Origin of the sequence: Pseudonocardia kujensis, assembly GCF_021283305.1 — a bacterium.
Taxonomy (GTDB): domain Bacteria; phylum Actinomycetota; class Actinomycetes; order Mycobacteriales; family Pseudonocardiaceae; genus Pseudonocardia; species Pseudonocardia kujensis.
In genome coordinates, this window is the sequence record NZ_JAJSOK010000021.1 from 1 (window position 1) to 113,759 (window position 113,759).

Annotated in this window: 106 protein-coding genes and 2 pseudogenes; 69 read left to right on the top strand and 39 right to left on the bottom strand. The window is 71.4% G+C overall.

Translation table 11 applies throughout. The annotated features are described in order from the left end of the window. Window positions 1-70 precede the first annotated feature (70 nt). Window positions 71-802 carry a class I SAM-dependent methyltransferase gene (locus LWC35_RS16550; RefSeq protein ID WP_232871032.1) on the top strand — a complete coding sequence of 244 codons (732 nt, stop codon included), beginning with the start codon at window positions 71-73 and terminating at the stop codon, window positions 800-802. A gap of 25 nt (window positions 803-827) precedes the next feature. On the opposite strand, the gene LWC35_RS16555 is transcribed toward LWC35_RS16550, so the two are convergent. Next, complete coding sequence (locus LWC35_RS16555; RefSeq protein WP_232871033.1) at window positions 828-1,064, bottom strand: metallothionein; 237 nt, start codon at window positions 1,062-1,064, stop codon at window positions 828-830. Window positions 1,065-1,182: 118 nt separating this feature from the next. On the opposite strand from LWC35_RS16555, the gene LWC35_RS16560 reads away from it, so the two are divergent. From LWC35_RS16560 to LWC35_RS16590, 7 genes are all read left to right on the top strand, one after another. Beyond that, window positions 1,183-1,836, top strand: coding sequence for a YbhB/YbcL family Raf kinase inhibitor-like protein (locus LWC35_RS16560; protein ID WP_308194565.1), 654 nt, complete (start codon window positions 1,183-1,185; stop codon window positions 1,834-1,836). Window positions 1,837-1,921: 85 nt separating this feature from the next. Further along, window positions 1,922-2,761 (top strand): STAS domain-containing protein, encoded by an 840-nt coding sequence (locus LWC35_RS16565; protein ID WP_232871134.1) that lies wholly within the window; start codon window positions 1,922-1,924, stop codon window positions 2,759-2,761. Between the two features lie 2 nt (window positions 2,762-2,763). Then, window positions 2,764-3,198: an STAS domain-containing protein gene (locus LWC35_RS16570; protein ID WP_232871034.1), complete on the top strand. Its 435-nt coding sequence runs from the start codon at window positions 2,764-2,766 to the stop codon at window positions 3,196-3,198. Further along, a complete protein-coding gene (locus tag LWC35_RS16575; RefSeq protein WP_232871035.1) occupies window positions 3,195-3,605 on the top strand; it encodes an ATP-binding protein in 411 nt (136 codons plus the stop codon). Before LWC35_RS16570 ends, LWC35_RS16575 begins: the two co-directional genes overlap by 4 nt. Then, entirely contained in the window at window positions 3,593-4,630 is a 1,038-nt protein-coding gene (locus LWC35_RS16580) for an ATP-binding SpoIIE family protein phosphatase (protein WP_232871036.1), read from the top strand. Before LWC35_RS16575 ends, LWC35_RS16580 begins: the two co-directional genes overlap by 13 nt. Beyond that, window positions 4,627-6,384, top strand: a complete 1,758-nt coding sequence (locus LWC35_RS16585; RefSeq protein WP_232871037.1) for an ATP-binding protein — start codon at window positions 4,627-4,629, stop codon at window positions 6,382-6,384. Before LWC35_RS16580 ends, LWC35_RS16585 begins: the two co-directional genes overlap by 4 nt. After that, window positions 6,381-7,997 carry a fused response regulator/phosphatase gene (locus LWC35_RS16590; RefSeq protein ID WP_232871038.1) on the top strand — a complete coding sequence of 539 codons (1,617 nt, stop codon included), beginning with the start codon at window positions 6,381-6,383 and terminating at the stop codon, window positions 7,995-7,997. Before LWC35_RS16585 ends, LWC35_RS16590 begins: the two co-directional genes overlap by 4 nt. Window positions 7,998-8,000: 3 nt before the next feature. Here the strand turns inward: LWC35_RS16590 and LWC35_RS16595 are convergent, their stop codons facing one another. Together LWC35_RS16595 and LWC35_RS16600 are read right to left on the bottom strand one after the other, a co-directional pair. Next, window positions 8,001-8,468: an ATP-binding protein gene (locus LWC35_RS16595; RefSeq protein WP_232871039.1), complete on the bottom strand. Its 468-nt coding sequence runs from the start codon at window positions 8,466-8,468 to the stop codon at window positions 8,001-8,003. Further along, window positions 8,468-8,869, bottom strand: coding sequence for an STAS domain-containing protein (locus LWC35_RS16600; RefSeq protein WP_232871040.1), 402 nt, complete (start codon window positions 8,867-8,869; stop codon window positions 8,468-8,470). Before LWC35_RS16600 ends, LWC35_RS16595 begins: the two co-directional genes overlap by 1 nt. Before the next feature lie 307 nt (window positions 8,870-9,176). Here LWC35_RS16600 and LWC35_RS16605 point away from each other — a divergent pair, with 307 nt between their 5' ends. Beyond that, on the top strand, window positions 9,177-9,752 hold the full coding sequence (locus LWC35_RS16605; RefSeq protein ID WP_232871041.1) for a TetR/AcrR family transcriptional regulator: 576 nt from the start codon (window positions 9,177-9,179) through the stop codon (window positions 9,750-9,752). Between the two features lie 272 nt (window positions 9,753-10,024). Then, a complete protein-coding gene (locus LWC35_RS16610; RefSeq protein ID WP_232871042.1) occupies window positions 10,025-11,110 on the top strand; it encodes a nitrilase-related carbon-nitrogen hydrolase in 1,086 nt (361 codons plus the stop codon). A gap of 109 nt (window positions 11,111-11,219) precedes the next feature. On the opposite strand, the gene LWC35_RS16615 is transcribed toward LWC35_RS16610, so the two are convergent. Continuing rightward, window positions 11,220-11,840, bottom strand: coding sequence for a GyrI-like domain-containing protein (locus tag LWC35_RS16615; RefSeq protein ID WP_232871043.1), 621 nt, complete (start codon window positions 11,838-11,840; stop codon window positions 11,220-11,222). A gap of 79 nt (window positions 11,841-11,919) precedes the next feature. Continuing rightward, window positions 11,920-12,153 (bottom strand): hypothetical protein, encoded by a 234-nt coding sequence (locus LWC35_RS16620; protein ID WP_232871044.1) that lies wholly within the window; start codon window positions 12,151-12,153, stop codon window positions 11,920-11,922. Window positions 12,154-12,376: 223 nt separating this feature from the next. Between LWC35_RS16620 and LWC35_RS16625 the strand changes: the two genes are divergently transcribed. The 4 genes from LWC35_RS16625 to LWC35_RS16640 all read left to right on the top strand — a co-directional run bounded on the left by LWC35_RS16625 (window position 12,377) and on the right by LWC35_RS16640 (window position 16,071). Further along, entirely contained in the window at window positions 12,377-13,153 is a 777-nt protein-coding gene (locus LWC35_RS16625; protein WP_269804281.1) for a response regulator, read from the top strand. After that, window positions 13,140-14,549 (top strand): sensor histidine kinase, encoded by a 1,410-nt coding sequence (locus LWC35_RS16630; RefSeq protein ID WP_232871045.1) that lies wholly within the window; start codon window positions 13,140-13,142, stop codon window positions 14,547-14,549. Before LWC35_RS16625 ends, LWC35_RS16630 begins: the two co-directional genes overlap by 14 nt. Next, entirely contained in the window at window positions 14,546-14,800 is a 255-nt protein-coding gene (locus tag LWC35_RS16635) for a hypothetical protein (RefSeq protein WP_232871046.1), read from the top strand. The genes LWC35_RS16630 and LWC35_RS16635 overlap by 4 nt, the downstream gene beginning before the upstream one ends. Window positions 14,801-14,889: 89 nt before the next feature. Further along, the gene (locus LWC35_RS16640) at window positions 14,890-16,071 is read left to right on the top strand and encodes a PucR family transcriptional regulator (protein ID WP_232871047.1); all 1,182 of its coding nucleotides are present in this window, start codon (window positions 14,890-14,892) and stop codon (window positions 16,069-16,071) included. Between the two features lie 189 nt (window positions 16,072-16,260). On the opposite strand, the gene LWC35_RS16645 is transcribed toward LWC35_RS16640, so the two are convergent. Further along, window positions 16,261-17,376, bottom strand: a complete 1,116-nt coding sequence (locus LWC35_RS16645) for an enolase C-terminal domain-like protein (protein WP_232871048.1) — start codon at window positions 17,374-17,376, stop codon at window positions 16,261-16,263. 181 nt (window positions 17,377-17,557) lie between these two features. Between LWC35_RS16645 and LWC35_RS16650 the strand changes: the two genes are divergently transcribed. From LWC35_RS16650 to LWC35_RS16665, 4 genes are read left to right on the top strand one after another with little or no spacing between them, the layout of a single operon-like run. Continuing rightward, on the top strand, window positions 17,558-19,372 hold the full coding sequence (locus tag LWC35_RS16650; RefSeq protein ID WP_232871049.1) for a thiamine pyrophosphate-requiring protein: 1,815 nt from the start codon (window positions 17,558-17,560) through the stop codon (window positions 19,370-19,372). Further along, a complete protein-coding gene (locus LWC35_RS16655; RefSeq protein WP_232871050.1) occupies window positions 19,369-19,698 on the top strand; it encodes an FAD-binding oxidoreductase in 330 nt (109 codons plus the stop codon). Before LWC35_RS16650 ends, LWC35_RS16655 begins: the two co-directional genes overlap by 4 nt. Beyond that, entirely contained in the window at window positions 19,695-22,394 is a 2,700-nt protein-coding gene (locus LWC35_RS16660; protein ID WP_232871051.1) for an FAD-binding and (Fe-S)-binding domain-containing protein, read from the top strand. Before LWC35_RS16655 ends, LWC35_RS16660 begins: the two co-directional genes overlap by 4 nt. Further along, a complete protein-coding gene (locus tag LWC35_RS16665; RefSeq protein ID WP_232871052.1) occupies window positions 22,391-23,389 on the top strand; it encodes an SDR family oxidoreductase in 999 nt (332 codons plus the stop codon). Before LWC35_RS16660 ends, LWC35_RS16665 begins: the two co-directional genes overlap by 4 nt. Before the next feature lie 128 nt (window positions 23,390-23,517). Here LWC35_RS16665 and LWC35_RS16670 read toward each other — a convergent pair whose 3' ends face one another. Next, a complete protein-coding gene (locus tag LWC35_RS16670; protein WP_232871053.1) occupies window positions 23,518-25,257 on the bottom strand; it encodes a glycoside hydrolase family 15 protein in 1,740 nt (579 codons plus the stop codon). 298 nt (window positions 25,258-25,555) lie between these two features. Between LWC35_RS16670 and LWC35_RS16675 the strand changes: the two genes are divergently transcribed. Continuing rightward, window positions 25,556-26,215 carry a class I SAM-dependent DNA methyltransferase gene (locus LWC35_RS16675; protein ID WP_232871054.1) on the top strand — a complete coding sequence of 220 codons (660 nt, stop codon included), beginning with the start codon at window positions 25,556-25,558 and terminating at the stop codon, window positions 26,213-26,215. Window positions 26,216-26,314: 99 nt separating this feature from the next. On the opposite strand, the gene LWC35_RS16680 is transcribed toward LWC35_RS16675, so the two are convergent. From LWC35_RS16680 to LWC35_RS16735, 12 genes are all read right to left on the bottom strand, one after another. Beyond that, a complete protein-coding gene (locus LWC35_RS16680; RefSeq protein WP_232871055.1) occupies window positions 26,315-27,121 on the bottom strand; it encodes an urease accessory protein UreD in 807 nt (268 codons plus the stop codon). A gap of 1 nt (window position 27,122) precedes the next feature. Then, on the bottom strand, window positions 27,123-27,866 hold the full coding sequence (gene ureG, locus LWC35_RS16685) for an urease accessory protein UreG (RefSeq protein WP_232871056.1): 744 nt from the start codon (window positions 27,864-27,866) through the stop codon (window positions 27,123-27,125). Between the two features lie 22 nt (window positions 27,867-27,888). Then, complete coding sequence (locus LWC35_RS16690) at window positions 27,889-28,632, bottom strand: urease accessory protein UreF (protein WP_232871057.1); 744 nt, start codon at window positions 28,630-28,632, stop codon at window positions 27,889-27,891. Then, window positions 28,632-30,374, bottom strand: coding sequence for an urease subunit alpha (locus LWC35_RS16695; RefSeq protein WP_232871058.1), 1,743 nt, complete (start codon window positions 30,372-30,374; stop codon window positions 28,632-28,634). The genes LWC35_RS16690 and LWC35_RS16695 overlap by 1 nt, the downstream gene beginning before the upstream one ends. Next, window positions 30,371-30,745 carry an urease subunit beta gene (locus LWC35_RS16700; protein WP_232871059.1) on the bottom strand — a complete coding sequence of 125 codons (375 nt, stop codon included), beginning with the start codon at window positions 30,743-30,745 and terminating at the stop codon, window positions 30,371-30,373. The genes LWC35_RS16695 and LWC35_RS16700 overlap by 4 nt, the downstream gene beginning before the upstream one ends. After that, complete coding sequence (locus LWC35_RS16705) at window positions 30,745-31,047, bottom strand: urease subunit gamma (RefSeq protein WP_232871060.1); 303 nt, start codon at window positions 31,045-31,047, stop codon at window positions 30,745-30,747. Before LWC35_RS16705 ends, LWC35_RS16700 begins: the two co-directional genes overlap by 1 nt. Before the next feature lie 212 nt (window positions 31,048-31,259). After that, entirely contained in the window at window positions 31,260-32,033 is a 774-nt protein-coding gene (locus LWC35_RS16710; protein ID WP_232871061.1) for a 2-keto-4-pentenoate hydratase, read from the bottom strand. Next, window positions 32,030-32,518: a 2-keto-4-pentenoate hydratase gene (locus LWC35_RS16715; protein WP_232871062.1), complete on the bottom strand. Its 489-nt coding sequence runs from the start codon at window positions 32,516-32,518 to the stop codon at window positions 32,030-32,032. The genes LWC35_RS16710 and LWC35_RS16715 overlap by 4 nt, the downstream gene beginning before the upstream one ends. A gap of 34 nt (window positions 32,519-32,552) precedes the next feature. Next, entirely contained in the window at window positions 32,553-33,365 is an 813-nt protein-coding gene (locus LWC35_RS16720; protein WP_232871063.1) for an alpha/beta fold hydrolase, read from the bottom strand. Further along, window positions 33,362-34,120, bottom strand: a complete 759-nt coding sequence (locus tag LWC35_RS16725) for a dienelactone hydrolase family protein (protein ID WP_232871064.1) — start codon at window positions 34,118-34,120, stop codon at window positions 33,362-33,364. The genes LWC35_RS16720 and LWC35_RS16725 overlap by 4 nt, the downstream gene beginning before the upstream one ends. Then, a complete protein-coding gene (locus tag LWC35_RS16730) occupies window positions 34,117-35,073 on the bottom strand; it encodes a 3-carboxyethylcatechol 2,3-dioxygenase (RefSeq protein ID WP_232871065.1) in 957 nt (318 codons plus the stop codon). The genes LWC35_RS16725 and LWC35_RS16730 overlap by 4 nt, the downstream gene beginning before the upstream one ends. Window positions 35,074-35,075: 2 nt before the next feature. Further along, window positions 35,076-36,185, bottom strand: a complete 1,110-nt coding sequence (locus LWC35_RS16735; RefSeq protein ID WP_232871066.1) for an LLM class flavin-dependent oxidoreductase — start codon at window positions 36,183-36,185, stop codon at window positions 35,076-35,078. A gap of 290 nt (window positions 36,186-36,475) precedes the next feature. Here LWC35_RS16735 and LWC35_RS16740 point away from each other — a divergent pair, with 290 nt between their 5' ends. Continuing rightward, entirely contained in the window at window positions 36,476-37,525 is a 1,050-nt protein-coding gene (locus tag LWC35_RS16740) for an LLM class flavin-dependent oxidoreductase (RefSeq protein ID WP_232871067.1), read from the top strand. A 191-nt stretch (window positions 37,526-37,716) separates the two neighbouring features. Beyond that, window positions 37,717-38,748, top strand: a complete 1,032-nt coding sequence (locus tag LWC35_RS16745) for an AraC family transcriptional regulator (RefSeq protein WP_232871068.1) — start codon at window positions 37,717-37,719, stop codon at window positions 38,746-38,748. A gap of 210 nt (window positions 38,749-38,958) precedes the next feature. On the opposite strand, the gene LWC35_RS16750 is transcribed toward LWC35_RS16745, so the two are convergent. After that, window positions 38,959-39,822, bottom strand: a complete 864-nt coding sequence (locus LWC35_RS16750; RefSeq protein ID WP_232871069.1) for a LysR family transcriptional regulator — start codon at window positions 39,820-39,822, stop codon at window positions 38,959-38,961. A gap of 369 nt (window positions 39,823-40,191) precedes the next feature. Here LWC35_RS16750 and LWC35_RS16755 point away from each other — a divergent pair. From LWC35_RS16755 to LWC35_RS16820, 15 genes and pseudogenes are all read left to right on the top strand, one after another. Continuing rightward, window positions 40,192-40,761 (top strand): annotated as a pseudogene (locus LWC35_RS16755) (EamA family transporter); the annotation flags it as partial. A gap of 473 nt (window positions 40,762-41,234) precedes the next feature. Further along, window positions 41,235-41,653: pseudogene (locus tag LWC35_RS40305) on the top strand (PLP-dependent transferase); the annotation flags it as partial. Window positions 41,654-41,728: 75 nt separating this feature from the next. Next, window positions 41,729-41,896, top strand: a complete 168-nt coding sequence (locus LWC35_RS40310; RefSeq protein ID WP_308194567.1) for a PLP-dependent transferase — start codon at window positions 41,729-41,731, stop codon at window positions 41,894-41,896. Between the two features lie 342 nt (window positions 41,897-42,238). Further along, window positions 42,239-43,027 carry a FadR/GntR family transcriptional regulator gene (locus tag LWC35_RS16765; RefSeq protein WP_232871070.1) on the top strand — a complete coding sequence of 263 codons (789 nt, stop codon included), beginning with the start codon at window positions 42,239-42,241 and terminating at the stop codon, window positions 43,025-43,027. Then, the gene (locus tag LWC35_RS16770; protein WP_232871071.1) at window positions 43,027-44,157 is read left to right on the top strand and encodes an acetamidase/formamidase family protein; all 1,131 of its coding nucleotides are present in this window, start codon (window positions 43,027-43,029) and stop codon (window positions 44,155-44,157) included. Before LWC35_RS16765 ends, LWC35_RS16770 begins: the two co-directional genes overlap by 1 nt. Before the next feature lie 134 nt (window positions 44,158-44,291). After that, the gene (locus LWC35_RS16775; RefSeq protein WP_232871072.1) at window positions 44,292-45,305 is read left to right on the top strand and encodes an ABC transporter permease; all 1,014 of its coding nucleotides are present in this window, start codon (window positions 44,292-44,294) and stop codon (window positions 45,303-45,305) included. Next, entirely contained in the window at window positions 45,302-46,192 is an 891-nt protein-coding gene (locus LWC35_RS16780) for an ABC transporter permease (protein ID WP_232871073.1), read from the top strand. Before LWC35_RS16775 ends, LWC35_RS16780 begins: the two co-directional genes overlap by 4 nt. Next, window positions 46,189-47,034, top strand: a complete 846-nt coding sequence (locus tag LWC35_RS16785; RefSeq protein WP_232871074.1) for an ATP-binding cassette domain-containing protein — start codon at window positions 46,189-46,191, stop codon at window positions 47,032-47,034. Before LWC35_RS16780 ends, LWC35_RS16785 begins: the two co-directional genes overlap by 4 nt. After that, window positions 47,031-48,026: an oligopeptide/dipeptide ABC transporter ATP-binding protein gene (locus tag LWC35_RS16790; RefSeq protein ID WP_232871075.1), complete on the top strand. Its 996-nt coding sequence runs from the start codon at window positions 47,031-47,033 to the stop codon at window positions 48,024-48,026. The genes LWC35_RS16785 and LWC35_RS16790 overlap by 4 nt, the downstream gene beginning before the upstream one ends. A gap of 64 nt (window positions 48,027-48,090) precedes the next feature. Continuing rightward, window positions 48,091-49,746: an ABC transporter substrate-binding protein gene (locus LWC35_RS16795; protein ID WP_232871076.1), complete on the top strand. Its 1,656-nt coding sequence runs from the start codon at window positions 48,091-48,093 to the stop codon at window positions 49,744-49,746. Window positions 49,747-49,826: 80 nt separating this feature from the next. Next, the gene (locus tag LWC35_RS16800) at window positions 49,827-51,137 is read left to right on the top strand and encodes an NtaA/DmoA family FMN-dependent monooxygenase (protein WP_232871077.1); all 1,311 of its coding nucleotides are present in this window, start codon (window positions 49,827-49,829) and stop codon (window positions 51,135-51,137) included. A 5-nt stretch (window positions 51,138-51,142) separates the two neighbouring features. Further along, window positions 51,143-52,372, top strand: a complete 1,230-nt coding sequence (locus tag LWC35_RS16805; protein WP_232871078.1) for an MFS transporter — start codon at window positions 51,143-51,145, stop codon at window positions 52,370-52,372. Continuing rightward, window positions 52,369-53,553 (top strand): amidohydrolase family protein, encoded by a 1,185-nt coding sequence (locus LWC35_RS16810; RefSeq protein ID WP_232871079.1) that lies wholly within the window; start codon window positions 52,369-52,371, stop codon window positions 53,551-53,553. Before LWC35_RS16805 ends, LWC35_RS16810 begins: the two co-directional genes overlap by 4 nt. Further along, on the top strand, window positions 53,550-54,737 hold the full coding sequence (locus LWC35_RS16815) for an amidase (RefSeq protein WP_232871080.1): 1,188 nt from the start codon (window positions 53,550-53,552) through the stop codon (window positions 54,735-54,737). The genes LWC35_RS16810 and LWC35_RS16815 overlap by 4 nt, the downstream gene beginning before the upstream one ends. 865 nt (window positions 54,738-55,602) lie before the next feature. Beyond that, window positions 55,603-56,436, top strand: a complete 834-nt coding sequence (locus tag LWC35_RS16820; RefSeq protein WP_232871081.1) for a mycofactocin-coupled SDR family oxidoreductase — start codon at window positions 55,603-55,605, stop codon at window positions 56,434-56,436. 330 nt (window positions 56,437-56,766) lie between these two features. On the opposite strand, the gene LWC35_RS16825 is transcribed toward LWC35_RS16820, so the two are convergent. Both LWC35_RS16825 and LWC35_RS16830 read right to left on the bottom strand, forming a co-directional pair. Beyond that, window positions 56,767-58,551 carry a sigma-54-dependent Fis family transcriptional regulator gene (locus LWC35_RS16825; protein WP_504939077.1) on the bottom strand — a complete coding sequence of 595 codons (1,785 nt, stop codon included), beginning with the start codon at window positions 58,549-58,551 and terminating at the stop codon, window positions 56,767-56,769. A gap of 407 nt (window positions 58,552-58,958) precedes the next feature. Continuing rightward, complete coding sequence (locus LWC35_RS16830; RefSeq protein WP_232871083.1) at window positions 58,959-60,026, bottom strand: LLM class flavin-dependent oxidoreductase; 1,068 nt, start codon at window positions 60,024-60,026, stop codon at window positions 58,959-58,961. A 1,029-nt stretch (window positions 60,027-61,055) separates the two neighbouring features. On the opposite strand from LWC35_RS16830, the gene LWC35_RS16835 reads away from it, so the two are divergent. From LWC35_RS16835 to LWC35_RS16900, 14 genes are all read left to right on the top strand, one after another. Beyond that, entirely contained in the window at window positions 61,056-61,946 is an 891-nt protein-coding gene (locus LWC35_RS16835) for an SMP-30/gluconolactonase/LRE family protein (protein ID WP_232871084.1), read from the top strand. A gap of 394 nt (window positions 61,947-62,340) precedes the next feature. After that, window positions 62,341-62,841: a flavin reductase family protein gene (locus LWC35_RS16840; protein WP_232871085.1), complete on the top strand. Its 501-nt coding sequence runs from the start codon at window positions 62,341-62,343 to the stop codon at window positions 62,839-62,841. Window positions 62,842-62,917: 76 nt separating this feature from the next. Further along, the gene (ribB, locus tag LWC35_RS16845; RefSeq protein ID WP_232871086.1) at window positions 62,918-64,039 is read left to right on the top strand and encodes a 3,4-dihydroxy-2-butanone-4-phosphate synthase; all 1,122 of its coding nucleotides are present in this window, start codon (window positions 62,918-62,920) and stop codon (window positions 64,037-64,039) included. A 52-nt stretch (window positions 64,040-64,091) separates the two neighbouring features. Then, window positions 64,092-65,000 carry an AAA family ATPase gene (locus LWC35_RS16850; protein WP_232871087.1) on the top strand — a complete coding sequence of 303 codons (909 nt, stop codon included), beginning with the start codon at window positions 64,092-64,094 and terminating at the stop codon, window positions 64,998-65,000. A 194-nt stretch (window positions 65,001-65,194) separates the two neighbouring features. Then, entirely contained in the window at window positions 65,195-65,989 is a 795-nt protein-coding gene (locus LWC35_RS39285; RefSeq protein WP_308194568.1) for a vWA domain-containing protein, read from the top strand. Window positions 65,990-66,233: 244 nt separating this feature from the next. Next, on the top strand, window positions 66,234-67,274 hold the full coding sequence (locus tag LWC35_RS16860) for a helix-turn-helix domain-containing protein (RefSeq protein WP_232871088.1): 1,041 nt from the start codon (window positions 66,234-66,236) through the stop codon (window positions 67,272-67,274). 74 nt (window positions 67,275-67,348) lie between these two features. Continuing rightward, window positions 67,349-69,130 carry a flavin-containing monooxygenase gene (locus LWC35_RS16865; RefSeq protein WP_232871089.1) on the top strand — a complete coding sequence of 594 codons (1,782 nt, stop codon included), beginning with the start codon at window positions 67,349-67,351 and terminating at the stop codon, window positions 69,128-69,130. A 52-nt stretch (window positions 69,131-69,182) separates the two neighbouring features. Beyond that, entirely contained in the window at window positions 69,183-69,980 is a 798-nt protein-coding gene (locus LWC35_RS16870; protein WP_232871090.1) for an acetoin reductase, read from the top strand. A gap of 104 nt (window positions 69,981-70,084) precedes the next feature. Further along, the gene (locus LWC35_RS16875; protein WP_232871091.1) at window positions 70,085-71,260 is read left to right on the top strand and encodes a sugar ABC transporter substrate-binding protein; all 1,176 of its coding nucleotides are present in this window, start codon (window positions 70,085-70,087) and stop codon (window positions 71,258-71,260) included. After that, the gene (locus LWC35_RS16880) at window positions 71,257-72,822 is read left to right on the top strand and encodes a sugar ABC transporter ATP-binding protein (protein WP_232871092.1); all 1,566 of its coding nucleotides are present in this window, start codon (window positions 71,257-71,259) and stop codon (window positions 72,820-72,822) included. The genes LWC35_RS16875 and LWC35_RS16880 overlap by 4 nt, the downstream gene beginning before the upstream one ends. Window positions 72,823-72,834: 12 nt before the next feature. Continuing rightward, complete coding sequence (locus tag LWC35_RS16885; RefSeq protein ID WP_232871093.1) at window positions 72,835-73,920, top strand: ABC transporter permease; 1,086 nt, start codon at window positions 72,835-72,837, stop codon at window positions 73,918-73,920. A 90-nt stretch (window positions 73,921-74,010) separates the two neighbouring features. After that, entirely contained in the window at window positions 74,011-74,577 is a 567-nt protein-coding gene (locus tag LWC35_RS16890; RefSeq protein WP_232871094.1) for an aldehyde dehydrogenase family protein, read from the top strand. Window positions 74,578-74,681: 104 nt separating this feature from the next. Continuing rightward, window positions 74,682-75,512: a mycofactocin-coupled SDR family oxidoreductase gene (locus LWC35_RS16895; protein ID WP_232871095.1), complete on the top strand. Its 831-nt coding sequence runs from the start codon at window positions 74,682-74,684 to the stop codon at window positions 75,510-75,512. Window positions 75,513-75,842: 330 nt separating this feature from the next. Beyond that, window positions 75,843-76,691: a mycofactocin-coupled SDR family oxidoreductase gene (locus LWC35_RS16900; RefSeq protein WP_232871096.1), complete on the top strand. Its 849-nt coding sequence runs from the start codon at window positions 75,843-75,845 to the stop codon at window positions 76,689-76,691. 504 nt (window positions 76,692-77,195) lie between these two features. On the opposite strand, the gene LWC35_RS16905 is transcribed toward LWC35_RS16900, so the two are convergent. Then, entirely contained in the window at window positions 77,196-77,432 is a 237-nt protein-coding gene (locus LWC35_RS16905) for a hypothetical protein (protein WP_232871097.1), read from the bottom strand. Here LWC35_RS16905 and LWC35_RS16910 point away from each other — a divergent pair. From LWC35_RS16910 to LWC35_RS16925, 4 genes are all read left to right on the top strand, one after another. Continuing rightward, window positions 77,407-78,162, top strand: coding sequence for a GAF domain-containing protein (locus LWC35_RS16910; RefSeq protein WP_232871136.1), 756 nt, complete (start codon window positions 77,407-77,409; stop codon window positions 78,160-78,162). The genes LWC35_RS16905 and LWC35_RS16910 overlap by 26 nt on opposite strands. Window positions 78,163-78,496: 334 nt before the next feature. After that, entirely contained in the window at window positions 78,497-78,760 is a 264-nt protein-coding gene (locus tag LWC35_RS16915) for a response regulator transcription factor (RefSeq protein ID WP_232871098.1), read from the top strand. 232 nt (window positions 78,761-78,992) lie between these two features. Further along, window positions 78,993-79,739, top strand: a complete 747-nt coding sequence (locus LWC35_RS16920) for a 3-hydroxybutyrate dehydrogenase (RefSeq protein ID WP_232871099.1) — start codon at window positions 78,993-78,995, stop codon at window positions 79,737-79,739. A 44-nt stretch (window positions 79,740-79,783) separates the two neighbouring features. Beyond that, entirely contained in the window at window positions 79,784-80,107 is a 324-nt protein-coding gene (locus tag LWC35_RS16925) for a Dabb family protein (protein ID WP_232871100.1), read from the top strand. 992 nt (window positions 80,108-81,099) lie between these two features. Here LWC35_RS16925 and LWC35_RS16930 read toward each other — a convergent pair. The 3 genes from LWC35_RS16930 to LWC35_RS16940 are packed head-to-tail and all read right to left on the bottom strand — an operon-like array spanning window position 81,100 to window position 83,453. Beyond that, entirely contained in the window at window positions 81,100-81,741 is a 642-nt protein-coding gene (locus LWC35_RS16930; protein ID WP_232871101.1) for a CoA transferase subunit B, read from the bottom strand. Further along, a complete protein-coding gene (locus LWC35_RS16935) occupies window positions 81,738-82,490 on the bottom strand; it encodes a CoA transferase subunit A (RefSeq protein ID WP_232871102.1) in 753 nt (250 codons plus the stop codon). The genes LWC35_RS16930 and LWC35_RS16935 overlap by 4 nt, the downstream gene beginning before the upstream one ends. Before the next feature lie 33 nt (window positions 82,491-82,523). Next, the gene (locus tag LWC35_RS16940) at window positions 82,524-83,453 is read right to left on the bottom strand and encodes a hydroxymethylglutaryl-CoA lyase (RefSeq protein ID WP_232871103.1); all 930 of its coding nucleotides are present in this window, start codon (window positions 83,451-83,453) and stop codon (window positions 82,524-82,526) included. A gap of 297 nt (window positions 83,454-83,750) precedes the next feature. Between LWC35_RS16940 and LWC35_RS16945 the strand changes: the two genes are divergently transcribed. Next, window positions 83,751-84,488 (top strand): IclR family transcriptional regulator, encoded by a 738-nt coding sequence (locus LWC35_RS16945; protein WP_232871104.1) that lies wholly within the window; start codon window positions 83,751-83,753, stop codon window positions 84,486-84,488. 69 nt (window positions 84,489-84,557) lie between these two features. Here LWC35_RS16945 and LWC35_RS16950 read toward each other — a convergent pair whose 3' ends face one another. Both LWC35_RS16950 and LWC35_RS16955 read right to left on the bottom strand, forming a co-directional pair. Beyond that, window positions 84,558-86,447: a propionyl-CoA synthetase gene (locus LWC35_RS16950; RefSeq protein WP_232871105.1), complete on the bottom strand. Its 1,890-nt coding sequence runs from the start codon at window positions 86,445-86,447 to the stop codon at window positions 84,558-84,560. A gap of 214 nt (window positions 86,448-86,661) precedes the next feature. Next, window positions 86,662-87,339, bottom strand: a complete 678-nt coding sequence (locus LWC35_RS16955) for a GntR family transcriptional regulator (RefSeq protein ID WP_232871106.1) — start codon at window positions 87,337-87,339, stop codon at window positions 86,662-86,664. Between the two features lie 94 nt (window positions 87,340-87,433). Between LWC35_RS16955 and LWC35_RS16960 the strand changes: the two genes are divergently transcribed. Genes LWC35_RS16960 through LWC35_RS16970 form a run of 3 tightly spaced genes read left to right on the top strand, consistent with a single transcriptional unit; the run spans window position 87,434 to window position 90,561 of the window. Next, the gene (locus LWC35_RS16960; protein WP_232871107.1) at window positions 87,434-88,822 is read left to right on the top strand and encodes an MFS transporter; all 1,389 of its coding nucleotides are present in this window, start codon (window positions 87,434-87,436) and stop codon (window positions 88,820-88,822) included. A 3-nt stretch (window positions 88,823-88,825) separates the two neighbouring features. Continuing rightward, complete coding sequence (locus LWC35_RS16965; protein WP_232871108.1) at window positions 88,826-89,587, top strand: HpcH/HpaI aldolase family protein; 762 nt, start codon at window positions 88,826-88,828, stop codon at window positions 89,585-89,587. Then, on the top strand, window positions 89,584-90,561 hold the full coding sequence (locus LWC35_RS16970) for a C-terminal binding protein (protein WP_232871109.1): 978 nt from the start codon (window positions 89,584-89,586) through the stop codon (window positions 90,559-90,561). The genes LWC35_RS16965 and LWC35_RS16970 overlap by 4 nt, the downstream gene beginning before the upstream one ends. 51 nt (window positions 90,562-90,612) lie before the next feature. On the opposite strand, the gene LWC35_RS16975 is transcribed toward LWC35_RS16970, so the two are convergent. The 5 genes from LWC35_RS16975 to LWC35_RS16995 form a co-directional block, all read right to left on the bottom strand. Continuing rightward, entirely contained in the window at window positions 90,613-91,950 is a 1,338-nt protein-coding gene (locus tag LWC35_RS16975) for an MFS transporter (protein WP_232871110.1), read from the bottom strand. A gap of 160 nt (window positions 91,951-92,110) precedes the next feature. Further along, the gene (locus LWC35_RS16980; RefSeq protein ID WP_232871111.1) at window positions 92,111-92,551 is read right to left on the bottom strand and encodes a Zn-ribbon domain-containing OB-fold protein; all 441 of its coding nucleotides are present in this window, start codon (window positions 92,549-92,551) and stop codon (window positions 92,111-92,113) included. A 43-nt stretch (window positions 92,552-92,594) separates the two neighbouring features. Then, window positions 92,595-93,773 carry a thiolase C-terminal domain-containing protein gene (locus LWC35_RS16985; RefSeq protein ID WP_232871112.1) on the bottom strand — a complete coding sequence of 393 codons (1,179 nt, stop codon included), beginning with the start codon at window positions 93,771-93,773 and terminating at the stop codon, window positions 92,595-92,597. A gap of 27 nt (window positions 93,774-93,800) precedes the next feature. Continuing rightward, entirely contained in the window at window positions 93,801-95,051 is a 1,251-nt protein-coding gene (locus LWC35_RS16990; protein WP_232871113.1) for a CaiB/BaiF CoA transferase family protein, read from the bottom strand. Continuing rightward, window positions 95,048-96,376 (bottom strand): CaiB/BaiF CoA transferase family protein, encoded by a 1,329-nt coding sequence (locus tag LWC35_RS16995; protein WP_232871114.1) that lies wholly within the window; start codon window positions 96,374-96,376, stop codon window positions 95,048-95,050. Before LWC35_RS16995 ends, LWC35_RS16990 begins: the two co-directional genes overlap by 4 nt. Window positions 96,377-96,663: 287 nt before the next feature. On the opposite strand from LWC35_RS16995, the gene LWC35_RS17000 reads away from it, so the two are divergent. After that, on the top strand, window positions 96,664-98,544 hold the full coding sequence (locus tag LWC35_RS17000) for a helix-turn-helix domain-containing protein (RefSeq protein WP_232871115.1): 1,881 nt from the start codon (window positions 96,664-96,666) through the stop codon (window positions 98,542-98,544). 58 nt (window positions 98,545-98,602) lie between these two features. On the opposite strand, the gene LWC35_RS17005 is transcribed toward LWC35_RS17000, so the two are convergent. Next, window positions 98,603-98,938: an ArsR/SmtB family transcription factor gene (locus LWC35_RS17005; protein WP_232871116.1), complete on the bottom strand. Its 336-nt coding sequence runs from the start codon at window positions 98,936-98,938 to the stop codon at window positions 98,603-98,605. A 127-nt stretch (window positions 98,939-99,065) separates the two neighbouring features. Here LWC35_RS17005 and LWC35_RS17010 point away from each other — a divergent pair, with 127 nt between their 5' ends. Then, on the top strand, window positions 99,066-100,031 hold the full coding sequence (locus LWC35_RS17010) for a zinc-binding dehydrogenase (protein WP_232871117.1): 966 nt from the start codon (window positions 99,066-99,068) through the stop codon (window positions 100,029-100,031). A 218-nt stretch (window positions 100,032-100,249) separates the two neighbouring features. Here the strand turns inward: LWC35_RS17010 and LWC35_RS17015 are convergent, their stop codons facing one another. From LWC35_RS17015 to LWC35_RS17025, 3 genes are read right to left on the bottom strand one after another with little or no spacing between them, the layout of a single operon-like run. Then, window positions 100,250-100,633, bottom strand: a complete 384-nt coding sequence (locus LWC35_RS17015) for a nuclear transport factor 2 family protein (RefSeq protein WP_232871118.1) — start codon at window positions 100,631-100,633, stop codon at window positions 100,250-100,252. After that, complete coding sequence (locus tag LWC35_RS17020) at window positions 100,630-101,103, bottom strand: cupin domain-containing protein (RefSeq protein WP_232871119.1); 474 nt, start codon at window positions 101,101-101,103, stop codon at window positions 100,630-100,632. Before LWC35_RS17020 ends, LWC35_RS17015 begins: the two co-directional genes overlap by 4 nt. A 10-nt stretch (window positions 101,104-101,113) precedes the next feature. After that, complete coding sequence (locus tag LWC35_RS17025) at window positions 101,114-102,685, bottom strand: flavin-containing monooxygenase (protein ID WP_232871120.1); 1,572 nt, start codon at window positions 102,683-102,685, stop codon at window positions 101,114-101,116. A 141-nt stretch (window positions 102,686-102,826) separates the two neighbouring features. Between LWC35_RS17025 and LWC35_RS17030 the strand changes: the two genes are divergently transcribed. The 6 genes from LWC35_RS17030 to LWC35_RS17055 all read left to right on the top strand — a co-directional run bounded on the left by LWC35_RS17030 (window position 102,827) and on the right by LWC35_RS17055 (window position 108,011). Next, window positions 102,827-103,612: an SDR family oxidoreductase gene (locus LWC35_RS17030; protein WP_232871121.1), complete on the top strand. Its 786-nt coding sequence runs from the start codon at window positions 102,827-102,829 to the stop codon at window positions 103,610-103,612. Window positions 103,613-103,623: 11 nt separating this feature from the next. Continuing rightward, window positions 103,624-104,139, top strand: a complete 516-nt coding sequence (locus tag LWC35_RS17035) for a cupin domain-containing protein (protein WP_232871122.1) — start codon at window positions 103,624-103,626, stop codon at window positions 104,137-104,139. Then, entirely contained in the window at window positions 104,136-105,032 is an 897-nt protein-coding gene (locus LWC35_RS17040; RefSeq protein WP_232871123.1) for an alpha/beta fold hydrolase, read from the top strand. The genes LWC35_RS17035 and LWC35_RS17040 overlap by 4 nt, the downstream gene beginning before the upstream one ends. Then, window positions 105,032-105,967: a DODA-type extradiol aromatic ring-opening family dioxygenase gene (locus tag LWC35_RS17045; RefSeq protein WP_232871124.1), complete on the top strand. Its 936-nt coding sequence runs from the start codon at window positions 105,032-105,034 to the stop codon at window positions 105,965-105,967. The genes LWC35_RS17040 and LWC35_RS17045 overlap by 1 nt, the downstream gene beginning before the upstream one ends. A gap of 135 nt (window positions 105,968-106,102) precedes the next feature. Next, window positions 106,103-107,098: an AraC family transcriptional regulator gene (locus tag LWC35_RS17050; protein WP_232871125.1), complete on the top strand. Its 996-nt coding sequence runs from the start codon at window positions 106,103-106,105 to the stop codon at window positions 107,096-107,098. Between the two features lie 58 nt (window positions 107,099-107,156). Beyond that, a complete protein-coding gene (locus tag LWC35_RS17055) occupies window positions 107,157-108,011 on the top strand; it encodes an IclR family transcriptional regulator (protein WP_232871126.1) in 855 nt (284 codons plus the stop codon). Between the two features lie 11 nt (window positions 108,012-108,022). Here LWC35_RS17055 and LWC35_RS40315 read toward each other — a convergent pair whose 3' ends face one another. Further along, window positions 108,023-109,261, bottom strand: a complete 1,239-nt coding sequence (locus LWC35_RS40315; protein WP_232871127.1) for a cytochrome P450 — start codon at window positions 109,259-109,261, stop codon at window positions 108,023-108,025. A gap of 27 nt (window positions 109,262-109,288) precedes the next feature. After that, window positions 109,289-110,209, bottom strand: a complete 921-nt coding sequence (locus LWC35_RS17065) for a PDR/VanB family oxidoreductase (protein WP_232871128.1) — start codon at window positions 110,207-110,209, stop codon at window positions 109,289-109,291. Window positions 110,210-110,744: 535 nt separating this feature from the next. Here LWC35_RS17065 and LWC35_RS17070 point away from each other — a divergent pair. The 3 genes from LWC35_RS17070 to LWC35_RS17080 all read left to right on the top strand — a co-directional run bounded on the left by LWC35_RS17070 (window position 110,745) and on the right by LWC35_RS17080 (window position 113,344). After that, entirely contained in the window at window positions 110,745-111,971 is a 1,227-nt protein-coding gene (locus tag LWC35_RS17070; RefSeq protein ID WP_232871129.1) for a cytochrome P450, read from the top strand. A gap of 130 nt (window positions 111,972-112,101) precedes the next feature. Then, window positions 112,102-113,046 (top strand): PDR/VanB family oxidoreductase, encoded by a 945-nt coding sequence (locus LWC35_RS17075; protein ID WP_232871130.1) that lies wholly within the window; start codon window positions 112,102-112,104, stop codon window positions 113,044-113,046. 64 nt (window positions 113,047-113,110) lie between these two features. Further along, window positions 113,111-113,344: an EthD family reductase gene (locus LWC35_RS17080; RefSeq protein WP_232871131.1), complete on the top strand. Its 234-nt coding sequence runs from the start codon at window positions 113,111-113,113 to the stop codon at window positions 113,342-113,344. Window positions 113,345-113,759: the final 415 nt, after the last annotated feature.

A 113,759-nucleotide genomic window follows, 5' to 3' on the forward strand; every position in this document is an offset into this window, starting at 1 on the left:
ACCACCCCTCCCGTCGCTCCCCCGGCGGCCTCGCTGCCCGCGCGACGGCGGCCGGGCCAGGATCTCCCCCGTGCCCCGCGACCCGATCGGCCCGGCGACCGTGCCCGGCGCCTTCGACGACCACGCCGCCTCGTACGACCGGCTCGTCGGGCGCAACCCCGGCTACCACGAGCACCTGCGGCTGTCGGCCCACCGGCTCGGACGACGGTCGGCTCCGCCCCGGTCGACCACCGGGCCGCGGCTGCTGGACCTGGGCTGCGGGACGGGCGCGTCGACGGCCGCGCTGCTGGCCGTCGCGCCGGACGCCGAGATCGTGGCCGTCGACGGCTCGGCGGAGATGATCGCGGAGGCGCGCCGCAAGGACTGGCCGGACCGGGTCCGGTTCGTGCACTCCCGGCTGGAGGACCTGCCCACGACCGGGATCACCGGTCCGTTCGACGGGATCCTCGCCGCCTACCTCGTGCGCAACCTGCCCGACCGCGACGCGGGCCTGAAGGCGATGCACGACCTGCTCGCCCCCGGCGCGCCGATCGCGGTGCACGAGTACTCCGTGCAGGACAGCCTGCGCGCCCGGGCGGTCTGGACCGCGGTCTCCTGGGGGATCATCATCCCGATGGGCCGCCGGGTCACCGGCTCGGCGGACCTCTACCGCTACCTCTGGCGGAGCGTCCTCGACTTCGACGGCGCCGGGCGGCTCGCCGCACGGATGCGCGCGGCCGGTTTCGTCGACGTCCGCCACGAGCCGGTGACCGGCTGGCAACGCGGCATCGTGCATTCCTTCCTGGGCAACCGCCCGGCCTGACCGGCACCGCCGCCCCGGCCGACCGTCACGCCCGGTCCCGCAGCGCCTCCCCGCCCTCGCTGTGCGAGGCGCAGTGGGCGCAGCAGAAGAACTTCCCGCCGGCCTGCACCCCGTGCCCGATGATCGTGCAGCCGCAGTGCTCGCACACCGGTGCCATCCGGTGGATCGCGCACTCGAAGCTGTCGAACACGTGCACCGCGCCCTGCGCGTGCACCTCGAACGCCATGTCGTAGTCGTTGCCGCAGACCTCGCACTGCGCCATCACGCGCTCCTCTCCTCGACGGGCCACCCGCCTACCCGCCCCCGACGGCCCGAAGCACCGCGCATGGCCGCGGCGCCGCCGGGGTAGGCGGACGCCCCGACCAGACGAGGAGGAGCAGATGCCCGACCCCGGCAGCCACGCCTTCGACGTGCCGCGCACCCGCCGCCGCGCCGAGTACGACGACACCGGCACCCCGGACGAGCACGCCGACCGCGCCGCACGCGAGGAGCTGGAGCGCGAGCACCCGCCGGTGCCGAAGGGCGATCCCGAACGGGCCGCCGGGCCCCGGGGCGACGGGCAGGGCGGGCCGGCCGTCGAGAAGTCCCCGGCCACCGGGCCGGCCCTGCGCAGCACGGCCTTCACCGACCACACCCTCATCCCCGACCGCCACCACGGCGCCGGCGACGCGGTCCCGCCGCCGCTGGAGTGGAGCGAGGTGCCCGACGCCGCCGCGGAGCTCGCCGTGCTGGTCGAGGACCTGGACGCCGGGGGCCGCGTCCACCGGCTCGTCGTGGGGATCCCGCCCTCGGCCGCCGGGCTCGGTGAGGACGGGCTGCCCGCCGGCGCGGCCGAGGGGCGCACCGGCGCGCACGGTCTCGGCTGGGACCCTCCGCACCCGCCCGTCGGCGAGGAGCACCGGTACGCCTTCCGCCTGCTCGTCCTCGACACCCCGCTCGGCCTCGCCGAGGGCGCGAGCGCCGAGGACCTGCACGCTGCCGCCGAGGGCCACGAGATCTGCCGCGGCACCCTGGTCGGGCTCGTGGGCCGCTGAGCCCGTACCCACGACACCTCCGCACCGGGAGCCACACCTGCGCGTGTGATTAGGTGCAGCCGGAATACGGTCACGGGAGGTGGCGATGGCGCAGGCGGACGGCGGGCGCGTGCGGGCCCTGCTGCGCAGCGGGGACAAGGTGCTGCGGCGCTGGGTCGAGGCGGCGGAGGTGCCGCTGCGTGGCCGGTTGACCACCGGCGAGCTCGGTCGGACCTGCTCGGACCTGCTGGCGGTGCTGGTCGAGGCCTCGGACGGCGGGCTCGACGTCACGTCCGACGCCTACGCCGGCGCCCGCGGCTTCCTCGCCGAGCTCTCCCGGGACTGGGCACGGCGCGGCTTCAGTCCCAGCGAGACGGCCTCGGCGGTCTTCGCGCTCAAGGAGGCGCTGTTCGCCGCGGCCGACGAGGACGGCGGGGGCGACCTCACCACCGTCCTCGAGGCCTCCCGCTGGGTCGACGCGCTGGGCCTGGTGACCTTCGAGAGCTTCGCCCGCGCCCGCGAGCAGGTGATCAGCGAGCAGGCCGAGCAGCTGCTGGAGCTGACCACGCCGGTGGTGAAGCTGTGGGAGGGCGTGGTGGCCGTCCCGCTGATCGGCACGCTGGACTCCGCGCGCACCCAGATCGTGATGGAGAAGCTGCTGCAGACCCTGGTGGACACCGGCTCCGAGCACGCGATCATCGACATCACCGGCGTCCCCGCGGTCGACACGGAGGTCGCCCAGCACCTGCTGAAGACGGTCGTCGCGGCGCGGCTCATGGGCGCCGAGTGCACGATCTCGGGCATCCGGCCGCAGATCGCGCAGACGATCGTGACCCTGGGCATCGAGTTCGGCGACATCACCACCAAGTCGTCCCTGGCCGACGCGCTGCTCCACGCCATGCGCAGCACGGGCGTCGAGGTCGTCCGCCGGGCCGGGAGCCGCTGACCGTGGAGCGGGTTCCGGTCCTGTCCCTGGGCGACGCGCTGCTCGTGTCGATCCAGGTCGACCTCCAGGACAACACGGTCCTCGCGCTCCAGGAGGACCTGGCCGAGCGGATCGTGGCCACGGGCGCGCGAGGCGTGCTCATCGACATCTCCGCGGTCGACATCGTCGACTCCTTCATCGGGCGCATGTTCGCCTCGATCGCCGCGCTGTCCCGGCTGCTCGACGCCGAGACCGTCGTCGTCGGGATGCGGCCGGCGGTGGCGATCACGCTCGTCGAGCTCGGGTTGTCGCTGCCGGGCGTGCGCACGGCGCTCGACGTCGAACGCGGGATGAGGATCCTGCGCGCGGCGTCCGAACGGCGCGGGCCACGGCCCGCCGACGAGCCGGACGACCTCGTCCCCGTCGCGGAGGGCGGCGGCGCGGCCGCCGGGGCGTGACCACCTCCACCGGCGTCGAGGAGCTGCCGATCCGCAGCGGCGACGACGTCGTGCGGGTCCGGCAGCTGGTCCGGGCCCGGGCCCAGGAGGTCCGGCTGTCGCTGGTGGACCAGACGAAGCTCGTCACGGCCGCCAGCGAGCTGGCCCGCAACACGCTCGTGCACGGCGGCTCCGGCACGGCCACGGTCGAGACCCTGCACCGCGACGGGCGGGCCGGGATCCGGGCCGTGTTCGCCGACGAGGGGCCGGGCATCCCGGACGTCGACCAGGCCCTGACCCCGGGCTGGACCAGCGGATCCGGGCTCGGCCTCGGACTCTCGGGCGCGCGCAAGCTCGTCGACGAGTTCGCGATCGACACCGCGGTCGGCCGCGGCACGACGGTCACCGTGGTCAAGTGGACCCGGTGATCCCTCCTCGGGTCGAGGACGTCGCCTGGCTGCCGCTCGACGACCCGAGCGCTCCCGGCGGGGCGCGCCGCGCGGCGGAGAAGCTGGCCGAGCAGCTCGGCTTCCCGGAGCAGCGCGTGGCCGAGGTCGGCCTGGCCGTCACCGAGATCGGGACGAACGTGCTCCGGCACGCCGGTGGCGGGACGTTGCTGCTCCGCGCGGTGCACCTGGACAAGACCGGCGGGGTGGAGGTCGTCGCCGTCGACTCCGGGCCGGGGATGAGCGACGTGCCGGCCTCGAGCCGCGACGGGCACTCCACACGCGGCACCCTCGGTGTCGGGCTGGGGACGATCGGCCGGCTGGCCGACGCCCTCGACATCGGCTCCCGCCCCGGCAGGGGCACCGTGCTCGTCGCCCGGTTCCGGCCCGAGCGCGAGGTCGGCCCGCCCGGGCCCGACGCGGCCGGCGTCACCCGCCCGCTCTCCGGCGAGCAGCTCTGCGGCGACGCGTACGCGCTGCGGGAGGAGGGCTCCCGGCTCTGGCTGATGCTCTGCGACGGCGCCGGCCACGGACCGCTCGCCGCCGCCGCGGCGCGGGAGGCGGTGCGGTCCTTCGCCGAACCCGAGCGCCCGCCGTCGACCCCGCTCGACGCGCTGCGGGCGATCCACGGGGCCATGTCCGGCACCCGCGGGGGCGCCGTCGCGGTGGCCGAGCTGGACCCCGGCGCCGGGCTCGTGCGGTTCGCCGGGGTCGGCAACGTGGCGGGCGCGGTCGCGAGCGGCACGGCGAAGCGCAGCATGATCTCGGTCGGGGGCATCGCCGGCTACCGCGTCCCCACGTTGCGCGCCTACGACTACCCGCTGCCGCCCGACGCCGTTGTCGTCCTGCACTCGGACGGCGTCCGGCCGCGGTGGCAGGCCGAGGACCTCGTCCCGCTCCCCCACCGGTCCCCGGTGCTGGTCGCCGCCGCGCTGCTGCGCGACGAGGGCGTGCGCCAGGACGACGCCTCGGTCGTGGTCGGCCGGGCCTCCGGGGCCGGCCGGTGACGACCGTGCGGGGCGAGGTGTTCCGGCTGCGGGTCCGCGGCGAGCAGGACGTGTTCGTTACCCGGCAGCGGGGCCGCGAGGTCGCGGCGCTCGCCGGGCTCGAGCACCAGGACCAGATCCGGGTCGCGACCGCGCTCAGCGAGCTCAGCCGCGAGCTCGCCACGCTGCCCGGCGAGGTCACGATCACGATCTCGCTGGGCGCGGTGCCCGCCCCGGCGCTGGTGCTCACCGCGGAGTGGACCGGGGAGGCCGGAAACCCCGAGCACCTCGAGGGCGTCCGGGCCGCCGCGCGCCTGACGGACGGCTGCGAGGTCAGCCACGCGGACACGGGCGGCGCGGTGCGGCTGGTCAAGCGGCTGCCGCCGGGCAGCCGCGTCGACCCCGACCAGGCCGAACGGATCCGCATCGCCGTACGCGAGTCCCGCGCGGCGGACGCGCTCGCCACGCTGCGCATCCAGAACCAGGACCTGCTGGAGGCGTTGGAGAGCCTGCAGGCGCGCCAGGAGGACCTGCTGCAGGTCAACGCCGAGCTCGAGGAGACCAACCGCGGGGTGCTGGCCCTGCACGCGGAGCTCTCCGAGGAGCTGGAGGAGACCAACCGCGGCGTGGTCGCCCTCTACGCGGAGCTCGACGACGCCTCCACCCGGCTGCGCGAGGCCAGCGAGGCGAAGACCCGCTTCTGGGCGAACGTGAGCCACGAGCTGCGCACCCCGCTCAACTCGGTGTTGGGCATCTCGCGGCTGCTGCTGGACCCGGAGGGCGGGTCGCTCGACTCCGAGCAGCAACACCAGGTCGAGCTGATCCGCGACGCGGGCGCCATGCTGTTGTCCCTGGTCAACGAGCTGCTCGACGTGGCGAAGGCCGAGTCGGGCCAGATCGGGTCCACCATCGTGCCCACGGACCTGGGCGCGGTGTTCGACGAGCTGCGCGCCACGTTGCGCCCCGTCGCCGGGGCCGAGGTCGAGCTCGTCGTGGAGCCGCCGGAGATCGACGTCCTGTGGACCGATCCGGTTCTCCTCGGCAGGATCCTGCGCAACCTGGTGAGCAACGGCCTGAAGTTCACCGAGCGGGGCGAGGTGCGGGTCCGGGCGGGCCTGGTCCCGGGGAGCGGGGAGGTGGAGGTCCGGGTGAGCGACACCGGGATCGGCATCCCCGCCGAGTACCAGCAGCGGGTGTTCGAGGAGTTCTACCAGGTCCGCGGGCACCTGCAGGCCGCCAGCGGCGGCACCGGCCTGGGCCTGCCGTACTCGCGGCGGCTCGCCGCGATCCTCGGCGGGTCTCTCGAGATGGCGAGCGTGCCGGGCCGCGGGACCGTGCTGACGCTGCGCCTGCCCGGGCGTCCGGCAGGCGAGGCCGCGGCCGACGTCGTGCCGCTCGGCCGCGTACTCGTCGTGGACGACGACCCGGCGGTGCGGGCGCTGCTGCGCCGGATCGTCGAGGGGCTCGAGGGCGAGGTCACGGAGGCGGGGTCCGGGCCGGCGGCGCAGCGCGCGCTCGCCGCCGCGGTCCCCGATCTCGTGCTGCTGGACCTCGACATCCCGGCCCCGACCGGCAGCGAGGTCCTCGCCGGGATACGCGCGGACCCTGCCCTCGCCGCCGTCCCGGTCGTGGTGGTCACGGCCGCGCAGCTCACCGAGGCGCGGCGGCGCGACCTGGGCCGGACCGCCGTCGTCGTCGACAAGGCGCAGCTGTCCGGGCCGGTGCTGGTCGCCGCGGTCGGCGCGGCGCGCGACCTGGTCGGGCGGACCGCGTGACCGGTCCGGAGACGGCCCCCGACGTGGTCGACGGGACCACGATCCTGGTGGTCGACGACAACGCCGGTAACCGGTACGTCGCCGCCAGCTGGCTGCGACGTGCCGGCTACCGCGTGGTGGAGGCGACGACCGGCACGGAGGCGCTGGACCGGGTGGCCCGGGACCCGATCGACGTCGTGCTGCTCGACGTCGGGCTGCCGGACATGAGCGGGTTCGAGGTGTGCGAGCGGATCAAGTCCGATCCCGTGCTCAGCCGCCCGGTGATCCACCTGTCCGCCACCGCGATCCGCGGCCAGGACCGGGCCCAGGGGCTCACCCGCGGCGCCGACGCCTACCTCGTCGAGCCGGTCGAGCCGGACGAGCTGCGCGCCACCGTGTGGTCGGTGCTGCGCTACCACCGCGCGCGGGCGGCGGCGGAGCGGCTCGCGGACCGGCTGGCCGGGCTCAGCCGCGCGACCATGGCGATGAACGCGGCCGTCGACTTCGACGAGCTGGCCACCACGATCGCGTCCGGCGCGGCGGCACTGGCGGAGGTGCCGGCGGCCGCCCTGGTCGCGGCGTCGGACCGGACCGTGCGCCGGGCCGTCGTCGACCCGGCGGATCCGGACGACACCCCGCGGTGCGACTCGGTGTCGTCGCGGCTGCTCGACCGGCTCGCCGGCACGCTGCCCGACGGTCCGGCCGCCGTGGCGTGGGCAGAGGCGGTGGACGGCGAGGCGGTGGACGGCGAGGCGGTGGACGGCGAGGCGGTGGACGGCGAGGCCGGCGAACCGGCGTCGGCCCTGCGGTTCGGGTTCCGGGCCGGCCGGGTCGCGATCGTGCTGCGGACGCCGCAGCTGGGCACCGAGCTGCGGGACCTGCTGGCCCAGCTGGGCAACGCGGCCGCGCTCGCCGTGGACTCCCTCCAGCTCTACGTCGAGGAGCACACCCTCGCCCTGACCCTGCAGCGCGCGTTCCTCCCCAGCGGGCCCGTCGCGCCGCCCGGGTTGGAGGTCGCGGTGCGGTACGTGCCGGCGGCGCAGAACACCGAGATCGGCGGGGACTTCTACGAGGTCGTCGAGCTCGGCGAGGGGCGGCTGCTGCTCGCGATCGGCGACGTGTCGGGCCACTCCATCCACGCGGCGACCGTGATGGTCGAGCTGCGGCACGCGCTGCGCGCCTACGCGGTCGAGGGGCACGGGCCGGCGGCCATCCTGCAGCGGCTCGAGGACCTGCTGCGGCGCTACCACCCGCGCGAGTTCGCGACGGTCTGCGTGATGGTCCTCGACACCGTCCGTGACGTCGTCACCGTGGCCAACGCGGGCCACCTCGCGCCGCTGCTCGCCTCGCCCGAGGGCACCGTCCCGCTCGCCGCGCGGGGTCCGATGCTGGGCCTGCGCCGCCCGCACGGGGCGGACTCGGTGCTCGCCCTGCCGCCGCGGTGGACGCTCGTGCTCTACACCGACGGGCTGGTCGAGAAGCGGGGCGTGGACCTCGACGCGGCGCTGGAGGACCTGCGCACCGCCGTGTCCGTGGACCCCGCCCCCGAGGAGCTCGGCGACCGGCTGCTTGCCCGGTTCGCCGGCGTCCGCGAGGACGACATCGCGCTGCTGATCCTGCGCGGCGGCGCCTGACGGCTACCTCAGGCGCCACCAGAGCGAGACCGTGGTCCCGCCCGCTCCGCGGTCGATCTCCGCGTGGTCACTCAGGTTCGTGATCATCGCCAGGCCACGGCCGCGGTGGCCCGGGTCCGCCGGGATCGGCCGCCAGCGCCCCTCGTCCCGTACCGTGACCAGGACGCAACCCCCGGCCGTGCACATGGCGGTCAGGTCGACCGGGCGCTCGCCGTCCGTGTAGGCGTGCTCCGCGGCGTTGACCATGGCCTCGTAGCAGGCCAGCAGCAGGTCCTCCACGGTCTCCTCGTCGAGCCCGGTCGCCGCGGCCCACGTGCCCAGATCGCGGCGCACCGCGGCCAGTCGCGCGGCCTCGCCGGGGAACCGGTGCTCGAGGAGCGGGCCGTCCACCGCGGGCTCCCGGCCCCAGGCCTGCGCATCCGGCGGATCGCCGACGGGCTGCGGATCGGGCCGGACCGGAACGGTCACCATCAGGCGTCCCCGAGCGCGGCGGCCCGGGAGGTGTACAGCGCGAGGGTCCGGTCCATGCCGGTGATCTGCAGCGGCCGCAGCACCCGCCGCGAGTCCGCCACCACCCGCAGCGCCACGCCGCGCTCCTCCGCGCCGCGGTGGGCGAGGGCGACCGCGGTCAGCCCGACCGAGGTGAAGAAGTCGACGCCGGTCAGGTCCAGGACGAGGACCGCCGGCTGCGCCTGCAGCTCCGCCTGCAGGGTCTCGTCCAGCCCGGCGGCGGTGACGAGGTCGATCTCGCCGGCGACGGCGACGACGGTGGCGCGGTCGAGGCGCTCGATGTCGACGGTCAGCGCGTCGTCCGGTCCCGCGCGCAGGAGTGGGTTGATCTCGGCCGTGCCCGAGGTGCGCCGTACCTGCATCGTCCGCCCTTCACCCGCCCGACCCGCGGGGCGATCCGTCGGCGGGCCGGGCGCGCGGCGCACGCGAGGTGATCCGGTCCCGGCCCCGGGCGGGAGGCTACGCGCCCGCTCGGCACGCCTCCAGCGGGAGCGGACCCGGCGCGCGGACGTCACGGACCGGGCTGGGTGGCGGCGCGGGCCCGGACGGCCCGCGGGATGACGGCCGGTGGCGCACCGCACCCCTCGAACGGTGGCCGACCGGCCGGCGCCGGTCTTGAACGGCGTTCAGTATCGACGCACGCCCCAACCTAGTAGCGTGCGCGCCGTCATGACGGGGAGGGTGCGGCTCGACGTCGCGACGCGGCGCGAGCAGCTGCTGGCCGCGGGCATCGCCCTGTTCGGCTCCCGCCCCTATGCCGAGGTCGAGATCGCCGACATCGCCCGGGCCGCCGGCGTCTCCCGCGGGCTGCTCTACCACTACTTCCCGGACAAGCGGAGCTTCTTCGCCGCCGTCGTCGGCCGCCAGGTCGCCGAGCTCGCCCGGGTCACCCGCACCGACCCCGCCGACCCGCCCGGCGTCCGGCTGCGCGCCGGCGTCGACGCCTACTTCGACTTCATCGAGGCCCACCCGCAGTGGTACCGCTCGCTGTACCGCAGCACCGCCAACGCCGACGACGTCGTGCGCGGCCTCCTCGACGAGGCCCACTCCCGTCAGGCCGACGGCATCGTCTCGCTCTTCCCCGGTCTCGACCCCACCCCCGTCCAGCGCCTCGCCGTCCGCAGCTGGATCGCCTTCCTCGCCAGCGCCGGCATCGGGTGGCTCGAGGGCGTGCCCGCCCCTCGGGACGAGGTGCGGGAGACGTGCTGTGCGGCGCTGCTCGCGGCGCTGGGGATCGAGGCCTGACGAGCGGGCGCCGTGCTCCACCCTGCTCGCGGCCGTCCGGCCGACCACGGACGACACCGCCGAGCTCGAGACACTGCTGCGTCGCCCGGGTGCCGAGCACTCTCTGCGTCACGGGGTCGAGGCGGGGCGACCCGAGGCACGCCCGGCGCCTCTCCCGGATCCGGGGCCGAGCGGAGCAGGGGCCACATGGCCCATGGCTCCCGGGCCCGCCGGGGTGCATCGTCGAGCGTGGCCCGCCCTCCGGCGGGGCGTCGTGCGGGCGAGGAGGCTCCGTGATCGAGCCCTACCAGGTCGTCGGTCTCGTCCCGACCATGCGGGGCATCCGCTACCGCGACGAGATCAAACGGAACATCGAGCACCTCGGCCACCTGATGAAGGCGGCGTCGTGGCTGTCGGCGATGGCCCTGCCGGTCCGCCTGATCACCATCCCCGAGGGTGCGCTGCAGGGCTTCAACGACGAGGTGCTCGACCACGACCACGAGTGGTTCGCCGCGGAGTGCGCGATCGACATCCCCGGCTCGGAGACCGACGCGCTCGGTGCCTTGGCCGCCAGGTGGGACGCCTACGTCATGGCCACCGCCAAGGCGCGGCACCCGGAGTTCCCCGGCCGCTTCTTCAACGTCGGGTTCGCGATCTCCCCGGCCGAGGAGATCGTGCTCGTCCACCACAAGGTGACGCCCCTGCAGCCGGTGGAGCACTCGGTGACCCCGCACAACGTCTGGGACCGCTGGGTCGAGCTCTACGGCGACGGGCTCGACGCCTTCTACCCCGTGGCGGACACCGAGATCGGCCGGCTCGGCGTGATGATGGCCAACGAGGCCTCGTACCCGGAGAACGCGCGCGGGCTCGCGATGAACGGCTGCGAGGTGGCCTACCGCGGCCCCTACCCGCACCCGCACGCCGGCAACGGCTTCTACGAGATCCAGAACCGGGCCAGGGCGCTGGACAACAACATGTACGTGATCGCCAACCAGGTCGGCACGTACTACCTGGACGCCGAGTCGGACATCCCCATCGACACCTTCGGCTCGGCCAGCATGGTCTGCGACTACCGCGGCGCCGTCGTGGGCCAGGTGGGCTACGCCGGGCACTCCACCTACGTCGCCGGCACGATCGACGTCCAGGCACTGCGCGACTTCCGCTCCCGCGCCCAGTTCGGCAACTGGCTGAAGGACCTCACGACCGAGCAGTACCAGGTCATCTACCGCGAGCCGATCTACCCGAAGAACCTCTACCTGGACCGGAAGCCGTACGCGCACGACGAGTACCGGCGCAAGGTGACCGAGAAACAGGTCGAGCTCCTGCACGAGCGGGACATCTGGCGCCGCCCCGACCCGGGCACCCGGGACGACGGCTGACGACGGCCCACCACGGGGTGCCGGCCGGCCTCACCGCAGCTTCTCGATCCCGGGCGCCGGGGCCTCGAGGGGCGCTCGACGGGCTCCGCCTGCGGTGTCGCCCGGGCGGTCAGGAGGCGGCGGCGACCGGCTGCCGGAGAATGGTCCGCAGGGTCGCGGGGTCGGCCCGCCGGGGGTCACCGAGGTAGATCTCGTGGTGCCGGCCGACCATGGTCAGGCCGTGCTCCGGGATGAACTCGTGGTGCATGCGCCGCAGCAGGGGCGCCTCGTCGTCGTAGGCGCCGACGTGAAGCGCCTGGACGCAGCGGCCTTCCGCCAGGGTCTCCACGCGGACGTCGTGCAGCCGGACGGGCGCCTTCCGGGCGGCGACCTGCTCGACCGCCGTGTCCACCATCTCCCCCGTGATCCAGTCCGGCGTCATGATCATGAGCGTCCAGTCCCACCGGGACTTGTCCCGGGCCGCGGTGAAGGCGTCCATGTCGTCGGCCCACCAGAGGCCTTCCAGCGGCATGACCACGTAGTCGCGGCCGAGCTCCTTCCTGCTGAGGAACTTCAGCGCGTACGCCAGGGGGTAGAGCGCCGACACCGCGGCCTCGTACACCGGGGTGTTCGGGTCGCCGTGGCCGTCGATCATCAGGTACCGGAGGTCCGGCACGTCGAGCACCTCCGGCGCGTCGCGTTTCGCCGTGTAGCACGGCAGCTCCCGCTTCAGGTCCACCTTGGTCGCCACGGGCCCCCCGATGCTGCACGTCAGGACGGCGCGGAGGCCGGATCCTCCCGCCCCCGACCCGGGACGCCGCCGCCGCGGATCATCTCAGCTCCTCCGGAGGCGGCCCGAGCAGCTCGCGCACGGCCTCGCAGCCCTCCTCGGTGATCAGCTGGTCGACGTAGAGCTCGCGGAGGATCTTGAACTCCGGCGGCTCGTCCTCGTGGACGACGATCCGGTCCGCGCCGTGCTGCGCGGCCAGCGCGTTCACGGCCTCCTTGACGTCGTGGAACGACGCGTCCAGCTCGTCGGCCAGCTCACGCATCCGCTTGATCATCCGTGCCTCCGGTTCCGCCGTCGGGCCCTGCGCCGGGGAGGTCTCACGCGCCCGTGGTCCCCCGGATAGCTCGCCGGGCCCCGTCCGACACCCGTGGAATTCTCCCCCTCCCGTCCGGCCACCGGGGCGCGAACCTGTCGATCCGCTGACGATCGCGCGCCCACCAGGGGTGGTGCCGCCGCTCGGTCGGCACGACGCCGCACCTCGGAGCACCATGTCCCCGATGACCTGGACGTCGCCACCCGACCTCCCACCCGTCGCGTCGCGGGCGGGTGCCTCCTGCCGGACCGAGGTGCGCGAGCGCGTCCTGCTGGTCGACGACGACGGCCGCATCCGCCAGGCCCTGTCCCTCGCCCTCGACGACGAGGGTTTCGCGGTCTCGACCGCACCGTCGGGCGAGGAGGCGATGGTGGCGGTCGGCCGCGGGGCCGTCGACCTCGTGCTGCTCGACCTGATGCTCCCGGGGATGGACGGCCTCGTCGTGTGCCGGCAGGTGCGGGCCCAGGGCGACCTGCCGATCATCATCATCACGGCGCGCTCCGACTCGGCCGACGTCATCGCCGGGCTGGAGGCCGGCGCCGACGACTACGTCACCAAGCCGATCGTCGCCGGCGAGCTCGCGGCGCGGATCCGCGCGCTGCTGCGCCGCAGACGACCGGGCACGCCGCCGGCGGAGCTGCGGCTCGGCGACGTCGAGATCAGGCCGGACGAAGGCCTGGTCCGCTGCCACCGGGGCCCCGAGCCGACCGAGGTGCACCTGACGCGCACGGAGTTCCGCCTGCTCGTCGAGCTGGCCGCGGCCGACGGCCGGGTCGTGACGCGGGAGGACCTGCTGCGGCGGGTCTGGGGCTACGACTACCTCGGCGACACGCGCCTCCTCGACGTCCACGTCCGCCGGCTCCGGCTCAAGATCGAGCCCGACCCGGACGCCCCCACCCTCGTCCTCACCGTGCGCGGCGCGGGCTACCGGGCCGCCGGCCGGTCCGATGGTCGCGGCTAGCTCCCCGACGGGGTCCGCCGCCCCGCCCCGCCCGCCCAACCTGCTGCGGCGCAGGCTGCCCCTGCGCTGGCGCATCGCGGTCGCCTTCGCCGTGGTCTCGCTGGCGATCACCGGCCTGCTCGCCCTGGCGACCTGGCACCTCGCGTCGGGATTCCTGCTGGCCAAGCGGGAGCAGGGCGCGACGATGCAGGCCGCGGTCGACGCGCGACTGGTACAGGAGACGCTGCACGACCCGGTCCGGGACGGGTCCGGCGACCTGCTCACCGGCCTCGCCGGGGGTGGGGACGGGGCGGTCGCCCTGCGCCGCAACGGCACCTGGACGACGAGCGGCCGGCGGTTCGACGTCGACGCGCTCCCCGACGACCTGCTCGCCCTGGCCGGCTCCGGGACGCCGGCGCGGCAGCGGATCATCGCGGGCGGGATCCCGGTGCTGGCCGTGGCGATCCCTCTGCCGGACGCGGTCTACGTCGAGCTCGCGCCCCTCAACGGGCTCGACACGACGCTGCGGTTCCTCAGCGGGGTGCTGGTGGCCGGGGTGGGTGTCAGCGGGTTGCTCGGCCTGGGGCTGGGCGGCTGGGCGGGCCGGCGCGCGCTGCGCCCGCTGACCGAGCTGCGCGACGCGGCCGCCCGGGTCGCCGCCGGCGACCTCGACGCCCGGCTCCCCGCGCAGGACGACGCCGACCTCGCGCCCCTGGCCGCGACCTTCAACCGCACCGCGGAGGATCTCCAGCGACGGGTCCGCCGCGACGCGCGCTTCGCCGGCGACGTGAGCCACGAGCTGCGCTCCCCGCTGACCACCCTGGTCAACGCCGTCGCCGTGCTGCGCCGCCGTCGCGCGGAGCTCCCGCCGACCGCCCGGCAGGCCGTCGACCTGCTCGACGCGGACGTGCACCGCTTCCGGAAGATGGTCACCGACCTGCTGGAGATCTCCCGGGACGAGCACGTCGACCCGGCCGACCTCGAGGTGTGCGACGTGGTCGACATCGTCACGCACGCCGTCGGGACCCGGACGGGCGTCGCCGTGGAGGTCGTCGGGACGCCACCCACGATCGAGGTGGACCGCCGCCGCCTCGACCGGGTCGTCGGCAACCTGCTGGACAACGCGGACCACCACGCAGGCGGGGCCGTCCGGGTCGGGGTGGCGGCGGCGGACGACGGCGTGCGGATCGAGGTGGACGACGCCGGCCCCGGGATCCCGCCCGAGTTCCGCGAGGAGGTGTTCGAGCGGTTCGCCCGCGGGGCCACGGCCGGGCGGCGCGACGAGGCCGGCGGGACGGGCCTCGGCCTGGCCCTCGTCGCCCGGCACGTCCGGGCCCACCACGGCCGGATCCGCGTCGAGGACAGTCCCGCGGGCGGTGCCCGGATCGTCGTCGAGCTGCCGGGGGACCGGCGATGACCGACCAGCACGGACACGGACACGGACGGGCGCTCGGCCGGGTCGCGGTGATCGCCGTCGTGGCAGGGATGGCAGCGGCGTGCGGGGTCGGCACCGAGGACCACCCGCAGCGCATCGACCCGACGCTGGTGGCACCCGCCCCGACGCCGACGGTGACCGTGGTGCCCGACCCGCCCTCGCCGTCCCGAGCGCCCGGTAACACCCCCGCCACGTCGAGGTCCCGGGAAACGACGACCCCGGGCCGCCACTGAGACCGCCCGTCCACCCGGACCACCCACGTGTGTTCCGCCGCGCAACGGGTACGGCCGTCCACCGGAACCGCGGGAGAGGAGCCCCTCGCGTGACCGACGAGCCGCCCACCGTGCCCCGGCTGGTGTCCGAGGTGGTCGGCCGCCTGCCGAGCGTGCTCGAGGAGGTCGCCGGGCAGCTCGCGACGCAGCACCCCGGCTACGCGGGCTTCGTCGACACCGAGTTCCGGAACGTCCTGGCGGGGGCCGAGGCGTTCACCGAGCGGGTGTTCCGCGTCGCGGCCGAGGGTCATCACAGCCGGTCGGGCTTCGTGACCGACGGGGAGCGCGCGCTGTTCATGACCATCGGGCGCGAGCACTACCACCAGCACCAGGACATCGACGCGCTGCTGGCCGCCTACCGGATCGGCGCCGCCGTGGCGTGGCGCCACATCGCCGACGTCGCACTGGGGCACCGACTGCCGTCCACGCGGTTCGCCGGCCTCGCCGCGGCCGTGTTCGCCGCCGTCGAGGAACTGTCCGCCGCGAGCCGGCAGGGCTACGTCGCCGCCGAGAGCGAACGCCGGCAGAGCGTCCGGCGGCACCGCCACGAGCTGCTCGAGCTGCTGCTCTCCGAGGGCCCCAGCCGCACCGCGATCGACGCCGTGGCGGCGCGCGCGGACTGGCCGGTGCCGGAGTGCGCGGCGGTGGTGCTGGTCGACGACACCGAACTCCGCGAGCAGCTCGACGGCCACGGCGTGGTCGGGGACGGGCCGGTCCTCGTGGTCCCCGATCCCGACCGGCCGGGCCGCAGCGAGCACCTGCGGTCCCTGCTGCACGGCCGGGGCGCCGTGCTCGGCAGCACCGTGCCGGTCGACCGCCTCCACACCGGGCTCGAGCTGGCCCGCCTGGCCGCGCGGCTGCGGGACGGGGGGCTGCTGACCGGCGATCCCCTCGTCGTCGACGACCACCTCGACGCCCTCATCGTGCACCGCGACGAGCAGCTCCTGGAGGCCCTGCGCACCCGCCTGCTGGCGCCGGTGCTCGAGCTTCCCGGCTCCTCCGCCGACCGGCTGGTGGAGACCCTGGGCAGCTGGCTGTTGCACCTGGGCAACGGCAGGGCCGTGGCCGAGGAGCTGCACGTGCACCCGCAGACCGTGCGCTACCGGCTGGGCCGGCTGCGCGAGCTGCTGGACCTCGACACCCCCCGGCACCGGGCCGCGCTGCTCCTCGCGGTCGGCTGGCCGGGCACGGACCCGGCCGAGGGGAGCGGGACCGACGTGGCCCGGTCCTGACCTGCTCGAGGGCCCGGTGCCCGGCCCGTCAGGTGCGTCCCATGAGCTGGGGCGGGGTGTGCCGGAGCACCGCGGCCGTCGATACGGGGACCAGGCCCCGACGACCCCCCCGAGGATCGAACCGAGGGCGAGCGCGAGGCCGATGAGCAGGGGTTCCCGGTCCGCGGCGTCCCATCCCTCACGGGACCCTCATGCCGCCCGGTACCCCTCGAGGTCGCGCTCCCTGACCTCGAGTCCGTGCCCGGGCCGCGACCGGTCCGGGCGCAGCACCCCGCCGTCACCGGGTTCGAGGACGCCGTCGAAGGCGAGGCGCTCGATCCGCTCGTGGTCGTGGAAGTACTCGAGGTGGCGCAGGTGCCAGACGGCCGTACCGACGTGCGCCGAGACCTGCGGCGCGCAGTGCAGCGAGAGGTCCAGGCTCCGCGCGTCGCAGAGGGCGGCGACGCGCAGCAGGGCGCTCGGCCCGCCGCACCGCGTGACGTCGGCCTGCAGGCAGTCCACGGCCCCGGCCGTGAGCATGTGGTGGAAGTAGGGCAGGTCGTAGCCGTACTCCCCCGCGGCGACGTCCATCCCGCCCGGTCCGCGGTCGCGCACCAGTCGCAGCCCCTCGAGATCGTCGGAGCTGACCGGCTCCTCGAGCCAGCGCACGTCGTGGTCGGCGAGCCGGTGGGCCCACTGGAGGGCCTGTTTGCGGGTCCAGGCCCCGTTGGCGTCGACGAAGAGCTCGACCTCGTCGCCGACGGCCTTGCGCGCCGCCCGTACCCGGTGCGGATCGGCCCTCCGATCCCGCCCGACCTTCATCTTGACCCGCGGGATGCCGGCCTCCACCCAGCCGCACAGCTGCTCGACGAGGCGGCGGTCGTCGTAGGAGGTGAACCCGCCGCTGCCGTAGACCGGTGTCGCCTCGTGCACGGCGCCGAGCACGGTGCACAGCGGCAGGCCCTGCAGCCGGGCGTGCAGGTCCCACAACGCGATGTCGACCGCGGAGATCGCCTCGGCGACCAGCCCGGGCCGGCCGAGGTTGCGCACCGCGTGCAGCATCGCCGCCCAGGACGCGGCCGGGGTGGCAGCGTCGCGGCCGTGGACGATCTGGGCGAGCTTCCCGGTGACCACCCGTGCCGCGGCCGGTCCGGCGTAGGTGTAGCCGATGCCGGTGCGTCCACCTCCGTGGGCGCGCACGAGGACGAGGGTGGTGGAGTCCCAGCTCAGGGTGCCGTCGGACTCGGGGCCGTCGGTGGGGATCGTGTAGGCGGCCGCCTCGAGCTGCTCGACGACGACGGACGCCCGGTTCTCCGTGTCGGTCATGCCTCCCGCCTACCCCCGCGCGCCGGCCTCGAGGACCCCGAAACCGTTTCGTCAGGCAATCGCAGGGTCGGATGCCGCGCCCGACACCGACCGGACGGGTAGCCGTGGAGCAGGACCCCGAGGGGCACTGCCCCGGGGCCGCCGAGACCGCACACGACGACGCTACGAGGTGGGAGCGGCAATGCCGAAGGTCGCCGACCATGTCCTGCAACGCCTGACCGAGTGGGGCATCCACCGGATCTACGGCTACCCGGGCGACGGGATCAACGGGTTCCTGGGCGCACTGGACCGCGCGGACGGGAACCCGGAGCTGATCCAGCCGCGGCACGAGGAGATGGGCGCGTTCATGGCCGGCGCGCACGCCAAGTTCACCGGCGAGCTGGGCTGCTGCCTGGCGACCTCCGGAGGTGGGGCGATCCACCTGCTCAACGGCCTGTACGACGCCAAGCTCGACCACCAGCCGGTGGTGGCGATCGTCGGGCAGCAGAAGCGCTTCTCCCTCGGTGCGGCGTTCCAACAGGAGATCGACCCGACGGTGCTGTTCACCGACGTGTCGGAGTTCGTGCAGACCTGCATGCACCCCGCCCAGGCCCGTCAGCTGGTCGACCGCGCCTGCAAGGTCGCGCTGTCCAACCGCACCGTCGCCACGATCATCTTCCCGGTCGACGTGCAGGAGGAGGACGCGCAGCCCTCGCCGCCGCGCACCCACGGCGCGGTCTACACCAGTGTCGGCTGGACCCAGCCGCGGGTCATCCCGCCGCAGACCGAGCTGGAGAAGGCCGCGGAGATCCTCAACGAGGGCTCCAAGGTCGCGATGCTCGTCGGGCAGGGTGCCGCGGAGGCGCAGGACGAGGTGGTGGCCGCGGCCGAGCTGCTCGGCGCCGGGGTGGCCAAGACGCTGCTCGGGCGCGAGGTGCTGCCCGACGACCTGCCCTACGTCACCGGCCCGATCGGCCTGCTCGGCTCGACGGCCAGCTACGAGCTCATGAAGGACGCCGACACCCTGTTCATGGTCGGCACCAGCTTCCCGTACGCCGAGTGGCTGCCCGAGGAGGGTCAGTGCAAGGCCGTCGAGATCGACATCGACGGCCGCATGATCGGCGTGCGGTACCCGGTGCAGGCCAACTTGGTCGGCGACTCGCGCGACACCCTGCAGGCCCTGCTGCCCCTGTTGCGGCGCAAGGAGGACCGGTCCTGGCGGGAGAGGATCGAGAAGGAGGTCGAGCAGTGGTGGCGGGTCCTCGACGACCGCGCCCACGAGTCCGCCGACCCGCTCAACCCGCAGCTCGTCGCCTACGAGCTCTCCCCGCGACTGCCCGAGGACGCGATCATCACCACCGACTCCGGGTCGGCCACGAACTGGTGGGCGCAGTACCTGAAGCTCGGTCAGGGGATGCGCGCCTCGCTGGCCGGCACCCTCGCGACCATGGGCGCGGGCACCCCGTACGCCATCAGCGCCAAGTTCGCCTACCCGCACCGCCCGGTGATCGCGCTGGTCGGCGACGGGGCGTTCCAGATGAACGGGATGGCCGAGCTCGTCACCGTCAAGCGCTACCGCGAACGGCTCACCCGCGAGAACCCGACGCTGGTGTTCTGCGTGTTCAACAACCAGGACCTCAACCAGGTGACCTGGGAGCAGCGCGCCGAGTCCGGCGACCCGAAGTTCAGGGGCTCGCAGTGGATCCCCGACGTGCCGTACGCCGAGTTCGCGAAGCTCCTCGGGTTCGAGGGCATCAGGGTCGACGACCCGGCCGAGATGGGCCCGGCCTGGGACCGGGCGCTGGCGGCCGGGGGGCCGGTCGTGCTGGAGGTCGTCGTCGACCCGGAGATCCCGCCGATCCCGCCGCACATCAAGAAGGAGCTGGGCACGAAGGCGGCCACCGCGATGTTCAAGGGCGACCCCGAGGAGGCCGGGGTGATCACCAAGGGGGCGAAGCAGAAGCTGCACGAGTTCACCGAGTCGGTCAAGGACGCGATCCCGGGGAGGCACGAGTGAGCACTGCGAGGACGGTCGCGGTCCCGGCCCGGCCCGACCGGCGGTTCGCCGCGGGCATGGTCGCCACCGAGACGATCAACACGCAGGGGTTGGAGCAGCACCTGCGCCGCCACGTCACCGGCGAGGTCCGCTTCGACACCGCCTCGCTGGCGATGTACTCAGGCGACGCGTCCAACTTCCGGCAGGTCCCGGTCGGCGTGGTCGTGCCCAGGACGCTCGACGACGTCGTGGCCACGATGTGCGCCTGCCACCGCTACCGCGCACCGGTGGTCTCCCGCGGCGGGGCACCAGCCTCTCGGGCGAGACGGTCAACAACGCCGTCGTGATCGACTTCTCGAAGTACCTCACCCGGGTCGAGGAGGTCGACGCGGAGAACCGGCTGGTCACCACCGAGACCGGGGTGATCAACGAGCAGCTCAACAAGGTCACCGGCGAGTACGGACTGGTGTTCGGCCCCGACCCGTCCTCGCACTCGCGGTGCACCATCGGCGGCAACATCGGAAACAACTCGTGCGGGGTCCACTCGGTGCAGGCCCGCCACTACGGGCCCGGCCCGCGGACGTCGGACAACACCCACGCCCTGGAGATCGTCACCTACGACGGCGAGCGGTTCTGGGTCGGCGTGGACGAGGAGGACCGGCTCGACGAGATCATCGCCGCCGGCGGGCGCAAGGGCGCGATCTACGCGAAGCTGCGGGACCTGCGCGACCGCTACGGCGACGACATCCGCGCCGGGTACCCGTCGGTGGACGTGTTGCCGCGCCGGGTCTCCGGCTACAACCTCGACGAGCTGTTGCCGGAGAAGGGGTTCAACGTCGCCCGCGCCCTCGTCGGCACCGAGGGCACCTGCGCGATCGCGCTGCGGGCGGTGCTGATGCTCACCCCGGCGCTGTTCCGGCGGACCACCGTGCTGGTCCAGTACCCCGAGCTGGCCGAGGCCGCCACCCACGTACCCGAGATCATGAGGTGGAAGCCGATCGGGCTCGAGGCCCTCGACGAACGGCTGATCGAGGACGAGCAGCTGAAGAAGATCAACGTGGCGGGTCTGCACGAGCTGCCCCGGCGCCAGGAGGGCGGCGCCTGGTTGATGATCCAGTTCGGTGCCGACACCACGGAGGAGTCCGTGGGCCGGTGCCGGGAGTTCGTCGACTGGCTGTGCGGGGACAAGGGCTACGCCGAGGACCGCATCCGGGTCGCGAAGAGCGTGCAGGAAGGTGGGAACAGCGAGGCCCTCTGGGCGATCCGCGAGGGCGGCCTCGGCTCGACCGCGTTCCCCGCCGAGGGGGACCACTGGCCCGGCTGGGAGGACTCCGCGGTCCCGCCGGACAAGGTCGGCGACTACATCCGCGACCTCGACGCGCTCTACGACGAGCACGGGCTGCACGGCGCGATGTACGGCCACCTTGGCGAGGGCTGCATCCACTCCCGGATCAGCTTCGACCTGCGCACCGCCGAGGGGATCCGCGACTACCGCGCGTTCATGGAGGCGGCGGGCGACCTCGTCACCCGCTACGGCGGCACCCTCTCGGGCGAGCACGGCGACGGCCAGCAACGCGCCGAGCTGCTGGAGAAGCAGTACGGGCCCCGCCTGATGCAGGCCATGCGGGAGTTCAAGGCGATCTGGGACCCGGACGCCAAGATGAACCCGGGCAAGGTCGTCGACGCCTACCGGATGGACGAGAACCTCAGGCTGGGCCCGGACTACAACCCCTGGCGGCCGAAGGTCCGCTTCTCCTACGCGCAGGACGACGGCGACTTCGCCCACGCCGCACTGCGCTGCGTCGGGGTCGGGAAGTGCCGTGACCCCGAGCCCGCGCAGACCATGTGCCCCAGCTACCAGGTGACCCGGGAGGAGAAGCACACCACCCGCGGGCGGTCCCGGCTGCTGTTCGAGATGCTGCGCGGCGAGGTCATCACCGACGGGTGGCGGTCGAAGGAGGTCGCCGACGGCCTCGAGCTGTGCCTGGCCTGCAAGGGCTGCACCAGCGACTGCCCGGTCGACGTCGACATGCCCACCTACAAGGCGGAGTTCCGCTACCACCACTACAAGTCGTGGCGGCGCCGGCGGAACCGGCACGCCTACGCCTTCGGGTTCATCGACCAGGTGGCCCGGCTGGCGTCCCGGCGACCCCGGCTGGTCAACGCGGTCACGCAGACGCCGGGGCTCGCCCACCTGGCGAAGCTCGTCGCCCGCATCGACCTGCGCCGACCGCTGCCCGCCTTCGCCCCGCGGACGCTGCAGCAGTGGTTCGCCGAACGGGGCGGCACCCGCAATCCGAACGGACGCCGGGTCGTGCTGTTCCCGGACACGTTCACCAACCACCTGCACACCGACGTCGGGGCGGCCTGCGTGGAGGCCATCGAGGCAGCCGGCTGGCAGGTCGTCCTGCCGGAGGTGCACGTCTGCTGCGGGCGGCCGCTGTACGACTACGGCTTCCTCGACGCCGCCGACCGCTACCTGCGCCGCGTCCTCGACGTGCTCCGCGACGACATCCGGGCCGGCACCCCCGTCGTCGGGATGGAACCGAGCTGCCTGGCGGTGTTCAAGGACGAGCTGGTGAAGATGCGGCCGCACGACGACGACGCGCGGCGGCTGGCCGCCAACGCCTTCCACTTCGGCGAGTTCTTCACCCGCTTCGCCGTCGACCCGCCCCGGCGGCACGGGAAGGCGGTGCTGTGGGGGCACTGCCACCAGCGCGCGACCGGCGGGGTCGACGCCGACCGGAAGGTCCTCGAACGCATGGGGCTCGAGGTCGAGCCGGTCACCGGCGGCTGCTGCGGACTCGCCGGGTCCTGGGGCTTCGAGACGGGCAAGTACGACCTGTCGATGGCCTGCGGCGAGCAGGCGCTGCTCCCGGCGGTCCGGGACGCCGAGGCCGACGCGCTGATCGTCGCCAACGGGTTCTCCTGCTCGACCCAGATCGCCGACGCCCGCACCGGGCGCCGCGCGCTGCACCTCGGCGAGGTCATGGCGCAGGCCCTCCGCCACACCACGAACCACGACCCGAGGGGAGTCGCATGAGCACGGGAAACGTCGTCGTCACCGGGGGCACCGCGGGCGTGGGGCGCGCCGCCGTGCGCGCGTTCGCCGACGCCGGCTACGACGTCGCGGTGCTGGCCCGCGGGGCCGCCGGGCTGAAGGCGGCCGAGGAGGACGTCCGGGCCGCCGGCGGGAGGACGCTCGCCGTCCCGACCGACGTCGCGGACCCCGAGGCCGTCGAACGCGCGGCCCAGCAGGTGGAGGACGAGCTCGGGCCGATCGACGTCTGGGTCAACAGCGCGTTCGCCGGGTCGTTGGCCTTCTTCTGGGACACCACGGACGAGGAGTACCGGCGGATGACCGAGGTCACCTACTACGGCCAGGTCAACGGCACCCGCGCAGCCCTGGCTCGGATGCGGCCGCGCGACCACGGCGTGATCGTCAACGTCGGCTCGGCCATGGCCTACCGCTCGATCCCGCTGCAGTCCGCCTACTGCGGGGCCAAGCACGCGGTGGAGGGCTTCACCGAGGCGGTCGCCACCGAGCTCGCCCACGAGAAGAGCCGCGTGCGGATCTGCATGGTGCAGCTGCCCGGGCTCAACACGCCGCAGTTCAGCTGGAACCTGAACAAGATGCCGGGGCACCCGCGTCCGGTCGCGCCGGTCCACCAGCCCGAGCTGGCCGGCCGCGCCATCCGGTTCGTGGCCGAGCATCCCCGCCGCAGCATCTGGGTCGGGATCTCCACGGCCTACACGATCCTGGGCGAGCGGGTGGCGCCCACCCTGGTCCGCGCGTACCTCGCCCGGACCGGCGTCTCCGGTCAGCAGACGGACGCCGACCTGCCGCGCCACGGCTCGAACGTCTTCGCCCCCCGCGACGACGACACCGACCGCGGCGCGCACGGCGCCTTCGACGACGAGGCGCACTCCCGCGACCCGGTCCTGTGGGCCTCGATGCACCGGGGCGCCCTGCTCGCGGGTGCGGCGGCCTCCGGCCTCGCCGGGCTCGCCGGCCTCGGGTGGCGTCGGCGCCACTAGCCCGACCGGACGGCGGCGTCGCCACCGGCTCCGGTGGCGGCGCCGCCGTTCTCCGGCGCCACCGTTCTCCGGCGCCACCGTTCTCCGGCGCCACCGTTCTCCGTGGCCGTCGGAGCAGGGAGCGGTCGTCAGGTGGCGAGCCGGACCGACGCCTCCAGCATCGCCGCGTGCACGAACGCCTGCGGCAGGTTGCCCCGCAGCTGGCGCTGCACCACGTCGTACTCCTCGGAGAACAGGCCCGGCGGCCCGCAGGCGGCCCGGTTGCGTTCGAACCAGCGGGCGGCGCCGACCCGGTCGCCCTGCTGGTGGGACGCCATGGCGGTGAGGAACCCGCACAGGAGGAAAGCGCCCTCGGCCTCGCCGAGCGGGCGCTCGTCGTGCCGGAAGCGGTAGACGTAGCCGTCGCGGCCGAGGTCGGCGCGGACCGCGTCGAGCGTCGCGATCGAGCGCGGGTCGTCCGGGGGCAGGGCGCCCCGGAGCGCCGGGAGCAGGAGCGCGGCGTCGACCCGGGGATCGTCGGGCGTGCGCTGCCAGCGTCCCGAGGGGTGCAGGCAGTCCGCCGCCGTCGCCGCAACGATGCGGTCGGCGAGGGCGTTCCACCCGGCGGCGTCGGACGCGGACGCCACGGCGGAGGCCACCTGACGCAGGCCGGCGGCACAGATCAGCCGCGAGTGCGTCCAGTGCTGCGGGTCGAGCTCCCACAACCCGGCGTCGACGTCCTGCCAGCGCTTCTCGATCGCCGCGACCGCGACGGTGGCCGCCCGGAAGGCGTCCGTGGCGAGCCGGTCGTGCCGCGCGGCGGCGGCGAAGAGGAGCAACGCCTCCCCGAAGACGTCGAGCTGGAACTGCTTGCGCACGTGGTTGCCGATCACGTCCGAGCCGCCCGGATAGCCGGGCAGGTCCAGCGAGCGCTGCGGCGGCACCGGCTCACCGGCGACCGTGTAGGCGGGCATCAGGTCGGGCCCGTCGGCCAGGATCCGGCCCGCGACGAACCCCACCGCGTCGTCGAGCAGGGGATGCGGGCCTGCGGCGGCCACGGCCTGCCCGGCGAAGCACTGGTCGCGGATCCAGACGAAGCGGTAGTCGTAGTCGCGCCCCTGGTCCGCACGCTCGGGCAGGCTCGTCGTCCCGGCCGCGACCATCCCGCCCCCGGCGCCGGTGAGCCCGCGCATGACCGCGTAGGCGTGCCGGGCGTCGCGCTCGGCGATCGTCGGCCCGAGCTCGGGAAGGGCCTCCCGCCACGCCGTCTCCGTGGCGGCCCAGGCGCGGCCGGGATCCGGCGGCGGACCCTCGAACGCGGCGTCGGAGAGCTCCAGGACCAGGTCCTGCTGTTCCCCCGGCGCCAGCCGCAGCTCGGTGCACAACCCGCCGTCGTCCGGCCGCGCCTCCGCCGCGCCGCTCCACCGCAGCCGCAACGACCCGCTCCGGCCGGTCCACACCCCGTCGTCGGAGCGGCGGACGCGCGTGAACGCCGCGTCGTCGAAGTCCGCGGTCGGCCGGAGCAACACGTCGACCCGTGCCTCACCGCGCACCGCCCGGACCCGACGCAGGATCACGGCGCGGCGCGGGTCGCCGGGGAAGGCGAGCGCCTCGCGGCACTCCACGACGGTGTTCTCATCGGTGATCCAGCGCGACCGCCAGATCAGCGAGCCGTCCTCGTAGTAGCCGCCCCACACGCTCCGCCGCCGCGGGGCCACGGCGTAGCAGCCCCGGCCCCCGAGCAGCGTGGAGAGGACTGCGGGCGAGTCCCAGTGCGGCGCGCAGAGCCAGGCGATGTCCCCGCGCGGGCCGACCAACGCGCCTCGCTCCCCGTCGGCGATCAGCGCGTACTCGCGCAGCACGTGCGGTCCCGCCGTGCGTCGTTCCACCCCGCCTCCCCGCGGTCGAACCTCCGGGCCGGGCCACGACGGCCGGCCCGGAGGGGGACTATCCGCCTCGGGGAACGCTCAGGAGGCCTCCGACCTTGCGATCGTCTGACGCCCGTGGGAGCGGGCCCGCCGGATCGTCAGCCGGGTCGTCGGCAGGGTCGTCGGCAGGGTCGTCACTGGCCCACCCGTGCCCCCGGCATGCCACCGCAGCCACGCCTTCCCGTGCAGACGACCGCGGAACTCGTCGGCGCGCGGGTGTCGCACAGGTGCCCGCGGGTCGGGCTCCTAGGCTCCGCTCGTGATCGAGTCGAGCTACCTCCGCGCCACCCGCACCGGCTACGACGCCATCGCCGTCCCGTACGACGAGACGTTCCGCTCCGAGCTGGCCGAGAGTCCGTTCGATCGCGCCATGCTCGCCGGCTTCGCCGAGCTCGTCGCCGGACGGCACCCGGACGGACAGCTGATCGAGGTCGGCAGCGGACCCGGCCACGTCACCGCACACCTGCACGGCCTCGGGCTGTCGATCCGCGGCGTCGATCTCTCGGCGGCGATGGTCGACCTGGCCCGCCGCGAGCACCCCGAGATCACCTTCGACGTCGGCCAGATGGGCGCACTCGACGTGCCCGACGGCAGCCTGGCGGGTCTCGTCGCCTGGTACTCGATCATCCACATCCCCCCGGCCCACCTGCCCGCGGTGTTCGCCGAGTTCCACCGCGTGCTCACCGACGGCGGCCTCCTGCTGGTGGGCTTCCAGGTGGGCGACGACGTCGTCCATTACGACGAGGCCTTCGGCCACCAAATCTCACTGGACTTCCACCGCCTCCAGCCGTCGGCGGTCGCCGCCCTGCTCGACGACGCCGGCTTCGACCTCGTCGTCCGGCAGGTGCGGGCCCCCGAGCCGACCAGCGCCGCCACGAAGATCCCGCAGGCAAGCCTCATCGCCTGCAAGCGTCCGTGATGCATTCCGCCGCCGGGCACGCCTCGCGCCGCCGCTCGCTCACCGCGCGCCGGCAACGAGCGCGGGTGTGTTCGCACGCGCACGACCGAGGTTGACGACTCAGAACACGAGCGCACGAACGGCGTCGTGCCTGGTCCCGACGGCCCAGCCGGGGTGGGCGGCGATCGCCTCGGCGAGGGCGCGCTGGGTGCTCACGGCGTCGGGTGCGACGGCGGTGATGAGGCTGCCGCGCCGCGAGAGGGGGCTGAGCGACCACCAGTCCCCGGTGACCGCCACCCCGTCGGCGCCCCAGATCAGCACCTCGGTGCCGAGCACCCGGCGTGCGGCGAGGTGAGCCGACGACTCTTGCAGCACCGGATCGCCCAGCTCCTGTGTCTGGTGCAGCAGCGGGACCACCGGAACCGCGCTCTGGTGCGGCGTCGGATGCTCCTCCACGCGCACGGTCCCCCGGTAGCGACCGCTCGGCTCGCCGGCCCGGCCCGCCACCAGCACCTCGCGAGCCCGAAGTCGGGAGGTGGGGGCGAGGCGGGCGTGCAGCAGCGTGTGGTGGTGCGCCCGCGCCGTGACGACGGTGGGCTCGGGCAGGTACTGCACGCTCGCGTCCTCCCCGAGGGTGAACCGCAGCGCGAGCGAGCTGGGCCGGTCGGTCCCCGGCAGGGCCACGGCCGCCGCCACGCCGGTGAGGACCAGATCGGCGCCGGGCCCGACGCGGACGTCGAGCTCGACGTCGTCGCCGGCCAGGGGCGTGCTCGCCGAGCCGACCATGTGGACCGTCACCGCCGGATCGGCCGCCGCCGCGGTGCCGCGCCGGGGCACGAGCGAGAGCGGGGACTGCGACCGCAGCTCGCGCACGACGCTGCGTCCGCCGGCTCCCCGCTCGACGGTCAGGACGGCGCGGGCGTGCATGTCAGGCGGCCACCCGAGTGGCGAGCCGATCGAGCACCCAGGCGCCGACCTCGCCGGCCGAGGGGTCCTCCACCAGCGACTGCGTGATCACCGGCAGCGCGCCCCGGATCCGGCGGGCGTCCCCGGTCATCACGTCCATGTCCGCCCCGACCAGCGGCGCGAGGTCGGTCTTGTTGATCACCAGCAGGTCGGCGGTGGTGACGCCCGGGCCGCCCTTGCGCGGCACCTTGTCCCCGCCGGCGACGTCGACCACGAAGATCTGCGCGTCGACCAGGCCGCGGCTGAACACGGCGGTGAGGTTGTCGCCGCCGCTCTCCACCAGCACGAGCTCCAGGCTCTGCCCGTCACGGGAGGCGAAGCGCTCCTCGAGGGTGTCGATGGCGTCGAGGTTGGCGGTGATGTCGTCGCGGATCGCGGTGTGCGGGCAGCAGCCGGTCTGCACGGCCTCGACCCGCTCCGGCGGGAGCACGGCGTTGCGGCGCAGGAAGTCCGCGTCCTCGGTGGTGTAGATGTCGTTCGTCACGACGGCGAGCCGGACCCGCTCGCCGAGGCTGCGCGCGAGCGCCGCGACCAGCGCGGTCTTGCCGGAGCCGACGGGTCCGCCGATCCCGATCCGCAGCGCCCGGCCCTGCGTGGGCGGGGCGGCATGGTGGTCGGGCTCGGACGCGGTGGGGTCGAAGGAGATCAGGTGGCCGTGACCGTGCTGGCCGGTGGGTCCGTGCTCATGCGTGTGGTCGCCGCTCATCGGTGTGCTCCGTTCATCGGGGTCAGGAGGCGAACAAGCGCAGGCGCCCGCGGTGCTGGTCGACGTGTGCCTGCGCCATGAGGTCGAGCACCGGGGCGCCCGGCGCAGGCAGGTCGGGAGGGGGGCCGTCGGCCGCCGACACCGCCTCCGCGACCACGGTCTCCAGCGCGGGGCCGAGTCCGACCAGCACGGCGTTGACGGCGAAGGGATCCAGCCCGAGCAGTCGCACCGCCGCGGACGCCGGCCCGGAGACGGCGAGGTACGCGACGCACCGCGCGGCCTCCCCCGGCGGCTCCCCGGCGACCCCGCACGCCGCGCCGATCAGCAGCGGATGGTGAGGGCGCGGGTGCACGGCGGCGAGGTCGTCGAGCACGGGCGACGGCCACGCGGCGCGGACCGCCCGAAGCGTCCCGCGACCCTGCGCCCGCGAGGCCTCCCGCGCAGCCGCGCTCGGGGTCCGGGCCTCCAGCTCCGCGTCCAGCTCGGCGAAACGTGCGCGGGTCGCAGCGGCGCCGTCGCAGCTCGACGAGGGTCGTGAGGGGGAAGGGCCGCTGGAGGGGCGGCAGGCACTCACGGCTGCGGAGGCCGCGGCGAACGCAGCCGCGACGAGGCCGGCGGTACGCAACCGCCCCCGAAGGAAACCCTCGAGGGAGGCGACGTCCGAGACGAGGCCGCGGGAGACCGCCTCCTCCAGTCCCCCGGAGTGCACGTGCCCGCCGCCCGGGAACCGGGCGTCGGCGAGCACGAGGGATGCGAGGCCCGGCATCAGAAGAGGAAGTACCGCTGCGCCATCGGCAGCTCGGACACCGGCGCGGGCTCCACGACGGTGCCGTCGATGCGGACCTCGAAGGAGTCCGGGTCGACCTTCACGACCGGCGTCGCGTCGTTGAGCAGCATCGACGCCTTGGTGATGGAGCGCGTGTCGTCCACCGCCACCGCGCCCTTGGCCAGTCCGGAGAGTGCGTCGGTCCCCAGCGCCACGGACGCCACGAAGTTCAGCGAGGTCGCCGACGCCACCAGCGGCGCCGCCCCGAACTGCGGGCGCGCGAACACCGGCTGCGGGGTGGGGATGGAGGCGTTGGCGTCCCCCATCTGCGACCACGCGATGAACCCGCCCTTGAGCACGACGTCCGGCCGCACGCCGAAGAACTTCGGCTCCCACAGCACCAGGTCGGCCAGCTTGCCGAGCTCGACCGACCCGATCTGCGAGGCCATGCCGTGCGCCAACGCCGGGTTGATCGTGTACTTCGCGACGTACCGCCGGGCGCGCAGGTTGTCCGCGGGCCCGGCGAGCGCGCCCTGGGACTCCTTCATCACGTGCGCGGTCTGCCAGGTCCGGATGATCACCTCGCCGATGCGGCCCATCGCCTGCGAGTCCGAGCTCATCATCGAGATGGCGCCCACGTCGTGCAACAGGTCCTCGGCGGCGATCGTCGTCGGCCGGATGCGGCTCTCGGCGAAGGCCAGGTCCTCGGGCACCGAGGGGTTGAGGTGGTGGCAGACCATCAGCATGTCGAGGTGCTCGTCGAGCGTGTTGACGGTGTGCGGCCGGGTCGGGTTGGTCGACGACGGCAGCACGTGGTCCGTCCCCACCACCTCGATGATGTCCGGTGCGTGCCCGCCGCCCGCGCCCTCGGTGTGGAAGGCGTTGATCGAGCGTCCGGCGATCGCCTCGAGCGTCGACTCGAGGAACCCGGCCTCGTTGAGCGTGTCGGTGTGGATGGCGGCCTGGACGCCGGACTCCTCGCACACCCGCAGGCAGGCGTCGATCACGGCCGGGGTGGTGCCCCAGTCCTCGTGCAGCTTGAACCCGCCCGCGCCCGCGCGCAGCTGCTCCCACAGCGCGTCGGCGCTGGTGGTGTTGCCCTTGCCCATGAGCAGCACGTTGACCGGCAGGTGGTCGAGCGCCTGCAGCATCCGCCTCAGGTTCCGTGGGCCGGGCGTGACGGTGGTGGCCTTGGTGCCCTCGGCCGGCCCGGTGCCGCCGCCGGCCAGCGTGGTGATGCCCGCGGCCAGCGCGGTGTCGACCAGGCCGGGGGTGATGAAGTGGACATGGGCGTCGATGCCGCCCGCGGTGAGGATCTTGCCGTTGCCGGCGAGGACCTCGGTCGACGGGCCGATCGCGAAGTCGACGCCGTCCATCGTGTCCGGGTTGCCGGCCTTGCCGATCCCGGTGATCCGGCCGTCCGTGATGCCGACGTCCGCCTTGACGACGCCCCAGTGGTCCAGGATCACGACGCCGGTGATCACCAGGTCCGGCGCGCCCTCGGCCGAGGTCACGGTGGACTGGCCCATCGACTCGCGGATCACCTTGCCACCGCCGAAGAGCACCTCGTCGCCGGACGCGGCGCCGCGCGAGCGGTCCTCGGTGACCTCGATCAGCAGGTTCGTGTCGGCGAGCCGGATCCGGTCCCCGGTCGTCGGGCCGAAGAGGTCGGCGTAGCGGCCCCGTTCGATCCGGGGGACGGCAGCCGACGGAGTCGGCGGGGTGGGTGGAGTACTGCTCATCCGCCGTGGTTCCTCTCGGTGGGCTCCGCGGAGCGGGAGTCGAGCTCACCGGCGTACTCGGTGCGCAGGCCCGGGACCTGCCGCTTCCCGGCCAGCGGCACGAGCACGACCTCCTTCTCGACGCCCGGCTCGAACCGCACGCTCGTCCCCGCCGGGATGTCGAGGTGGGTGCCCCAGGCCGCCTCGCGGTCGAACGCGAGGCCGGGGTTGGCCGCGGCGAAGTGGAAGTGCGAACCGACCTGTACGGGCCGGTCCCCGGTGTTCGTGACGACGAGCGTGGTCCGCTCCCGCCCGGGGTTCAGCTCCACCGGCTCGGCGCCCGGAATGATCTGGCCGGGAGCCCAGCCCCCGGACGTCGCCCCGCCCCCCATCAGACGATCGGGGAGTGGACGGTGACGAGCTTGGTGCCGTCCGGGAACGTGGCCTCGACCTGCACCGAGTCGATCATCTCGGGCACGCCCGCGAGCACCTGCTCGCGGTTCAGGACGGCCCGCCCCGAGTCCATGAGCTCGACCACGCTCCGGCCGTCCCGTGCGCCCTCCAGAACGTGCTCGGTGATCAACGCCACCGCCTCGGGGTGGTTCAGGCGCAGGCCGCGCGACTGCCGCGCCCGCGCCACGTCGGCGGCGACGTGCACGAGGAGCTTGTCGCGCTCCTGGGGGCTCAGATGCATGGCGACAGTTCTACGACCCAAATGTTTCCGCGCCGTTTCGCAGCACGAGGCCCGACCTTCCTGGCCGTACCCCGGGCTCCCCGCCGTTGATCATCTTGTGGGTTTTGCTGGTCGAGCGCTTGCCGAGGAAGTCGCCAGGCAGGCCGCCACACCGTCGGGAAGTCGGGCGGCTGCTCCGGCGTGCGATCGTCTCCCTCCGTCGGGTCCGGGACTCAACGACAAGCGAGCTCGAGGGAGCCGAGTCGGTCGATCGTGGCGGTGACGACGTCGCCGGGGCCGACCGGGACGGCGGCGGTGAGACCGCCGGAGAGCACGACCTGGCCTGCGGCGAGGCCCTCGTCCTCGGAGGCGAGGCGGCGCACGAGCCAGGCGACGGCACCGGCGGGGTGTCCGAGGGAGGCCGCACCTGACGCGGTGGCGACCACCTGGCCGTTGTGCTCCAGCACCACGCCGACGAGCCGCAGGTCGATGCCCGCGGGCGACACCGGGGTGCCGACGACGAAGCGGCTCGCCGAGGTGTTGTCGGCGACGACGTCCGCGGTGGTGAACTGGTAGTCGAGGTATCGGGAGTCGAGGACCTCGATGCCGACGGCGACCCCGGACGACGCGGTGACGACGTCGGCTGCGGTGACATGGGGCCCCGCGAGGTCACGGCCGAGGATGAACACGATCTCCGGCTCGCAGCGCGGCTGGATGTGTTCGGCGGTGTCGAGCGGCGCGCCGACGTCGAGCGCTGCTGCGGCGGGCAGGAAGCCGTGGATCGGGTCGGTCACGCCGACCTGGGCCTGCTTGGCTCGTGAGGTCAGTCCGAGCTTCCAGCCGGCGATCGGGCCCGCGGCCGCGCGCAGCTCGCGTTGCACGAGGTAGCCGGTGGGGAGGTCGAGCTCGGGGAACTCGTCGGTGAGCTTCGTGATGGCGGTGCGGTCCGCGGTCGCCTTCGCCAGGCGGGCGGCCAGTTCGGTGACGTTCACTGCGGCGACGTTCATGTAACCCTCACGGTGACCGGCCCCAGCCGGTCGAACTCGGCCCGGAACACGTCGCCCGGGGACATCGGGACGGCGGCATGCAGCGCGCCGGTCAGGATCAGGTGCCCGGGCTCCAACGCCACGCCGTGCTCGCCGAGGGTGTTGGCCGGCCAGGCGACGACGGCGACCGGGTCGCCCAGGGCCGCAGCGCCGGCTCCGGTGTCGGCCGGCTCGCCGTCGCGGGTCAGGGTCGTGCCGATCAGTCGGGTGTCGAGATCGGCGAGCGGCACGATACCCAGCGCCTTCTGCAGGGGCGCAGCGGTGAGGCCGACCTTGTGGCCGCCGCCCCGGTCGCCGTCGGCGAGCAGCAGCGCGGTCAGCTCCTGCTGGACCGCACAGCCGTCCGCCACGCCCAGCTCGGGCTCGGCATCGGTGAACGGCGGGATCGATGTACGGGTGGCGCGGGCCTCGTAGAGCGCACGGGCCTTCTCGACGGGAGTGCTCACGCCGACCACTCCTCGGGGCCGACTCGCGAAGAATTCATGTCACCGCCAGGAAGTCGTGGATCAGTGAGCCGAGCCGCGTCGGGACCTCGTACTGCAGGAGGTGCCCGCAGCCCGCGAACAGATGCAGGTCGCAGTGCCGTAGGTGCTCGGTGAGGAACAGCGACGCGTCGGCGGAGATCGTCGCGTCGTCCTTGCCGTGCACCGCCAGGACCGGGTGCGAGACGGCGGGGAGCACCGTCTCGTCGTAGGTCGGCATGGGGGCACCGCTGCTCATCGCCGCCTGGAAGGACCGCTGGACCTCCGGACGCACGGCGGTGGCCAGCCGCTCGGTGACGTACCGCTCGATCCCGGGGACCGCCCGCGACAGCTGCGCGTCGACCAGGGCGCGCATGCCCGCCTCGTCCGGGGATCCGTAGAAGTCGGTCAGCGTCGTCAGGTTGGCCTTGACCGGGGTTCCCCCGGCGGCCAGCAGCACGACCCGGTCGACGCGCGCGGGGGCGCGGAGGATCAGCTCCAGTGCCACCCGGGCGCCGTAGGAGTGCCCGACCAGGTGCACGCGGTCCAGGCCAAGTGCGTCGAGCAGCGCGAGCACGGCGTCGACCCGCCGGGCGAACCACGGGCCCGGCCCGGCGGGTACGTCCTGCGGGTGGCCGCTGCGCCCGAACCCGACGAGGTCGGGGACGAGGCAGCGGAACCCGTCGAGCGCGGGGAGGACCGGCGCGAAGCTCAGCGCGCCGGTCGCGCCCGGGCCGGTGCCGTGCAGGAGCAGCACGGGCGGCCCGTGCTCCGCGCCTGCTGTCGCCAGGTGGGTGGCGTCCGGGCCCGTGGTCACCTCCTGCGTCCTCACCCCTGCACCCTCTCGGACGTCAGGGTCCTCCCGAACAGGTCGCGGATCCGCTGCCAGGACACCGTCGCGCCGTGCTCGTGGTAGGCCGGGAGGCCCGGGAACATGAAGCCGTGGTCGGCGCCGTCGTAGATCTCGACGGTCGCGTTCGCCCGGGCCAGCTCGTCGCGCAGCGGCGTGTTCACCTCGAGCGAGGCGAGCGTGTCCGCGGCGCCGAACGCCACGAACAGCTCGGCCTTCAGGGAGCCGACGCTCAGGTGCGGCGAGTCCGGCTCGTCGGTCACGCAGAACGACGGGTGCATGGTCGCGCCGGCGACGAACTCGTCGGGCCGGGCGGCGAGCAGCCGGAAGGTGAGCCGCGCCCCCACGCAGAACCCCATGGCGCCCTTGACTCCCGAGCCCGCCACCGGGTCCTCGGCGACGGCGTCGAGCAGGGCGGCCACGTCGGCGAGCACCTCGTCGTCGTCCAGGGAGCCCACTGCGGCCATCAGGCGCTCGAACTCCGGGGAGCCCGGGCCCTGGCCGATCCCGGCCAGGTCGAAGGAGATCTTCGGCCCGATCCGGTGGTAGAGGTCGGGCAGGACCGCGTAGTAGCCGGCCTCGGCCACCTTCGCGGCAACGTCGTAGACGTCCTTCCGCAGCCCCGGCCCGTCGTGGAAGACGACGACCACCGGATGGGGGCCCGCGCCGTCGGGATGGCGGATCGCGACGGTCATCGGCCCGTCGGCGGTCTGCACGAGCAGTTCCTTCTCGATCATGTCGATCCCTCTCCCCGCGTCCGTGCGGTGGTGACCGCGAAGCCGATGATCCACTCTGGTATCGGCCGGTAGAACGACGACTCGGTCCGGTAGGGCCCGGCTGTCTGCAACGCGGCGTGGGCCGCGATCCAGGACCGGACCTCGTGGATGGAGCTGCCGCCCTGCTCGCCGAGCCACTCGACGCCGACGGTGTCGAACGACGTGAGGTCACCCTTCGCGAACCGCTGGAGGAGCTCTCGGTCCAGGTCCGGGTTCAGGTCCATGAGCGGCGACTCGCCGCGCGCGAACGACTGGCCGGCCTGGTAGATCAGCTCCTCACGGGCCTGCTGTTCGGCCGGGGTGCGGCGCTTGTCCACCAGGTAGGCCGCCGCCTCCGGAGTGGCCTCGCGCAACCGGGGGATCGGCACGTCGTGCGACAAGCCACCCGAGCCGACGAACAAGACCCGTCGCTCCAGCCGACTCGCCCACTCACCCACGGCCTCCCCGAGTCGGCGGACCCGCCGCAGCGGCCCCAGCGGCTCGGCGACCGAGTTCAGGAAGATCGGGATGACGGGCCGCGCACCGCTCGAGCCGAACAAGATCTCCAGGGGCTGGGAGATGCCGTGGTCCACGACCATCTTCTCCGACATCGCCACGTCGAGGTCGGCGTTCAGCAGATGGGCGATCAGGTCGTCCGCAAGCGCCTGGGGCACCTCGAGGTCCCCGGCGCTCGTGCCGTAGTCCCCGATCGCCGTCGCCGCCGTACCGACGCAGAACGGCGGCATCAGCTCGTACCGGAAGCCCTGATAATGGTCGGGCCCGAAGACCACGACCAGATCGGGGTCGAAGGCGTCGGTGAACGCCCGGGCCTCCCGCAAGGCCTCCGCCACCGCGCGCGCCACCGACTCGCCCGGATCGGCGGTGTGCAGCAGCGGCGAGTGCGACATGCAGCAGAGGGCGAGCTCGGACTCCATGGTCAGACGCTCAGGGAGCGCAGCGCGGGTGCGACGTGCTCACCGAAGAGCTGGTAGGAGCGCATCGTCTGCTCCTTGGTGAGGTTCCCGAACGAGCCCCAGTTGAGGAAGTTCCCGCAGCCGATCGTCTCGATCTGGTCCACGATCTGGTCGCGGACGGTCTGCGGCGTCCCGACACAGATCGCGCCCATTCCGACCAGCGCGTCGAAGGAGACGTCGTCCCCGGCGAACGGGCGGAAGAAGGACTGGTAGTGCTCGTAGCCCGCGGGCACGTTGTCCAGGTCGTGGAACACCGCGGCCTCTTTGAACGCGGCGAACAGCGCGTTGAAGGCGGGCTCCGCGAGATCGCGGGCTTCCTGCTCGGAGTCGGCGATGAAGACGTTGCGGCACACGCCCATGTCACTGGGCTGCGCCTCGCGCCCCGCGTCCGCGGCGGCCTTCTTGTAGCCGTCGAAGATCGTCCGCATCTGCTCGGTGGGGGAGAACACCGAGGTGAACCTGAAGCCCTGCTGAGCCGCCCACGCCACGGTGTTCGGGCTCAGCGCGGTGACCCAGATCGGCAGCTCCGGGCGCAGCGGGCGAGGCCAGATACCCACGTTGTCGTAGTTGTAGAACTCACCGTGGAACGACCAGGTCGGCTCCTTCCACGCGGCCTGGATGAGAGCGACCGATTCCTCGAAGCGGGCGCGGGTCTCCTCCATCTTCACGCCTTCGCGGATGAACTCTGGCTCGTCGACACCCCGCCCCAGGCCGACCTCGAGGCGGCCGCCGGTGAGGTGGTCGAGCATCGCGCCCTCCTCCGCGAGGCGGCGCGGGTTGTGGAAGGCGGTGATGTTGGCCATCACACCGATGTGCATCCGGGTGGTCCGTTGCGCCAGCGTCGCGACCAGGAGGTTCGGCGACGGGCTGATGCTGTACGGGGTGAAGTGATGCTCGGAGAAGAAGACCCCGTCGAATCCCTGGTCCTCGGCGGCGACCCACGACTCCAGCTTCCAGTCGTACAGCTCCTTGCACAGCTGCGGGTCGAACTTCGCCGGGTCCGGATCGTACGGGTAGCTGAAGATCTCGAAGAGCCACGACTTGACCACTTGATGCTCCGTCCACTCTGACATCGGTCCGTCCCGCCTCCTCGGCGCGAGGACGGACTCCTTGAGGCAGGAGCGACGCTAAAGCCGGCGTAGGGCCCCGACAATCCGCTCCTCGCTCGGGCCAGTCCGCTTCTCGCGTCGACCGCGAATCGGCCGGCGTTAGGCCGAAACGGCACGTCGAGACGCCTCTCCGAACGAACCTCCCACCTTCACGCGGTTCGCGGACGACCAGCAGCGAGAAGCGGATGGTCGACCTGTGCGGATACGGGTTGAGTCCTTCCGGACCGTGAAGTCCGTGAGACTGGAGGTGGACGATGAGGTTCGGTGTCCTCTACGACTTCCGCAATCCTGCGACCCCGCAATGGCACATCCCGTGGTCCGAGTTCTACGGGGCCACTTTCGAGCACATGGAAGAGGTCGAACGGCTCGGCTTCCACGCCATCAGCCTCTGTGAGCACCATGGCGACCCGGACGGCTACAACCCCGGCCTGCCCGTCACCTTGGCCACGGCAGCGAGCCGGACGAGCACGATCCGGATCGGGACCAACATCATCCAGGTCCCCTTCTACCACCCGGTGCTGCTCGCCGAGCAGCTCGCCGTGCTCGACGTCGTGTCCGGCGGGCGCCTCGACGTCGGCCTCGGGCAGGTCGGCCCGACCTTCGACATGGAATTTCCCATGTTCGGCGTCAACCCGCGCAACCGACCGAGCATGCTCGACGAGGGCCTCGACATCATGACCCAGGCCTGGCGCTCCCCCGAGCCGTTCTCCTACCACGGCAAGCGTTGGCATCTCGACGACGTGTGGCTGAACCCCAGGCCGCTGCAGGACCCGCTGCCGGTGTGGGTCGTGGCAGCCTTCTCCGAGAAGGCCATGGACCGCGTCGCCGGACGCGGCCTCGACGTCGGCGCCCACGGTGGCTACTTCCTCGGCCTGACCGGTGGTGAGACCTGGAAGCAGTGGCGCGCCGGGTGGCACGCGGCATGCGACAGGGCGCAGCGACCCCACGACTACGCCCAGATCTACACCTTCGGCACCTGCTACGTCACCGACGACCCCGAGAAGGCCTGGGCCGAACACCGCGAGGGTCTGTTCCACGCGTTCCACTACGAGCGGGCGGGCCTCCACCCCTACAGCTCGCTCATGATGGACAGGGTGCCGCAGGTCCCGGAGGACATGCCCGGCTGGGAGAACCTGTTCCAGACCCCGGAGCAGGCGATCGCGCAGCTCCGCGCGGACTACGCGGACGGGGGGCCGACCGAGCTGCACCTCATGGCGCACCGACCGGGAATGACGTTCGAGCAGTCCGCCCAGTACCTGCGCAACTTCGCGGAGAAGGTCATGCCCGAGGTCGCACAGCTCTGAACCCAGGACATCCGATGAGGCCGGTGGCGGGGGCGGCGCCACCGGCCTGCTCGGCCGCGGTCGGCGTAAACCGGCTCACAAGCAGCGGGAACCGGCTTTCGCTCCCCCGCCGCGGGCTTACGATGACCCGGACTCCGACCACTGGCGCCGAGTTCGGCACGGCGTCGTGACGAGCACAGGAGGACTGCGGGGTGACAGAGCCGATTCGACTCGAACGCGGCGTGCTCGCCCAGGTGGAGCCGGAGCCCCCGGCGGGCACGCTGGTGCGCACGAGCGACGTCGACGAAGCGAGCGCGGCGATCTCTCAGGCCTACGCACCCAACAAGCTGCAGATCGCAAGCCGCCCGAGCCGGTTCGAGATGCGCCTGTGGACGAACGGCATGCCCGGCCTGGACTTCGGGTACGTCGAGCTCGGCACCGACGTCAGGCTCTACGCACCTCCACCCCGGTACTACGTGGTCGTGCTCGCCGGCGTCGGGCACGTCCGAGTCGGCCAACGACAGGACTCGGTCCTCGCCACGGGCAGTCGCGCCGTCGTGGTGTCCCCCGACGAATCGGTGTACTTCGAGGACTGGAGCCAGGACTGCCGCTTGATCACCGCTCGCTTCGAGCCCGCGGCACTGGAGAACATGCTCGCCTCGCTGCTCGGGCGCGTCCCCGTCACTCCCCTGCGCTTCGCCATCCAACTGGACCTCGACGGGCCGCGCGCGGGCTCGTTCCTCCGGACCCTGCAGCTGCTGCGGTCCGAGTCGGCTCGGCCGGACGGGATGATGACCGACCCGGTCATGGCAGGCAGCCTCGCCGGCCTGGCCATGACGGGCCTGCTGCGCGGACAGCCGCACAACTATTCGGACGAGCTGTCGGGACCGGAACGGAGAGTGGCGCCCGCGAGCATCCGCAACGCCCTCGATCTCATCGAGGAGAAAGCCGCGGACATCGTGTCGGTCGCCGATCTCGCCACTGCGGCCGGGCTGAGTGTGCGGGCTCTCGAGGAGGGATTCCGCCGACACGTCGGCAAGCCCCCTATGACGTACCTGCGCGAGTTCCGCCTGGCGCAGATTCACGCCGAGCTGACGGCCTCGGACCCCGAGTCCACGACGGCCTCCGCAATCGCGCGACGCTGGGGCTGGCACCACTACGGACGCTTTGCGGCGAGCTACAGCGCCCGTTACGGAGCGAGCCCCGCGGAGACCCTACGCAGATCGGGCGGCATAGTCGTCTAGCGCGAGTCCCGTGAGTCCCGGCGGAGCCAGAGGATCGTTGCTGCGAGAGTGATCTCGGCTCGACACCGCCGTGGACAGGACGGTGCGGTTCGAGGAGACCAAGCCCATCAACGCTCCGCCGCTGTCTCCTGCCTGAGCAGCACGTCGACCGCCCAACTCACGCAGTGGTGACCGGATCACCGGCCCGGCCGCCGCACGGGAAGGGCCAGGTCAGCGGGTCGAGCGATAAAGTTCGGCTACCTCGTCGACAAGATCTGTCAGCCCTGGTGGCGGACTGAGCCGCCACCAGGCCAGGTGCACCGGGATCGGGGGCCCGTCCGCGACCGGCCGGAACACCACGCCTGGCCTCGAGTGGTGAGCTGCGGTGGCCTCGGCGGTGACTCCCACTCCCTGGCCGGCAGCGATCGCATCCAGCCACTCGTCGACATCCCCGGAGTGGACGAAACGCTTCGGGGGCGAGCCGTCCTGCCACAGCTCACTCGTCGTGGTTCCCGTTCGGGGATCGATGACCACCGTCCGCTTGGCGATCTCGGCCATCTTCAGGGCACGGCGCCGGCGCCACTGGGGGTCGTCGGCGGCGAAGGCGACCAGCCTGCGTTCGAGCCCGACGACCACCGAGTCGAGCCGCGACCCGGCGACCGGCGTCCGGACCACGGCCGCGTCGACGTGCCCTTCGATCAGACCTGAGCTCGGAGTGTTGTGCCGCACGAGCTGAAGTTCGATGTCGGGGTGGCGACCGGACCAGCTGCGCAGCAGGGGCGTGGTGTGACGGCCGATCGCCGCCCAGGCGTAGCCCAGGCGCAGTACCCGGTGGTGGTTGCGGGCGAGCTCATCGAGCCGGTCGACCTCGGCGAGCACCCGACGGGCCTGGGCGGAGAGCTCGACGCCGAGCGGGGTCGGTTCGCAGGCGTGTGGTGCCCGGACGAGCACCCGCTCGCCGAGGCGCCGCTCGAGCTTCCCCACCGCCCGCGAGACCGCCGCTTGCGACACGCCCAGCTCACCGGCGGCGTCGGTGAAGGAGCGGGCGTCCACCACCGCCAGGAGGTAGCGCAGCTCCGTCAGCGTCCACTCCATGACTTCAGGTTATGCCACCGCCACACATTGCATTTGCTTATCGCTGCGCGAGATTCATAGCGTCGAGTTGTGACGCTCAAGGAGGAACAGCGAGCGGCCGTCGCAGCGCCCCAGCAGCTGACGGCACGGACAGCGACGCCTCGCCAACGCGCTGCCGGTGTAGCCACGGCAATGGGCAGCGCGATCGCCAACCAGACCGGGGCGGCGATCGGTGCTCTGGCGTTCCCGGCACTGGGGCCGGTCGGGGTGGTCGCGGTGCGCCAGTTGATCGCCGCGCTCGTCCTGGCCCCGATCGCACGGCCGCGCTTCCGGGCGATGTCCTGGCAGCAGTGGCGCCCGGTGCTCGGCCTGGCCGCGACGTTCAGCGTCATGAATCTCAGCCTCTACACCGCCGTCGACCGCATCGGACTCGGCCTCGCCGTCACGCTCGAGTTCCTCGGCCCGCTCACGGTCGCGATCAGCACATCCCGACGAGCCACCGACATCGCGGCGGCATCGGCCGCCGTCGTCGGGGTCGTGGTGCTGACCCACCCGAGCGCCTCGAGCGACTTCCTCGGCATCGGTTCGGCCTTGGTCGCCGCCGTCGCCTGGGGCTGCTACATCCTGCTCAATCGCACGCTGGGGCAGCGAATGCCAGGCGTGCAGGGCACGGCCGCCGCGAGCACGGTTTCCGCCGTCGTCTGGCTGCCGACCGCGGCCATCCTGTTCGTGAGCAACCCACCCGCGGTCACCGCCCTCCTGTTCTCCGTGGGCTGCGCCCTGCTGTCGTCGGTCGTGCCGTTCACCTGCGACCTGCTCGCCCTGCGCCGAGTCCCGGCAAACATCTTCGGCATCCTGACCAGCCTCAACCCGGTCTGGGCAGCGCTCGTCGGCCGGCTCGTTCTCGACCAGTCGCTCGCCGCCCCGGAATGGCTCGGGATCAGCCTGATCGTCGTCAGCAACGCCGTCGTGACCGCATCCGGACTCCTGCGCCGGGCCCGGTCACCGCGCCACGTGCGACCCATGATTCGACACCGCCTCGGATCAGCAGTGCTGCCGAGCGAGCAGGCCACCTCCCGCGAGTACCGGAGGGCCCCGGGCTGGTCGAGGGTGCGCCACCCGCTCCGAGTGGCCTGGGGCGATCCGCCTGAGAAGATCCAGCGCCGCGTCGAGATCCGCGGTCTCCGCCTCGAAAGGATGCGCGTGCCGTCCGAACTTCACCCGTCCACGCTGGCGATCCACGCCGGTCGTGGGGACCGCGTCCTCGGCGAGCCCCTGAATCCGCCGGTCGTGCTCGCCTCGAACTTCCATGGTGGCGCCTACGCCCGCGAGCAGGGCTCCCCCGCCTGGGGAGCCCTCGAAGAGGCAGTCGGCACCCTCGAGGTGGCACGGCCACCGCGTTCGCCTCCGGAATCGGCGCAGCAGCCGCGATCATGGAGACACTGCCCGCGGGCGCAAAGGTGGTCGGACCGGCAGCCGGCTACGCCTGGACGCGCAGCCTGCTCCATGAACGGGCCGAGAAGGGGCGGATCGTCCTGTCCGAGGTCGACACCACCGACACCGCGGCGACCCTCGCCGCGGCGAAGGACGCTGCACTGCTGTGGCTCGAGAGCCCCAGCAACCCGCTGATCGAGATCACCGAGCTGGACCGGATCCTGCCCGCGCTACGCGACGAGCCGGTCAAGGTCATCGTCGACTCGACCTTCGCCACGCCCCTGCTGCAGCAGCCGCTGACGATGGGCGCGGACTTCTCACTCCACAGCGCGACGAAGTTCATTGGCGGACACAGCGACCTCATGCTCGGAATCGTCAGCACCCGCGACACCGACGACGAGGCCCACCTCACCCACGCAGGAGCCCAATCCGGCGCCACCCCCGGCGCCCTCGAGGCATGGCTCGCCCTGCGCGGACTACGCAGCCTGCCCGTGTGTTCACCCACGCCAAGAGCCTGGGCGGAATCGAGAGCCTCATCGACCGCCGCGCCCGCTACGCCGGCTCCAGCGCCCCCGGAAACCTGCTACGACTGAGCATCGGATGTGAGCACGTCGACGATCTCTGGGCCGACCTGCGCACCGCTCTCGACAGCGTGAACTGACGGGGCGCGCTCAGGCTGCTGAGAGCTCGCTTCAGAATGATCTCGGTGTGTCTGCTGTAGACGAACGCTGACCTCGACCGGGCTGTCGGGCCGTGGGGGAGGATCTCGTTCCGGACTCGTTGTGGGAGCGGGTCGCTCCGCTGCTGCCCGCGCGAGCGGCCCATATGTCCGGCGGGCATCGTGTCGTGAGCCGCGTCTCCACCCGTGTTTCGGCGGCATGTCGAGACGTAAAGACGCCATTCCGAAGGGCAGGAGAGTCTGGCACTCACCCCGATCGGATCCTTACGGTCCTGTTGGTCGGGCCAATCAGGCCAGATCGGCACCCTCAGGGACGGGGACACTGTGAACTCGAGCGCGCGTGGTCGCGACGCCGTGCCGGCGTCGGCGGCGGAGCTGTTGGCCCCACTCGGCGGGTCGCCGCTCTACCGCAGCCGCAGCGTCAGCACCGAGATCACGGCCCGCCTGGAGAAGATGATCGCGGTCGGCGAGCTGCGCGCAGGTGACCGACTGCCCTCCGAGCGCGACCTGGCGAACTCCCTCGGGGTGGCCAGGGCAACGCTCCGTGAGGCGATGCACGAGCTGGAGGCGAAGAACCTGATCGAGCGCCGACCCGGACGGGGAACCACCGTCCTGCCCGCCCCGGACCGGGTCGAGGCGCTCTACCACCGCTTCTCCGACGAGGAGCACCAACTGCGCGACGTCGCCGAGCTGCGGGAAACCATCGAGCCGCGGCTGGCCGCCCTCGCGGCCGCCCGCGCCACCCCCGCGAACCTGGTCGAGCTCGAGGAGGTCCTGCGGGGCCCGGTCTCGGACCTCACCCCCGAGGAGTCCCTCAAGCTCGACCTGGAGTTCCACACCCTGGTCGCCGCGGCGGCGCAGAACCCCCTGATGAGCGCGATCAACACGCTGGCCTGCTCGTGGACCTCGGCGACCCGAGTCATGTCGCACGCGAGCCGCTACGCGCGAGAGGTGTCCTATCTCGGCCACCGCGCGATCCTGATCGCGATCGCGGCCGGGGACGCCGACGAGGCCAGGGACGCCATGATCCGCCACCTGAACGACGTCCAGGAGCTCACCCGGGCCTCCTACGAGGGGTCCCGGTCCGCCGGGGCCCAGAAGGGCGATGCCTGATGTCCACCGTCGAGCTCCCCACCGCACTCCCCGTCCTCCAGCCGCTCGACCCGGCTGCGGCGCCCCCCGCCTACCTGCCCGCCACCGTCGAGACCACGCTGTGGGGCCGGCTGCCCGCCGAGTCGGACGATCCGGTCCTCACAGTCGATCCCGGCACCACCGTCGTGATCGACACCGTGAGCCACGAGGGCATCCTCGAGGACCAGGGCCGCGACCCCGTCAGGTTCTTCGGCGACCACGGAATCGACCCGGCCCGCGTCCTGGAGGATGCGATCGCGATCGCGGCACACGGCTCCCACGATCCCCAGGCGGGCCCGCACGTGGTCAGCGGCCCGATCGCGGTTCGCGGCGCCCAGCCCGGCGATCTGCTGGCGGTCCACATCGGCGACCTGGTCCCCCGCGCCCCCTACGGCGTGATCTCGAGCAGGCACGGCAAGGGTCTGCTGCCCGGCAGGTTCCCCGCCGGCGGCCGCCCGATGACCAGTGTCTTCTGCCCCGTCGAGGGTGTCGATCCCGCGTTCGGCACGCTCCCCGTCCGGCCTGGTGAGGTCGACCGGCCGATCCGGTTCCCGCTCGCACCGTTCCTCGGCCTGATCGGGGTGGCGACCGCGGGCACGGACCGTGTCCGATCGACTCCGCCGGGTCCGTACGGAGGCAACCTCGACATCACCCTGCTGGTCGGCGGCACCGTCCTGTACCTCCCGGTCCAGGTCCCCGGCGCGGGGTTCTATGTCGGCGACCCCCATTTCGCCCAGGGCAATGGCGAGATCGCACTGACCGCCCTGGAGGCTCCGCTGCGCGCCTCGGTCACCCTCGACCTGATCCCGGCCGCCAAGGCCGCTGCGCGGTTCGGCGGGGTGCGCGGGCCGTTCGCCGAGACCCCCACGCTCCTGGTTCCGACGGGGCTCGACACCGATCTCGACCTCGCGGTGGCGGCGTGCGCGGAGAACGCGCTGGAGCTGCTGGCCGCCCGGTTCGGCATCGATCCCGAGCTTGGCTACGCCTACCTCAGCGCCGCGACCGACTTCGACATCTCCCAGGTCGTCGACGAGGTCAAGGGCGTGCATGCCCGGATCCGGCTCGCCGACTTCGCGGCGCTGGCCCGACGGCTCCCGGGGAGCGGCCGATGACCGGCGCCTGATCCCCCGACCCGACCCACGACCCGACCCACGACCCGAACGGTGTGCCGCGGCGGCGCGCCCCGCGACACCGCTGTCGGCCGGTCCCCGCCGCACTCCCCCTGTCCGGACGGATGGTGCTGACAGTGCTCTTACTCCGCCACGCCCTCGCCAAGTCGCTGTGGGCGCTACCGGTCGCGTTCGGCGTCGTGACCGTGACGTTCTTTGTCTCCCGCGTGTTCGCGGGCGACCCGACCAACCTGTACGTGCCGGTCGACGCCGACGAGTCCGTCCGGCAGGCCATCCGTGAGCGGCTCGGCCTCAACGACCCGTTGGTGGTGCAGTTCGGCCACTTCCTGGCCGGGCTGCTCCACGGCAGCCTGGGCGAGTCCTTCTCCACCGGGCGTGACGTCACCGTGGACCTGTGGGACCGGATGCCCGCCAGTCTCGAGCTGGGCCTGCTGGGCCTGGTGCTGGCGGTGGCGCTCGGGGTGCCGGGCGGGGTGATCGCCGCGGTGCACGGCGAGCGTGTCCCCGACTTCCTGGTCCGCGGCGTGTCGCTGGCCGGGCTCGCGCTGCCGCAGTTCTGGCTGGGACTGATCCTGGTCTGGCTGTTCGCCGTGCAGCTCGGGTGGCTGCCCGGGCCGCAGGGCCAGCTCCCGACGGGGATGGCGCCGCCACCCCGGATCACCGGGATGATCCTGCTCGACTCGGCGTTGACCGGGAACTGGGCCACATGGTGGGCGGGAGCCCAACAGCTCGTCCTGCCGGTGGTGACGCTCGGCTTCACCACCGCGGCGCCGCTGGCCCGCATCACCCGCACGGCGATGGTGGAGGCGCTCGGCTCCGAGTACGTGCGGACCGCCGTCGCGATGGGACACCACGGCTGGGTCATTCCCTTCAAGTACGCGCTCCGCAACGCCCTGCTCCCCATCGTGACAACCCTCGGCGGCACTGTCGGCTTCGTGTTCTCCGGGGTGATCCTGCTGGAGAGCATCTTCGCCTGGCCCGGGATGGGCCAGTACGCGCTGCAGGCGATCCAGATGTCCGACTTCACCGGGCTGCAGGGCTTCGTGATCTACGCGGCGATCCTGCACGTCATCGCCTACGTCGTCGTCGACGTCCTGTACCTGTTCATCGACCCGAGGACCCGCTCGTGACGACCACCGTCGCCCAGGCGCCCGCCCCCGCGGCGCCACCCGCCCGCGCCCGGCGGCGGGCCCGGTTCGCCCGGTTCAGCGGCCCCCTGGGCGTGCGGATCGGCCTGGCGATCGTCGCGGCCTACCTGCTCGTCGCCGTCCTGTCCTGGTTCTGGACCCCCTACGACCCGCTCGCGCTCGCCGTCGGCGACCCGTACGGCGCGCCGTCCGCGGCACACTGGCTCGGCACCGACCGGCTCGGCGCCGACGTGCTCTCCCGCCTCATGGCAGCCACCCGCGTCAACCTGGTCGTGATGTTGTTCGCCGTCGCGACCGGCCTGGCCGTCGGCACCGCGCTCGGCACGCTCGCCGGCTACTTCGGGGGCGTCACCGACACGGTGATCATGCGGATCCTGGAGGTCTTCCAGGCCTTCCCGACGCTCCTGCTGGCGATGCTGGTCGTGCAGGCCGTCGGTCCCGGCACGGTCAACCTCATCCTCATCATGGCGTTCGTCGGAATGCCGCCCTACCTGCGTCTGGTCCGAGCCGAGGTCATGTCGCGGCGGAGCTGGCAGTTCGCCGAGGCCGCCCGGATGGTCGGCGCCCGCCCGATGCGGGTGGCCTTCGGGCACCTGCTGCCCAACAGCATCGGCCCCGTCCTGGCCTACATCGCGGTCAACGCCGCGTGGGTCTCGTTGCTCACCGCGGCGCTCGGCTTCCTCGGCCTCGGCCTGCCGCCCGGCACCCCCGAGTGGGGGAGCATGGTCGCCCGCGGTCAGGACGCGATCATGACCGGCCAGTGGTGGGTCTCGTTCTTCCCCGGCCTGGCGATCGTCGGCATCGCCGGCGCCTGTTACCTGCTCGGCGACGGACTCGCGGACTTCCTCGACCCCCGGAGGAGCTCATGACCAGCACCCACGCGATCGAGCAGGAAGCGCCGGCGGCCACCGCCGCGCCCTCGCCGATCCTGACCGTCGACGGGTACAGCGGCGGGTTCGGGCGCGGCGAGGACTACCGCCCGGTGCTGCACGAGGTGTCCTTCACGGTCGCCCGCGGCGAGCTGACCGCCGTGGTCGGCGAGACCGGCAGCGGCAAGTCGCTGACCGCCATGTCGATCCTCGGCATTCAGCCGCCCGCGTTCGTCCGCACCGGTGGCCGGATGGAGTTCGCGGGCCGCGACCTGCTGGGGTGCGGCGACCAGGAGATGCGCACGGTTCGCGGCCGCCGGATCAGCATGGTGTTCCAGGACGCGCGCGCTGCACTCAACCCGGTGTTCCCGGTCGGCACGCAGCTCGCGGACGTCGCCAAGCGGCACCACGGGATGTCCCGCGCCCTGGCTCGGGAGGCCGCAGTCGAGGCGCTGCGTTCGGTGCGGATCCCCGAACCCGGCCGCCGGGCGCGCCAGTACCCGCACGAGTTCTCCGGAGGCATGGCCCAGCGCGTGATGATCGCGATGGCGCTGCTCTGCGAGCCGGAGCTGCTCATCCTCGACGAGCCCACGACCGGCCTCGACGTGACCATCCAGGCGGAGATCATGGACCTGATCACCGAGCTCGGCCGCAGCAGGGGCCTGTCCACCCTGCTCATCACCCACGACCTCGGGGTCGTCGCCGAGACCGCCCAGCACGTCGTCGTGATGCGGCAGGGGCGCGTCGTCGAGACGGGCACCACCGCCGGGTTGTTCCTCACCCCGACCGACTCCTACACCCGCACCCTGCTGGCGGCGAGCAGGCTGGAGGCGAAGTCGTGACCGCGCTCGAACCCGCCGGGGCGGCCACCGCCCTGCACTACCCCATCGTCGACATCCGCGGGCTGACCAAGCACTTCCGGGTGGGCAGGCCGCGGCGCGACCTCGTGGCCCTCGACGGCGTCGACCTGGCCGTCGAGGCGGGCCAGACCACCGCGCTGGTCGGCGAGAGCGGCTCGGGCAAGTCCACCCTGGCCCGCTGCCTAGTCGGCCTGCTCCCCGTCACCGCGGGTGAGGTCCTGCTCGACGGGATCGATCTTGCCGGGCTCGGTTCGGTGGCGCTCTCGCGCACCTACCGCGACATCCAGATGGTGTTCCAGGACCCGCACTCCTCGCTCAACCCCCGGCGCAGCGTGTACCAGGCCGTGACCGAGCCGCTGCGGCTGCACCTCGGCCTGGACCGGGCGGCGCAGCGAGCGCGGGCGCGCGAGCTCATGTCGCTGGTCGGCCTGGAGGACCAGCACCTGGAGCGCATGCCGCACGAGCTGTCCGGCGGACAGCGCCAGCGCGTGGGCATCGCCCGGGCGATCGCGGTGGGCCCCAAGGTCGTCGTGCTCGACGAGCCCACCTCCTCGCTCGACGTGTCCGTGCGCGGCCAGATCCTCGACCTGCTGCTGGGCCTGCAGCAGCGGCTCGGCATGACGTACCTGTTCATCAGCCACGACCTGCAGGCCGTCCGCCGGGTGGCCGACCGGGTGTGCGTGATGTACCTGGGCTCGATCGTCGAGGACGGACCCGCCGACGAGGTGCTCGACCGGCCCCGCCACCCCTACACCCGCGCCCTGATGTCCGCGGCGCCCGTTGCCGAGTACGGCGTGCGCCGCGAGCGGCTGCGCCTGGCCGGGGAGATCCCCAGCCCGGTCGACCTGCCAGCGGAGTGCCGGCTCGCCGGCCGCTGCCCGTACGTCCGGGACAGCTGCCGCACCGCGGTCCCGCCGCTCGTCACGGTCGAGGGCACGCACCGGTCGGCCTGCCCGGTCCCCCTGCCCTCCTGACCCGCCCCACCCCCTGGCCCCGGCCCGCACGCGGCCGGTTCCACCCCTTCCCCCGGAGGTTCTCGTGTTCGCAGTCCGGCGACGCTCCCGCGTCGCGACCGTCGTCGGGGCGGTCGTGCTCGCCCTGACCATGGCGGCGTGTGGTTCCGGCACGTCGAGTACGGGCACGACCGACCAGTCCCAGGTCGTCGTCGGCATCCCGTCCGACGTCAACAGCCTGGACCCCGCCAACACCCTGGGTTCGCAGGACCAGGAGCTGGTGCTCAACCTCTACGACCGGCTGGTCAACCTCAAGATGCACCCGGGCCCCGACGGCACGCAGGTGTGGGACGGCCTCGAGGTCACCCCCGGCCTCGCGACCTCGTGGGACGTCGCAGGCCCGACGATCACCTTCCACCTCCGCGACGACGTCACCTTCCCCGGTTCGGGCAACAAGATGACCGCGAACGACGTGAAGTGGAGCTTCGAGCGCCTGCCCGCCGTCGGCGGCAACGGCAAGAACCAGGCGGGCGTCGCCGGTCTACGCGACGGCAACCAGATCCAGGTGATCGACGACCACACCGTGTCGATCACCTTCACCGACCCGTCCGGCGCGCCGGCCCAGCTCCCGGTCTCGCTGCCCAACCTGCGGTTCCTGCAGTTCGGCGTGATCGACTCCCAGGTCGCCAAGCAGCACGTCACCGCCGAGGACCCGTGGGCGAGCGACTGGCTGAGCAAGAACGTCGCGGGCACCGGCCCCTACACGATCGAGTCCCGCCAGCCGGGCCAGCAGATCGTGCTGAAGGCCGTAACCCCGCGCTGGAACGGCACCGACCCGGCCTACAAGACCGTGGTGCTACGGATCACCGGTGACGCCGACCCGGTCGGCCTGATGAAGACCGGTGTGGTCGACTACGTCTCCACCGGCGTGACCGGCCGCCAGTTCGACGACCTGGCCGCCAACGGGTTCACCGTGGTCAACCAGCAGGTGGCCGACATCCTCCGGATGGACGTCAGCACGGAGACCGGGCCGACCGCCGACCCGCGGGTCCGGCAGGCCATCGCCTACGCCACCCCGTACGACCAGATCATCTCCTCGGCGTTCTCCGGCCGCGGCCAGCGGGCACACACCGTGCTCAACCCGCAGGACCCCTTCGGCACCAAGGACTGGGACCGCTACCAGACCGACCTGGACAAGGCGCGTGCGCTGCTGGCCGAGGCCGGGACCGGCCCGGTCACGGTCAAGCTCTGGTACAACGCCGACGTCGCGTACAACGAGGACACCGCGCTGCTCATGCAGCAGTCCTTCGCCCAGGCGGGCATCACCCTGGACCTTCAGGCCCGCCCCGGCTCCCAGCTGCAGACCATGTGGAAGGGCCACATCAACGGCGGCAACCCGGAGATGACCGGCATCTACCTGTCGAACGCCACCATCTGGCTCGACGACCCGGACACCTTCATGCAGCAGTGGGCCACCACGCAGGGCGCGTCGAACTGGGCGCGCTACTCCGACCCCGAGGTCGACGCCCTGCAGCAGCAGTTCCGGTTCTCGTCGGACGAGGCGGGCCGCAAGGCCGCCTACGCCACCATCCAGGGCAAGATCGCCGAGAGCGCGCACCAGATCCCGATCGCGGTGCTCGGCCGGACGGTCGCGGTGTCCCCCGACGTCACCGGCGTGGCCTTCGGCCCCGAGCCCTACGCCCGGCTCGAGTACCTCTCGCCCAAGCCCGCCACCTCCTGAGGTCACCGCCGGGGCTCGGCCCTCCCCGGGCCCCGGCGCCCTCCACCCGCACGCACGCACCCTCCCCGGAAGGACGCCTCATGTCGGATCCGAAGTTCCACCTCGGCTGGTTCCACAGCAGCGGGTTCTCCCCCGCCGGGTGGAACGCCGAGTGGGCGGGCCACGTCGCCCGGGACTGGGCGGACCCCGGCTACTACGTCGACATGGTCCGGTCCCTCGAACGGGCCCGCTTCGACTGCCTGGTCATGGAGGACTCCTCCTTCGTCCCCGAGGACTACGGCTCCTCCCCCGACTACTACCTGCGCAACGCGTTCCGCGCACCGAAGAACGACCCGGTCCCGCTGATGGCGATCCTGGGCCAGCACACCTCCCGGCTCGGGCTGCTCCCGACCATGTCGACCTCCTTCTACCCGCCCTTCCTGGCCGCCCGGCTGATCGCCACGATGGACCACCTCAACGGCGGACGGGCCGGGGCCAACCTGGTGACCTCGACCAGCGACACGGCCGCCCAGAACTACGGGCTGGACACCCACTTCCTGCACGACGAGCGGTACCGGATGGCCGAGGAGTTCGTGAAGCTCGTCGACGAGCTGTGGGCATCCTGGGACGCCGACGCGATCGTGAACGACCGTGAGGCCGGGATGTTCGCCGACCCCACGAAGGTCCGGCGCGTCGACTTCGCCGGGAAGTACTTCCGCTCCCGCGGACCGCTCAACACGCCGCGGCCGCCGCAGGGCAGGCCGGTGATCAGCCAGGCGGGCGGCTCGCCGCAGGGCCGGGACTTCGCCGCCCGCACGGCGGACATCATGCTCGGCTCCGCCGGTTCGCTCGAGGACATGAAGGCGCTCCGCGACGACATGCGCTCCCGCGTGGCCGCGGCGGGCAGGCCGTCGGACGCGCTGAAGGTGCTGTTCGTGATCGGCGTCAAGATCGTCGAGACCGAGGCGGGCGCCACCGAGCTGCGGGCCCGCGCCGCGGACCTGAGCGACGAGCGGATCGTCGCGATGCTGGCAGGCATGTCGAGCATCACCGGCATCGACTTCGCACAGTTCGACCTGGACGAGCCGCTCGGCGAGCTCACCACGAACGGCCAGCAGGGCACGCTCGCCCAGTTCCTGCGCGGCAAGGACGGTCGGACGCTGCGTGAGATCGTGAAGGGCTACACCCGCACCGAGGACTTCATCGGCACCCCCGGTCAGGTCGCCCGCCGGCTCGCGGAGATCAACGAGGAGTGCCGCGGGGACGGGTTCCTGATCTCCACCGACAACGGGGCGCTGCGTAAGCACCTGTTCGATGTCACCGAGGGTCTCGCGCCGGAGCTGCAGCGGCTCGGCCTGACGCGCACCGACTACGCGAGCGAGCGGTTCCGCGACAACCTGTTCGCGTTCTGACCGCCGTGGAACGGTCCCTCGCACGCTCACCGGCGCCCCTGCACGCGCTGTCGGTGATGTTCTTCGCGGTCCTCACCGAGACCGTCTTCCAGACCCTCGTCCCCGTCGTCCTCACCGAGGCGCGTGGGGCCGGGGGGCTGACGCTCGGGATCGCCATCGCAGTGGCCCAGGGCGTCGGCATTGTGGTCGCCGCGCCCGCCGCGCGGGCCTGTGAGCTGCGCGGCCCCGCGGGTGTCGCCGTCTGGTCCGGGCTGCTGGCGCTCGGCTCGCTGGTCGCGCTCGCGCTGCTGACCTTCGTCCCGGGCGAGGCATGGGTGCTCGCCCTCGTCGGCTACGGCGTGGCGAAGGCCGGCATGACCTCGGCCGCGCTCACCCAGATCGGGATGCTGCGGGACCCGGTGCGCACCCAGGGCCGCAACGCCGCCGGCCAGCGCCTGGCCGCCATCCTCGGCACCGGTGTCGCGGGCGGCGTGGTGGCGCTGGGGGTGTGGCACACCGGGATGTGGGCGCTCGTCGGGGTCGCCGCGGCGGGGCTCGTCGTCTGCCTACTGCTGCCGCGCGCGGCCGGGCGCGCGCCCACGCTGCGGGAGCTGCGGGGCAGCTACGTCGACCAGGTCCGCACGCTGGCCCGGCACCCGGAGCTGCGGGCGTCGACGCTGGTGAACGTGAACACCGCGGCCGTGTTCATCCTCGGCAACTCGTTCCTGCCCGTTGTGCTGCTCGACCGGGTGGACCGGCCCGCGCTGTGGATCACCGCGCTGATCGTGGGACGGGACCTCGTCGCGGTCGCGGTCGGGCTGACCTTCGCCCGGGTGGTCCGCAGGCTGGCGCTGCCCGGGGCGGTCGCCGCCGTCGTGGCCTCGACCGTCGTCTCGTTCGCAGTACCCGCCCTCTTCCCGGCGCCCGCGCTGTTGACGGTCGCCTCCCTCGCGGGCGGGCTGGCGCTGGGACTGGGCATCGGCTCCACGAACGTGCTCGCGGTGGGCAACCCGTCGGGGCCGAGCCCGGCGATGCGACTGGCGGCGACCTTCCCCGGCGCGGCCGCCGCGTCGCTCGTGCTCGGTCTGCTCGCGGGCGCCGCCCTCGACGCAGTCGGGCCCCGGGCCATGTTCGGCATCGCCGCCGCCGTGACCGCCGCCCTCGGGGTGCTGTGCGTCGGCCAGGCCCGACGCGCGCCTGGGCCGGGTCTGAGCGTCTCCTTTCCGCTGTCGACCTCCAAGGGAGAACCGTCATGACCGTCCTGCGCAACGCCCGGCTGCTGGGCCGGACCGGGCTCCACGACGTCCACCGGTCCGACGGGGTGATCACCGCCGTCGAGCGGGCCGCTGGCCGGGTCGACGGGACCGACGGCGTGGACGCGGGGGGCCGGGTCGTCCTCGCCGGCCTGGTCGACGCCCACGTCCACCTGGACAAGGCGTACGTACTGCCGGCATTGGAGGCGCGCGGGGCATTCGAGGGCGGAGACGTGGCCGCGGCGATGGCCGCGACCCGCGCACTGCGCGCCGAGCTCGGCACGGCCATCATCGAGCCCGGGATGGAGCGAGTTCTCCGCTCGATGCGCCGGCAGGGCACCGTCGCCGCGCGGGCGCACGTCGAGATCGACGTCGGCATCGACCCCGCGGTGGTCGAGCTGCACCGGAAGGTGGCCACCGACCATCCGGACGTCGCCGTCCAGCTGGTGGCGTTCCCGCAGAACGGGACGTCCCACGACCCCGGGGCCGGCGCGCGGCTCGCCCGGGCCCTCGACGACGGCTGCACCGTCGTCGGCGGCTGTCCCTACGCCGACGACGACCCGGAGGGCCACCTGGACCTCGTGTTCGGGCTCGCCGCCGACCGCGGCCTGCCCGTCGACCTGCACCTGGACCTCACCGACGACGCCGCCGCGGCGCAGGTCGACCTCGTGCTGCCGCGGGTCGCCCGGTCCGGCCTGGAGGGCCGGGTCACCGTCGGCCATATGACGGCGCTGTCGGCGCTCTCCCCCGAGCGGCGGGCGAGCGTGCTGGCCGGGCTGCGCGATCTCGGCATCTCGCTCGTCGCGATCCCCACCACCGACCTGTGGCTGTCCGGCCGCACCGCCGAGCGGCCGGGGGCGCGTGGTCTGGCGCCGCTGCGCGCACTGCTCGACGCGGGCGTCTCCACCGCGCTGGCCAGCAACAACCACCAGAACGCGTTCACCCCCGTCGGCGGCGGCGGGCTGCTGCGCGTGGCCTGGCTGGCGGCCCTGGTCGCCCAGATCGGCGACTCGCCGGGACTGGCCCGGCTCCTGTCCGCGGTGTCCGACGTCCCGGCGCGGATCCTCGGGCTGGGGCCATGGGGCATCGAGCCCGGCTCGGTCGCCCCGCTGCTGGTCCTCGACGCCGAGGAGCCACTCGACGCGGTCCGCGAGGCGCCCGCCGTGGTGGAGCGGGTCGGATGACCGCCCCGACCCGGTCATCGCCCTTCCTGCGCGGGGGCGTCCGGCGGCTCAGCACAGGTGCCGCGCAGGGCCCGTTGCAGGACCTCGAGTACGTGGTGAAGGACCTCATCGACGTCGCCGGCAGCCGAACCGGGGCGGGCAACCCGACCTGGTTGGCCGGACAGGCGCCCGCGCCCCGGTCCGCCCCGGTCGTCGCCGCGCTCGCCGCGGCAGGTGCGGACTGTGTCGGCAAGGCGCACACGGACGAGTTCGCGTTCAGCCTGGCCGGGGTGAACGCCCACTACGGCCCCTCGACGAACCCCGCCGTGCCAGGGGCGACCGCCGGGGGCTCGTCCAGCGGGTCCGCCGCGGCAGTGGCGGCGGGTCTCGTCCCGTTCGCGCTCGGAACCGACACAGGCGGCTCGGTGCGGGTACCCGCCTCGTACTGCGGAACGGTCGGGGTCCGACCCACCCACGGCCGGGTGAGCCTGCGCGGCGTGACCGCCCTGGCCCCCAGCTTCGACACCGTGGGCTGGTTCACCCGCGACGCCGACCTGGCGGCCACAGTCGGGTCCGTGCTGCTGGACGGCGCGCCCCGGACGGCGCGGCCGCGTCGGCTGGTGGTGCTGCACGAGGTGCTCGCCGGGCTGCCCGCCGCCGTCGCGGACGCGGTGCTCGGCAGCGCCGCCGCCGCGGCGGCGGACCTCGGCCTCGACATCAGCCGCACCGGACTGGGCGTGCCGCTCGACGAGTACGCCACCGTCTTCACCACCATCCAGGCCGCCGAGGCGTGGCGGGTCCGCGGGGCCTGGCTGCGGGCGCACCCCGAACGGGTGTCACCGGACGTCCTCACCCGCTTCCGGGCAGGCGCCGACGTCGACGACCGGCGCCTCGCCCAGGCCCGGCGGGACCGCGCGCGGCTCGCCGCGGTCCTGCACCAGACCTGGGACGACGGCACCACAATCGTCGTGGTCCCGAGCACCGCGAGCCCGGCCCCGGACCACGAGGACCTGGCCGGACCCGGGGCGGCCGCGATCCGGGCCGCGACACTGCGGCTGACGAGCCTCGCCGGCATCGCCGGCGCCCCGGTCGTCGGGTTGCCGTTGGCGAAGGTGGCGGGCCGCCCGCTGGGCATCGGTCTGCTGGGCCCACCCGGGACGGACGAGATCCTGCTCCGCCTGGCCACCGTCCTCGAAGGCAGGTGACGATAGTGAGTTGCGGGGATAGGAGCTCACCTCTTCCCACACAACTAAAGGTCCGCTGGTGAGGTCAACGGGTTCGAGCTGAGACCCCGCAGTCTCCGAGTCCGGACAGCTGGCGAAGGCTGGCCTCCCATTCGGGTCGGGCCTTCGCCTGGTACGTATGGTGCGTCGCGAAGCTGCGCAGCCCGCGGCGAAGACCGTCGACGTCCACCGGCCACCACTGACTGTCGATGTCAGCAATACCGCGGCGCCCGATCGTGGAAGCGGGCGACGCCACGATCGCCCACGTGGACTGCCCAACTACTCCGCTTCGCCCTACTACACAACCACCCGCCATGGATTGCCTATTCGGCCCACGGATGAAGCGTGACCGAGTGCCCGGCCTGCTCGCTGGCGTCGCTGCGCAGCTGCGGGAGGTCCACGCTGAACGAGACGCCCCCTGGCCTCCCACCCATGACAGACGCTCCGCACCTCGGTCAGGCGGGGATTCGCGAAAGCCAGCGGGGCTGCCCACCGTCGCAGATCGCTACAACCTCAACGACCTCCGAGATGCGATGCTCCGCTGCGATGATTGAACAGCCAGAACTTGCGGTACGGCGCAGAACGCTGGGCCATGAATCCTCACGTTGACCGCCGATTAGACACACATGTCGCACTGAAGTGCAAGCGCGGTTGAACGCATCCGACTAGCAACCGGCTCACATTTGCATGACTGTTACACGCCCTTCCGGCACTGCGTCCACGTCGCCCACCCCATCGCTAAGCGCCGACGATCGCCCCAATTCTTCTACACGTAAGACCTTCCAACCAGATGCCACGCCCTTCGCGGGCGAGTTCATTCATCGAGTGATGCAAGAGGAGAAAGATCATGGCTGGACGAGTTGAGGGCAAAGTCGCCTTCATCACTGGCGCTGCACGCGGCCAGGGGCGCTCGCACGCGCTCCGGCTGGCCCAGGAGGGTGCCGACATCATTGCGGTTGACATCTGCGAGGGCGTTCCCTACGAGGTGAGCCCGCCTGCAACCGAGGCCGACCTCGCCGAGACGGTGCGCCAGGTCGAGGCCCTCGACCGACGAATCGTGGCCAAGAAGGCGGACGTGCGAGACTTCGACGCGGTCAAGACCGCGGTCGAGGAAGGCGTCGGCCAGCTCGGGCGACTCGACATCGTCAGCGCGAACGCCGGTGTCGTCGGCACCCCCACGCCCGCGGAGTCGCTACCCGAGGACGAGTGGCGCACGATGATCGACATCAACCTGAGCGGTGTGTGGCACACGGTCAAAGCAGCGATTCCCCACATCAAGGCCGCCGGCAACGGTGGCTCGCTCGTCCTCACCAGCTCGGTGGCGGGCGTGCGCGGATATGCCAACATGGCGCACTACGTGTCGGCCAAGCACGGTGTCGTCGGACTGACCCGCACCCTGGCGATGGAGCTGGCACCCGCCAACATCCGGGTGAACAGTGTCCACCCCACCCAGGTCAATACCGACATGATCCACAATCAGCCCATCTACGACCTGTTCGCAGGTAAGTCGGGTGCTACCCGCGATGAGTTCGCCGAGGCGTCGAGCGGGCTGCAGTTGCTGCCGATCCCTTGGGTCGAACCGATCGACATCTCCAACGCTGTGCTGTTCCTCGCCAGCGACGAGGCTCGGTACATCACCGGTGCGGCGCTGTCGGTCGACGCCGGCAGCTACCTGCTCTGATCGACCGCTAGGTTCCCCAGCGTCGCAACGGCGACGGGGGCAAGGATTCTCCGACGCCCCTCGGTGGGCCAAGTATCCTTGCACCCCGTCGCCGGGGCGGCGCGTCGCCGGTCTGCAGCGACCAGCAACATTGAGCTGGTGAGCCACGAATAGGCGGCCAGACGCGTGCAAAGCTCGGAGAACGCCGACGTACTCGACCCTGACCATAGGCGGGGACGGCTGGGTGACGCGGTGCTCAGTCGAGCCCGGCTGCCGCCGAGGTGTACGGCGGCACCATCCGGGTGCATGTGGCCCGGTCCTCCGCACCTCGGCCGAGGGTGGGCGATCCCGTCAATAGACGGCGGACGAGAGGTCCAGACCAAGAGCTCGGACCTTCCGATAGAGCGTCGACCTGGCTATCCCGAGCGACAGCGCGGCTTGGTTCTTGTTGCCGCCCGCAGCCTGCAGGGCATTCATGATCGCCTGGGCTTCGGTCTGCTCCAGGCTCGCGAGCGGGCGTCGGGCCCCTCGAGCGAGGTACTCGGGCGGCAGGTGCTCCACACCGATTCGGCGTCCGCTCGACCGCCCCACGACGAGCCTACGGACAAGTGCGTTGAGCGAGTTCAGGTTCCCCGGCCAGTCCAGACGGCTGAGGGTCTGAATCGCCTCGGGTGTCCACTGCACCTGTGCAGCACCACCGGTAACCCGCTCCGTCAGGTGAGCAACCAGGTCGTTGAAGTCCTCGAGTCGATCTCGCAGAGGCGGTACCTCGAGCACAGCGGTGAACGAGTCGAGCAACGCGTTGTGGCTCGTCGAGTCGAACGCCAGCTTCTCCGCGGTGGCCAGAAGCCTGTGCGGGGGCCGTCGGCGAAGGGTCGCCAGGGCCGCCAGGGCGGACGACGCACCGAGCATCTCGACATGTCTGATCACCACTGACACGTCCGGAGCGTCGAGGAGGGCCTCGAGGTCCCGACACCATCTCGCATCTCCACGCGACGACGCGTCGGCGGCGTCGATGACGCGCACGTCCCGCCAGCCCTGAAGAGCTTGTGCAACGGCGAGCCGCCCCGAGCCGGCTTCGCCGGTCACGAGGATCGGTGTCCGGCTGCCCCTGTGCTCCGCCGCGTCACGACAGAACGCCCGCCAGGCCGCGCTCCGACCGACCAGGCGCGGGAGCTGGGCGAACCCGCTCGCCGTCGTGGTGCCCTCGACGGCCCGACGAGGCTGGGTCTGCTTCTTGATCATCAGCACCGCGCCTGCGTCGTCGGTCTCGTGGGAGACCGCCCGACAGTCCACCGTCAGGACCTGCCCGTCCGGCAGGGTGAGCGTGGTCGGGCCCTGCAGACGGTCGACGAGGCTGCGGCGGGCGTGTTCCCACAGCAAGCTCTGGTCGACTCCGCCGAGGAGCCGGGCCGCCGCGGCATTGGTGATGATCGTCTTCGAGTCGAGTGCGACCACGGGGTGACGAGCGTCCCGGTTGTGTGCGGTGTAGGCATCGAGGAGCTGTTGCTCGCGGTGTGAGGCCCTGATCCGCAACGCCTCCGTGACCGCGGCGACGAAGTCGATGATCCACGGCAGCATGATCGGAGCTGTGTCCCACAGCCGACAGATGAGGGAGACGCTTCCGAGGAGCCGGCGGTTCACGGGGTGGATGATCGGCGCGGTCGAGCAGCTGAAGTCACGGAACTTCTCGGAGAAGTGCTCGGGACCTTTGATCATCTCGGGCCGGCCGGTCAGCATGGCTATGAGGCTTGTGGTCCCGACCGTCGACTCGTCCATGTTCGTGCCGGGGGCGACGCCGAGGTTGTCCATCACAGCGGCCAGCGCCGGGTCCTTGACCCAGCGACTGAGCAGCCGGCCGTCTCGGTCGGTGAGTACGAGGGCGTAGGCGCCGTGCTCCAGCGCCGCCTCGTACTTGTCCACGATCGGCGCGACGGCGCGAGCCAGGTAGTTGTCGGCTTCCGACTCCAGCAGATGGCGAGGCTCGACCCGTTCTGGATGCAGCCCCTGCAGTCGTGACCGCCGCCAGGAGTCGTAGACCGTGGGACGGATGAGTCTCGGGGGCGACGGCACCTGCGCCACGGAGGACGAGAGGACGTCGTCACGGGCCTGTGAGAACTCGCGGAGCCAACTCATGAGAGGGACCCGTTGCCAGGACGCCGGGAACCTGCGGGGAGGGCCGGCGTTCCCCACGACAATGCCTTCCACGGCCGCAACAGCATGAGCTAGAGCCTCCGTCCGCCTCCGTTGGCAGCGTGCGAAGCGGGTTGCCTCCGCGCCGGAGGAGGCTACCTGTATCCATCTGCGACGGATTGTAGCGAAATGGGACGGTGCCCATCGGGGCGATCGAGCGAGACCCAGCCGTCCTGTCCGCCCGGTCGCGCCGACGTCGAACGAGGGATCGCGGCCGAGGAGTCGGCGGGCCGTGGAGCGGCCTCGCGCCTGCTCTCCGACCGGCGAAGGTGGGCCGGCCGACCATCCGGCCCACCTTCGGGAGCGGCGCGGTCGACAGCGGTCGACCGGCCCCTCCGGATTGCCGTGCCCTACAGCGCCTTGAGCTCCGGCAGCACCTTCTCGCTGAAGAGGCGCATACTGGCCTCGGCCTTCTCGATGGGCATGCCCGCGTAGTAGAAGGCGCAGTTCAGGTCGTAGTCACCGATGACCGCGCGGCGCGCCTTGATCTTCTCGATGATCTGGTCCGGAGTGCCCCAGGTCTGGGCGTTGACGTAGCCCTCCGCGGCCGCTTCCTGGCCGGCCTCGCGGATCATGGCTGCGACGGCGTCGTAGGACTTGTACCCCTTCGTGTCGCCGAAGTGCACCCCGGCGAACTCGTAGTGGCGCATGACCGTGGTGAAGTACCGGGAGATGTACTCAGTGGCCAGCTGCTTGGCCTCCTCCTCGTCCTCGGTGCACACCACGAACTCGGTCAGCGTGGGCGGCGGCGCATCGACGCCCTGCTCCTTGCGGTACTCCTCCTGGTAGGTGGAGATCAGCGGCGCGTGCTGCTCGATCGGGAACTGGACGAACGTCGCCATGGCCGCGCCCAACTTGGCCGCGACGCTCAGCGAGTCGGGAGACATCGCGATGCACACCATCCGGTCCCGGAAGCCCCTGGGCGGGGCCGGGGCGAGGGTGGCCTCGGGCTGCTTGAAGAAGCGGCCGTCGCCGACCGCGACACCCGTGTCGAGCGCGTTCAGCACCAGCTCGGCAGCCTCGTCGAACCGCTCGCGCGACTCGCTCATGTCGATGCCCATGGTCGCGTACTCGCTGCGAGCCAGACCGCGGCCCAAGCCGAGACGGACGCGACCGTTGGCGAGGATGTCGAGAAGGGCGACCTTCTCGGCCACCCGCAGCGGCTGGGTCCACCACGGCAGGATGATCGCGCCGGGCACCAGCTCGATGCTCTCGGTCCGGGCGGCCAGGTACGAGAGCAGCTGGGTGTTGTCCGGGCACATCGAGTAGTCACCGTCGAAGTGGTGCTCGATGCACCAGATCGCGGAGTAGCCGAGCGACTCGGCCAGCTCGGCGAGGCGCAGCTCCGCGGCGTAGAGCTCCGCGTCCGACATGCCGGTGTCGTGGTTCTGGAAGAGAAGCTGAAGGCTCGCCTTCACGGCAGATCTCCGTTCTTGTGATGGGTTGATCGGGCGAAACTGTGTTGCTCCGCGAGGTCCTCACGGCCTTCCACGAGGTCGTCGGGGTCGACGTGACGACGGCTTCACCGGGAGAACGTCATGCACTCACCACGGTCGTGGCGATTCCCGCAGCGGGGGCAGAGGGTCGGAACCGTGGTCGGCGGACGCCGCTCGACCAACGGCCTCGGTGTGGATCGCGCAGTGGACATCGGTCCGGGGGCACACCTGCCGACGATCGACGCCGGGGACTCGACTGCACCTCACGACCACGTCGACGAGGCGCGCTGCGGGTGTCGAGGTCGTGCCGTCCGTCCGACTCGACGGACGGATCGCTACTCCCCGGGACGGCCCATCAGGAGTCCGGCTGGGTGCGTGACCGGGGAGCGGAGAGACGAAACTCGCCCACGAGAGACCTCACGGTGTCAACTCCTTTGTCCTATCGCCTTCGAGAAAGGCGACCACCATTCGTCCGACTGCCTCGACCAACGAGGCTACGGACAGGTGCCGCAACAGCGATGTAGCGATGCGCTACACCTGAAACGCACACCCTCCCGGGGGACCGTCGCAGGATGCTACAACCCGTTCCGCCCGTCGAGTGGGACAGTGCGAGAGTCGTGACCCGATCCATCGAACCCCAGGGCTCGCTCGTCGGTCACACCATACGGAGGAATGCCGCAGCGACGCCGCACCCCTAGCGCCGCTGTCGGCGGTACGCAGCAGGTCGGTGACCCCCGTCCGTGCGTGCAGGCGAGAGAGGGATGACCGATGCGGCATATCGGAACTGCGACGGCGACATTCACCCGCCATTGCCATGCCGGAACCTGCCGGCCGTTCCCGACGTCGACGATCGCCTTTTCCGAGATGCTTCCCGCGGTGGCTCGCTTGCGCTGATCCCGGTGGCATGGCGGCTTCGCGCACAGAAAACGGACTCGTCGATCGTGCGACCCGTCGGGCGGAGCCGAGGGCCAGCGTGCCCTGCACTGGCAACACTGAGAGAGGACCTCGCACATGAGAGAACTGACCACCATCGTCAGCGGTATGTCCTTCACGGAGTGCCCGCGGTGGCACGAAGGCCGGATCTGGTTTTCTGACTTCTACACGAACAGGGTCCTTTCCGCGGCCGCCGACGGGTCGGACCTGCGGACCGAGCTCGATGTCCCGAACCAGCCGGGCGGTCTGGGCTGGCTGCCCGACGGACAGCTGCTCGTCGTCTCGGCGCGCGACCACACCCTGCTCCGACGCGAGCACGACGGCCGCGTCGTCGTACACGCGAACCTGAAGGACCACGTCGGCGGAAACCTCAACGACATGGTCGTCGACGCCGCCGGGCGGGCCTACGTGGGGAACTTCGGCTTCGACCTGGGCGCCGGGGCGGACCCGGCTCCGACGACGCTGACCAGGGTCGACCCCGACGGCACGGTCAGTGTGGCCGCGGAGGGTCTGCATTTCCCGAACGGCAGCGTGGTCACCGACGACAACGTGCTCATCGTCGATGAGACCTTCGCCAACCGGGTGACGGCATTCGACATCGACGACAGTGGACAGCTGCAGAACCGGCGGGTCTGGGCCCAGTTCGGGGAGGTGCCGGTCGGGCCGGACTTCGGCACCATGCTGAGCCAGGTCAAGGTGGCGCCGGACGGCTGCTGTCTCGACGCCGAGGGAGCGCTGTGGATCGCCGATGCGCTCAGCGGCAAGGTGATCCGGGTCAAGGAGGGCGGAAACGTCGTCGACGAGATCCAGGTCGACAGCGGCGTCTTCGCCTGCATGCTCGGCGGTGACGACGGTCGAACCCTGTTCCTCTGCGCCGCCCCGGACTTCGATCCCACCGCCCGTGCGGCGACGCACGAGTCCCGGCTGCTGACCGTGCGGGTGGACGTGCCCCACGGCGGCCGTCCGTAACCCCTTCCCCCACGCTCGGCACGAGATCTCCATCGACGCCGAGCGTGGCTCCACCGACCTGAGAGGCGCGCGACCGATGTTCACGAGCCGCCCGGCCGACGCCACACCTACGGTGCGGGAACGTCTCCCCGGGACCAGTGGGCTCCTCGTCGACGGGAACTCCGCTGAGCCGGCTGAGTTCAACGCTGAGCCGGCTGAGAACGCCGCCGTGAACGGCGTTCGGCCGGGCGGCTCGTGCGACCCACCCCGGGTCACCGTTCCGACTGCCTCGACACAGGAGGGTGCAGGTCGCTCCGGGTCTCGCCCGGACGGCCTGGGGAGCCCACCCGATCGACCGGCACAACACACTCTCAGCGATGGTCAAGCCGCCTCGTTCCACGCGAGCCACACACGAATGGACTTCCCCTTGTTCGATCCGGTAGTCGACGAGGCACAGCTGAGGCGCGCCTTCAGTTCCTTTCCCTCCGGAGTCGCCGCGGTCTGCACCCGGGTCGACGACCTCCCCGTGGGTGTGGCGGCCAGTTCCTTCACGACCGTGTCCGTCGAACCCCCGCTCGTCTCGGTCAACATGCGGCACGAGTCGACGACCTGGCCACTTCTGCGTACGGGTAGGCGCCTCGGCCTCAGTGTCCTGGCCCTCGGCCAGGAGGACATCTGCCGACGGCTCGCCGGCGACGCGGCTCATCGTTTCGACGGGACCGACTGGATGGGGCACGCCGACGGCGGCGTCTTCATCGAGGGGGCGACGATGTGGCTCGACTGCAGCCTTCACGCGGAGATCCCAGCCGGTGACCACGACGTGGTCCTCCTCCGGATCCACGGAATCCGCGTGAGCCCAGAGACCGAGCCGCTCGTCTTCCACGCGAGTCGATTCCGTCGACTCGCCACGACCTGAGAACACGGCCTTTCCGCAGCAAGAACAGAGACCTCCGGTGACCAGACGCTTTCCGACGACCACATCGGCACAACGCATGCGCGCCGCCCTGGCAGCCCTGAAGGCGGGCGAGGCCGTCGTCGTGACCGACGACGAACAGCGTGAGAACGAGGGAGACCTCATCTTCGCCGCCGAGCTCGCGACCGCGGAGCTGGTCGCCTTCACGGTCAGACACACTTCCGGCTTCCTGTGCGTCGCCCTCCCCGGCGAGGCGTGCGACAGACTCGGCCTCACCCCGATGACGCACGACAACCGGGACCACTACCGGACCGCCTATCAGGTGACGGTCGACCTGCACGGGACCGGCACGGGCATCTCCGCCGCGTCGCGCGCCGCGACGATCGCCGCTCTGGGTTCTGCCGATGCAGGCCCCCAGGACTTCGCCCGCCCCGGTCACGTCGTACCGCTGCGCGCACGTCCGAACGGGGTGCTCGAACGACCCGGCCACACGGAGTCGGCGGTGGACCTGGCCCGCCTGGCCGGACTGGCTCCCGCCGGGGCGTTGTGCGAGATCGTCTCCAGGGAGCGACCGGGTGAGATGGCGCGAGGCGACGAACTCGTGCGCTTCGCGGACGAGCACGGCCTCGTCCTTCTCTCCGTCGCCGACATCGTCGAGTACCGGACACAGCACGAAGCCCGGCTCGTCCGTGTCGCGGAGACCGCCATGCCGACGTCGTTCGGCACCTTCCGCGCCCTGGGCTACCGAGAGCGGCTGACCGAAACCGAGCACATGGTGCTCACGGCGGGTCGGGTCGATCCCGACGTCCCGGTCCACATTCACCACGAATGCCTGCTCGGGGACGTCTTCGGAGCCGCCACGTGCCCCTGCCACGGCGAGCTGAGCGAGGCCCTGCGTACGTTCGGAGAATCCGGCCGCGGCGTCATCATCTACCTGCGAGGTCTGGGCGGGAGCTCGTCATGTGGGCTCCTGCGTCCGGACCCGGTGCCGGCACGGGGACCGGAGATCATCGCTTCCGGCATCTTCGACGATCTCTGCCGCCACGACTCGGCGGCGGCGAACCCTCCTCGTGGAGCGAGTGCGGCACATGTCCTCGCCGCGCAGTCGCCGCGAACCGACGTCCGGCTTTCTCCAGCGATGAACGTCGCGCGGACGATCGCAGCATCGGCGACGCGTTCCGTCGCAGTCGCCGGCGACTGACCCGATGGCCCGCGTCGAGAGTAGGCGGCATACCGAGCTTGGGGGTTCCCCGATGACCACGGCACTTCAGGACACGAGAGCAACAATCGCACGGGCGGTGGTCGGGCGGGAGCGGGAGCTGACGCTGGTGCTGGCGGCTGTGGCCGCGGGCCGGGACGTCCTGTTGGAGGGCCCACCCGGCACCTCGAAGTCCACCATGCTGCGGGCGGTCACCGAGCATTGGGGCGTGCCGTTCGTGCTGGTGGAGGGCAACGCCGAGCTCACCCCGGCCCGGCTGGTCGGGCACCACAACCCCGCCCGGGTCCTGGCCGAGGACTACTCCGCCGAGAACTTCGTACCCGGCCCGCTGGTCGAGGCCATGCGCGCCGGCGGGTTCCTCTACATCGAAGAACTCAACCGCGCCCCCGAGGACACCCTCAACGTGCTGCTGGGCGCGATGGCCGAGCGGGCGGTGACCGTGCCGCGGGTCGGGACGATGGCCGCCGAGTCCACGTTCCGGGTGCTGGCCAGCATGAACCCGTTCGACAACGTGGGCACCGCGCGGATCTCCGACTCCGTCTACGACCGCTGGAACCGCCTCGCCGTCGGCTACCAGACCGCGCAGGAGGAGAGCGACATCGTCGCCCGCCGCACCGGCTGCACCGACGCCCAGCTGATCACCGACGGCGTCGAGCTCACCCGCGCGACCCGCAGCCACCCCGAGCTGCGGCGCGGCTCGTCGGTGCGCGGGGCGATCGACCTGGTCGCCATCGCCGTGGAGCTGCAGAAGATCACGCCCGACGCCGCGTCGGATCACTCGGGGCGCGCCCAGGTCGTGCTCGACGCCGCGCTGCTCGCGCTGTCCGCACGCGTCGGGGTCGACGAGGCCTCCGACGTCACGCCGGAACAGGTGATCACCGAGATCTGGGAGAACCATTTTTTCTCCGCCCCCGGCGGGCAGCGCCGGGCCCGCACCGCCTGACCGTCCCGAACGCCGTCGCGCTGCCCACCGCCGAACCCGGTGAGCGACGAACCCTACGACCGTTACGCCGCAAACCCAAGAAACTCGACCAAGCCCCCGACCTCTTCCAGAACGGGAAGGGCACCCCGGTCGTCGCCGAGCTGAACCCCGACCGCGGGGAGGGCGACACCGAGCTGCCCGCGGGCGGGCAGGAGGTGCTGGTCACCGCGCAGCAGGCGACCCAGAAGGAGCTCTCGGAGCTGCTGGAGGAGACCGCGCCCGATCCTGCGGTGGCGTCGATGGCGCAGGCCATCGCGCGTCGGTTGTCGGTGCGCCGCCGCCCGCGGGACGCCCGCGCCGAACGCGGCACCGGCGCCCTCGCCTCGGTGCCCTACGCCTACCGCTCCGACGACATCGACCTCGACAAGACCATCGAGATGCTCGCCGAACATCCGGTCCCCGAGGACACCGACGTCATCGTGCGCGAACGGATGAGCTCCCGCCGCGCGGCAGTCCTGATCGTGGACGTGTCCGGCTCCATGCGCGGGGAGAAGGTCCGCATCGCCGCCGCCACCGTCGCCGCCCTCAGTGCGGACCTCTCCGGCGCCGGGGACCAACTCGCGCTGGTCGCCTTCTGGTCCGACGCCGCCGTCATCAAGAGGCTGACCGAATCCGCTCCCCCGTCTCGTCTGCTCGACACCCTGCTGCGGATCCCCGCTCGCGGCCTGACCAACGTCGGGTTCGGGCTCTCGGTCGCCCATACCGAGCTCGCCCGCTCCGCCGCCCGCCGGCGCACCGCCATCCTGCTCACCGACGCCGTGCACAACGCCGGCCCCGACCCCCGCGACCTCGCCCGCCAGTTCCCCGAGCTGCACGTCCTGCTCGAGACCGACGGCGAACACGACCTCCCCCTCGGCCGCGACCTCGCCCGCCTCGGCCACGGCATCCTCTCGCCCGTCGCGACCCATCGCGACGTCGCACCCGCGCTCAACCGCATCCTCAACCGATAGAACAGCTCTGTCGTGGGCGGCGCCGCGCTAAGCGGTCGGAAACGGCTGCGAGGGGACCTACGGCGTGTTTCCCTTCTCCGGCCGAACCGCCTGTACGACGGTTTGCTCTCGACGCATCCGGTGGCGAAGCGGTGCCAACTCTCGACCGGGCTCACGCGGTGGGTGTGCAGAATCTTCACGCCCCACAGGGCCGCTGATCGCGCATGATGACCTGTGTCACGCCGCTGCAGCCGTGGGAGGGCACATGACGTCGGTGATCCGCGCATGGGAGTCCTTTCTCGAAGGCAACCCCGCACCCACCGGGGTGCGTGACGAGGTCCTGCTCTCGTGGCGCCGCTCGCGCTGGAGCGGGGTCGATCCCGAACGACCGGATCTGCCGGAGATCCCGGTGGCCTCGGACAGCCGCTTCCAGCGCACGGCGGCGCCGGTGTTGGAGAGCATCGCGGAGCCCTTGGTCGGGGACCGGACGGCGATGCACCTCCTCGATCCCGACGGGGTGGTGATGTGGCGGTGGGTGACCGACGCGCAGCTGGCGCGCGAGCTCGACGCCGCCGACGCCCGCGTGGGCGTCCGCTGGGCCGAGGACGCGGTCGGGACCAGCGGCGGCGGCACGACCGTGGAGACCGACCGTCCCGCGACCGTCGTCGGCGCCGAGCACTTCGCCACCAAGCTGCACGGCTGGGCCTGCTCGGCCGCACCGGTGGTGCACCCGCTGACGCGGCGGGTCTGCGGGATCGTCAACGTCAGCGTCCGGGCCGCCGACGCGAACCCGCACCTGCCACTGGTCGTCCGTTCCATGGTCGCGGCCGTCACCATGGAGCTGCGCAACCAGGCCGGGGCCCAGCAGCGGAGACTGCTGGAAACCTACCTCGCGTGGAGGCACCGCACCCGCAAGCCGCTCGTCGCGGTGGACGACCGGATCGCCATCTCGGATGAGATCGCGGTCGAGCACGACGACCTGTGGGACCGGCTCGTGGCGGCCGGACCGCTCGCGACGGTGATCGACATCGACGCGCTCACCCTCGCGCGCATCCACCCGGTCACCCCCGGAACCCTCGCCGACGGCGCCGTGCTGGTAGTCGACCCCTCACCCGACGCGACGGCTCCCACCCCGATTGTCGTGTCGGCCGACGACCCGTGGACACCACTGGAGAGGGCGGAACGCGACGTCATCGTCGCCGCGCTGGACCGACACGGCGGGAACAAGTCCCGAGCCGCCGACGAGATCGGCCTGTCCCGCCGCGCCCTCTACGACAAACTCGCCCGCTACCGCATCCGGCGCTGACCGCCGTATCGACTCGTGACCGGTGACCACCGGTCACGCGATTCCTGCTGCCCACAGCTCACTCGAGGAGACCCATGACCGTCACCGAACCCGTCGTCGACTCCGTTCCCTCGGCCGTGCTCGACCCCGCCGTCCTGGCCGGCGGATGGCTCGACGACCTCACCCAGGCCATCGACAGCAGCGACCGCGACCGACTGATCGATCTGCTCGGGCCCGAGATCTGGTGGCGCGACCAGCTGGTCCTGGACCAGGACGTGCACACCACCCGCGGTCCCGGCGCCGTGGCCGACCTCGTCCTCGCCCGCGCCGGAGCAGCCGGGTTCGGCGGCCTCGCCCTGCCCGACGGCGCGAAGCTGGTCGACACCGGCGACGGCTCGCAGCTCGTGGAGGCCATCTTCGAGTTCGACACCGCGCTCGGTCGCGGGCGCGGGGTGGTGCGCCTGACCTCCGGCGAGGACGGGATCTGGCGGGCCTGGACCGTGCTGACCGCGCTGCACGAGCTGACCGGGTTCGAGGAGCGGGTGGGCAGGCGTCGCCCGGTCGGCAACCCGCACGGCCGCTCCGGCCCCTCGTGGCCCGAGCTGCGCGACCGTGAGCGCGAGTTCGCCGACCGCGATCCCGAGGTGCTCGTCATCGGCGCCGGTCAGAGCGGCCTGGCCATCGGCGCCCGCCTGGTGCAGATGGGTGTCGACGCGCTCGTCATCGACAGCCACCCGCGGGTCGGCGACGCGTGGCGCAACCGCTACCGGTCCCTGTCCCTGCACGACCCGGTCTGGTTCGACCACATGCCGTACCTGAACTTCCCGGACACGTGGCCGATCTACATGCCCAAGGACAAGATCGCCGGCTGGCTCGAGTACTACGCCGACGCGATGGAGATCAACGTCTGGAACTCCACCACACTGCTCTCGGCCGACTACGACGAGCAGGAGCGCATCTGGACGGCCGTCGTCCGCCGGGCCGACGGCAGCGAGCGGCGGTTCCGCACCCCGCACATCGTCATGGCGACAGGGCTGAACGGGCGGCCGCGCCAGCCGAGGTTCCCTGGGCAGGACACCTTCCGCGGGACGGTCGTCCACTCCAGCGGCTATCGGGGCACCGAGGACGTCGAGGGCCGCACAGCCGTCGTCGTGGGCGCGGCGACGTCCGGCCATGACATCTCGCAGGACCTGTACCACCGCGGCGCGCGGGTCACCATGGTCCAGCGATCCTCGACCTGTGTGATCAGCACCGAGCACGGCATCCCGGGGCTGTTCGACCCGCTCTTCGTGGAGGGTGGCCCGAAGACCGAGGACGCCGACCTCCTGTTCGCGTCCTACCCGTTCCTGCTGCTGGGGGAGTTGCACGTCGGCCTCACCGACCGGCTCCGTGAGCTGGACGCCGACCTGCTCGGTGGGCTGGAGAAGGCCGGGTTCGCGCTCGACTACGGCCCCAACGGCAGCGGGCTGTTCATGAAGGTGCTGCAGACCGCCAGCGGCTACTACATCGACGTCGGCGGCTCGGAGCTGATCGCGACGGGCAAGGTCAAGGTCGCCCAGGGCGCCGGGATCGACCGGTTCGAACCCGACGGTGTGGTGCTGACCGACGGCCGCAAGCTGGCGGCCGACCTGGTGGTGCTCGCCACCGGCTACGACACGCTGCGCGACCAGGTCACCTCGCTGTTCGGCCCGGCGGTCTCCGGCCAGGTCAAGGACGCCTGGGGGCTCGACGAGGAGGGCGAGCTCAACGGCACCTGGCGGCCCACCGGACACCCCGGGCTGTGGTTCCTGATCGGGAACCTGGCGATGGCCCGCTACTACTCGCGGATCCTCGCGCTCCAGCTGACCGCGCGCCTGCGCGGCCTCGTCCCGGCCTGACGGTCGGCACATCCCCCTCCGGTTCTCCCATCGCAGTCGCTGAGGAGCTCACATGACGACAGACAGGAACGTCGAAGGCCAGGTGGCCCTGGTCACCGGCGCCGCCCGGGGAATCGGCCGGGCCATCGCCCTGCGCCTCGCCCGCGACGGGTTCAGCGTCGGGGTCGCCGATCTCGCCGTCCAGGCCGAGGCGGTCGGCCAGGTGGTCACCGAGATCGCCGAGATCGGTGGCAAGGCGATCGCCCTGGAGACCGACGTCTCCGACCGCGATCAGGTCTTCCGCGCGGTGGAGCAGACCTCGGCCGCGCTAGGCGGGTTCGACGTGATGGTCAGCAACGCCGGCATCGCCCAGGTCCAGCAGATCACCGAGGTCACCGAGGCCGAGCTGGACCAGATCCTCCGCGTCAACGTGAACGGCGTGGTCTGGGGCATCCAGGCTGCCGCGGCGGAGCTGACCCGGCTCGGCCGGCCCGGACGGATCATCTCCGCGGCCTCCGTCGCGGGGATCCGGGGAGCGGGTCTGCTGGGCGTCTACTCGGGCACGAAGTTCGCCGTGCGAGGGATCACGCAGGCGGCAGCGCAGGAGCTCGCGCCACACGGGATCACGGTGAACGCCTACGCCCCGGGCATCGTCGACACCCCGATGTGGGACGAGGTCGACCTGGGTCTGCACAAGATCAACGGGAAGCCGATCGGCGCGAACCGGCAGGCCTACGTGGACCAGATCCTGCTCGGGCGCATCGAGACCCCCGACGACGTGGCCAAGGTGGTCTCGTTCCTGGCCGGTCCCGACGCCGACTACGTCACCGGTCAGGTGCTGATCGTCGACGGCGGGATGCAGTTCAACTGACGCGGTCCGCGGTGCGCGGGTCGACCTCGGCCCGCGCACCGCACCGCCTCCCCGGTCGGACATGCCGACCGTCGCCCATCCCCCTCCCAGAACCGAGGCTCGTCATGTACCGACCCCGAGACACCCGGCTGGCCGTGGTGGCCGTCGCGGTCCTCGCGATGCTTCTGACTGCCTGTGGCGGCACGGCCGCGTCCCAGAACGTCGACCCGGCGGCCCGCACCGCGGCGGTCCAGAAGGCCCAGGCAGGCGCCAACAAGCTGATGGACGCGGCGACCCAGCCGAACACGTGGCAGGGCCCGGAGTCCAGCCCGCGCCCGAAGCCGGGCCTGCGCCTGGCCATCATCCCCACGACCATGGCCTCGACCGGCGCGAGCAGCCCGGCCAACGCGATGGCCAAGGCCGCCCAGGCGATCGGCTGGACCGCCAAGATCTCCGACGGACAGGGCAAGCCCGAGGTCGCCCTCAACGCCATCCAGGCCGCCGTCGACGAGAAGGTCGACGCCATCGTCACGATGTTCGTCGACAACGCCCGTGTCCAGGCCGGCATCGACCGGGCTCTCGCGGCAGGCATCCCGGTGTTCACGCTGGGCAACCTCAAGGAGACGCCGTCGGTGCCCGACGTCGCGTGGGACGTCTACGGGGAGGGCCAGGTGATGGCCCAGTACATGGTCTGGAAGTCCGGCGGCGACCTGAAGCTGCTCCAGATGAAGAACACCGACATCTACGCGGCGATCGTCGGTCAGTACCAGGGCAGCCAGGACTACCTCTCCGACCCGGCGAACTGCCCGGGGTGCACCACGAAGACCGTCGAGTGGAGCCTCGCCAACTTCGAGGACCCCAACCTCGGTCCCGCGGCGCAGGCCTCGGCGGCGCTGCAGGCGGACCCGTCGCTGAACTGGGTCAGCTGCTTCGACGCCTGCATGTTCCGGGTCTCCCAGGCGGCCGACCGCGCGGGGTTGACCAAGCGCGGTGTGCAGGGAGCCGGCTACGACTGCAGCGCCGAGAACGTCGCGGTCATCCAGCGCGACGGCCTGCAGAAGGCCTGCTTCGCCGATCCCCGCGAATGGCTCAGCCTGGCCGTGCTCGACAACGTCGTCCGGGTCACCAGCGGTGAACAGCCCTTCGACTACGCCGGCAAGATCCCGACGGCGTTGTTCGACAAGGACAACCTCGCGAAGCTCCCCCCGGACAAGCTCAACGAGCTGGTCAGCGTCGGCTGGCGGGGCAACTACGACTTCACCGCCAAGTTCTACCAGCTGTGGGGCGTGGCGGCGTCGTGACCACAGTGGCGAAGCAGGTCGGGACCGACGCCACCGGCCCGGTCGCGTCCGCGGTCGAGTTCACCGGCCTGGTCAAGGACTTCGGGGTCAACCGGGTGCTCGACGACGTCTCCGTGGCCTTCCGGTCGGGCTCGATCCACGCACTGCTCGGCGCGAACGGCTCGGGCAAGTCGACCCTGATCAAGATCCTGGCCGGCTACCACGAGCCGACCGCGGGTGCCCTGCGGGTGCACGGCGAGGACGTGGCGATGCCGCTGACCCCGCACCAGCTGCACGCGATGGGCATCCGCTTCGTCCACCAGGACCTCGGGCTCGTCGACTCGATGTCGGTCGCCGACAACCTCGCACTGGCGGCCGGCTTCGAGACCCGCGGCCCGGCCATCGACTGGCGCGCCCAGCACCGGGCCGCCGGACGTGACCTGGCGGCGGTGGGGCTGCACGACATCGACACGACGGCACTGATCAGGGACCTGGGCCCGGTCCAGCGCACGCTGGTGGCGATGGCCCGGGCCCTGCGGGGCCTCGACCCCGACCACGGTGTGCTGGTCCTCGACGAACCCACCGCGCGGCTGCCGCACGCCCAGGTCGAGCAGCTGCTCGAGCGCTGCCGACTGCTGCGCGACGGGGGGATCGCCCTGGTCTACGTCTCCCACCGGCTCGACGAGGTGTTCGCGATGGCGGACCGGCTGACGGTGCTGCGCAATGGGCGGGTCGTGTTCGACGACGCGGTGGCCGCGACGGACCCGGACCGCCTCGCCGACCTGATCACCGGCGTCACCGCCCACGCCTCACCCGCCGAGCGGAGGTCGATGGCCGCCCGCACGGCGGGGGCGGGCGAGGTGCCCCGGCTGTCGGTCTCCGGGCTGTCCGGCGCGCGTACGTCGGGGGTGAGCTTCGACGTCGCCGGCGGTGAGATCCTGGCCGTGACCGGGCTCATCGGGTCGGGCCGCAGCGAGCTGGGACGGCTGATCTTCGGCGAGCAGCGCGCCACGGCCGGCCAGGTCCGACTCGACGGCGAGCTCGTCGAGCGGGCCACACCGGCGGCGGGCGTAGCCCGCGGCATCGGTTACGTGCCGCAGGACCGGGCTCAGGGCGGGGTCGCCTCGATGACCCTGGTGGAGAACCTGACCCAGCCCCGGCTGCGCAGCTTCCTCCGCCGAGGTGCGCTGTCGGCTGCGCTGCGCAGGCGCGCGGCGCAGCAGGCCATCGTGACGATGGACGTGCAGCCCCCGCACCCGACCAAGCTGCTGCGCGAGCTGTCGGGCGGCAACCAGCAGAAGGTCATCCTCGCCAAGTGGCTGGACCTCCCGCTGCGCCTGCTCATCCTCGACGAGCCCACCTACGGCGTGGACATCGGGGCCCGGCGCCGGATCCTGGACTCGGTCCGCGAGCGCGCGCACGGCTCGGGCCTGTCGGTGCTGCTGATCGACTCGGACATCGACGTCGTGGCCGAGTATGCCGACCGCGTCCTGGTCATGCGGTCCGGCGCGATCGTTCAGGAGCTCACGGGGGACGCCATCACACCCGACCGGATCGCCGCCGCCAGCTATGCCATCGACTGAAAGGGACCGTCCATGACCGCCACCACCCCGGCGGCGGGGCATCGGCCCGGGCGTCGCTCGCTCGGGTCGCTGCTCGCCGGCAACGCGCTGATCCTGGCCCTGCTCGTGATCATCGTCGTCTTCTCCGTGCTGCGTCCTTCGACCTTCCCCACGCTCGGCAACTTCGGTTCCATCCTGCAGGCCAACGCGGCGATCGCCTTCGTCGCGCTCGGTCTGATGATCCCGCTCATCCTCGGGCGCTTCGACCTCTCGGTCGCGGCGGTCGCGGCCTTCAGCGGGATGACGGTCGCGCGGCTGATGTCCGACGGGCTGGTCACGGCCTGGCCCGTCGCCCTGCTGCTGATCCTCGCGGCGTGCGCGATCATCGGTCTGATCAACGGGCTGCTCGTCGCCTACGTCCGGCTGCACTCCCTGGTGGTCACCCTCGGCGTGCAGTCGGTTCTCTACGGCGGCGTGCTCTTCTACTCGAAGGGCATGGTCATCTACGACGGCCTGACCCCGGGCTTCCTGGCACTGGGCCAGTCCCGCCCGCTGGAGATACCGCTGCCCTTCATCTTCGTGCTCGTCACCGCCGTGGTCCTCTGGTTCGTCCTCTACTACCGCCCGCTGGGCCGGCGCCTGTACGCGATCGGCGGCAGCGAGGACGCCGCCCGGCTGACCGGCATCAAGGTCAACCCGATGATCGTCGGCTCGTTCGTCGCCAGCGCACTGCTCGCAGGCATCGGCGGCTTCCTGCAGGTCGCGCAGGTCGGATCGGCCTCCCCCGGCAACGGTGGGGAGTTCCTGCTGCCGGCCATCGCGGCCTGTTTCCTGGGCGAGACCTCGATCCGCCGCGGCTTCTACAACGTGTGGGGCACGGTCGTCGCCGTTTATCTCGTCGCCGTCGGCACCACGGGGCTGTTCATGATCGGCGTGGCGGCCTGGGTGCAGCCGGTGTTCAACGGGCTGGTGCTGGTCGGCGCGATCACCGCCGCCCGCTTCACCGGGCAACGTGTCGGCAGGTCCGCCCGGCGGGCGGCCGCAGGCTCCGCTCCCCCGACGACACCGACGACACCGGCGGCACCGGCAGGCAGCGCCCGTGCCCACTCGCCCGTCTGACCTGGTACGCCGTCACCCCATCACCCTCTCGCCCGAAGCGTTCGGAGGAGACGCGATGACCGTTCCCGCTACCTGCTCGACCACGACGGCGTGGCCGAACCCTGCCCGTTCCATCAGCTCGTCGACGGGGAGGCCGTCGACGCTGCCGCGACCGTGGACGTGATCGACCCAGCCACCGGGAGGTCGGTCGCGCAGGCAGCGGTGGCCGACGCCGCCGAGGTCGACCGGGCGGTGGCCGCGGCACTCGCCACGTTCCCCGCCTGGGCGGCCCGCAGCGCCGACGAGCGCGGCGCCCTGCCGCACCGGCTCGCCGACGCGATCGACGCCCACGCCGAGGAGATCGCCCGGTTGGTGTGCCGCGAGCAGAGCAAGCCGCTGACCGAAGCCGAGGGCGACATCGGTGCCGCGCTCGCCTACCTGCGCTACTTCGCCGAATGGCGCCCCGAGCGGGACATCCTCCGCGACGACGACGAGGCGTTCGTCGAGATCGTCCGCAGGCCGCTCGGCGTCGGGCCGGGCCTCGAGCCGGGGGCAGATGGGTTAGATCAGCACGTCGCGCTGTCCCCGAGGTCCCGTCCGGCGGCCGCAAGCAGTCCGGGATGGGCTCGGAGTTCGGCCGCGACGGGATCCTCGCGTTCACCGGTGTCCAGGTCGTGAACATCTCCCGGATCTGACCCGACCTGGAGGAGGCGCCCCCTCCCGCAATACGTGCCGGCCGTGCGCCGGCGTCATCGTCACTCATCATCGAGGAAAGGACCATCATGGGACGTCTGGACGGCAAGGTCGCGCTGATCACCGGAGCGGCGCGGGGGCAGGGCCGCTCGCACGCGGTCACCCTGGCCCGGGAGGGTGCCGAGATCATCGCGGTAGACCTCGCGGGGCAGGTCGAGTCGGTGCCCTACGAGATGGCCACCCCGGCCGACCTGGCCCAGACCGTCAAGCTGGTCGAGGCGGAGGACCGGCGGATCGTCAGCCTGGAGGCCGACGTCCGCGACCCGGAGGCGATGCAGGCGGCCACCGAACGCGGTCTGGCCGAGTTCGGGCACATCGACATCATCTGCGCCAACGCCGGCATCAGCAGCTGGGACCCGGCCCCGGACATGTCGCCGCAGCGCTGGCGGGACATGATCGACATCAACCTGAGCGGTGTCTGGTACTCCGTGCAGCCCGCACTGACGTCGATGATCGAACGCGGCGCGGGAGGGTCCATCATCCTCACCAGCTCGGTGTACGGGCTCGAGGGCGGCGTCGGCCGGGTCCACCACTACGTCGCGGCCAAGCACGGCGTGGTCGGGCTGGCGAAGTCCCTGGCCAACGAGCTCGCCCCGCACCGGATCCGGGTCAACACGGTCAACCCGACGTTCGTCGCAACCGGCATGATCCAGAACGACGCGATCTACAAGCTGTTCGTGCCGGACCTGCCCAACCCCACGCAGGAGGACTTCAAGGAGGTCCTGCTGGGAATGAACAAGCTGCCCATTCCGTGGGTCGAGCCGCAGGACATCAGCAACGCGGTGCTGTTCCTGGCGTCGGACGACGCTCGGTACATCACCGGCACCACACTCGTCGTCGACGCCGGACACCTGGCCTGAGCGTGACCGGGACGTCGGGTGCCGACGGCGGTCGACGTCCCGGTCCGCCTGACAACGGCGGTGGGAGGGTCCCGGAATCGTGGGGAACGGGGGCCACGACTCCAGGAAGGCCTCCGCGCCGCCCGGGGCGGCGAAGCGCTCGTCGTCGGCCGATGACCGTCGCGCTCTCAATCAACACATTGCGCAACGTCCGAAGGAATGCGCGGCCAGCATTCGTGTAGCGGATCGCTACATCACCGAGGCCTCCGTCCCCATAATGTCAGGAGGCCCCAGAAAAGTCCCGGAGACGGCGATGACGTGGGTCTCCGGCACAACAAAGGAGTTGTCACCGTGGGTCGTCTCGACGGCAAGGTCGCATTCATCACGGGGGCCGCCCGTGGTCAAGGTCGGTCGCACGCCATACGACTGGCCGAAGAGGGCGCGGACATCGTGGCGCTGGACCTCTGCGCAGAGGTGGAGACCGCGCCCTACGCCGGCAGCACGCCCGAAGACCTCGCCCAGACCGTGAAGGCGGTCGAACAGCTCGACCGTCGGATCCTGGCCCGGCGGGGCGACGTCCGAGACTCCGATGCACTGAACCAGCTGGTCGCTGACGCGGTCAGCGAGTTCGGTGGGATCGACATCGTGGTGGCCAACGCCGGCATCGTCGGCTTCGACCCGCTGTGGGAGGTGACCGACGAGCAGTGGCAGGAGATGCTCGACATCAACCTGACGGGCGTCTGGAAGACCGCCAAGGCCGTCATCCCGTCGATGCTCGAACGGGGCCGCGGCGGTTCGATCATCCTGATCAGCTCGCTGGCCGGGCTGATCGCGTACCCCCAGCTGGGCCACTACAACGTCGCGAAGCACGGGGTCACCGGCCTCATGCGCAGCTTCTCCGTCGAGCTCGCACCCCACAACATCCGCGTCAACTCGGTCCACCCGACCTCGGTCGACACGCCGATGATGAACAACCCGGCCTTCCACAAGGTCTTCGTCCCGGACGTGGAGACGCCGACCCAGGAGCAGGTCAAGGACACCTTGATCTACCTCAACGGCCTCAGGATCCCCTGGGTCGACCCGATCGACATCTCCAACGCGGTGCTCTACCTGGCGTCCGACGAGTCCCGGTACGTCACCGGTACGACCCAGCTGGTCGACGCCGGTGGCATCGCCCCGTACAAGATCCGGCACAGCTGACGCCGCGCGGTCCGAACGGCACACGTTGAGAGCAACGATCTCGTGAACCACCGGAGGTGGGCCACACAGCCCACCTCCGGTCGGTTCCAGCGCACGTCCCCGCCGAGGCGCCGCCGTTCGGCGGTGCTGCGGCCACGACGGCGCCGCCCGGCTCGTGGCCCGGGGTTGGAGGGGTGGAGGTACATCGTCGTGGACACACCGGTACAACCGCGAAGCGACGAGCTCCTGCGGGTCGCGGCCTACCTGCTGGAGCTCCTCGCGAGCGAGAGCGACGTGTCGCAGGTGTCGGCCGCCATCGACTCGCTGGCACGGCAGGCCTCCGCGGAGGCGATCGTGCACCGGCTGATCGTGCAGACCATGCGCGTCAAGGATCTCCTGGGCAGGAGGGAGCGCCGGGGCCGCGACCTGACCGCGCTTTTCGACACCGCCAAGGATCTCGCCTCCCTCAATGACCTGACAGCAGTTCTGAATTCCATCACGAACCGATGTCGACGGTTACTGGGATCAGATGTGGCCTATCTGAGCCTCGTCGACCATTCGGCCACGGAGACCTACGTCCGGGTCACCGACGGCACTATTTCGCGCATGATGGGAAATCTCAGACTCCCCATCGACGTCGGCATCGGCGAAGTCGTGGTGCGGTCCGGCCTGCCCCATCAGTGCCAGGACTACTTCCTCGACCCGTCGATCGCGCACCGGGCTCGTCGACGAGGCGATCCGGGCCGAGAAGATCAAGGCCATCCTCGGCGTTCCCATGAAGGTGTCGGGCCGGCTCATCGGCATCGTCTTCGCCGCGGATCGGGTCGAGCGGGTGTTCACCGCCGAAGAGGTCGAGCTGCTGTCCTCGCTGGCGACCCTTGCCGCGCTCGCCATCGAGAAGGCCAAGCTGCTGGACCAGACCCAGCGTGCGCTCGTCGACGTCGAGACCGCCCACTCGAAGGCGCTCGAGCAGCAGCAGGCGCTCGACCGGGCGGCGGCAGCACACGAGCTGTTCACCCAGATCATCCTCGGTGGTGGCGGCCTCGACGACCTCGTGTCGGCGGTCTTCGACGTCCTCGAGGTGCCCGGAGTGATCGTCGGGCCCTGGCGGAACGGTCCTCGCCTCGATCGGCGTCCCGGAGGGACAGGATCTCCCGAAGATCCAGCTCGAGAAGGTGTCGGACGGCCGGGAGGGCGACTGGGTACTCGTGCCGATCGATGCGCTCAGCGACAGCCTCGGCGTGCTCCTCCTGCTTCATCCACAACCGCTCTCGGACGTCAACAAACGCATCGCCGAGCGTGCCGCGATGGTGGCCGCAGTCCTGCTGTACTGGTCGAGGACCCGAACCGAGGAGGGGCGGCCGTCACCGACCGGACGCGAACCCGCGCGGTGGTGGTCGCAGAACCGGCTGGGTCGCACGCCCACCTGAGCGGAGTGGGCTCTTGCGGCGAACGACCGGGCAGCTCGGCGGCCGACCGCATCGGGCGGTAGCGACGGAAACGTTGTCGCAGAATGCTACAAGGCGCTTGCTCGAGTACGTGCCATACTCGACTGACCCAATCAGCTGCAGTCGTATCGATGGAACGCAGGCACAACTCGGCATCAATCCGGAGAGGAGTGCCGCGCCTCATCCGACGGCAGCGATGAATCAAGAACCGCGACAACCGAACTACCCGCCTCGAATCGGCTCGGTGGATGAGCGAGAAGGGCCTCCACCCGGCGTGCACCGCAAACGCCCTCACGCCGAAGTGAGACGACCCCCGGCAGCGGGTGCAGACCGCCCATCGCCCGCTGTCGGGGGTATCCAGCGGACCAAGGAGCAATCTTGTACCAGGCGCAGAGCCCTCCCCGGACGAAGCCTCTGCACACGGGCGTGGCCGACCAGGTGGCGTTCCTGCCGCTCCTCACCCGCCGACAGCGGCAGGTCCTGCAGGCCGTCGCCCGCGGGCTCACCAACCAGCAGATCGCTGATCGTCTCGGCATCGCACACACCACTGTGAAATGGCACCTCGGGGCACTCATGGCGAAGTTCTCCGTCTCCAACCGCACGGAACTCGCATATGTGGCGGCGAAATGCGGACTAGCGTGAACAGATGTATTTCGAGGGGCGGACCGGCCTCTGACCGACTGCCCCGGACCGACTTCTCAGGCACTTCTCTGACCTGAATGTCAAGGCGGATCCGCAGAGAAGTGGTTCACTCACACCGCCTCGTGCGAGCGAGGACATCAGTAACGAACCCGACCTTCTCGGTGTCGCAGCGACGCGGCCACGGCCGCGCACGAGACGCGTGAGTCGACGGGATGGACGGAGGAGAACCGACATGGCTGACCTGACCGGGCGCACCGCGCTCGTGACCGGGGCCGGCGGCGGCATCGGAGCCGCGTGCGCTCGGGCGCTCGCGGCCCAGGGGGCGAAGGTCACTGTCGCCGACCTGGACGGGGACCGCGCACGCGACGTCGCGGCGTCGATCGGCGGCGAGCCGTGGGAGGTCGACCTCCTCGACGTGACACCCCTGGAGTCCCTCGACCTCTCGGTGGACATCCTCGTCAACAATGCGGGGATCCAGACCGTCAGCCCCATCGAGCAGTTCCCTCCAGAACGGTTCCGGGCGATGATCCGGCTGATGCTCGAAGCCCCCTTCCTGCTCGTCCGCGCCGCCCTCCCCCACATGTACGCGCAGCGCTTCGGCCGGGTCATCAACATCTCGTCGGTCCACGGTCTGCGGGCCTCGCCCTTCAAGGTCGCCTACGTCGCCGCCAAGCACGCCCTCGAGGGCATGTCGAAGGTCGTGGCTGCCGAGGGCGGACCCCACAACGTGACCAGCAACTGCGTCAACCCCGGCTACGTCCGTACTCCACTCGTCGAAGGCCAGATCGCCGACCAAGCCGCTGTGCACAAGATCTCGGCCGACGAAGTACTGCAAACCGTGCTGCTGGAGCGAAGCGCCATCAAGCGCTTGATCGAGCCGGACGACATCGCGGAACTCGTGACGTGGCTCGCTTCGGACGCGGCCGGGATGGCCACGGGTTCGTCCTGGGTCATGGACGGCGGCTGGAGCGCGCAGTAGCGCGAACGCGATCCGACGACCGTGCACGATCCAAGGAACGATTGATGCTGTCACATACTGTGCTGTTCCGTCTGCCCCGGCCGCTCGACCCCGCGCAGCAGGCCGAGTTCGTCGCCGCCCTGCACGAGTTCGCGGCTGACGCCCCACCGACCGCCGGCCCAGTCACGATCACGACCGACCTGGGGCTTCGCGATCCTGCGAGCCCTCGCGTGGCCGACGCCTCCCTCTCCACAACCTTCTCCGACATCGACGCGTTCACGGCGTACCTCGACCATCCCCGCCACCAGGCGATAGTGACTGAGGTCCTTGAACCGAGCGGTGTGACCTGGCTGTCCATGCAGGCGCAGGGCGAGACCTCCCCGACCTGACGGAAGTCGGCGAGAAGCGGACGACGCTGCAGCCGCCGGCGACACCCCGGCTCTCGACCTCGGTGAGCATCGGGAGCCAGAGTTCGGGTAGGGCGCCGTGCCCCCGAAGATGCCTGAGGAAAGGCGTAGCTGCCGCTGCCAGCTGCGATCAGCGCAGGTCAGAGCTTACAATGGGTAGATACGGCTGCGCTCGATCCCTCCCGGTGCGACCCTTGAGGAGATCCGGGAGACACCGGGTTCCCGGTGTAGCACATGGTCGACGCCAGGTGGGGCGGAGCAAACAGGTGGCCCGCTCGCCGGTGACCAATCCGGTGAGGACGGTGTGCAGGCGAGCACCCGGAAGCGCGGTCGCCGAGCAGCAGCCGGAGGACCGGCATGGCATGCGGGTGATGCCTGGGGGCGAGCCGATCAGGACGGGCGGTGGCGCTGCACGCCCCCACAGGCCTTCGCCGGTGCGCGGGGTGTCGACGGCGCCTTCCCCTACGTCGGCGCCCGCCGGGGGCACCCGCCGGTGGTCGGCCGAGGACTACCCGAGCGAGCCGGTATGCGGATGCACGGGGGCAGCGAGGACGGCGGCAACGGGCTCACCGATGAGTGGGCGCTGTTCGCGCACGCGCACCGGATCGGGCCCTGCCTGGCCGTCGTCACGGGCTGGTCGACGACGAGTTCCGGGACGACCCGCTCGCGCGGGCGTGAGTGTCTGACGCCACGGCAGCGCCGCCGGCACCCGACGGGAGGCGGATCGACAAGCCCCGCACCGCGGGTCCGACCGGCCTCGATCACTTCGAGGCTGCGGTGAGCTCGGTCGGCGCCATCACGTCTCTCCCACTGCGTGGCCCCGGCCTCCCGCACCTCGCCACGCGACGACCCGGTAGCCCCTGGCCCCCGCCACCCCCTATGCCGTCCTCCGCGAGCTCGCGACACTCCCGGACATCTGGCCCGGCTCGTGCCACACCTGGGGCCACGGCGCGGCTCGAACCGATGACGCCCTGTCAGGCAGGTGTCGACAGGCGGAGCGGCGCATCGGTGGCGGCGCGGACCTCGTCCTCGGTGACGCCGGGGGCGGTCTCGACCAAGACCAGGCCCTCCTCGGTGACGTCGATGACGGCGAGATCGGTGATGATCCGGTTCACCACCCGCATGCCGGTGTAGGGCAACGTGTTCTCGCGCAGGATCTTCGGCGAGCCGTCCTTGGCGGTGTGCTCCATGAGCACGATGACCCGCCGCGCGCCGTGGACCAGGTCCATCGCCCCACCCATGCCCTTCACCATCTTCCCGGGCACCGCCCAGTTCGACAGGTCGCCACGCTCGGAGACCTGCATGGCGCCCAGGACGGCGACGTCGAGGTGGCCGCCGCGGATGATCCCGAAGGACAGCGCGGAGTCGAAGAACGAGGCCCCGGGGCGGACGGTGACGGTCTCCTTGCCCGCGTTGATGAGGTCGGGGTCGACGGCGTCGGGCGTGGGGTAGGGCCCGGTGCCGAGGATGCCGTTCTCGCTGTGCAGCACCACGTGCACGTCATCGGGCAGGAAGCTCGGGATCAGCGTGGGCAGGCCGATGCCGAGGTTGACGTACTCACCGTCGCGCAGCTCCGCCGCGGCGCGGGCCGCCATCTCGTGACGGGACAGGCTCATGCCGACACCTCCGTGACGGTGATCTTCTCGATCCGCTTCTCGACATCCGGGGCGTGTACCACGTGCTGGACGAACACTCCGGGCAGGTGGATGCCCGCCGGGTCCAGCTCCCCGGGCTCGACGAGCTCCTGCACCTCGGCGATCGTGACCCGGCCCGCCATCGCACAGAGCGGGTTGAAGTTCTGCGCGGTCTGGTCGAACACCAGGTTGCCGTGTCGATCCCCCTTGGCCGCCGCGACCAGCGCGAAGTCGGTGCGGATGGCCTCCTCCAGCACGTGCGGCACCCCGCCGAACTCCCGAACCTCCTTGGCCGGGGACGCCACGGCGACGGATCCGTCGGCAGCGTAACGCCAGGGCAGGCCGCCGTCGGCGATCTGGGAACCGACGCCGGCCGGAGTGAAGAACGCGGGGATGCCGCAACCTCCTGCGCGCAGTCGTTCAGCCAGTGTGCCCTGAGGGCACAGCTCGACCTCGAGCTCGCCGGAGAGGTACTGGCGGGCGAACTCCTTGTTCTCCCCGACATAGGAGCCGGTGACCCGGACGATGCGCCGGTCGGAGAGCAGGATGCCGAGCCCCCAGTCGTCGACGCCGCAGTTGTTGGACACGACCTGCAGGCCGGTCACTCCTGCGGCGTGCAGGGTGGCAATCAGTGTGGACGGGATGCCGCAGAGCCCGAACCCGCCCACCGCAAGGGTCGCGCCGTCTCTGATATCGCTGATCGCCTGTTCGGCGCTGATCACCTTGTCCATGGAACCTCCTGTACTGCGTCGAGTGGGAGCAAGTCAGCTCGTCAGGGCGGTGACGGTGCGAGAGGGACTGGGACGGCCGAGCCGCTCGGCGAGCCAGGTGCTGGTGTCGACCATCCTTTGCAGGTCGATCCCCGTGTCGATGCCAAGGCCATGCAGCTGCCAGAGCAGATCTTCGGTGGCGAGGTTGCCGGTCGCCGAGCCCGTGTAGGGACAGCCGCCTACTCCTCCGGCGGAAGCGTCGAAGGTGGTGACGCCGCGCCGTAGTGCGGTCAGGGCGTTGGCCAGTGCCTGACCGTATGTGTCGTGGAAGTGCACAGCGATCTCGTCGATCCCGATGCCGGCGGCGACCAGGGCGTCGAGGACCGCGGCGACCTGTCCAGGGGTGGCGATGCCGATGGTGTCGCCAAGGCTGAGCTCGGTACAGCCCAGTGCCTTCATCCTTGTCGCTGCCGCAACGACGTGTCGGGTCGAGACCTGGCCGTCCCAGGGGTCGCCGAAGCACCCCGAGAGGTGGCCACGGACCCCCAGCCCCGCCTCCCGGGCGCGCGCGACGACCGCGGCGAGCATCTCGAACGGTTCTCTCACAGACGGGTGGGGGTTGCAGCGGGGGAAGGTCTCCGCGACGCTGCCGAGCACTGCGATGTCGGTGACGCCGAGGTCGAGCGCGCGGTCCAGCCCGCGCTCGTCGGGCACCAGGACCGGATAACGCACCCCGGACGCAGGTGTGATCGCTCTCAGCAGGTCGTCGGCATCCGCGAGCTGGGGCACCCACACCGGGTTCTCGAAGCTCGCTGTCTCCACGACCGTGTTCCCTGCGTCCACCAGACGGTGCACGAACTCTGCCTTGACGCCGAACGGCAGGATCCTGGACTCGTTCTGCAACCCGTCCCTGGGACCGACCTCACAGATGGTGACGCGCGGGGGCAGCGGCAGCCCATCGAGGGGCGTGACTCCGAAATCCATCAGACGCCTGCCCGAAGTACGGCCGAAGTGGCGCTCGACGGCCGTGGGGCCAGGTCATACATGGCGATCATCGACGGACGCCACCGGCGGCCCTGGAGGTGGCACGGCGAGCACCAGCTACGAAGGGCGTCGAACACGCACTGTCCGAAACCATGTTCCAAGAAGACAGGTGGCCGGCCCACAGATCCAAGCGAGTGTCCACTCAGCGAACACCTCGACGAAGAGGCTTCCATCCAGTGAACGTAAGATGGAGGAATGGGGTCACCTCTCGCACCTGCTTCGAATGGCGGGGTCTCGGTGGTCGCGAAGGTCGGACTCGTGCTGCGGACCCTTGGGGCAGCGGAGGCGGAGGGGGCGACGACCACTGCCGTTGCCCGTCACTGCGGCTTGCCCCGCCCGACAGCGCACCGCCTGCTCACCGACCTCACCGAGCAAGGTCTCGTCGACCGCAATCGCGACACAGGGCGGTGGCAGCTCGGCCCTGAGCTGTTCTTGCTCGGAGCCCTGGCAGCTGCCAGGTACAACGTCACCGATCACGCCCGCGATGTCCTCGCCGACCTCGCAGAGCAGACCGGTGAGAGCGCCTACCTGTCCGCGTTGCGGGGCCGGGAGACCGTTTGCCTCGCCGAGTGCGAGGGCAGCTTCCCCCTTCGCTCGCACGTCCTTCACGAAGGCATCCGGTTCCCGCTCGGTGTGGCATCCGCAGGCCTGGCCATTCTCGCGCATCTGCCGCCCTCCGAGGCCGAGGACTACCTCGCGACCACCGACCTCACGATCCGTTGGGGCGAGGCACATTCCGAACACGCCGTGCGTTCCCGGCTCGCCGCGGCCCGGGACAGTGGGTACGCCGTGAATCCCGGCCTCGTCGTCGAGGGCAGCTGGGGCATGGCCGCCGCCGTCTTCGACGGAGCGGGCCGGCCGCGCTCAGCACTGAGTCTTACCGGCGTGCGATCTCGTTTCCCCGACGAGCGGATTCCCATGTTGGGGCGGCTACTGCTCGATCGGGCTCACGCCCTCAGCAAGCTGGACCGGTAGGCGCGCGCGAAAGCTCGTCCTGACTCGCCGTGCTGCCGCGCGCGCAACCGATCGACGGACCGCCCGCCGCTAGTTCTTTCGGAGCACCGGCCGCAGCGCGTCGAGGACGTCGATGCTCTCGATGGTGGAGGGCACGGGTTCGTTGGTGCCGTCGGCGATGCCGCGCATGGTTTTGCGGAGGATTTTCCCGGAGCGGGTTTTGGGCAGTGCCGCCACGATGGCGACGTCTTTGAGGGCGGCGACGGCGCCGACCTGGTCGCGCACCATCTGCACCAGCTCGGCGCGCAGCGTGTCCTCATAGCCCTCGGCGGAGGCGTCCACGCCGGCTTTGAGGACCACGAACCCGCGCGGGATCTGACCCTTGAGTTGGTCGGCGACGCCGATGACCGCGCACTCGGCCACGTCGGGGTGGGAGGCGAGGACTTCTTCCATCCCGCCGGTCGACAGCCGGTGCCCGGCGACGTTGATGACGTCGTCGGTGCGGCCCATCACGAACACGTACCCGTCGTCGTCGATCCGGCCGCCGTCGCCGGTGAGGTAGTAGCCCTCGAAGGCCGACATGTAGGACTTGACGAACCGCTCGTCGTCGTTCCACAGCGTCGGGAACGCCCCCGGCGGGAGCGGCAGCTTGGCGACGATCGCGCCGTCCTGCCCGGCCGGCACGGGCTTGCCGTCGGTGTCGAGGACCTGGATGTCCCAGCCCGGCAGCGGCCGGGTCGGGGAGCCGGGCTTGATCTCCAGCAGCTCGATCCCGGCCGGGTTGGCCACGATCGGCCAGCCGGTCTCGGTCTGCCACCAGTGGTCGATCACCGGGATCTCCAGCAGTGCCGAGGCCCAGCGGTAGGTCTCCGGGTCCAGGCGCTCCCCGGCCAGGAACAGGTACTTCAGCGAGGACAGGTCGTACTTGCGGGCGTACTCGCCGTTCGGGTCCTCCTTCTTCAACGCCCGAAACGCCGTCGGCGCGGTGAACATCGACCGCACCCCGTACTCGGCCATCACCCGCCAGAACTGCCCGGCATCCGGGGTGCCGACCGGCTTGCCCTCGTAGAGCACGGTGGTCGCCCCGGCCAGCAGTGGGGCGTAGACGATGTAGGAGTGCCCGACCACCCAGCCCACGTCCGACGCGGTGAAGATCGTCTGCCCGGCCGAGACGTCGTAGACGTTGGGCATGCTCCACGCCAGTGCGGTGGCGTAGCCGCCGCCATCACGCACCACGCCCTTGGGTTTGCCGGTCGTGCCCGAGGTGTAGAGGATGTAGAGCGGATCGGTCGAACGCACCGGCACCGGATCCGCCGGCGACGCCTTCGCCACCGCCTCGGCCCAGTCCACGTCGTTCGGGCCCATAGCCGCCTCGGCCTGCGGGCGCTGCAGGATCACCTGGCGCTCGGGCTTGTGCGCCGACAGCTCGATCGCGCGGTCCAGCAGCGGCTTGTACGCGATGACCCGGGAGCCCTCGATCCCGCACGAGGCCGAGACCACGACCTTCGGGGCGGCGTCGTCGATGCGCACCGCGAGCTCCTTGGCCGCGAACCCGCCGAACACCACCGAATGCACCGCACCCAGCCGGGCGCAGGCCAGCATCGCGACCACCGCCTCCGGGACCATCGGCATGTAGACCACCACCCGGTCCCCACGCCCCACCCCCAGCCCGCGCAGCACCCCCGCGAACAGGGCGACCTCGTCACGCAGCCGCGCGTAGGTGTAGGTCCGCTTGGTGTCGGTGACCGGCGAGTCGTAGACCAACGCCGCCTGCTCGCCCCGCCCGGCGGCGACGTGGCGATCCAACGCATTGTGCGCCACGTTGAGCTCCCCGTCGGGGAACCACCGGTAGAACGGCGGATTCGACTCATCCAGGGCCCGCGTCGGCGCCCGGTGCCAATCCAACGCCCCCGCCGCCCGCAACCAGAACCCCTCCCGGTCCTCCACACTGGCCCGGAAAACGTCCTCGTAAACACCCACACCGGCCTCCCGACCTCGACACCCTGCTGACGACCTTAGGATGCTCCGCGCCTACGAAGGCTGGCCTGATGGAGAGGCCCAGGCAGAAACAGCCGTCCAGGGGACGACTGCGCACGGTGGTCAGGGGTGCGGACGGAGGGCCTGCTCGTGCTCCTCCGACACCTCGACCACCAGAGCAGTGACACCAGGCCGGTGAACGGGCACGCGATTCTGATCAGAGCGGCTCCAGGATGTCCGGAACACCCATCCCGGTCAGGATGTGGAACTCCCACAGGCGCACGGCCTCCCGCGGATCGCCCGTGCGCACCGCGTCGACGAGGGCCTCGTACAACACCGTGTGCGAGTCGACGAGCACACCTCCCGAGCCCCAGGACACGTCTCCGGTGAGCAGCACGAGGCGCATCTGGTCGGTGAGCCCCGAGTAGCGCGAGCCCAGGCGTGGCATCCCCGCGAGGCGCACGACCTCCGAGTGGAAGGCGGCGTCCGCGGCAGCCCCGGCCTCCGGATCCCCGTCGACGCGCCGGAGCTCCTCGATCCACTCGGCGAGCGACTCGACCGGGGTGCCTCGTTGAACGATGGTCCGGACCGCCATCACCTCGTCGGCACAGCGGAGCTTGGCCAGCTCAGGCACCTCGCCAGGATCGAGGACGGAGATGCGGTAGGAGCGGTTCACCGACTTCTCGACCAGCCCGGAGTGCTCCAGTAGTCGGAGCGCCTCGCGAACGGGCGAGCGACTGATGCCCATCTCGTCGGCGAGTACGGAGTCCTTCAGCCGGGTCCCGGGCTTGAGCTGGCCCCGGAGGATGAGCCCTCTGATCTGCCGGTATGCCTCATCGACGAGCGACGAGGTCCGGATGAGGGACAGTCCGGGAGCGGGGTCGGCGGCGGCCATGGGCACATCGTACTTGAACTGCAGACTGTCGACAGAACTCAAAACGCAGTAGACGATGTACGGTGTCGCGACACCTCTGAGCAAGGGAGCTCGCATGTCAACAACGCCCCCTGACGCCCATCCCACCCTGCCGACGGCCCCGACCCGGCGCGGTGCGAGATCCACGACGCTCGCCGCGAGCGCCGGCACCATCATCGAGTGGTACGACTACGGCCTCTACGGGATCGTGGCCGGCCTGGTCATCGCTCCCCTGTTCTTCCCGGCCGCCACCGGCACGGTCGGCCTGCTGGCGACGTTCGCGACGTTCGCCGTCGGGTTCGTCGCCCGGCCCGTCGGCGGCATCGTGCTGGGCGCGCTCGCCGATCGCATCGGCCGGCGACCCGTCCTCATGCTGTCGATCGTCCTCATCGGCGTGCCCACCGTGCTCATCGGCGCCCTGCCCACCTACTCGGTGATGGGCGTCTGGGCACCGATCTTGCTGGTCGTGCTGCGGATCGCCCAGGGCTTCGGCGCGGGGGCCGAGCTCGCGGGCGCGATCACGCTCCTCAACGAGTCCGCGACACCCAGGCGGAAGGGCTACTACGCGTCGTTCGCCATGGCGACCGGGCTCGTCGGCATGATCGTCGCGACGGTCCTCTACACCGCGATCACGGCGTCGATCTCGTCCGAGGCCTTCCTGTCCTGGGGCTGGCGGCTGCCCTTCCTGCTCAGCGCCGTGCTGACGATCGTCGCGATCCTCCTGCGCCGCAGGATGGACGAGTCCCCGGAGTTCACCCGGGTGCAGCTCGAGCGCGAGGCGGGGAGGGCCCGGCAGGCGCGGACCAACCCGCTCCGGGCCGTCTGGGAGTCGTTCGTGGCCAGCCCGCGGAACTGGTTCGCCGGCTTCCTCATCCCCGCGGGCCTCAACGGCACGGCGTACGTGATGCTGACCTTCGGGATCGGCTACCTCACCAGCACGGTCGGCCTGCCCCGCTCGCAGTCGCTCGTGGTGAACCTCTCCATGCTCGTCACCGGCAGCATCCTCTGTGTCGTGTGGGGCCAGGTGTGCGACCGCATCGGGGCCAAGCGCGTCATGTACATCGGCATCGTCGGAGCGGTACTGCTCGCCTTCCCGTACTTCGCGGTGCTCGAGACGGGCAACCTCGCGCTCATCATCGCGACCAGCGTGGTGATGTTCGCGTTCGCCTGGAGCGCAGGATCGGCCGGTCACACGGTGCTCATGCCGGCCCTGTTCAAGACCGAGTACCGCACCTCCGGCCTGTTCTCCTCGCGCGAGATCCACAGCGCCCTCATCGCAGGGCCCGCGCCGTTCCTGGCCGCCGCACTGGTGGTCGCCCTCGGCGGCCAGCCCTGGCTCGTCGCCGGCCTCGTCATCGTGACGCAGCTGCTCACCGCGCTAGCGCTCGTGCTCGGCAGGCCGTTCGTCAGCCGCGAAGAACTCGACCAGACCCCCGCGCTGCGGGGCGTCGCCGTAAGGGACTGAGGCATGACTCTGCACGACTCCCGTCACCACGACCTCCGCAACCGGGTAGGCGGTGAGGTCCTCATCGGTGCGACCATCGGCATCCCGTCGCCAGTGGTCGTTGAGACTCTGTCGACCGGCCCCTTCGCAGTGCTCTGCATCGACGCCGAGCACGGGCCGCTCGGCGTCGAGCGGCTCGAGGGGATGCTGCGCGCCGCGGACGTCGGCCCGATCCCCGCCATGGTGCGGGTCCCGGAGGTGGGCTCCTACATCGCGCGCGTGCTCGACCTCGGCGCAGCGGGCATCGTCGTCCCCCGGATCGAGACGGCCGCCGAGGCCGCCGACGTCGTCGCCCGGGCGCGGTACGCACCCGAGGGTCGCCGCGGCGCGGGCCCCGGCCGGGGCCAGGGCTACGGCGCCGGCCTCGCCGCCCACGTGGCGCGCGCCAACGCCGAGGTGCTCGTCGCGATCCAGATCGAGACCGCGGCCGGGCTCGCCGCCGCCGACGAGATCCTCGCCGTCCCGGGCATCGACGCCATCGTCATCGGCCCGTTCGACCTGGCGACCTCGCTCGGGGTCCCCATGTGGTCCGACGAGCACGTCGCGGCGATCGACGCGATCTTCGCCGCCGCCGACCACCACGGTGTCGCGAAGGGTGCCTTCGTCCTCACCCCGGAGGAGATGCCGCGCTACCGCAGTGCCGGCGCCACACTGCTCTTCGCCGGGATCGACCTCGGCTGGATCGCCGAGGGCGCCCGGCGCACCTGGGAGGAGGTGAACGGATGACGGCGTCGTTCCGCGTGGTCCAGACCTCGACGCAAATTCCCGTCGGGCCGTCCGACCTCACCGTGTTCGACGGCCTCGACGTCGACTTCGAGGCCGTTCACGCCCCGGACGAGAGGACCGTCCTGGAGGCGACCCGCGACGCCGACGCGGTGCTCGTCCTGGTCGAGGACTTCCCGAGGCACGTCATCGAGAACCTGCGGGCCGCCCGCTCGATCACCCGCTACGGGATCGGCTACGACACGATCGACGTCGCCGCGGCCACCGACCGGGGCATCTGGGTGACCAACGTGCCCGACGCGAACTACCGCGAGGTGGCCGTGCACGCGATCGCGCTCGCCCTCGCGGTCACCCGGCGGCTGCCCGCGCTCGACCGGGGCATCCGGTCCGAGGGCTGGGCCTCGGCGCTCGCGCCGGGCGTGCACCGCCCGGACGTGCAGACCTTCGGGCTGCTCGGTCTCGGTCGGATCGGCAGGCGCACCGCCGAGGTGGCCCGCGCGCTCGGCTACACCGTCGTCGCCCACGACCCGGCCGTCGACCCGGGGCCGGAGGGTGTCGAGCTGGTCGGTTTCGACGAGCTCGTCGCGCGGTCGGACGTGCTGTCGCTGCACGTGCCGCTGTCGGAGTCGACGCGCGACGTGATCGACGCCGCGGTGCTCGCGCGCATGCGGCCCGGCTCGGTGCTGGTCAACGTCTCGCGCGGGGGTCTCGTCGACGAGCACGCGTTGGCCGACGCGCTCGTCGACGGTCACCTGTTCGGGGCGGGGCTCGACGCGTTCGCCCACGAGCCGCTCGAGGACGGCAGCCCGCTGCGCGGTCTGGACTCCGTGATCCTCACCCCGCACGCCGCGCACTGGAGCGAGGAGTCCTGGGCGGAGGTGCGGTCGAGTGCGCTGGCCGACGTGGCCCGGGTCCTGCGTGGCGAGGAACCGCGCAGTCCCGTCAACCGGCCGCAACCGCTCCGCCGCGTCCCGTGACCGGTGCGGCCGGCCCGGGTGCATCCCACGGCCGGCCGCACCGCCCCGCGGTCAGGAAGCGTCCACCACCGTCCGCCCGGTGGACGGCTCGGCGCCGTCGGCGAGCGGGTCGCCCGCGTAAGCGTGGCTGCGCGGCATCAGGAACACCAGCAGGACGCCGATCGCCGTCGGCACCAGCAGGGCGTAGAACGTCCAGGCCACCGGCAGTCCCGCGGCGATGATCCATCCACCGGCGATCGGGCCGAGGATGCCGCCCAGACGGGCGATGGTGAAGTAGGTGCCCAGAGCCGAGGCCTGCATCGTCGTCGGGAACCAGGTCGCGACGTAGCCGTTGAGGATCGCAGCCGTGCCGCTGCCGCCGACCCCAGCCAGGGCGACCGCGACGTAGAGCACGGCGGTGGACGGTCCCGAGGCGAGGACCACCAGCGCCACCACCCCGATGCCGAAGCCGAGGAGCACCAGCAACCGGGGGTGCGATCGGTCCGCCGCCCACGACATGACCAGGCCACCCGCGATGGCGCCCAGGGACATCGTCGCGAGGAAGCTCAACGCGGAACCGAGCGGGTAGCCCGCCATCCTCATCAGCTGCGGCAGCCAGGTGTTGAGGCCGTACATGAGCAGCTGCACGACCAGACCGCCGATGCCGAAGACGATCAGGAACCCCAACAACGGACGACGGGCGAGACTGCGCAGCGGCGAGCGCCGCACCGCGTCCGGCCGAGGGCTCTCGGCGACCTCGACGCCGTAGCGCGCAGCCACCGCCCGGGCCTCGTCCAAGCGGCCCTTCGACACCAGGTACTGGATCGACTCGGGCAGCGCGAGCCACGCTACGGGCAGCAACAGCAGTGGCAGCGCGGCGATGACGTACATCGGCCGGAAGCCGTACGCCTCGATGATCACGATGCCGAGCAGCGCCGCGACGAGCGTGCCCACCATGAAGCCGGCGGTGAGCACCATGTTGACCACGTTGCGCCGGGCCTTCGGCGCGAACTCCACGGCCAGTGCGATGGCGGTCGGCATGACGCCCCCGAGGCCGAGCCCGGCCAGGAAGCGGAAGATCCCGAACACGGTGGCGGTGGGCGCGAGGGCGCACACGGCCATGCAGACCGAGAACCAGCCGGAGCTGGCCATCAGCATGAGCTTGCGGCCGAGCACGTCGGTGGCGAAGCCGCACAGCAGGGAGCCGATCAGCATGCCGATCAGGGCCAGGCTGGCGATGAACCCCAACTCGGCGGCGTTGAGGCCCCATGGCTCGTACTGCAGCAGGGCCGGGATGGTCGTGGCGAAGACGGAGACGTCGTAGCCGTCGAACACCAGGACCAGCGCGCAGAACGCGGCGATCATGGGTGCGGGCAGCCTTCCGGCTGACGGCGGTGTGAGTGCTCCCATCGGGGCTCCTCGTCGTTGAGGCGGAGCATGCGCTCCGTGCGGGGGTTGCGGCGGAAGTGGTATCGGGAGTGCGACCGGGCCATCGGCGAGGGCCCGGTGACGTGCCTTGGTCCGGTGGCGAGCACGCTGCCGTCGAGCGCGGGTCGCCCGGGCCCGGTGGCTAGCGGGACGCGGGTGCCGGGTCCTCGACGCGGCGCCACGCGACGGAGCCGCTTTCCGGTCCGAGGTCGTCGAACACGGCCTCCATGCGCTGGCCGCACTCGAGCGACTCCGGGTCGGGACCGGCGTAGCGGCCGATGAAGCGCACCCCGTCGGCCACCTCGACGACCACGACGCCGTAGGGCAGCTTGTCGGCGAACGCCCGGTGGAACGCGCGGTACATGACGCTGTAGGTGTAGACGACCCCCTCGGTGGGGACGTCGACCGGCTCGAAGGTCGAGCTCTGGCAGTGCCCGCATAGCTCACGCGGCGGCCACTGCAGCTGGCCGCACCCGGTGCAGATCTCGGCGACCAGGCGCCCGTCGCGCAGACCCTTGAAGTAGTCGGCGTACAGCGGGCTGTCCGGCATCAGCGGGACCGGGCTGAGGTTGGCGGTCGTCATGGGTCGGAGCTCCTTCGGGCAGGTGTCGTGGATGGCAGGGTGCTCAGTTGTGCAGGATCACGACGGAGCCGTCGCTGAAGTCGCCGTACCCGGTGACCAGCCCGATGTGGGCGTCCTCCACCTGGGCCGGGCCAGCTTCGCCGCGCAGCTGGATGACGGCCTCGATCACGTGGTTCATGCCGATGCCGTGGGCTTGGGAGAGCAGGCCGCCGTGGGTGTTGACGGGCATGTCGCCGCCGAGGGCGATCCGGCCGCCGCTGACGAAGTCCGACGCCTCGCCGCGGTCGCAGAAGCCCATCTCCTCGAGCTGGCGCAGGACGATGAAGGTGAAGCAGTCGTAGATCTCGGCGAAGTCGATGTCGTCGTGCCGGACGCCCGCCATGTCGAAGGCGCGGCTCGCGGCCTTGGTGATGCCCATGTCGAGGATGTTCGGCCGGGTGGACAGGTCGTCGGGGCACTCGGCGTGGCCCTCCGCGCCCCCGGCGATGGCGACGGCCCGCCCGTTCATGTGCCGGGCCTCCTCCTCCGACACGACCAGGACCGCGGCCGCCCCGTCGGTCTCCAGGCAGATGTCGAAGAGGTGGAACGGCTTGACCAGTACCGGCGAAGCCCGGTACTGGTCGCTGGTCAGCTCGCGGTCCCGCATGTAGGCCTTGCTGTTGAGGTGCGCGTGCCTGCGGGTGGTGAGGGCGACCGTCTCCATGCCCGCCGGGTCCGCCTTGGTCTCGTGGAACCAGCGGTTCGCGTGCAGGCTGTACCACTGCATCGCCGCGAGCAGGCCGGCCGGGTTCTCCAGGTTGTTGCGGATTTCGGCCCCGGGTACGTTCCCCACCCCACCCGGGGTCTGCTCCATCGAGCTGAGTCGGACGGGCCGGGAGAACCAGTTGTGCCCGGTGGGCACGAGGACCCGGGTGGCCAGGCTGGCCGCGATGGCGGCAGCCGCCTGCACGACGGCTGCGACCGGGGAGGCGCCTCCGATGTGCACATGGGAGTGGAAGCGCAGGTCCTTGATGCCGAGGGCGGCGATGAAGTCCTCGTTGGTAGGGACGTCCTTCCACGCCATGACGATGCCGTCGACGGTCGAGGGGTCGATCCCGGCGTCGCGACAGGCGGCGGCCGAGGCCTCCAGGATCAGCTGGCGTTCGCTCTTGGGCGTGCCGCGGACGTACTCGGTCTCGGCCACTCCGGCGATGTAGGCCTTGTCGGTGAGGGTGGCGACCATCGGACGACTCCTTGTCGGTGAGGGAACTCAGGCCTGCTGACGGGCGGGGGTGTCGGCGGTGTACTCGTCCTCGAGCACGGCGCCGAGGACGTCGCGGGTGTGCTCGCCGAGGCGGGGCGCCGGGCGGATCGACGTCCCGTGGCCGATCAGGAAGGGCGGTTGGGCGTAGAGGTGGACGCCCCCGTGGGCGGCGACGCTCACGAACGTGTCCCGGTGCTCGGTGAAGTGTGGGTCCGCGAGCAGCTCGTCGGGTGAGTTGACCGGCGCCCACGGCAGCCGGCGGGCCTGGGCCTCGCGAAACAGGTAGTCCGAGTCGTGCCGGGCGCAGAACCGGCCGATCACGTCGACCACGTGGAACATGTGGTCCTCGCGCTGCAGTGACCTTCGGTACATCTCGTCGGCCAGGTCCTCGGCCATGCCCTCGGAGTCGAACCACTCGACCAGCTCGGCGAACCGCGCGTCGTCGATGTAGAGCGGCAGCGCCAGGAGGTACTTGCCGTCGGCGCACCGGTGCTGCCACCGGGGTGTGCGGGCGGGCATCGCGTGCCGGGCGGTGTGCCGGTGCACCTCGCGCTGCTGGTACAGCCAGAACGGGACGGCCATCTCGGTGGAGACCGCGGTGGCCTCGTGCGCCGAGACGTCCACGAACTGCCCCCGGCCCGAGGTGCCCCGCTCGAGCACCGCGGCGAGCGTGGCCATCACCGCCATCATCCCGACAAGGTGTTTGACGTGACCGCCGGTGGGGGCGACCGGGGCGCCGCTGTAACCGGTGCCGTCCGCGTCGCCGGCGCCGTCGTCGTAGCCGCAGGAGGCCATGACGCCACCCAGGGCGAGCTGGGTCAGGTCGGTGGCCGCGAAACCCGCCCAGGGACCGTCGCAGCCGAACGGGGTGACGGCGCAGTAGATCAGCGCCGGGTTGACCGCGGAGAGCTCCGTGTGGCCCACCCCGAGCGAGTCGGCGACGCCGGCGCCCAGGCCGTCGAGCACCACGTCCGCCCGTGCGGCCAGCCTGGTGAGCAGGATTCGGTCCGCCTCGGACGTCAGGTCCAGCACCACCGACTGCTTGGAGGTGTTGTAGTGCTCGAACTGCAGGCTCGTCCGGTCCGGCGTCGAGCCGACGAACGGTCCGACGGCCCGGCCCAGGGCCCCCCGGGGCGGCTCGATCTTGATCACCTCGGCACCGGAGTCGGCGAGCAGCTTGCCGGCGAACTCGGCCAGACCGTCGTCGAGCTCGAGAACGGTCAGGCCCTCCAGCATCGTGCTCCTGTTCACGTTCACCACAGCGACCTCTCGACGACGGGGTTGGCCGGCACGCCATCCGGCCACAGGACGTGCTGCTCGTGCAGTCGGGAGACGGTCTCGGCGCTGTAGCCGAGCACCTCGGTCAGGACGTAGTCGTTGTCCGCCCCCAGCAGCGGCCAGCGCGGTTCCAGCTCGTAGTCCGACGTCGACGACCGGAACGGCACGCCCTCGAAGGCCTGGGTGCCGAGGTGGGGGTGCTCCAGCTCGGCGAAGATTCCGCGGCTGCGCAGCTGCGGGTCGTTCTCGACCCGGTCCCGGCCGCTCTGCACGGCGCCCGCGGGTACCCCGTACCGCTGCAGGGTGTCCATGGCCTCGTACTTGTCCCGGCCGGCCATCCAGGCGGCGAGCTCGGTGTCGATGGCGTCCTGGTGCTCGGCCCGACCGCCCGGCTCGTCGTAGCGCGGGTCCTCGGCCCAGGCCGGGTTCCCCAGGGCGTCCTTGAGCGAGCGCCAGTGCCCGTCGTCGGCGACCGACACGGTGCAGTAGTCGTTCTCACCGCCGCCGCGCGTCCGGTAGACGCCGCTCGGTGCGGCTGTGTCGCCGCGGTACCCCACCACCGACCCGTCGGTGGCCACGGACCGGTTCCCTCCGGGTACGCCACGACGGCGCAGCGGGCCACCGGTGACGGCGGACTCGAGCAGACCGGGTCCGGCCAGGGAGATGCCGACCTCGACCTGCGACATGTCCAGGCGGGCGCCCTCCCCCGTGCGCTGCCGCCGGATCAGGGCGGTGAGTACCCCGAGTGCGGCCATGTAGCCGCTGGTGACGTCGAGGTAGGACCAGCCCCAGCCGGCCGGGGGCGCTCCGGCCTCGCCGGACATGGCGCTGATGCCGGACATGGCCTGCGCGGTGGGCCCCCAGGTGTTCTTGTCCCGGTGCGGGCCGTTGTGCCCGAACCCGCTGACGCTGGCGTAGACGATCGAGGGATTGAGATGCTGCAGCGTGGCGTGGTCCAGACCCCAGCGCTCCAGCACGGTGGCCGAGAAGGACTCGGCCACCACGTCGCATTCACGGACGAGGTCGCGGACGACGGCGAGGCCCTCCTCCGTGCGGAGGTTGACGGTCAGGCTCCGCTTGCCGACGTTGAGGTTGGCGAAGAACGACCCGTTGTTCAGCGTCTTGTGCTGTTCGTTGCCCAGGTACATCGCCGACCGCATGGGATCGGCGTTGCGGGGCCACTCGACCTTGATCACCTCGGCACCGAGCGAGGCGAGATAGCGGGTCATCGTGGGCCCGGCCACGCTCCAGGTGAAGTCGAGGACGCGGGTGCCGGCGAGGGGACGCGGTGACGTCGATGCCATGACGCTTCTCCTTTGAGGCCTCATTGGGATGCTTTCGACTCGGGCGCCGACGAAAGAGCGGAGATTCGTGAGCGGCTCCTGTCGGCAGCAGCTCCTCGGTTCGTAAAAGGTAGGTCCGATTCCGAGAATGCTGCTATATGCCGACGGGATACATCGCAGCCGGTTCAGGTGTCCCGATCGCGGGCGTCGGCCGAGGTACCCGGGTCGCGTCGTGCCCGTTCCCCGTGCCGCATGGCCACCTCGCGAAGTGCTACCTGCCCGACGGGCCGTTGACGATAATGACGCGGATGACAGCGTTGTCCTTCCTCAAGCTCCTCGCCGAGGACGCGCCCGCGCAGGACTTCGATGGTCCCGTGCAGCAGGCGCGCCGGGCCGCCGCCCCGGCGTCCACCGTGGCAGAGCTCGAAGAAGCCCGAGAGCTCGCGTTGCACGTCCGGCACATCCTCGAGACGAGCAGACGACGAGAGGCGGAGCTCGCCGCGCTGTACGAGACCGCCGGCGACCTTGCTGCCCGCACCGAGCTCCGCTCAGTGCTCGAGGCCATCGTGACGCGAGCTCGCCGCCTCCTCGGCTCTGACCTGTCGTACATGACCTTGGTGGACGAGGAGGTCGGCGACACCTACTACACCACCATCACCGACGGCGGCACGTCCGCGCTCTTCCGCAGGCTTCGCGTGCCGATGGGGGACGGACTGGGTGGCCTAGTGGCCCAGACCGGGGTCCCGTACGCGACTGCGTCGTACTTCACCGATGACGGGTTCCGCCACACCGCTGCCGCCGACGCCGCGGCTCGCGAGGAGGGTCTGGTGGCGATCCTGGGTGTCCCGCTGCTCGTCGAGCAGCGGGTCATCGGTGTGCTCTTCGCCGGATACCGCGCGGAGCGTCCCTTCCCGCCCACCGACGTGGCCCTCCTCTCCTCTTTCGCGGCGCACGCCGCGGTCGCCGTCGAGAAGGCCCGCATGCGGAGCCAGATGCAGACGGCCCTCGACGAGCTGGAGATCGCGGGCGGCCTCCTCAAGGACCGCAACGCCGACGTCGAACGGGCCGCCCAGGCGCACGACCGGCTGGCGGCCCTCGTGTTGCAAGGCGGGGACCTGACCGAGGTGGCAGACGAGGTCCGCAACCTGCTGGGCGGCGAGGTGGCGGTCGTCGACGACAGCGAGACACTCGTCGTGGCGACCAGTTCCGAGGCGATCTCCGCGGCTGCCCTCGCCGAGGTCCTCGCGGCGAGCCGTTCGTCGCCCAGGACGTATGTCGGTGACGGCGTATGCAGCACGTCCGTGACGGCGGGCACGGACCTGCTCAGCCACCTCATCCTCGTGCGGCCCGAGCCTGCGGACGAGGTCGACCAGCAGATCCTCGAACGCGCAGCCCTGGTCACGGGCCTGCTGCTGCTCTTCCGTCGGTCGCTGGCGGAGACGGAGAGCCGAGTCCGCGGCGAGCTGTTCGAGGACATCCTGCTCGACCACGCCCGGCACGGCATGAGCGAGCGTGCCCGACATCTCGGTGTGGATCTCGACGCGTGCTACACCGTGCTGGTCGCCGAGCTCCCCGGGGAGCGCAACCGCCTGGCCCGGACCGCGGCCGAGCTCGCCTCGACACACCACGGTCTCTCGACCGTCCACGGCGGTCGTCTCGTTCTCGCGCTTCCTCGTCGGAACGTGCTGGAGACCGCGGAGCTCGTCAGCGCGACCCTCCACCGCGCCGGTGGACGGCGGCCGACCATCGGCGTGGCCGGGCCCGTCGTGGGCCCGAACGAGATCCGTTCGGCCCATGCCGAGGCGGAGACGTGTCTGAATGCGCTGCTCGCCCTGGGCAGCAGCGGACGGTACGCGCAGACGTCAGACCTTGGCTTCGTGGGACTGCTGCTGGCCAAGGAACGGAGCGTGGAAGGTTTCGTCCGGTCAGTGCTGGGACCCGTGCTCGACTACGATGCCAGGCGTCGGACCGAGCTCGAGGCGACGCTTCGGACCTTCTACGAGTGCAACGGGAACACCAACCAGACCGCTGCTGTGCTCCAGCTGCATCCCAAGACCGTCTCCCAGCGTCTGGACCGCATCAACCGGCTCCTCGAGGGCGGGACGGGTGATTCCGCCTCCCGGCTGCAGGTCGAGCTCGCCCTTCACCTGCGGCTGGTCTGCACACACTTGGACCTTGGGGCGAGCTGAGGCCGGCGACCGACTGAGGTGGTGGTGCCACCACCGGCCCGAAGAATCGGGGTTGGTGTCAGGACTCGTTCTGCGTGCGTGCCGCCAGCAGGCGAGCGAGCAGCCCTGGAGCGAAGTAGTCGAGCACCTCGCGCTGCAGCTCGTAGTGGAAGAAGCGCCCCTCCCGTCGGACCTTGACCAGCCCGGCCTGGGTCAGGACCTTGACGTGGTACGAGATGGTCGATTTGCTGATCGGCAGCTGCTGCTCCAAGGCGGTACAGGGGAATTCCCCCGTCTCTCCGATGAGCACGAGCATGTCCAGTCGCGTGGGGTCGGCAATGGCTTTGCCGAACGCGACATAGGAGTCCAGCAGCGAGTGTGAGACCGGCGGTCCGGGCTGGGAGTCCATGCTCATCGACGTCCATGCTCGCACGACGCTCGCGTGCTCCCGCCCACGCCGGGCGTGGGCGTCGTCACCACCACGTTGTCAGCCGGGTTCGAAGTCCCTACGTTTCTAACATCATCGAACTCTGGAGGTGCCAATGTTCGCCGTCTATGCCGCCGAGCCGAACCCTACCGATCCCCTTGCCGCCCTCGTCGTGGGCGAACGCCCGGAGCCCGAGGTGCCCTCGGGCTGGGTGGCGGTCCGTACCAAGGCCGCCAGCTTGAACATGCACGACCTCTGGACTCTTCGCGGCGTCGGCCTCAAGCCCGACCAGTACCCGATGATCCTCGGCGGTGACGCGACCGGGACCCTGCCCGACGGTACCGACGTCGTGGTCTACCCGGTCATCGGCGATCCCGGATGGTCCGGAGACGAGACCCTCGACCCGCGGCGCACCCTGCTCACCGAGAAGTACCAGGGCACGTTCGCCGACACCGTGGTCGTGCCCGAGCGCAACGTCATCCCCCTGCCGACGGGAGTCTCCCTGCAGGCGGCGTCCGTCCTCGGGACCGCCTGGCTCACCGCCTACCGCATGCTGTTCACCAAGTCCGGCCTACGTCCCGGTCAGACCATGCTTGTCCAGGGTGCCGCCGGCGGGGTGTCCACCGCCCTGGTCCAGCTCGGGGCCGCTGCCGGGATGCAGGTATGGGTCACCGGACGCAGCGCGGAGAAACGAGCGCTGGCCGAGCGGCTCGGCGCGCACGCGACCTTCGAGTCGGGCGCCAGGCTGCCCGGCAAGGTCGACGCGGTCTTCGAGTCGGTCGGCGAGGCCACCTGGGCCCACTCCATGCGCTCGGTCCGCCCGGGCGGAGCCGTGATCTGCTGCGGCGCCACCAGCGGGCCCGCCCCGTCGGCCGACCTCCAGCGGCTGTTCTTCCTGCAGATCCGGGTCGAGGGCTCCACCATGGGCACTCGCCAGGAACTGGTCGACCTTCTCGCCTTCGTGGACCGAGCGGGGATTTCCCCCGAGATCGGCCTCGAGCTCCCCATGGAGAAGGCCCCCGACGGCTTCCGTGCGATGAACGAGGGCGAAGTAGCCGGGAAAATCGTCTTCACCCGGTGACGACCTGATCGAGGTCCCGGTCGACGGCGCTGTTCAGCCTGACCAGCGGACAGCGTAGGAAACCCGGCTGGCTTCGAGGAAGCCGCGTTGAACGAGCCGCACAGTCCAGACAGCCGGCCCCCTAGTCGCGCTGCCCAACGGTGTCCTTATCCGAGTGCGACGCCAGGCCGGCTCTCCCCGCTGCCCCGGTATCAGGCGCGGAGCAGCGGGGTGCGAGCCTAAGGAAGAGCCGGCGACAGATCCATAAAGACCCGGTAGTCCACGATCTTCCCCTCGTCACCGAGCGTGATGACGGTCATGCAGGGGAGCGCCAGGGCCTCGCCGGTGCGGGAACCGCTCTTGATCGTGTACCGACAGAAGAGCCGGTCGCCGGCGTCGGTCACCTCCTCGACCACGTGCTCGAGCCACGGCAGCGAGCCGACCGCACCCGCGGTCGCGGCGACCACGGCCTCCCGGCCGACGATCGTCGGGGAGTTCCCGAAGGTGTAGGTGGCGTCGTCGGCGAACCACGCCCCGAAGTCCTCGGCCCGACCCGCGTCCGCAGCCGCACACATCAGGTGCGGCAGCTCGAGGCGTTCGGCGGCGGTGAGCGCGGTGCTCACGGGCCCGGCGGAGGACCGGCCAACGACAGGCCGTGCCGGCTCATGACCTCACCGACGAGCTTCATGTCCCGCCCGGGCGGCAGCTCGCTGAGCTCCTTGTAGTAGACCTCGAGCCCGGGCGGCGAGACCACGGCGACGATCCGGGTCTCCTCGTCGAAGGGGTTGTAGAACACGTGCGGCACCCCCCGAGGCATGAGCAGCGAGTCGCCCTCGCCCAGCACATGCTTCTCCCCGTCGAGTTCGACGGTCACCTTGTTCTGCACGCAGGTGAACAGCTCGTCCTCACGCGAGTGGATGTGCGTGGGCGGGCCGCCGAGGCCCGGGGGGACGACGTACTCGAACAGCGAGTAGGCGCCCTTGGTGTCGGCACCGGTCAAGCGGGTGTAGATCCCCAGACCGATGGCACCGAGATTGGTGCCGTCGCCGCCGCGAAGCACGCGGTGCTTCGTGAGCTCAGGTTCGGTCGTCACTTCATCCTCCTCAAACGCTGCGAACTCGGGATGATCTCCCCTGCTTCGGGGCGGTCTCCTCCGGAGAGGCAACCTCCTCGACAGCAGACAGGGGGCTTGTGGGCGGCAACGCTGCCAGCCGGCGCAGGAGAACCGGTGCGACCTTGCGGTATGCCGTCGGGTCGACGGGAGCGAGCCAGTGCACGGCGCGCGTCAGCTTGCTGATCTGCAGGTCGAGGTCGACCAGCACCTCGTCGGCGTTGTGCATCGAGAACGGGATGATCTTCGTGCCGCGGCAGTGGTGGCGGTCGAGCGCCTCGTCCAAGAACGCCAGCTGCGCGACGACCTCCTGCCGCCGGCTCTCGAGCGTCGGCAGCGGCAGGGCACCGGCAAGGTCGGCGGCGATCCACAGGGCGGCGAGCTCGGCGTTGAGCGGGCTGAAGAACGACGAGTTGTACCCGTTGAAGTACAGCCCGGGGACCCCGAGCGGCTGGATCTGCCGATACAGCATGAAGTTGCCGCGCTCGTCGAACAGCTGCTTCTGCACCACGGCGTCGAGGAACGGGACCTCCTGCTTGAAGCCCGTCGCGCACACCACGAGGTCGGCCCGCAGCCGGGACCCGTCCGCCAGCTCGGCGTGGGTGTGGCCGTCCTCGACGAACAGCCGCGTGATGACCTGGTCGCGGTGCACGGCGATGGTGCCGGACTCCACGCCCTCGAAGAACCCTTCGCTGGCCAGGCCGATCGCGCCCTTGACGATGTCCTCCATCGTGCCGCCCGGGACCAGGCCGAGGCGCTCGAGACCGAACTGCTTGACCGACACGTCGCCGATCGAGTTCAGCATCGACCGACGCAGGCCGTTGCCCGGACCGTGCAGGAACTTCTCGAAGCCGCGCACGTAGCGGTAGCGGAACAGCGCCTCGCCCATCCGGGTCATCAGCAGCATCTTGAAGTTGAGCTTGCCGGCGACCTTGCGGGGGATCTTCCACAGCAGCTGCCGGGCGATGACGTCCGTGCGCGCGGCCACCTCGCTGATCGCCACGGCGACGTCGCAGGCGGACTTGCCGTAGCCGACGACCAGTACGTTCTTGTCGCGCGCGTCCTCGAGCTCCAGGAACTCGGTACCCGCCTGGACCGTCCCGCCCGCGGCGGTGAACTCCTCCACGCCGGGGTACTGAGGCACGGCGGGCTCGCAGAAGACACCGTTGGCCACGATCACCCGGTCGTAGCTTTCGGTGACCGACCCGGCGCCGGCCCGGCTGCTGGTGACCGACCACCCCGGACCGTCCGGGACCACTGCGTCGACGGTCGTCTCCAGACGCAGGACACGGTCGACACCGAAGGCCGCCGCGTAGGACGCCAGATACTCCTGGACCTGCGCGCCGGTCGGCCACTCGGGGTAGCTCTTCGGCATCGGGTAGTCCGAGAACGAGTACTGGCGCCCTGGGCTCTGCGTCGTGACGCCCGGGTACCGGCGGCTCCTGCTCCACACCCCGCCCACGTCAGGGGCCTTGTCGAACACGTCGACCTGGTGGCCGGCTTGGAGCAGCACCTTTGCTGTGGTCAACCCGGCGATCCCGGCGCCAACGATCGCGACACGCATTTCCGCTCCTTCGGCCTCGGCACTGTCGGTGTGCCATGGTCCGGGATCGTGCGGGTGCCGGGTTTTCCCTCCAACGCCGAGTCCCGCCGGATGGGACATCTCGTTGGGTCTGCGGAGGGGGCCGGTCAGAGTCGGTTCATCATGAGTACTCCTCCTCACACGCCCGGAATCGCGCTCGTCGGCGGAGGTTCCGGAGGCATCGGTGCCGCCGCCGCCGCGGCACTGCTCAAGGCGGGCCATCGCATCGTCCTCGCGGGCCGCACCCCCTCGTCCCTGGACGCTGCCGTCGAACGGCTGGGAGGGCCCGGCCAGGTCGACCGGGTCGTGTTCGACCTGGCCGATCCCACTGCCGCCGCCGCGGCGGTCACCGAGGTCCGGGAACGCCACGGCAGCCTCGACGTCCTCGTGGTCAACGCCGGCGGTCCGCCGCCCGGCGGGCTCCTGGCGGTCTCCGAGGAGCAGTGGCGCGCCGGCGTCGACCTGCTGCTGCTGGGCCCGCTCGCGCTGCTGCGCAGCGCGCTGCCGGGGATGGCGGAGAACGGCTTCGGCCGCGTCGTGGTGGTGACCTCGAGCGCCGTGCGCCAGCCGCAGCCCGGGCTCGCGATCTCCACGGTGCTGCGGTCGGCGATGACCGCCGCGGCGAAGCTGGCTTCGCGCGAGTACGCGGACCGGGGCGTGACGGTGAACTGCGTGGCCCCTGGCGCCACCCTGACGCCCCGGATGCAGCAGATCCTGGCCAGCCGGGCCGCGGCCAGGGGCGTCGACGTGGCCGCGGTGGCGGCGGAGGACCGGGCCGACATCCCGGCGGCCCGCCCGGGCGACCCGGCCGAGATCGGCGCTGCCATCGCCTTCCTGGCGTCGGCCGAGGCGAGCTACGTCAACGGCACGGTGCTCACGGTCGACGGCGGCCGCACCGAGACGGTCTGAGGAGGGGACCCGTGGCAGCGTCCGGAGCAGACTTCACCCTGGCGGACTTCTTCGCGGGCTTCGGGCCCGTGGTGCGCCCGGGGACCCAGCGGCCCCTCGTCGTCCACGACGACGAGCTCGCCACCCTCCCGTCCGGGTCGGTGCCCAACCCGACCACCCTGCGGGTCGCGGGCACCTTGCCCACGACGACCTTCGAGCTCTTCCGCCAGACCATTCCGGCGGGCGAGAGCTCGGACATGCAGCGCCACTACCACGAGACGGTCCACTTCGTGGTCAGCGGGGTCGGCCACTCCGAGGTCGAGGATGCCGAGGGGGCCGCCGAGACCGTCCACTGGTCGGCGGGCTCGTTCGTCTACACCCCACCCTGGGCCTGGCACCGCCACTACAACGACTCGTCCGGGCAGTCCGTCGAGTTCCTCACCATCGAGAACTCGCGACTGCTCGGGCTTTTCGGCCTGGTTCGCAGACAGAGCGCAGGCCTGGCCTCCCTCGACGAGGCCCGGGCACGATTTCCGGAGGAGACATGAGCGCGACACCGATCCCCGAGCACGTCAGCATCTGGGGCGAGCTGGCCGACCTGGACCACACGCTGTCCCACGTGGACGTGCCGCTGGGTGACACGACCGTCCGCACCCGCGTGCTGCAGGCAGGATCGGGGCCGGAGCTGGTCCTGCTGCACGGCACCGGCGGCCACCTCGAGGCCTACGCCCGGGACCTCGCGGGACTCGCCGCGGACTTCCACGTCACCGCCTACGACATGGTCGGGCACGGTTGGTCGGACCTGCCGGACCGGCCGTACACCATCGACGTGCTGTCCGAGCACCTCGTCTCGCTGCTCGACATGCTGGGCATCGAGCGCGCCCACCTCTCCGGTGAGTCGCTGGGCGGCTGGGTCGTGGCCTGGACCGCCGCGCACCACCCGGGGCGGGTCGACCGGCTGGTGCTCAACACGCCGGGCAACATCGCCAACAAGCCCGAGGTGATGGCCCGCATGCGGGACAGCACCATGGCGGCCGTGCAGGACCCGAGCGACGAGACCGTGCGCAAGCGCGTGGAGTTCCTGTTCCACCACAAGGAGATGGTCACCGACGAGCTGGTGAACCTGCGCCGTCAGGTGTACTCGCGGCCGGGCTTCGTGCAGGCCATCACCAACACGCTGGTGCTGCAGGACCCGGAGGTCCGCAAGGACTTCACGTGGGATCCGTCCTGGGTCTCGAAGGTCACGACGCCGACCCTCCTGCTGTGGACCGACAACGACCCCACCGGTGGGCTCGACGAGGCCGAGGTCCTCCTCGGGTGGCTGCCCGATGCGCGCCTGCACGTCATCACCGACGCCGGGCACTGGCCGCAGTGGGAGAAGGTCGACGCCTACCTCGAGACCCACCGCACCTGGCTGATCGACGGGAAGGACCCGGTCTGATGGCGGAGATCGTCGGCTTCGTGGGCATGTCGCACAGCCCGTTCGCGACGATGTCGCCGCCCGCGGACCGGAGCGAGCCGGGCGGCAGGTTCATCGCGGACGCCGAGCGCGTGCGACGGGCTGTGGAGAAGCTCGACCCCGACGCCGTCGTCGTCATCGGACCGGACCACTTCCACGCCAACTTCTACGACGTGATGCCGTCGTTCATCGTCGGCGTCGAGCGGGCCGTGGCGTTCGGCGACTTCGACACCTCGTCGGGGCCGGTGCCGGTCGCGGCCCCACTGGCGTGGTCGGTGTACGACGGACTGGTCGACGCCGGATTCGACCCGGCCCTTTCCTACTCGCTCACGCTCGACCACGGTGTCGCCCAGAGCTACGAGATGATCACCGGAGGCATCGGGCTGCCGCTGGCCCCGATCGTGGTGAACACCGCCGCACCGCCGCTGCCGTCGCTGGACCGGTGCCTCGCGCTGGGCCATGCGTTGGGCAAGGCGCTGCGGTCGGCAGACTTCCCGGGGCGGGTGCTGGTCGCCGCGAGCGGCGGCCTCTCGCACTGGCTGCCGTCGAACGACCCCCGGGACCCGGCGCTGGTCGGCGAGCGTCGCGACGCCCTGATCAACGGACGGGCCGACGTGGAGGCCTTCGCCAAGGCCCGCGAGCCGCGGGTGCGCGCGATGGGCGGAAACGCGGACGCCCCGGTCAACGCGGAGTGGGACGGCTGGTTCCTCGACCAGCTGGTGATCGGCGACCCCGCCGCGGTGGCGCGGATCGGCCACGACGCCCTCGAGAAGAACGCCGGCACCGGCGGTCATGAGATCCGGTGCTGGTTGATCGGTCAGGCTGCCGTCGGACTCCCGCTGGTGTGGACGAGTTACGAGGCGGTCCCCGAGTGGATCACCGGCATGGGGAGCGGCACCACATTCCCAGTGGGTTGACCCGCCCACCGGGTATGCTGTTCTGACCGCACGCATCGACGGCCGGACGAGGACGCAGGCCGCCACGGCTTGCCCGCCTCCTCGTCCGCCGCGGTGCCACCGCAGCGGGGCCGGGCGGATCGGACGGGGGTGGCGATGTCGGACTCGCTCCGCCCTACAGACCACGAGCGGCTCGCGGCCTTCCGCGCTGTGCGCACCCGCGACGTGACCGAGGCCGAGACCAGGTTGGCTCGGGTGTTCAGTCCGCACAGCCTGCGACCCAACGGGCCGGCGGGCCGGTTCCACGCCCGGGCGAACACCGTGGGGCTGAGCAGGCTCCGTTTGGTCTACCTCGCGCTCGGCACCGCGATGACGATCAACCCGGACCCGTTGAGCTACTACGCCGCGAACATCGTCCTTCGCGGCGGGGCGGAGTACCGGCAGCCATCGTCCTCCGCTCGCAGTGGTGGGTACAGCGTGGGTGCGGTCCTCGGCCCCGGCGTCCCGACGGAGATGCGCCTGGACGACGACTGCGAGCAGCTGTCGGTCCTGGTGGACCGCCAGGCTCTCGAGTCGTGTGCGGGCTTGCCGCGCGCGAGACATGCGCAGGTTCGCCTGGCCATGTCGCTGGACCTGCGGTCGGCCGCCACCCGGAGCTGGATCGATCTCGTCCGGTGGACCATCCGGGACGCAGAGGGTGGCCGCCTGCTCGACAACCCGCTCGCCGCCGCTCGGGTCGAGGACCTGATCATGATGGGTCTGCTGACCGCGCAACGCCTCGATGACCACGACGACGAGGCGCTCGACAGCCGACTCCCCGCCCAGCTCGCCCGCGCCGTCGAGCTGATCCACGAACACGCGGACCGACCGCTCACCCTCACCGACCTCGCCGAGGCCGCCGGGACCAGCGTGCGGACCCTGCAAGCGGGATTCCGTCGCCATTTGGACACCAGTCCGAGCGCCTACCTGCGCAACCTTCGCCTCGACCGCACCCGGGAGGATCTCGAAGGTCGCGCCGAGGACGATCCGGCCGGCGTCACGACCGTCGCGCTCCGCTGGGGTTTCACCCACGTCCCGCGCTTCGCGGCCCTGTACCGGCAGCGGTTCGGCGAGCTGCCCTCGGAGACCTTGCGACGTCGTCGACGCGGCTGAGGTTGGCGCGAGACCCGGGCGTCCGCTGCCGTTGCGCAGAACGGATCCCCTGCGCCATGTGGATCGCGGGCACACCGAAGATCCGCCTAAATTCTGGGCAGTCGCAATGTTGCGGACGGACAGGAGCAAGACGATGGCACCACACTCGTTGTTGCCGACCGACCACGCCGACGGCATCCTCGAGCGGGCTGCAGCCATCCTGCAGGCCTTCGACGAGGATCACCGTCAGCTCACGCTGATGGGGCTCGTACGGCGCAGCGGGCTTCCCCGATCGACCGTGCACCGGGTTGCCGGCCGCATGGTCGACCTGGGCTGGCTGGTTCGCCACGACGGCCGCTACCACGTCGGCAACGACTTCGTCCGGCTCTCCGGTTTGACCCCGGTGCGCCGAGAGCTGCGCGAAGCGGTGCAACCGTTCATGCAGGACCTCTACGAGACGACTCGGCTGACCGTCCAGCTCGGTGTCCTCGAGGACAACCGGATCTTGATCGTCGACACGGTCACCGGACATCGGGAGCTGCCGATGCTGTCCAAGGTCGGGGGCACCATCCCCGCCCACTGCTCCAGCCTGGGACGGGCGATCCTCGCCCACAGCCCGTCCACTCGCGTCGACGACGTCGTCGGGGACGGACTGTGGAGCCGCACCGCACGCACGATCACCGATCCGGGGGCCCTGCGCCAGGAGCTCGTCACCTCGGCCCGGCGAGGCTGGGCCGTGGACGACGAGGAGGGCAACGTCGGGATCCGGTGTGTCGGCGCGGCCCTCTGCTCCTCACTCGGCGAAGTCGTCGGCGCACTGTCGGTGACGGGGCCGGCCGCGCTGGTGCAACCCGCCCGGCTGGGGCCGGTGCTCCGAGCGACCGCGGCGGCGGCGTCGCGCAGGTACGCAAAGCTGCCGCCGCGGATCGCCTGAATCCGGACCCGTCAGTCCCAGATCACGTCGAGCCGCTGCGGCCCGCGGAACAGCCAGCCCCACACCGGGACCTCGTGCTCGGGATCGAGCCGGATGGACGGGCAGGCTGCGTAGAGCTCCTCCAACGCGATCCGCGCCACCTGCGGCGCGAACGCCATGCCCGAGCAGATGTGCCGGCCCGCGCCGAAGGCGAGATGGCTGTGCACCGGCCGCTCGAGGTCGAACACGTCCGGGTTCTCGAACACCGCCTCGTCCCGGTTCGCCGAGCCGTAGGACAGCCACACCGTCTGTCCCGGCAGCATCGTCCCGCCACCCTCGACCGGCACCTCGTGCAGCGGAAGCCGGCTGGACGCGCTGAAGACCGGCGCCATCCAACGCAGCCCCTCGACGAGCGCCCGCGGGATCAGGTTCGGGTTCTCGATCACCTGCTCGAGCTGGTCCGGCCTGGTCGTCAGCCCCAGGAACGTCGCCGCGCACTGGTGCCCCGGCTCCTGCAGCCCGCCCAGGATGATCACCTTGAGCGATGGGAGGAGCTCGTCGAGAGTGCGCGGGCTGCCCTCGGGGCGCCCGTGGTGGAGGTAGTGCGACAGCGCCGAGTCGTCGGGCTCGGCGGACAGCTTGGCGACCAGCGGCTCGAGGACCTCACGGATCTCCGCACCCGCCTGGTCGGCCGGCTCGAACCCCTCGGGGTTGGTGAAGTTGCCCTCGGCGTCCATCGCGGTGTTGGCGATGCCGCGGGCCAACGCGTGGAACCACCGGCGCAAGGTGACCGAGTCGACGTTGCCGAGTCCGATGACGTCACCGACGCAGCGGACGCTGATCGGCTCGAAGTAGTCCGCCATCAGTTCCGCGCGACCCTTCGCGAGGATCTCTGCGAGGTAGGAACGGACCGTAGGCCGCACCGAGGTTTCGAGCTGGTCGCGGAACGCGCGCGGCTTCAGGGGCGGATCGACAGCCGCCCGCAGGTCCTGGTGAATCTGCCCCTCCGAGCCCAGGATGTGGTTGCTCCCGAGCACCCGCTCGTGCATCGGGCTGGTGCCGCCCCGGAAGTTCTCCGCGTCGGTGGAGATGGCCTGACACTGCTCCCATGTCGACGCGACCCAGGACCGTGCCGCCGGAATCCACGCGATCGGCGCCTCACGGCGAAGCCGCTCGAAGATCGGGTACGGATCGTTTTCGAGCTGTTCGACCGTGAGGCTCGCGAGCCACTCCTGCGCCTGGTCCTTCTCCAGCGTGTCGTTCGGTTCCACTGCAACTCCTTCGTCGTGAACGGGAAGTCAAAGATCGAGAGCGAGGGTCGGAGAGTTCGATCGGGACACGCAGAGCATGATCAGCTTTCCGTTCGTTCGCTCCTCGCCGGTGAGGATCTCGTCGCGGTGGTCCGGCTCCCCCGCGAGCACCGAGGCTTCGCAGGTGCCACAGGTCCCGGTTCGACAGGAGGACAGGATCGAGACCCCTGCCGCTTCGAGGACCTCCAGTAGCGTCTTGTCGGCGGGCACCTCGAGCGTGAGCCCGGACCGGCGCAGCTCGACCGTGAACGAGCCCGCGCCCTCGTCGACCCCGGCGGGCTCGAAACGCTCGAAGTGCAGGCTTCCGACCGGGCGCTCCACACACAACCTGGACACGGCCTCGATCAGCGGCCCGGGACCGCAGCAGTACACGGCTGTGTCGTCCGTGACCTGCTCGAGCAGCGTGGCCAGCGGCAGGAGCCCGCGCTCGTCCTCCGGCCAGAGCGTCACGCGCGGGCTGTCCAGCTCGGCGAGGAAACCCATGTGGGCACGGGAGCGTCCGCCGTACACCAGGCGCCAGTCCTTCCCCTCCTTCTCGGCCTGCGCGATCATCGGCAGGAACGGGGTGATCCCGATGCCGCCCGCGATGAAGAGGTACCGCTCGGCCTCGACCAGCGGGAACTGGTTGCGGGGGGCGTCGACCTGCAGCCGCTGCCCGACGGAGACCTGGTCGTGAAGGTCGCGGGAGACCTTGCCCTCGGGGTCGCGACGCACGGCAATCCGCCAGCTGAGCCGATCCGAAGGCTCTCCACAGAGCGAGTACTGACGAATCGCCCCTTTCACCGTGACACCAACGTGGGCACCGGGCTCCCACTCGGGGAGCTCCCCGCCGTCGGCTCGCCGCATACGGAAGACAGCGACGTCCTCGGCCGTCATGTCTTTCGACGTCACGACCAACTCCAGACCCATGACGATCCCTTCCCGCTTCCTTGCCGAGGTCGCTGCGATCCGGGTGCGAATGTTCAACGGGTTCGCGGTGGTTGGCCACCAGGGGTCCCGGTGGGCGGGAGACCGGACCGAGAGGCCTCGACGGCCGCCGGCGTCCGCTCACGGGCGCGGCGGCGACCGCGGGCGGACCCGACGACGTCGGCCGCGAGCCTCGCGCAGGCGGCCGGTAGCCCGTCGTCGTGACGTGCCGGTGTCGCGGCGGGGTGGCTCAGGCCGTGGCACCGATCCGCTACGGAGTCCCAGCCGACGGGACTCCGTGTTGGAGCGTCAGGCCGCCGACCGCACGATTCGACCAGGAGTACACCGACAGTTCCGAGGCCGGCGAGCCGGATGCACATCACGAACATCGGCACTGCCCGTCTGCCTTGAATCGCAGAACCCGGGCGTTCCGCGGCTCTCGTTTGTGTCCACCGGAGAGAGCCGCAACGCGCCACGCAGCTAGCTTCCGCACGTTCCCGCACCTGACTGCCGCGAACAAACAGACAGGGAGTGCACAATGACGAGCACCACCGACGTACACGAGTTCAACCCCATGGTCTCGCCTCATCGCGAGAATCCGCATCTGTTCTACAAGTGGTCCCGGGCGGAGAGCCCGATCACCTTCGCGCCCCCGCTCAACGCCTACATGGTCACCCGGTACGACGACATCAAGGCCGTCGTCGACGACCCGGAGACGTACTCCTCGGCCAACTCCGTGCCGGTGATGTGGTCGAACCCGCCGGAGGTCGTCGAGGCGCTCGACGGCCTGATCCCGGAGGCCGAGACCATCGTCAACACCGACGAGCCCGCCCACGGCCCGTTGCGCGACGTCCTCAACCACGCGTTCTCCGGCCGTCGGGTGCGTCAGCAAATACCGGCGATGACGGCGAGGTCGAACGAGCTCGTCGACGCCTTCCTGTCCGGCGACCGGGCCGACCTCGTCGGGCAGTACGCCGATCCCTACGTCCAGCTCGTCGTCAGCCTGGTGTTCGGCATCCCGCGCGAGGACGTCGAGAAGGTCCAGGGCTGGACCGACGACTACATGCTCCTGATGAACCCGCTGGCGCCCGTCGACGGAAAGGTCGCCGCCGCCCGACGGCTGCACGACTACCAGCACTACATCGACCAGATGGCCGACGACCGCCGCGCGCACCCGCGTGAGGACTTCATGTCCGACCTGGTCCACGGGGGCGAGAACTTCCCGCCGGTCAGCCACGCCGACCTGCACTACATCTTCCGCGGGCTGCGGTTCGCCGGCCACGACACGACGCGGGACCTGATCACCAGCACCCTGCTCCTGATGCTCGCCGACGACCGGAAGCTGTGGGAGAAGGCACAGGCCGACCGCCGGTCCCTGCCCCGCATCATCGAGGAGACCCTGCGCCGCGACGCCCCCCACCGTGGCCTGATGCGGATCACCACGCGCGAGGTGACGCTCGGCGGCACCACCCTGCCCGCCGGCGCGTCGCTCCTGCTGTTGTTCGGGTCGGCCAACCGGGACGAAACACACTTCCCGAACCCCGACGTCGCTGACCTCGACCGCCCGAACGTCCGCGAGCACCTCGCCTTCGGCAGCGGCATCCACCAGTGCCCCGGTGCCCAGCTGGCCCGCACCGAGGTCCGGATCGCCCTCGAGACGCTGCTCGACCGTCTGCCGGACCTGCACCTGGTCCCGGGCTTCACGCCGACCTACATCGCGAGCTACTTCTTCCGCGGCCTCGAGCGACTCGATGTGAACTGGTGACTACGGGGGAGACGGCGTCGGCGACGCCCCGGCCGTCGCCGTCTCCCCGGCGGCCGACTCCAGCACGACCTCGTCGACCGGTCCGCGCCGAACGGGCATCGCGGTCCACCGGCAGCCAGGAGCAAGCTTCGTGAACTCGTCGGAACGTGTCCTCCGCGTCGAACATCTGACCCGTGAGACGGACTCGATCATCTCCTTCACTCTCGTGGACCCCCAGGGCGGAGAACTCCCCGCCTGGGAGCCGGGCGCCCACATCGACGTGGTGGTGCCAGGCCTCGGCACACGCCAGTACTCACTGTGCGGCGACCCGCGCAACCGCCACAGCTACCGCATCGGTGTTCTCCTCGAACCCGGCGGCCGAGGTGGCTCTCGCTACCTCCACACCGAGGTGAGAGTGGGCGACCTGCTCACCTGCCGAGGTCCCCGGAACAACTTCATGCTCGACGAGGCGAAGCACTACGTGTTCCTCGCCGGCGGCATCGGCGTGACCCCGATCCTGCCCATGGTCGTGGAGGCGCAGCGGCGAGGTGCGTCGTGGACGATGGTCTACGGCGCACGGACCCGCTCGGCCATGGCGTTCGTCAGCGAGCTGCACGAGCGCGTGCAGCTGATGCCCGAGGACGAGCTGGGCAGGATCGACGTCGGGAAGGCGCTCGCCGACCTCCCGGAGGGCAGCCTCGTCTACTGCTGCGGGCCCGCCGCCATGATCGAAGCCGTCCGGGGTCATCGCAGCGACTGGCCGGACCCGGACACGGTGCGTTTCGAGCTGTTTTCCGCCCCTGTGCAGGACACCGCGACGGAGACGGACCGCGCCTTCGAGGTCGAGCTGGTCCACACGGGCGCGACGTTCACCGTGCAGCCCGGGGAGTCGATCCTCCAGAAGGCCATGGACGCCGGCGCCGACATCGGCTTCGACTGCCAGGAAGGCATCTGCGGCAGTTGCGAGACCCCGATCCTCGAGGGGGTGGCCGACCACCGAGACCAGGTCCTCACGGCCAAGGAGAAGGTCGCGAACACCTGCATGATGATCTGCGTTTCCCGTGCCGCGAGCCCGCGAATCGTCCTCGACCTGTAGACGGCGCCGCTCATCAGACAGTCAGCGCACTACCCGACCATTGACTCCTCACCGGGAGAACAAGATGCCCATCCTCACGATCGCCTACGCAAATCCGACGGACACCGAGAAGTTCGACCGCCATTACACCGAGGTCCATCGCCCCCTCGCCGAGAAACTCCCGGCCCTGAAGGAGCTGCGGGTCCGACGATGCACGTCGCTCGACGAGGCCCCGGCGCCCAACTACGTTCTGGTCGAGCCCAGCTTCGAGTCCCCGAGGCGTTGTACCAGGAGGCGCGTCAGCCACCCTCGGCAGTGATGGTCTGGACGCCCGCTCAGCTCGGAGCGTTTCCTCGACAACGCTCACCACGACCGCCTCTACGCCCTCTGGCACCTCATCGCTCACCGCAGCCTCCGCCGCGGTGAGGCATTCGGCGTTTTGGGAAGAGGTGGACCTGATGGCGAGTCTCGTGGTGATCCGCCTTCAGCTGGTACAGAACGGGTGGCAGGTCATCGAGAGCAAGCCGAAGTCCGAAGCCGGAACAGGTTCAGCGCCCTCGACGCCGGCACCGTGTCCGCACTGCGGGCCCAGAAGGAACGGCAAGACCGCGAGCGGGGAGATCTGGGGCGAAGCTTGCCAAGAGTCCGGCCGCGTCTTCCCACGGAGAACGGCGAGGCCCTGCACCCCGCCTCCGTCACAGCACGCTTCCATCACCTCGCCGAGGAGATCGGCC

Excerpts from the sequence above, each read along its gene's own strand:
- LWC35_RS16835 (WP_232871084.1), top strand. The coding sequence starts at position 61,056 with ATGAGAGAACTGACCACCATCGTCAGCGGTATGTCCTTCACGGAGTGC.
- LWC35_RS17005 (WP_232871116.1), bottom strand. The coding sequence starts at position 98,938 with ATGAGCATGGACTCCCAGCCCGGACCGCCGGTCTCACACTCGCTGCTG.
- LWC35_RS16985 (WP_232871112.1), bottom strand. The coding sequence starts at position 93,773 with ATGGTCGCCACCCTCACCGACAAGGCCTACATCGCCGGAGTGGCCGAG.
- LWC35_RS17045 (WP_232871124.1), top strand. The coding sequence starts at position 105,032 with ATGGCGGAGATCGTCGGCTTCGTGGGCATGTCGCACAGCCCGTTCGCG.
- LWC35_RS17025 (WP_232871120.1), bottom strand. The coding sequence starts at position 102,685 with ATGCGTGTCGCGATCGTTGGCGCCGGGATCGCCGGGTTGACCACAGCA.
- LWC35_RS17000 (WP_232871115.1), top strand. The coding sequence starts at position 96,664 with ATGACAGCGTTGTCCTTCCTCAAGCTCCTCGCCGAGGACGCGCCCGCG.
- LWC35_RS16840 (WP_232871085.1), top strand. The coding sequence starts at position 62,341 with ATGGACTTCCCCTTGTTCGATCCGGTAGTCGACGAGGCACAGCTGAGG.
- LWC35_RS16595 (WP_232871039.1), bottom strand. The coding sequence starts at position 8,468 with ATGGTGACCGTTCCGGTCCGGCCCGATCCGCAGCCCGTCGGCGATCCG.
- LWC35_RS16860 (WP_232871088.1), top strand. The coding sequence starts at position 66,234 with ATGACGTCGGTGATCCGCGCATGGGAGTCCTTTCTCGAAGGCAACCCC.
- LWC35_RS16960 (WP_232871107.1), top strand. The coding sequence starts at position 87,434 with ATGTCAACAACGCCCCCTGACGCCCATCCCACCCTGCCGACGGCCCCG.
- LWC35_RS16620 (WP_232871044.1), bottom strand. The coding sequence starts at position 12,153 with ATGATCAAGCGGATGCGTGAGCTGGCCGACGAGCTGGACGCGTCGTTC.
- LWC35_RS16750 (WP_232871069.1), bottom strand. The coding sequence starts at position 39,822 with ATGGAGTGGACGCTGACGGAGCTGCGCTACCTCCTGGCGGTGGTGGAC.
- LWC35_RS16800 (WP_232871077.1), top strand. The coding sequence starts at position 49,827 with ATGTCGGATCCGAAGTTCCACCTCGGCTGGTTCCACAGCAGCGGGTTC.
- LWC35_RS16785 (WP_232871074.1), top strand. The coding sequence starts at position 46,189 with ATGACCAGCACCCACGCGATCGAGCAGGAAGCGCCGGCGGCCACCGCC.
- LWC35_RS16940 (WP_232871103.1), bottom strand. The coding sequence starts at position 83,453 with ATGGATTTCGGAGTCACGCCCCTCGATGGGCTGCCGCTGCCCCCGCGC.
- LWC35_RS16875 (WP_232871091.1), top strand. The coding sequence starts at position 70,085 with ATGTACCGACCCCGAGACACCCGGCTGGCCGTGGTGGCCGTCGCGGTC.
- LWC35_RS16980 (WP_232871111.1), bottom strand. The coding sequence starts at position 92,551 with ATGACGACCGCCAACCTCAGCCCGGTCCCGCTGATGCCGGACAGCCCG.
- LWC35_RS16650 (WP_232871049.1), top strand. The coding sequence starts at position 17,558 with ATGCCGAAGGTCGCCGACCATGTCCTGCAACGCCTGACCGAGTGGGGC.
- LWC35_RS17080 (WP_232871131.1), top strand. The coding sequence starts at position 113,111 with ATGCCCATCCTCACGATCGCCTACGCAAATCCGACGGACACCGAGAAG.
- LWC35_RS16895 (WP_232871095.1), top strand. The coding sequence starts at position 74,682 with ATGGGACGTCTGGACGGCAAGGTCGCGCTGATCACCGGAGCGGCGCGG.
- LWC35_RS17010 (WP_232871117.1), top strand. The coding sequence starts at position 99,066 with ATGTTCGCCGTCTATGCCGCCGAGCCGAACCCTACCGATCCCCTTGCC.
- LWC35_RS16560 (WP_308194565.1), top strand. The coding sequence starts at position 1,183 with ATGCCCGACCCCGGCAGCCACGCCTTCGACGTGCCGCGCACCCGCCGC.
- LWC35_RS16635 (WP_232871046.1), top strand. The coding sequence starts at position 14,546 with ATGACCGACCAGCACGGACACGGACACGGACGGGCGCTCGGCCGGGTC.
- LWC35_RS16725 (WP_232871064.1), bottom strand. The coding sequence starts at position 34,120 with ATGATCGAGAAGGAACTGCTCGTGCAGACCGCCGACGGGCCGATGACC.
- LWC35_RS16730 (WP_232871065.1), bottom strand. The coding sequence starts at position 35,073 with ATGGAGTCCGAGCTCGCCCTCTGCTGCATGTCGCACTCGCCGCTGCTG.
- LWC35_RS16735 (WP_232871066.1), bottom strand. The coding sequence starts at position 36,185 with ATGTCAGAGTGGACGGAGCATCAAGTGGTCAAGTCGTGGCTCTTCGAG.
- LWC35_RS16700 (WP_232871059.1), bottom strand. The coding sequence starts at position 30,745 with ATGGGGGGCGGGGCGACGTCCGGGGGCTGGGCTCCCGGCCAGATCATT.
- LWC35_RS17040 (WP_232871123.1), top strand. The coding sequence starts at position 104,136 with ATGAGCGCGACACCGATCCCCGAGCACGTCAGCATCTGGGGCGAGCTG.
- ureG (WP_232871056.1), bottom strand. The coding sequence starts at position 27,866 with ATGAGCGGCGACCACACGCATGAGCACGGACCCACCGGCCAGCACGGT.
- LWC35_RS16925 (WP_232871100.1), top strand. The coding sequence starts at position 79,784 with ATGCTGTCACATACTGTGCTGTTCCGTCTGCCCCGGCCGCTCGACCCC.
- LWC35_RS16970 (WP_232871109.1), top strand. The coding sequence starts at position 89,584 with ATGACGGCGTCGTTCCGCGTGGTCCAGACCTCGACGCAAATTCCCGTC.
- LWC35_RS16645 (WP_232871048.1), bottom strand. The coding sequence starts at position 17,376 with ATGACCGACACGGAGAACCGGGCGTCCGTCGTCGTCGAGCAGCTCGAG.
- ribB (WP_232871086.1), top strand. The coding sequence starts at position 62,918 with ATGCGCGCCGCCCTGGCAGCCCTGAAGGCGGGCGAGGCCGTCGTCGTG.
- LWC35_RS16600 (WP_232871040.1), bottom strand. The coding sequence starts at position 8,869 with ATGCAGGTACGGCGCACCTCGGGCACGGCCGAGATCAACCCACTCCTG.
- LWC35_RS16920 (WP_232871099.1), top strand. The coding sequence starts at position 78,993 with ATGGCTGACCTGACCGGGCGCACCGCGCTCGTGACCGGGGCCGGCGGC.
- LWC35_RS16605 (WP_232871041.1), top strand. The coding sequence starts at position 9,177 with ATGACGGGGAGGGTGCGGCTCGACGTCGCGACGCGGCGCGAGCAGCTG.
- LWC35_RS16555 (WP_232871033.1), bottom strand. The coding sequence starts at position 1,064 with ATGGCGCAGTGCGAGGTCTGCGGCAACGACTACGACATGGCGTTCGAG.
- LWC35_RS16770 (WP_232871071.1), top strand. The coding sequence starts at position 43,027 with ATGTCCACCGTCGAGCTCCCCACCGCACTCCCCGTCCTCCAGCCGCTC.
- LWC35_RS16995 (WP_232871114.1), bottom strand. The coding sequence starts at position 96,376 with ATGGCATCGACGTCACCGCGTCCCCTCGCCGGCACCCGCGTCCTCGAC.
- LWC35_RS16935 (WP_232871102.1), bottom strand. The coding sequence starts at position 82,490 with ATGGACAAGGTGATCAGCGCCGAACAGGCGATCAGCGATATCAGAGAC.
- LWC35_RS16975 (WP_232871110.1), bottom strand. The coding sequence starts at position 91,950 with ATGGGAGCACTCACACCGCCGTCAGCCGGAAGGCTGCCCGCACCCATG.
- LWC35_RS16710 (WP_232871061.1), bottom strand. The coding sequence starts at position 32,033 with ATGAACGTCGCCGCAGTGAACGTCACCGAACTGGCCGCCCGCCTGGCG.
- LWC35_RS16885 (WP_232871093.1), top strand. The coding sequence starts at position 72,835 with ATGACCGCCACCACCCCGGCGGCGGGGCATCGGCCCGGGCGTCGCTCG.
- LWC35_RS16810 (WP_232871079.1), top strand. The coding sequence starts at position 52,369 with ATGACCGTCCTGCGCAACGCCCGGCTGCTGGGCCGGACCGGGCTCCAC.
- LWC35_RS16690 (WP_232871057.1), bottom strand. The coding sequence starts at position 28,632 with ATGCCGGGCCTCGCATCCCTCGTGCTCGCCGACGCCCGGTTCCCGGGC.
- LWC35_RS16630 (WP_232871045.1), top strand. The coding sequence starts at position 13,140 with ATGGTCGCGGCTAGCTCCCCGACGGGGTCCGCCGCCCCGCCCCGCCCG.
- LWC35_RS17070 (WP_232871129.1), top strand. The coding sequence starts at position 110,745 with ATGACGAGCACCACCGACGTACACGAGTTCAACCCCATGGTCTCGCCT.
- LWC35_RS16680 (WP_232871055.1), bottom strand. The coding sequence starts at position 27,121 with ATGCACGCCCGCGCCGTCCTGACCGTCGAGCGGGGAGCCGGCGGACGC.
- LWC35_RS16955 (WP_232871106.1), bottom strand. The coding sequence starts at position 87,339 with ATGGCCGCCGCCGACCCCGCTCCCGGACTGTCCCTCATCCGGACCTCG.
- LWC35_RS16695 (WP_232871058.1), bottom strand. The coding sequence starts at position 30,374 with ATGAGCAGTACTCCACCCACCCCGCCGACTCCGTCGGCTGCCGTCCCC.
- LWC35_RS16870 (WP_232871090.1), top strand. The coding sequence starts at position 69,183 with ATGACGACAGACAGGAACGTCGAAGGCCAGGTGGCCCTGGTCACCGGC.
- LWC35_RS17065 (WP_232871128.1), bottom strand. The coding sequence starts at position 110,209 with ATGGGTCTGGAGTTGGTCGTGACGTCGAAAGACATGACGGCCGAGGAC.
- LWC35_RS16820 (WP_232871081.1), top strand. The coding sequence starts at position 55,603 with ATGGCTGGACGAGTTGAGGGCAAAGTCGCCTTCATCACTGGCGCTGCA.
- LWC35_RS16705 (WP_232871060.1), bottom strand. The coding sequence starts at position 31,047 with ATGCATCTGAGCCCCCAGGAGCGCGACAAGCTCCTCGTGCACGTCGCC.
- LWC35_RS16625 (WP_269804281.1), top strand. The coding sequence starts at position 12,377 with ATGACCTGGACGTCGCCACCCGACCTCCCACCCGTCGCGTCGCGGGCG.
- LWC35_RS16825 (WP_504939077.1), bottom strand. The coding sequence starts at position 58,551 with ATGAGTTGGCTCCGCGAGTTCTCACAGGCCCGTGACGACGTCCTCTCG.
- LWC35_RS16740 (WP_232871067.1), top strand. The coding sequence starts at position 36,476 with ATGAGGTTCGGTGTCCTCTACGACTTCCGCAATCCTGCGACCCCGCAA.
- LWC35_RS16665 (WP_232871052.1), top strand. The coding sequence starts at position 22,391 with ATGAGCACGGGAAACGTCGTCGTCACCGGGGGCACCGCGGGCGTGGGG.
- LWC35_RS16865 (WP_232871089.1), top strand. The coding sequence starts at position 67,349 with ATGACCGTCACCGAACCCGTCGTCGACTCCGTTCCCTCGGCCGTGCTC.
- LWC35_RS16565 (WP_232871134.1), top strand. The coding sequence starts at position 1,922 with ATGGCGCAGGCGGACGGCGGGCGCGTGCGGGCCCTGCTGCGCAGCGGG.
- LWC35_RS17050 (WP_232871125.1), top strand. The coding sequence starts at position 106,103 with ATGTCGGACTCGCTCCGCCCTACAGACCACGAGCGGCTCGCGGCCTTC.
- LWC35_RS16930 (WP_232871101.1), bottom strand. The coding sequence starts at position 81,741 with ATGAGCCTGTCCCGTCACGAGATGGCGGCCCGCGCCGCGGCGGAGCTG.
- LWC35_RS16905 (WP_232871097.1), bottom strand. The coding sequence starts at position 77,432 with ATGGCCTTGATCTTCTCGGCCCGGATCGCCTCGTCGACGAGCCCGGTG.
- LWC35_RS17030 (WP_232871121.1), top strand. The coding sequence starts at position 102,827 with ATGAGTACTCCTCCTCACACGCCCGGAATCGCGCTCGTCGGCGGAGGT.
- LWC35_RS16815 (WP_232871080.1), top strand. The coding sequence starts at position 53,550 with ATGACCGCCCCGACCCGGTCATCGCCCTTCCTGCGCGGGGGCGTCCGG.
- LWC35_RS16965 (WP_232871108.1), top strand. The coding sequence starts at position 88,826 with ATGACTCTGCACGACTCCCGTCACCACGACCTCCGCAACCGGGTAGGC.
- LWC35_RS16850 (WP_232871087.1), top strand. The coding sequence starts at position 64,092 with ATGACCACGGCACTTCAGGACACGAGAGCAACAATCGCACGGGCGGTG.